Origin of the sequence: Streptomyces argenteolus (genome assembly GCF_042902585.1) — a bacterium.
In the GTDB taxonomy this organism is placed as follows: Bacteria; Actinomycetota; Actinomycetes; order Streptomycetales; family Streptomycetaceae; genus Streptomyces; species Streptomyces argenteolus.
Genome location: NZ_JBIBEG010000013.1, coordinates 35,672 through 149,099, shown reverse-complemented (window position 1 = coordinate 149,099; position 113,428 = coordinate 35,672). Strand labels below are relative to the sequence as shown.

Below are 113,428 nucleotides of genomic sequence, written 5' to 3'. Positions count from 1 at the left end.
CCGCCACCAGCATCTCCAGCTCGACCATGCCGAGCGAGGAGTTGTTGAAGAGGACGACCTTCACCGGCAGGTTGTACTGGACGAGCGTGAGGAAGTCGCCCATCAGCATGGTGAATCCGCCGTCGCCGGACATCGACACGACCTGGCGGTTCCGGTCCGTGAACTGGGCACCGATCGCCTGCGGCAGGGCGTTCGCCATCGATCCGTGGCTGAACGAACCGATCACCCGGCGCTTGCCGTTGGGCGTGAGATAGCGGGCCGCCCAGACGTTGCACATCCCGGTGTCCACCGTGAACACCGCGTCGTCGTCGGCGAGTTCGTCGAGGACCGAGGCGACGTACTCCGGGTGGATCGGGACGTGCTTCTCCACCTTGCGGGTGTAGGCCTTGACCACGCCCTCGAGCGCGTCGGCGTGCTTCTTCAGCATCCGGTCGAGGAACTTGCGGTTCGTCTTGACCTTCACGCGCGGGGTCAGGGCGCGCAGCGTCTCGCGTACGTCGCCCCAGACGGCCAGGTCCAGCTTGGACCGCCGGCCCAGATGCTCCGGGCGCACATCGACCTGGACGATCTTCACGTCGGTCGGCAGGAACGCGTTGTACGGGAAGTCCGTGCCGAGCAGGATCAGCAGATCGCACTCGTTGGTGGCCTCGTAGGCGGCGCCGTAGCCGAGCAGCCCGCTCATGCCCACGTCGTACGGGTTGTCGTACTGGATCCACTCCTTGCCGCGCAGCGCGTGGCCGACCGGTGCCTTCACCCGCTCGGCGAACTCCATGACCTCGGCGTGCGCGCCCGCCGTCCCGCTGCCGCAGAACAGGGTCACCCGTTTGGCCTCGTCGATCATCCGGCAGAGCTTCTCGATCTCCTCGTCACCGGGCTTCACGGAGGGCCGCGCGGTGACCAGGGCGTGCTCGATCGACTTCTCCGGGGCGGGCTGCGAGGCGATGTCGCCGGGCATCGAGACGACGCTGACGCCGCCCCGGCCGATCGCGTGCTGGATGGCCGTCTGGAGCAGACGCGGCATCTGCTGAGGGTTGGAGATCATCTCGTTGTAGTGGCTGCACTCCTGGAAGAGCAGCTCCGGATGGGTCTCCTGGAAGTAGCCGAGGCCGATCTCGCTGGAGGGGATGTGGGAGGCGAGGGCGAGGACCGGGGCCATGGAGCGGTGGGCGTCGTACAGGCCGTTGATGAGGTGGAGATTGCCCGGCCCGCAGGAACCGGCGCAGGCGGCGAGCGTGCCCGTGACCTGTGCCTCGGCGCCTGCGGCGAAGGCGGCGGTCTCCTCGTGCCTGACCTGGATCCACTCGATGGCGGCGTTACGCCGGACGGCGTCGACCACGGGGTTGAGGCTGTCCCCGACGACGCCGTACAGCCGCTTGACCCCCGCCCGCACGAGGATGTCGACGAACTGTTCCGACACGTTCTGCTTGGCCATGGGTGCGCACCCTCTCTGCCTCCGGCTGTATCTGCACTCCATCAACCCACGGCATGAGCGGTTACGCCTCCCAGACCGCCGCGCTCGTACGGTCGTCGGCGTACCCCTTGGTCCGGAGCTGGGTGTCGGCGAGATAGGCGGGCAGCCCGGGTGGTCCGGGCGCCCAGCGCCGGGCCAGTTCCCCGGCGAGGGCCGGCTCACCGCGCAGGGGCTCGGCCAGGCCGTTCCCGCAGAGCAGCAGGGTGTCCCCCGGCCGGGCGACGGAGGCCCGGAACCGGAACGGCTCGGCGGGCGGCGGCGGGGGGTCGTCGGCGTACGGGGACCGGGGCGTGGTGATCTGGAGATCCATCGTCAGCCGGTCGCCGGCGGGGCCGGCCTCGCTCGCCGCGACGCTCGGGGGAAGCACCGGGTCGAGGTCCTGCCACGCCCCGTCGCGCAGCCGGAAGAGGCCGCCGGGGCCGACGCCGAAGAAGACGCGGGTGCGGCAGTCCGGGTCGGCGGACAGCAGCAGGCAGCGCAGGCCCGTGCTGTAGCCGGACGGTTCGAGACCCAGTTCGGCGGCGCGGGCCCGCAGCTTGCCGTAGGTCCGGTCGGTGAGACGGTGCAGGCCCGACTTGAGGTCGCCCCTGCGCCCCGCCCTTATGTCCTCGGAGAGCCGGGCGTGGCTGCGGGCGACCGCTCCGCCGATCCAGCGGCAGGCGTCGGCGGCGGCGAGCCCGGCCTGTCCCTCGCTCCGGGCTCCCGCGGCCACGGCGACCAGCACCAGGGCGCCGTCCCCGGTGCCGAAGCGGGCGGTGAGCAGCGCGTCCCGCCGGGGCTCGCCCCGGAAGCGTGCCGAGTCCCCTCGCACGGACGCGGCCCGCAGGGTGTACGTCCCGTGGCGGGCGCCGTCGAGGACGGTGTCGGGGACGAGGACGTCGAGGTCCTCGGGCCCGGATGCGGGCAGGGCCGCGGGCTCCGCCTCGTAGGTGGGCGGCCTGTCCCCGACGTGGCCGACGACGGGACGCGAGGGTTCGGCCGGCGGCACAGGAGGCACGGGAGGCTCCGCCGCCGGGGGCTCGGGCTCCACGGGCGGCGGCGCGGCGGGGGCTCGTACGGCGAAGGTGCGTGGTGGCCTGGGCCCGGCGGGGGCCTCCCAGGGGGCGGGGCCGAACACGGTGCGCTCCTGGAGCGGGGGCGGCTCGGCAGGTGCCGGTTCCGTGCCGTGGCGTGCGGCACGGGCCGCCGGCGGCGGTTCCTGGCCCTTCCGCCCGCCCGCCGGTGCCCGCGTCCCTCCGGCCTGCCGGTCCGCCTGCGGCAGCCGGGGGTCGGGCAGCGGCACCACGGTCACCGGGTGATCGCCCCGCTCCGCCGCCTCGCCGAGGGCGTCCGAGGCGGAGTCGAAGCGGTCGTCGAGACTGTCGGCCGCGCCGCTGGGTCCAGTGTCGGGCGCGGTCTCGTCGTACAGCCGGCGCCACCACTCGTCCTCGTGGGCGGCGGGCGTCTCCCCCTGCTGGCTCATGTCCATAGTGTCGACCGCTCGGGGCGTGCCAAACCGGGTCATCCCGAAAAGTGGCCCGGAAAGGGGCCGCGCGGTGACCCGCCGAGCGTCCCCACCCCCCACGGGAAGGTCGCCCGGCGGGCCGGTCCGTGTGCCCAGCCCGGCGCCCGTGGGGCGATCGGTACTGCGGTGCCGCCAGATTGTCAGAGGGACGGGTGCCACGGGCATGATGGCCCGGGCGGGTTTACGCCGTGGCCGGTTCCCGCCACGGCGCACCCCGCCCGACGGGCGCGGGAACGCGCGAGCACCGAGCCGGGGAGGGCCGAGCATGCTGTCAGCGATAGGTCTCGACGAGAGAGAGGAAGCGGCCTACAGAACGCTGGTCGCGGCCGGGGCCGCGGAACTCTCCGATCTCGCGCGCAGGCTGGGCCGGCCGGAGGCCGACACCGAGCGCGCGCTGCGCCGGCTGGAGCAGCAAGGGCTCGTGGCCCAGTCGTCGTCGAGGGCGGACCGCTGGGTGGCGGCACCGCCCGGGGTCGCGCTGGGCGCCTTGCTGACACAGCAGCGCCACGAACTGGAGCAGGCCGAGCTGGCCTCGGCGCTGCTGGCTCAGGAGTACCGGGCCGAGGCGGCCGAGCCCGCGGTGCACGACCTCGTGGAGGTCGTGACGGGTGCGAGCGCGGTGGCCCACCGCTTCCACCAGATGCAGCTGGGCGCCACCTCGGAGGTCTGCGCCCTGGTCACGGGGAAGCCCATCGCCGTCACCGGGATGGAGAACGAGTCCGAGGAGCGCGCGGCGATGCGGGGCGTCTCCTACCGCGTGGTCGTCGAGCGGGACGTGCTCTCGCTGCCGTCCGGGATCGTGGAGCTGTCGGCGGCGCTCGGCCGCGACGAGCAGTGCCGGGTGGTCGACCGCGTGCCGACGAAGCTGGTCGTCGCCGACGCCGCGCTGGCCATGGTCCCGCTGACGGGCCGGGGGGCGGAGCCCGCCGCCCTGGTGATCCACGCCAGTGGGCTGCTGGAGTCCCTCATGGGTCTCTTCGAGGCGGTGTGGCGGGACGCGATGCCGTTGCGGCTGGGCGGCGGCGGCATCAGCGAGGAGAACGGCCCGGGAGCCGATCCGACCGATCTGGAGATCCTCTCGCTGCTGCTGGCCGGTCTGACGGACGCGAGCGTGGCCAAGCAGCTGGACCTCGGCCTGCGGACCGTGCAGCGGCGGGTGAAGGGGCTGATGGAGCTCACCGGGGTCACCACCCGGCTGCAGCTGGGCTGGCACGCGTACGAACGCGGCTGGGTGGCCCGCGCCCCGCGCTGAGCGCCCCGGCCGTGGCTTCGGGCCCTGGACGGCCCCGTGCTGACGGGCGGGACCCGGCGGACTCCGGCACGCTGGTCGAATGAGTGTGTGGCAGCTCGTCGCCGTCGGGGCGCTGATGCTGCTCGGCCTGGTCGGTGTGCTGGTGCCGGGCGTGCCGGGGCAGGCGATCATCTGGGCCGCGGTCCTCTGGTGGGCCCTGACGGACCCGACCCAGGTCACCTGGGGCGTGCTGATCGGTGCCACGGTCCTGCTGCTGCTGAACCAGGCCCTGAAGGCGCTGATGCCCGCACGCCGCCCCCGCGAGGCCGGGGTGCCGCGCACGACCTTGATGGCGGGCGGGCTGGCGGCGATCGCAGGGTTCTTCGTGGTCCCGGTGGTGGGCGGCATCCTGGGGTACGTAGGTGCCGTATACGGCGCCGAGCGCCTGCGCCTGGGCAGCGGGGCGGCGGGCCGGGCCTCCCTCAGGTCCGTGATGCGGGCGACGGGGTACTCGGTGCTCCTGGAGCTGTTCCTCTGCCTGCTGGCGGTGGGGGCCTGGCTGGGCGCGGTCGTCTGGGGGTGAGGCCGGGGTGCCAGGGCGTGGGCCCCGGCACCCCGGTCAATTCCGCTAGCGGGTGCGGCCGCGCTTCAGCTCCATGGCCGCCTTGCCCTCCGCGCCCCTGCGCTTCCACTCCCGCAGGGTCTCGCTGCGCAGCCGGGCGTCGGTCTTGGCCGCGATGCGGAGGTTCTCCCTGAGCAGCTTGCGGTAGCTGTCCAGGCGCCGCTCGGACAGCGAGCCGTCCTCGATCGCGCCGAGCACCGCACAGCCGGGCTCGGAGTCGTGGCCGCAGTCGTGGAAGCGGCAATGGCCTGCCAGGTCCTCGATCTCGGAGAAGACCTGGCCGACGCCGGTCTCCGCGTCCCAGAGCCCAACCCCGCGCAGCCCGGGGGTGTCGATCAGCACGCCGCCGCCCGGCAGCACGAGGAGGTTGCGCGTGGTGGTGGTGTGCCGGCCCTTGCCGTCCACCTCACGCGCCGCCTGTACGTGCATCACGTCCTGGCCGAGCAGGGTGTTGGCCAGGGTGGACTTGCCCGCCCCGGACGTGCCGAGCAGCACGCTCGTACCGCCGCCGACGATCGCGCCGAACACGTCGACGCCCTCCCCGGTGGCGGAGCTGACGGTCAGCACCTGGACCCCGGGGGCGATGCGCTCGATGTCCTCCACGAGATGGGACAGCGTGGTGGGGTCGGGGACGAGGTCGGCCTTGGTGAGCAGGACGAGGGGATGCGCCTCGTACCGTTCGGCCCCCGCTCCGCCGCCGAGCAGGGCGGCCCCGGCGGTGCTGGACATGGCCAGCGCGAGGAACCGTTCCAGCCGTCCGAGGTCCAGTTCGACGGCGAGCGACACACAGATGACGACGTGGTCGACGTTGGTGGCGAGCACCTGGCCCTCGGAGCGCTGCGACGACGTCGAGCGTACGAAGGCGGTGCGCCGGGGCAGGAGTGTGCGGACGAACTGCGGGTCGCCGTCGGGGTCGACGGCCACCCAGTCGCCGGTGCAGACGATCCGCATCGGATCGCGGGGCACGACGAAGGCCGTGTCCGCCCGGAGTGTGCCGCGCGGAGTGACCACGTCGCACTGCCCGCGGTCGACCCGCACCACGCGTCCCGGCAGGAGCCCCTGCTCGGCGTACGGGGTGAAGGCGGCGGCCCAGTCGTCGTCCCAGCCGTACGGTGCGAGCGGGTGCGACGGGGAAGCCTGGGAAATGGAGAAAGACAAGGGAAACCCTTCACAAGGGCGGCCCCGGCGACGCGCGTTCAGGCGCGGGATCGAAGGTCGAGGTCGCCGGTGGCCACGGGGGTGGGATCGATGTACTTCGGGTCGTGGGCAGCGCCCACCGCAACGACAGTCATCAATGTCCTCACCTCCTGGCTCCTCGAACTGCGCACACAGTAGCCGGAGTGCTCCCGGCGGCGTCAACAGGTTTTACGGCCGGAGCACGCGTCCGGCCGTTCGGCACGACTTGGCGGAATTACTCCACGATCAGGTGATACGCGTGCACAACGTCCGCTCCGGGACGGTTAGTGTGCCGGACATGACCTCACCCAAAACCCCCACACTCCCTTATTCACCGGCCCAGTTGGGCACCCAGATCCTGATCGGATGGAGTGGCGCGAGCCCCGGGGAGCGCGACACGGCGTTCCTCCTGGCCTACTCCCTCGGCGACGGCACGGACGGACCGGAGGCCGGGGAGCGGGCCATGCGCACGGCCCTGGAACGCAGCGGGCTGCGGGTGGGGGGCGAGACGCTGGACGCCACGGGGATGCCGAACCTCCCGGTGAAGCTCCTCGTCCAGGCGGGCCAGGCCGTCCTCACCCTGCCGCACTTCAAGGCGCAGTACGGGGTGCCCCCGGAGTGGCTCGCGGCGGCGCGGGCGGAGGGGACGGTGCACGCGATGTTCGCCACCCGCCCGTGGCCCGGCGCCCTGCCGGGGCAGCCTGTCGGGGAGGACCAGCTGCGCGCCTTCGTGGGTGACCCCCGCGTCATCGCGAGCTCGGCGCACTGCCTCCTGCCGGTGCGCAGCCTGGGCTGAGCACCGCGCACACGGCGATGCCCACCACCCCCCGTGGAGTGGTGGGCATCGCCGTGTGCGCGGTGCCTCCCGCGGCGCCGGTGACCCGGCGCCGCCCGGCGTCAGTTGTTGCCGACGCCGTTGCCCGAAAGGACCGGGATGTCGTTCAGGATGTGCGAGAGCGGCTCGTCACCCTTGGCCTGGGTGGAGTTGTCGGCGCACTGCTGGTTCTGCGGGTTGGACAGGACGTTGATGTCCTGGACCGCGATCGGAATGGCACCGATCAGGGATCCCACGTTGGCCTTGACCGGCAGGGCGATGCAGGGCTTGTTGAGCGAGCCCTGCACGAGGCTCAGCTGCGGGCTCTGGTCGCCCCTGGTCTCGCTGTTGCCGAACTCCGACTCGGCACCGTTGCCGTTGATCGTGGTCGTGCCGTGGTCGTCGCCGATCGCCATGGCCGAGGGGGCCGCGGCGGCGGACAGGCCGATCAGGGACACGGCTACGGCGGCGCCGGCCATCATCTTCTTCATCACGCTTCACCTTTCGGAGCGTCCCGTTGTGGAACGTACTGATAACCCCAAACGGAGGGTTCGGTTCCGCTACACCACTCGAACGGGTTGGATCCGTTGCGGGGTCGACGTCCGGCCGGCGGCCACGACTCTCCGCCGCGGCCGGGCAGGCGTCCCTCGGACGGGACGGCCCTCCGCCGGCGCCCGGTCACCGTCGTACCGACGGGACGGCCCCCGCTCAGCCGTTGCCGTGCCCGTCGGCCGCCGCGCGTGCCGCGGGGACGAAGACTCCGGCCTTCCGCGGAGCCTCGGCGCCGGACTTCGCAGGGCCGGGCGCCGCTCCCGCGGGCCGCCGCGCGGCGTCGCGCCGGGCTGCCTCGCGCCATTCGGCGAGCAGCCGGTCGTAGATGGGCGTGGAACTCTCGGGCGGCCGTTCACGCCCGGTCGGGTGGTAACTGTCGTACGGGTCCATGAAGGGGCCCTACCCGGCCGCACCGGCCGCGTCGGCGGCGACTGCGGCAACCAGCCCAATTTCCGCACTATCGGGCTACCCGACGTGCAGACCGGCGGCACCTCACGGGGCGCGGACAGACGTGTGGGGCCAGTGCGTCCGGGCCCCGACCGACGGTCGGTGGCCTCGCTGACGGACTGGCCCCACAGGCCCTCACGGACTACGGCGAGGCGGGAAACGCTGCACCCTGGCCGGAGAAGGGCTCAGGGAGTGCGGTTCGCGCGGAGTCAGTTGTTGCCCGCGCCGTTGCCGGAGAGGATCGGGATGTCGTTCAGGATGTGCGACAGGGCCTCGTCCCCCTTCGCCTGGGTGGAGTTCTCGGTGCACTGCTGGTTCTGCGGCGAGGACAGGACGTTGATGTCCTGGACCGAGACCGGGATGAGACCGAGGAGCGAGCCCACGTTGGCCTTGGCGGGGAGCGCGATGCAGGGCTTGTTGAACGAACCCTGGATGAGGCCGATCTGCGGGCTCATGTCGCCGTGGGTGCTGCTGTTGCCGTAGTACTGGTCGGAACCGTTGCCGTTGACCGTCGTGGTGCCCTGGTCGTTGCCGATCGCCATGGCCGAGGGGGCCGCGGCGGCGGAAACACCGGCGACGGAGGCGGCGACTGCCGCCGACGCCAGAATCTTCTTCATCATGAACGTGCCCTTCTGGTTAATCTGTTGCCCGCCTGTCCGGAGCATTCTGAACAACTCCCTCGGGAGGGTTTCGGTTGCGCCGCTTCACTCGAACGATTTCGCGTCCCGGATTCGGCGGTGCCGCCGCACGGAATACGTCCGTGAAATGGCCACCCGTGGGGAAGGAACTCCCGGGCCGGATCAGCCGCCCAGCGGAAGGCCGCCCAGGAGCGGGGCGGCCGAGTCGGCCACCTCGGCCACCGCGTCCGCGGACCTGGCCACCGTGCCGTCCTCGCGCACCGCGCCGGCCGTCTCCCCGACCGCGTCCACCACGGGGTTCACCACCTGGTCGGGGACCCGCGGGACCGCGGAGGTCAGTTCGTTCATGCCACCGGTGAGGCTGATCCTGGGGGCGGTCGGAGTGGTGGCGGCCGAGGCCGGAGCGGCAGCCCCGAGAGCGGCCACGGAACCGGCGACCAGGGCGACCGTCTTCGCGTACTTCACTTCTCGAATCCCTTCGTCGGCGGCGTCCGCCGCCTTTGCACGGGACAACGACCGGGCGGCACAGGGGGAAACTGCGCGGCACCGGATTTCCACAGATCCCGCCCCGGGCGAAAGACACGCGAAAAGGCCCTGGAGCAGGACGTGCGCTCCAGGGCCTTTTCATGACGAACCGTCGGCTCGGCCGGGATGACCTCAGTCGTTGATGCAGACGTTGCCGAACGCCGGGTTGAGCAGACCGATGACGTTGATGGTGTTACCGCAGACGTTCACCGGGATGTGGATCGGAACCTGGACGACGTTGCCCGACAGGACGCCCGGGGAGTGGGCGGCGACGGCCTCGGCGCCGGAGTCGGCCATGGCCGGAGCAGCGCCACCCAGCGCCATGAGGGTTCCTGCGGCGACGGCGGCAGCCTTGGTGTACTTCACTTTGGTCCCTTTCTGCAGCGGAGTCCTGGGTCGGCACGACTTTCGTACCGTGTGAGCGATTCTCTGAAATGCGCTCGCGACTCCGGAGTTGTTATCCGTAACGACTGGAAGGCTGCGACGAAACGCTCTGGGTCGCGTTTCCCCGAAAACCGCCCGAATGATGCAGGCCCGGGCCGCACGATGGAGGAGTGTCGGCGGCCCGGACCGGTCCTGCAGCCCGGTCAGCTGTTGCCGGCGCCGTTGCCGGAGAGGACCGGGATGTCCGACAGGATGTGCGACAGCGGCTCGTCACCCTTGGCCTGGGTGGAGTTGTCGGTGCACTGCTGGTTCTGCGGGTTCGAGAGGACGTTGACGTCCTGGACCGCGATCGGGACGAGCCCGATGAGGGAGCCGACGTTGGCCTTGACCGGCAGGGCGACGCAGGGCTTGTTGAGCGAGCCCTGGACGAGGCTGAGCTGCGGGCTCTGGTCGCCCCTGGTCTCGCTGTTGCCGAACTCCGACTCGGCGCCGTTGCCGTTGATCGACGTGGTGCCCGTGTCGTCACCGATCGCCATGGCGCTCGTCGCCGAGAGACCGAGGATGGAGGCGGCGACGGCACCCGTAGCCAGAACCTTCTTGATCACGATTAACCCTTCTCGTACCGATTGCCCCGCGACGGAGCTTCCTGATCAACTGGCGCTCGGCCGTTTGGTTCCCCTCCACGGCACCTGTTCACCCGAATGCCGGAACGACTCGCCGCGTTCGCACGAACACGCGTACGTGCCCCTTTCGGGTGGTTACATAATTTCCACCACTCTTCAAGTTTCCCCCGCATCCCTCGTGCCCGTCCGCTCGTTACGGATTCGTCCGCGTCGATGGAATGACTTCCATCAGGGTCACCGCCCACGCGTATTTTCCGGAGAAGGGCATGTAATGCGACAGGTTCTGAATAAAAGCATGATCGTCATGGCTGCGGCCTCGGGCATCCTGTCCGCCGCCGGAGGCTATGCGCACGCCGACTCCTCGGCCGGCGCCGTCGCCGCCAACTCCCCCGGCGTCGCCTCGGGCAACGCCGTACAGGTCCCGGTGCACGTCCCGGTCAACCTCTGTGGCAACACGGTCAATGTGATCGCTCTGCTGAACCCGGCCTTCGGCAACAGCTGCGCCAACGTCAGCTCGCACGGCGGCCACAGCAACGGCGGGCACGGCAACGGCGGGCACGATGAGGGCTCGTACGGGGACGACGCGTACGGCGGCGGCCACGGCTCGTCCGGAGCCGACGCCGAGGGCGCGGCCGTGGGCTCCCCGGGCGTCGGGTCCGGCAACGCCGTGCAGGCGCCGGTCGACATCCCGGTGAACGCCTGTGGCAACACGGTGGACGTCGTGGGTCTGCTCAACCCCGCGGGCGGCAACACCTGCGTCAACGACAGCGGTGACGACCACGAGGTCCCGCCGGTCGAGCCGCCGGTCGAGGAGCCGCCCACGGTCGAGCCCCCCACCTCGAAGCCCCCGGTCGAGCCGCCCACCTCCAAGCCCCCGGTGGACGAGCCCCCGGCCACCACCCCCGGCCCGAACGCGCCCGGCCCCCAGCTGGCCCAGACCGGTGCGGGTGACATCGGCCTGGCCGGCGGTGCGAGCGCGGCACTGCTCCTGGGCGGCGCGGTGCTCATGCGCCGCACCCGCGGGTCGCGCAACTAGGACACCCCCACGGAAAGGGCCGTCCGGCAGCGAGCGTGCTGCCGGACGGCCCTTTCCGTGGGAAGCATGCGCCGGCGCGGCAAAAACGGCCTGGTCGCCGCGTTCCTGGACCGGGCGAAACCCGGATCGGGGGCGACGACGGCGGAGGGCCGCGCCGGGTGATCCCCACGGCACACGACGGCGCCCGCCCGGAATCTCCGGGCGGGCGCCGTCGTGGTCCTGCGAGGTGCTCCGGGCCTACGGGTAGAAGTGCGTCAGGGACTCGGCGACGCAGGCCGGTTTCTCGGACCCCTCGAGTTCGAAGGTGAAGGCCCGGGTCATCTGCACGCCGCCGCGGGCGACCTCGTGCACGCCGGTGACCGTGGCGTGCAGGCGGACACGGCTGCCGACGGGGACGGGCGCCGGGTGGCGGACCCGGTTGACCCCGTAGTTGAGCGCCCGCCCCACGCCGCTCACCAGGAGCAGTTCGGCGAACATCGGGATGCCCCAGCTCAGCACCATGTAACCGTGGGCGATGGTGCGCCCGTACGGTCCGGCGGCGGCGCGTTCGACGTCGGTGTGGATCCACTGGTGGTCGCCCGAGACGTACGCGTAGGCGTCGATGAGCTCCTGAGTGACCTCCTTCCACTCCGAGCGCCCGAGGTCGCGCCCCCCGAGGGCGAGGATCTCCGGAATGCCGTGCGCGGTCAGCGGCATGGCGGTACTCCGTTCTGCGTGTACGGGCGGCGGTCAGGCGGTGACGGGCGCGGTGCGGGGCGCGGCGACCGGCTCGGCGGACTGCTCGTCGTGGTTGGGGCGCTTGAGCAGGAGGAGCATGCATCCCAGGGTCAGCGCGACCTGGAAGACGGCGTACGCGATGACCGCGGCGATGGAGCCGGTCCTGTTGAGCAGGAACTGGCCGATGATCGGGGTCGTACCGCCGAGCAGGGTGCCGCAGAGCTGGTAGCAGAGCGAGATCCCGGTGTAGCGCAGGTGGGCCGGGAAGCGGCTGGCGAGCATGCCGGCGAGGGCCGCGTAGTAGAGGCAGTGCGGGATGGTGGCGACGGCGACGCCGAGCATCGCGAGGCCGTAGTTCTCGGTGCTGATGAGGACGAACATCACCGGCATCAGGACCAGTTCCGGCACCAGCATCACGATGACCGCGCGGGACCAGCTCTTCATCCGGGTGGCGATGAGGGCGCCGAAGGGCTGGACGATGATCTGGGTGATGTTGGCGACGAGGATGATCGTCAGGAACGAGCTGCGGTCGAAGTCGAGGGAGGTGGTCGCCCAGGAGAGCGCGAACGTCGACTTGAAGTACGTGGCGGACAGACCGATGGTGCAGGCGCCGATGCCGAGGACGATCAGCATGGGGTGGCTTCGCAGGACCTCGGTCAGCGGGAGCTTGACGACTTCCTTCTTCTCGATGAGCTTGGCCATGGCCGGGGACTCGGCGACCTTCAGCCGGACCAGCAGACCGACCATGACGAGCGCGGCGGAGGCGAGGAAGGGCACGCGCCAGCCCCAGGAGACGAAGGCGTCGTCGGGCAGCTGGCTGATGGCCAGGAAGCTCACGGTGGACAGGGTGTTGCCGACGGGCGAGCCCTGCTGGGCGAACGCCCCGTAGAGCACCGACTTGCCCTTGGGCGCGTGCTCGGAGGCGATGAGGACGGAACCGCCCCACTCACCGCCGAGGCCGATGCCCTGGATCATGCGGATGCAGACGAGCAGGATCGGGGCGGCGATGCCGATGGAGGCGTAGCCGGGCAGCAGACCGATCGCGGTGGTCGAGATGCCCATCATCAGCAGGGTGATGACGAGGGTCTTCTTACGGCCGAGCCGGTCGCCGTAGTGGCCGAAGATGATGCCGCCGAGGGGGCGGGCGAGGAAGCCGACCCAGAAGGTGGCGAACGCGACCAGCGTGCCTATCGGGCCTTCGAGTTCGGGGAAGAACACCTTGTCGAAGACGAGCGCCGCCGCGGTCCCGTAGATGTAGAAGTCGAACCACTCGATGGTGGAGCCGATGAAGGCCCCGAATCCTGCGCGGTTGGCGGCTTTTGTTCGCTCGCGTGCGGTTGCGGTGGTCGCACTCATGGTGGCTCCCGTGGAACTTCGTTGAACAAGCGGATGGGACACGGCTGACCCGGCGTCGCCCGAGACGCACTGGGTCGCGTGGTGAGGAAGGGGGACGGAGAGGGAGGTGACGGTCAGGCGGGGATGCGTTCGAAGACGGCGGCGAGGCCCTGGCCGCCGCCGATGCACATGGTCTCCAGGCCGTAGCGCACCTCGCTGCGGTGCATCTCACGGCTGAGGGTGGCGAGGATGCGGGCACCGGTGGCGCCCACGGGGTGGCCGAGCGAGACACCGGATCCGTTGACGTTGATCCGCTGCTCGTGGTCCTTCTCGCCGAGTCCCAGTTCCCGTGTGCAGGCCAGGACCTGGGCGGCGAAGGCCTCGTTGATCTCGATCAGGTCGAGGTCGGCGAGGCTGAGCCCGGCGCGGCCGAGGGCCGCGTGGGTGGCCGGGACGGGGCCGAGACCCATCGTCGCGGCGGGGACACCCGCGCGGGCGAAGGAGACGAGACGGACGAGCGGGGTGAGCCCGAGCCGTTCGGCGGTGACCGCGCTGGTCACGAGGCAGGCGGCTGCCGCGTCGTTCTGGCCGCTCGCGTTGCCGGCGGTGACGGTGGCCTCGGGGTCGGCCTTGGCCATGATGGGGCGCAGCGCGGCGAGTTGCTCGGCGGTGGTGTCCGGGCGCGGGTGCTCGTCGGCGGTGACGACGAGGTCACCCTTGCGCGTGCGCACGGTGACGGGGACGGTCTCGGCGTCGTAGCGGCCCTCGCGCACCGCGCGGGCGGCACGGGCCTGGGAGCGCAGGGCGAGGGCGTCCTGGTCGGCGCGGCTGACGGAGTAGGCGCGGCGGAGGTTCTCCGCGGTCTCGATCATGCCACCGGGGACGGGGTGGTGGACGCCGCCCGCGGTGACCCGGCCCCTGGCCAGCGAGTCGTGGAGCTGGAGGCCGGGGCCCTTGATGCCCCAGCGTCCGTCGTGCGTGTAGTAGGGGGCGGCGCTCATGACGTCGACGCCGCCGGCGACGACGACGTCGCTGAACCCGGCCCGGATCTGCATGGCCGCGTCGAGGACCGCCTGCAGGCCCGAGCCGCACCGGCGGTCGGTCTGGACGCCGGTGACCGTGTCGGGGAGTCCGGCGTCCAGTGCGGCGACCCGGCCGATGGCGGGCGCCTCGGACGAGGGGTAGGCGTGCCCGAGGATCACCTCGTCCACCCGGTCGGGGTCGATGCCCGTGCGGGCGACGACCTCGGCGATGACGCGTGCGGCGAGCGCGGCCGGGGTCTGCTGGGCGAACGCGCCGCCGAAACGCCCGATGGGTGTGCGCAGCGGCTCGCAGATGACGACATCGGTCTGGTCGGGCACGGCGGAACACCTTTCGGCGGGTTCGGGTGTGTGGGGCGACCTTCGCACTGGACCACTGAGTCGGTCCAATATCGAGTTCCCCCACCATCAAGACGCCAGCCGTCTCAATCGGACGGCTACGGGGTGGGCAGCGCCTCCTCGGCGACCGCGAGCACCGCCCGCAGCGCGGCCGAGGGGTTGTCCGTGCGCCAGGCCAGGGCCGCCTGGCGCAGGATGGGCGGACCGGCGAGGGAGCGGTAGACCAGCCCGTTCTGCTGGATGTGCCGGACGGAGGAGACGGTGAGCGTGACTCCGACTCCCGCGGCGACGAGGGCCAGGATCGTGTACGAGTCGGGGGCCTCCTGCACCACGCGCGGGTTGAAGCCGGTGGCCTCGCAGGCCTGGACCATCGCGTCGCGCACCGTGGACCCGGCGTTCGCGGGGAAGGAGACGAAGGGCTCGTCGGCGAGGACGCCGATCGGGATGCTCTCCAGTCGGGCGAGCCGGTGGTCGGAGGGCAGGGCACACAGCAGCTCCTCCTCGTCGATCACCCGGTAGGCCACCCCGGGCTGGGTGACGGGCAGCCGGACGAAGCCCAGGTCGAGGGAGCCGTCGGCGACCCGGGACAGGGCGACGTTGGCGTAGGTCTGGCCCTTCATGACCAGTTCCAGCGCGGGGTGCGCCGCCCGTACGGCCCGGGTCAGCAGGGGCAGCGTCTCGTGGCTGGAGGCGCCCGCGAAGCCGATGGTGACCCTGCCGTACTCCCCGCGCCCCGCGGCCTTGGCGGCCCGTACGGCCGTGTCGAGGCTGTCGAGCACGGCCCGTACGGGTTCGAGGAAGGACTCCCCCGCGCTGGTGAGCCGCACCGAGCGGGTGTTGCGTTCGAAGAGCTGGACGCCGAGCTCCTTCTCGAGCTGGCGGATCTGCTGACTGAGCGGGGGCTGGGCCATCTGGAGACGCTTGGCGGCGCGGCCGAAGTGCAGTTCCTCGGCGACGGCGGTGAACGCCGTCAGATGACGCAGTTCCATCGAAGGCTTCCATTCATTAACTGACAGTCTTGATCCGACCTTAATTTGGTATTGGACAGCAATCAATGGCCGCTGACACGGTGGGGGCGACCAGCACGCACTCGCCGAGGAGCACCGTGGAGCGGACGGATACGGCCGACGGGCCGAGCAAAGTCATGTCGATGAGGGAGGCCGTGGCGGCCTTCGTGCACGACGGGGCGACCGTCGCCATCGAGGGCTTCACCCACCTCGTCCCCACCGCCGCCGGGCACGAGATCATCCGGCAGGGCCGCAAGGACCTCACCGTCGTGCGCATGACGGCGGACATCGTGGTGGACCAGATGATCGCCGCGGGGTGCGTCTCACGGCTGGTCTCCTCCTTCGTGGGCAACTCCTCCGCGGGTTCGCTGGGTGAGCTGCGGCGCAGGATCGAGCGCGCCGACCCGGAGCCGCTGGCCTTCGAGGAGTACAGCCACTACGGGATGGTCTGCCGCTACCTGGCCGGCTCCCAGCGGCTGCCGTTCTACCCGCTGCGCAGCTACGGCGGCAGCGACCTCCCGGGCGTCAACAGCGATCTGCGCAAGGTGACCTCGCCCTACCCGGGGCCCGACGGCGAACCGGAGCAGATCTACGTGGTTCCGCCGGTGAACCCGCAGGTCACGATCATCCACGCGCAGCGGGCCGACCGCCGGGGCAACACCCAGATCTGGGGTCTGACCGGCATCCAGGCCGAGGCGGTCTACGCGGCGGAGAAGGCCATCGTCGTCGTCGAGGAGGTCGTCGAGGACGAGGTGGTCCGCTCGGACCCCAACCGCACACTCGTCCCCTCGCACGCGGTGGACGCCGTCGTGGTCTGCCCGCGCGGCGCGCACCCCTCCTTCGCCCAGGGCTACTACGACCGCGACAACGCCTTCTACCGGGCCTGGTCGCACATCAGCAAGGATCCCGGGCGACTGCGGGAGTGGCTGGCGGAGTGGGTGTACGGGACCGCCGACCACGCCGAGTACGTCGCCAAGCTGGGCGAGGACGTCTGGGCAGGGCTCGCGGTGGGCGAAGCGCTGAGCGAACCTGTCAACTACGGGCGGCGGCTGTGAGCGCGCCGCAGGAGAAGGAACGGGACATGACCACCACCGCACCGGGTGCCGCGCGGGCCGTCACCTCGTCCGAGCTGCTCTCCGTCGCGGCCTCCCGTGAACTGGCGTCCCGCCGCACGGTGTTCGCCGGCATCGGCCTGCCCACGCTCGCGACCGAGCTGGCCCGTCTGACGGTCGCGCCGCGGATCGAGGTCGTCTACGAGTCCGGGGTCTGCGGGGCCCACCCCTCGCACCTCCCGGAGACCATCGCCGACGCCGTGCTGATCTCGGGCGCGGAGGCCGTGCTGTCGATGCCGGCGCTGTTCGGCTGCGTGCTCCAGGGCGGCCACATCGACGTGGGCTTCCTCGGCGCGGCGCAGATCGACCGATGGGGCAGCCTCAACACCTCCGTCATCGGCTCATGGGAGAGCCCCACGGTGCGGCTGCCCGGTTCGGGCGGGGCCGTCGAGGTGATGGCCAACTCCCGCGAGGTCTTCGTGGTGATGCGCCGTCACGACCCGCGCTCCTTCACCGCCGAGCTGGACTTCTGCACCACACCGGGCCCGGACCGCGCACTCGCCGAGGGCATCCGGCCGCTGGGCGCGGGCGTCACCCGGGTCATCACCGAACTGGGCATCCTGGCCCGTGCGGGGATCGGCGAGGAGCTGCGGCTCGTCGCCGTGCACCCGGGTGTGACGGTGGAGCAGGTGCGGGAGGCGACCGGCTGGGACCTCCAGGTCGCCGACGCCGTCGAGACCGTCCCCCCGCCCACCGAGGCCGAGTTGCGTCTCCTGCGTGAGGACGTCGACCCCGGCCGCGTCTACCTCCGCTGACCTCGCCCGGCGCCTTCGGGCACCCACCGGGTCCACCTTCCTCCACCGACCGCGGCTACCGTCGCTGCCATCGACCGCACCTGCCGAGAGGACGTCATCGCCATGCGTATCAGGATCGTCGGCGCCGGAGCCATGGGCCGTGGGATCGCCCAGTGGGCGGCGACCGCCGGACACACCGTCGAGCTCTGCGACGTACGGACCGAGGCGGTGACGGCGGCCGTCGACTTCGTACGGTCCATGCTGGAACGCGCCGTGCAGAAGGGCCGGATGTCCGCCGGGGACTCCAAGGCCACGCTGGAGCGGCTGATCCCGCTGGACGACCCGTGGGCCGCGGGCCCCGGCGTCGAGCTGGTCGTGGAGGCCGTGCGCGAGGATCTGGACACCAAGGCCGAGGTGTTCGGGAAGCTGGAGCAGGCGCTGCCGCAGTCCACGGTCTTCGCGACCAACACCTCGTCCCTCTCGGTGACCCGGATCGCCGCCTCGCTGCGGGACCCCGGCCGGCTCGCGGGACTGCACTTCTTCAATCCCGTGCCGTTGATGAAGATCGTCGAGGTCGTGCCGGGCGCGGCCACCCGGCCCGAGATCCCCCCGGCCCTCACGGCGCTGGTGGAGAGCTGCGGCCACCGCGCGGTGACCGTCTCCGACACGCCCGGCTTCCTGGTCAACCACGCCGGGCGGGGACTGGTGACGGAGGCCTTGGCGCTGCTGGAGGAGTCGGTCGCCGACCCGGCCGGCATCGACCGGATCGCCCGGGACGTACTGGGGCTGCGCATGGGCCCGTTCGAACTGATGGACCTCACCGGGCTCGACGTCACGGCGGCGGTGATCGACTCCATCTGGGAGGGCTTCCGCCACGAGGACCGGCTCCGGCCCTCCTTCCTCACCCCGAACCGGGTGACGGCGGGCCTGCTCGGCCGCAAGACCGGGCAGGGCTGGTTCACGTACGGCCCCGAGGCGCCCGCCCCGGCCCCGGAGCCGCCGGTGACCGGTGACGCGGACCGGCCGGTGTTCGTCGTGGCCGGCGAGGGGGCCGAGGAGCTGCGCAGCGCGCTGGGCGCGGCCGGAGCCACGGTCGAGACCGGCACCGGCCCCTCCGGCGGTGCCGTGGTCCTCGTCCCGGTGTGGGGCACCACGGTGGCCGCTGCGGTGGCCTCGCTCGGGCTGCCCGCCGCGCGCACCTTCGGCGTGGACCCACTGCCGGCCGCCGGCCGCCGAAGGGTCCTCGCGGTGACGCCCGCGGCCGACCCCGCCGCCGCGCGGGACGCCCGCGCGGTACTGGCGCGCGGGGCCGAGGGCGCGGAGCCGTACGCGGTGTCGGTCGTGCGGGACACCGCCGGTTCGGTGGCGCAGCGGCTCCTCGCCTCGGTGGTCTCCGTCGCCGCGTCGATCGCGGAACGCTCGCCGGCCGCTCCGTCGGACATCGACCTGGCCGTGACGGCAGGTCTGGGCTACCCCGTCGGGCCCTTGGCGTGGGGCGACCGGATCGGCGCCGCGCGGCTGCTGGAGCTCCAGCGGGCCCTGCACGCCTCGACGGGCGACCCGCGTCACCGTCCGACGCGCTGGCTCACCGAACGGGCCCTCCTCGGCCTGCCGCTGACGGAGCCGGGCACCGCACCCTCCGACTGCGCGTAGCGGGGCCGACGCCGGGCCTGTAGGCGTCGCGGCCCGTGCCGGTGGCGGCCGGCGACGGTCACGGCCCCTGACGGTTGCGCGTCCCGCGGTCGTCGAGGCCGGTGACGGTTGCGGCCAGGGGTCGTCGCGGCCGTGACCGTCGCGGGCAGGGGGTCGTCGCGGCCGTGACCGTCGCGGCCCGCGTCCGATTCGTACAAGACGAGGTCCCGGGTCCAGCATACGTTCGTCCCATGACTCCACGACTCGACGCGATCTCCGTCACCACGGCCGACGTGGCCGCCTCCCTGGCCTTCTACCGCCGGCTCGGGCTCGACATCCCCGAGGGCGCCGAATCGGCGCCCCACGTGGAGGTGGCCCTGCCGGGCGGGCAGCGCCTGCTGTGGGACACCGAGGACGTCGTCCGCTCCTTCGACCCCGGCTGGTCCGGGTCCAGGGGCGGTGAGCGCCTCGGGCTCGCCTTCCTCTGCGACGATCCGGCGGAGGTGGACGCCGTGTACGCGGATCTGACCTCCGCGGGTTACGAGGGGCACCTGAAGCCCTGGGACGCGGTCTGGGGGCAGCGCTACGCGGTCGTCCTGGACCCGGACGGCTGCGCGGTCTCGCTGTTCGCTGCCGCCACCCCGTAGTCCGTGGCGGCGAGATGGCCGCCGAGCGTCGTTCCCGTCAGGTCACGCATCTCGCGGGCCAGATGGGCCTGGTCCGTACACCCGGCGGCGTACGCGGCCTCGGCGTAGGACCTGCCCGCGCGGACGAGGGCGAGGGCTCGCTGCAGCCTCAGGATCCTGGCCAGTGTCTTGGGCCCGTAGCCGAACGCGGCCAGTGAGCGGCGGTGCAGCTGACGGGCTCCGAGCCCGACCGCGCGGGCGGTGGCGGCGACCGACCGCCCCTGGCGCAGCTGTGCGGCGACCTCAGCCGTGAGCGGGTCCGGGGGCCCGGAGCGGGCCGCGCGGAGCAGTGCGATGCCCTCCAGCGCGGCGGCGGGGTCGCGGGCCGCGCCGATCCGCTCGGTGAGGACCCGGACCTCGGCACCGGGCCAGAGGGCGTCGAGGGCGACCCGCCGGTCACGCAGCTCCTGCGCGGGGACGCCGAGGAGCGCGGGCGCGGTCCCTGGGGCGAACCGGATGCCCGCGCAGCCGCCGTCGGCCGGGCCCGGAGCGAAGGCACGGGTGTCGGGTCCGGCCACGGTCAGCCTGCCGTCCAGCCAGAGCAGGTCCATGCAGCCGTCGGGGAGTACGAGCCGCGCCGGATCGCGCGGCCCGGACCACGTCCAGAGGGTCGCGCCGTCCAGGCGAGCCGCCCACTCCGTGTAGCCGTGCGCCATGCCCACCACGCTACGCGCCGCGCGGAGACCGGTCCGGCAGGGCGCGGACGCTCCGGGGGGCGCGCCGGGCGGTGCGCATCAGTCCTCCTCGGTCCGGCCGGGGCCGACACCGCGCCCGGTCGCCGAGGCGAAGCCCAGCCAGGTGTGCCGGTTGCCGGCCCAGCACCAGCCGACCTTGGGGGCCTCGCGCCGCTCACGGCCGTCCCGCCCGGTGCCGTTGCTGATCCACAGGGCCGGGGTGCGGGCATCGAGGGCGTCCTCCGGCGCGCCTCCGGGCTTGCCGTTCGGCTTGCGCAGCCGGGACCCGATGGTCATGAAGCAGTGGTTGCGCTCCAGGATGTCGGGCTGTTGCAGGACCCAGGTGATGCCCTCGGTGAGCAGCAACGGGGTGCGGGCCCGCCCGGTGAGAGCCGGCAGCGCCTCGTTCGGGCTCCAGTCGGCCATCTCGTCCCCGCGGTCGAGTCCGGTGACGAGGTAGAGGGGGGCGTCGGGCAGCGCGATGCCGTCGAGGGGGGCGAACGCGTCGACGTCGGCAATGTCCGTGACGACGAAGCCCGGCTTGTCCTTGCGCCGGAGCAGCGGCGCGAGGGCGGAGGCGGGGGCCCGGTCGGGACGGACCGCGAGCAGCGTTCCCTCGTCGGCGCCGGGCTCGGCGGACTCGGCGAAGGCCCGCAGCTCGGCGGCGGAGAGACCCGCGATCTCGTGCACCCCGAGGTCGATCAGGCGCTCGGCCTGCGCGCGGGGGGCCGGAAGGGCGGTACGGACGGTGGAGGTTTCGATCACGATGCTCCCAGGGACGAGTCGTGGACAGGCTCGGAACAAACGAGGCGGGTGGTCGGAACGTTCCCGTCCGGCCTCTCTCCCTTCCCCGCCGGCAACGGGCACCGGCCCGGTCGAGGCCGGGTCCTCTGCCGCCACCTCCGCCGCCGGCCGGGCCTCGGGCCGCTCCCGGGCCTCCGGGTCCCGGCCCCGCGCCGAGCCTCCCGGGTTCCGCGCCTCCGCGGCTCGGCAGCCTGCCCGGCCCCCGGGCTTCCAGGCTCGGCCGGGGTTCCTGGTCCCTGGATCTCAGCCGCTCGCCGGGCCTCCGCGGTCCGTTCCGGAGCGTTGGCTCCGGTCGTCCTTCGCCTCCCGGGCTCCGTGCAGACGGGACTTCACGTCGTCCGGAGGCAGGAAGCGCGACCAGCGCTCGGGGAATTCGGAGGGCATGGAGACGTCCTCCTCGTCGTCGTCGGCGTAGGCGTCCCAGTTCGCCGCCTGGGTCCGGGCCACGAGTTCGGCTGCCTGCGCCGCCTTGGCGCGGTCGCTGGCCGCGCGGGCCGCCGCCGTGGCCAGCGAGGGCCAGACGTGGTCGATCGCGGCGTTCACGGCGGCCCCGACCAGCACGGCGAAGGCGGAGATGCCTATCCAGAGCAGCACGGCGATGGGCGCTGCCAGCGAGCCGTAGATGGTCGGTCCCTCGACCGTGCTCGTGAGGTAGATCCGCAGGAGGAAGCTGCCCAGGACCCACATCCCGAGGGCCATGAGCGCCCCGGGCACATCCTCTATCCACGGCGAACGGACGGGTACGGACACGTGGTACAGCGTCGTCAGGAAGGCGATGGACAGGACGATGACCAGCGGCCAGTAGAGGACGGCCAGCACTTCCGTGCCCCAGGGGACGAACTCCACCACCCGGTCGGGGCCGACCACCAGCAGCGGCAGCACCACCGCCCCCAGGAGCAGCGCCACCACGTACAGCAGGAAGGCGAGCAGTCGTGTCTTGACGATGCCGCGGTGACCGTCGAGGCCGTACATCACGGTGATGGTGTCGATGAAGACGTTCACCGCGCGGGAACCCGACCAGAGCGCGATCGCGAAGCCGATGGAGATGACGTCGGGACGCGCACCCGTCGTGACGTCGGCTATGAGCGGTTTGGCGATGTCGTTGACCCCCCGCTCGGAGAGCACGGTCTGGACCGCGCCGAGGATGTTGCGTTCGATGGAGGCGACCGTGGTGGTCGCCGTCCAGTCGTCGACGTATCCGAGCAGCCCGATCAGGCCGAGCAGCAGGGGTGGCAGGGACAGCAGCGTGAAGAACGCCGCCTCGGCGGCGAGGCCCAGGATCCGGTACTCGATGCACGAATTGACCGTGTCCTTGAGCAAATGCCATGCCATCTGCCGCTTCGACACGTTGCGGTAGAGGACTCGAGCCCGGTGGAGCCGACCCGGTGGCCGCTCGGGTGTTTCGTTTGCTGCCTGCACCTCCTTACCGTATCGGCATGGCAGCTAGCACCCACACAGTGACCAACCAGGTTCCGCCGCTGGTCGGCTATGACGTCTTCGCGGCCGATCTCGCCCTGTCAGAGGCCGTCGACCGGCACCTCGCGCCCGCGGTCCTCGACGAGGCCCGGGGGGAACTCGGCACGCTGGGCCTGTCCGCCGGCTCGGCCCAGGCCCAGGAATGGGGTGCGCAGGCGAACGAGTACCCCCCGAAGCTGCGGACGCACGACCGCTACGGGCACCGCATCGACGAGGTGGACTTCCATCCGGCCTGGCACCGGCTGCTGGGGCACGCGGTGACGGCGGGGCTCACGGACGCCTGGGGCAGGGAGGGCGGCCATGTCCGGCGCGCGGCCGGGTTCCTGGTCTGGACGCAGGCCGAGGCGGGCCACGGATGCCCGCTGTCGATGACCCACGCGGCGGTCCCGGCGCTGCGCACCGATCCGGCGCTGGCCGCCGAGTGGGAGCCGCTGCTGACCTCACACGTGTACGAAGAAGGGCTGCGGCCCCCGGCGCAGAAGGCCGGGGTGCTCTTCGGGATGGGCATGACGGAGAAGCAGGGCGGCACCGACGTGCGGTCCAACACCACCCGGGCCGAACCGCTGGCCGCCGACGGGGAGTACCTGCTCACCGGCCACAAGTGGTTCTGCTCGGCCCCCATGTCCGACGGCTTCCTGGTGCTGGCCCAGGCGCCGGGCGGCCTGAGCTGTTTCCTCGTGCCGCGGGTCCTGCCGGACGGCGCGCGCAACGCGTTCGCGATCCAGCGCCTCAAGGACAAGCTGGGCAACAGGTCCAACGCCTCCAGCGAGGTCGAGTTCGACGGGACGTGGGCCCGCAGGGTCGGCGAGGAGGGGCGCGGGGTGCGCACCATCATCGAGATGGTGGCGGCGACCCGCTTGGACTGCGTGGTGGGTTCGGCGGCCCTGATGCGGCAGGCGGTGGCCCAGGCGATCCATCACAGCGCCTCCCGCAGCGCGTTCGGCGGGCTGCTGATCGAGAAGCCGCTGATGCGCAACGTGCTGGCCGACCTCGCCCTGGAGTCGGAGGCGGCGACGACGCTCGCGCTGCGACTGGCCGCGGCGTACGACGCGGACACCGAGGAGGAACGGGCCTTCCTTCGGATCGCGGTGCCGGCGGCCAAGTACTGGGTGACGAAGCGGTGCACGGCGGTGGTCGGAGAGGCCCTGGAATGCCTCGGCGGCAACGGTTACGTCGAGGAGTCCGGGATGCCCCGCCTGCTGCGCGAGGCGCCGCTCAACTCGATCTGGGAGGGCTCCGGCAACGTACAGGCGCTCGACGTGCTGCGGGCGTTGCAGCGTGAGCCGGGGGCCCTGGACGCCTTCCTCACCGAGGTGGGCAAGGCGCGAGGCGCCGACCACCGGCTCGACGCGGCGATCAAGGACCTGCTGACCGAGCTGGCGGACCTGGACGCCGTCGAGGCGCGGGCCCGGCGGCTGGTGGAGCGGATGGCCCTGGTCCTCCAGGGCTCGCTGCTGCTGCGCTGGGCTCCCCCGGAGGTCGCGGACGCGTTCTGCGCGTCCCGGCTCGGCAGGGACTGGGGTTCGGCCTTCGGGACGCTGCCGCACAGTCTGGATCTGGCCACGATCGTGGAGCGCGCGCGGGCGCGGGAGCGTTAGGGGATCCGTCCGAAGGCCGGGAGCGGGGGACAAACGACGGGGGGTGGTGCTGCGCCGACACGGCACCACCCCCCACGCTTGTGCACCACCGCACGGCGGGTCGTGGACCCCCCGCGCGGCGTACCGAGGACTCTCGTACGATCTGCGCCCTGTCGCCAGAGTTGCAAAGGGTTGCAACCATTGCGTGGACTGCGAGGTAACGGCACCCTGGGCACGGCAGGATGGGTTCCTGGGTTCCGGCGTCCCTCTTCCGGACCGGGCCCAGGCTCTGTTGGGGGGACCGTCATGAAGACACGCCCTGCCGCCCCGTCGCGGCCGGAACACACCCCGCACCCCGCGGTGAGCGAGCGCCTGGTCCACCACGCGCGGGAGGCCCGGCTCGCGGGCCGGCGCGGGCAGGCCGTGCCGCGCGCGGAGATCGGCGCGTCCTGGGACCGGGTGCTGCGCAGCGGCATCGACCCGGAGCAGTCGCCGGAGACCGTCCTGCTGGGGACGGCGGAGATCGAGCACCGGCGCGGCAGCACGGCGCTCGGCGAGGTCATGCCGCTGCTGCGGGACGGGCTCGCCGGCATCGCGGACGCGGCGCAGCAGATCCTGGTGGTCACGGACCCGGAGGGCCGGGTGCTGTGGAGGCAGGGACACGCGGCCGTGCTGCGCCGGGCCAAGGACATCTGCCTGGAGGAGGGCGCCGCCTGGGCGGAGTCGGCGACGGGCACGAACGCCATCGGCACGGCGCTCGCCGCCCGCGTCCCCGTCCAGGTCCATTCCGCCGAGCACTTCATACGCGCCCTGCACGGCTGGACCTGCGCGGCGGCGCCGCTGCGGGACCCGCGGGACGGCCGGCTGATCGGCGTCGTCGACATCAGCGGGCCGGCTTCCACCTTCCATCCCGCGACGCTGGCCCTGGTCGGCTCGGTGGCGGCGCTGGCGGAGAGCGAGCTGCGCAACCGCCACCTCCAGGCGACGGACCGGCTGCGGTCCGTGGCCGCCCCGATCCTGTGCCGGTTGCCCGGCCGCGCCGTGGTGGTGGACCCGCACGGCTGGCCGGCCGCCGTCGTCGGCATGCCGCCCATGGACCGGCTGCCGCTGCCGAAGTCGATGCGGCCGGGCACGGTGTGGCTGGCGTCGCTCGGGATGTGCCGGGTGGAGCCCCTGCCGGGTGGCTGGCTGATACAGATCGCGGAAGGGGCGCAGGAAGGCCCCCCGCGCAGGGTGGTGCTCGACCTGAGCCGTGAGCAGGGGCTCGCGGTGCATGTCGCGGGGCAGGTGGGCACCTGGACGCGCCGCCTCTCGCCCCGGCACGCGGAGCTGCTGTACGCCCTGGCCCTGCACAGGGAGGGGCGTACGGCTGCCGAGCTGGCCCAGGACGTCTTCGGCGACGCGTCGAGGACGGTGACGGTACGGGCCGAGGTGTCACGGATCCGGCGGCATCTGGCCGAGGTGCTGGCCCACCGCCCGTACCGCTTCGGCGACGACGTCGAGGTGGAGGTGGTCCACCCGGACGCGCCCGCCGATCTGCTGCCCCGCTCGACGGCTCCGGTGGTGCTCAGGGCCCGTGCGGCGGCGGGGGTGAGCTGATCGTTTTTGGGCCGCGGGTGCGGGCCGTGGTTGTCTGGCGCCATGAGCAACGCCACGGACGCCGCCGCCCCCCTCTCCGACGTGACCGTCTGGTACCTGGAGCAGACCTCCCCCGCTGACCTGCGGCCGGCCGGCGCCCCCGAGGGCCCGGTGACGGTGGTGCGGGCGGAGACGGCGCTGCCCGAGTTCAGCCGCTTCCTCTACACGGCGGTGGGCGGCGACATCCGGTGGACCGACCGGCTGGGCCTCACCTACGCGCAGTGGCAGGAGATCCTGGAGCGCCCGGGTACGGAGACGTGGGTGGCGTACGAGAGCGGGACGCCCGCCGGGTTCATCGAGCTCGAACCCCAGGACGACGGGGCGGTCGAGATCGCCTACTTCGGTCTGATCCCCGCCTTCCGGGGACGCCGGATCGGCGGGCATCTGCTGTCGTACGGGGTGGCGCGCGCCTGGGACCTCGCCGAGCGTCACCCGGAGCGGACCCCCACGAAGCGGGTGTGGCTGCACACCTGCTCCAACGACGGCCCGCACGCGATGGACAACTACCTGCGGCGGGGCTTCCGGCTGTACGACACGAGGACCGAGCAGGAACCCGATGTCGCGAACCCCGGCCCGTGGCCCGGGGCGCACGCCTGAGCGGTCCGTCCGGGGCCGGCCGCGCCGGCCCCCACGCCGGTTCACGCGTTCGTCCGCACGCCGGTGCACGCGCCGGTTCATGAGTCCGTGCGGGACGGGGCCACGGTCCGCACGCCCGGTCGCCGGTACACCGGTCCGGACGGGCGTGGTCCACGATCCGGCCGCCGGTCGGCGGATCCGGACGGGCGTGGTCCACGAGCCGCCGGGGACCGGGCCACAGGTCCGGACGCGCCGGTTCCGGACGCCGGTTCGTGAGCCCGCCACAGCCCGGCAAGGTCGCTTTGTCGACAGATAGGCGTGACCGACACCACACCGTCTCGCATTTCGGGACCATCTCGTCCACATGATGGATCGTGGTGGACTGCTCCGAGATCGGCGTGACACGCTTCCGTCATGTCTGGAACTGGAATTGCCTTGGTGAGTCGGCGGCACGTCGACCTCGGCCGCATGTCCAGCGCCATCTGTCCGGTCCGCTGAGAGTCTCCAGCACCGCGATCCACTGAAGTCGCTCCATCTCCTGCGCACCGCCGCGCCTCACGCGAGTGTGCAGTTCAGAGCCGCCCTCCTGCAGTCCCGAAGGACGTATCGCCATGGCCGCCATCCCCGAGAAGCCTGCTACCGCCACGCCCCGCCGCAAGGCCGGACGTCACCGTGGTGAAGGTCAGTGGGCCATGGGTCACTTCACCCCGCTGAACGGCAACGAGCAGTTCAAGAAGGATGACGACAGTCTCAACGTGCGGACACGCATTGAGACGATCTACTCCAAGCGCGGATTCGACTCCATCGACCCGAACGACCTGCGCGGGCGTATGCGCTGGTGGGGCCTGTACACCCAGCGTCGCCCCGGGATCGACGGCGGCAAGACCGCCGTGCTGGAGCCGGAGGAGCTGGACGACCGCTACTTCATGCTCCGCGTGCGCATCGACGGCGGCAGGCTGACCACCGCGCAGCTGCGGGTGATCGGTGAGATCTCGCAGGAGTACGCGCGCGGCACGGCCGATGTCACCGACCGTCAGAACGTCCAGCTGCACTGGATCCGCATCGAGGACGTCCCGGCGATCTGGGCGAAGCTGGAGGAGGTCGGCCTCTCCACCACCGAGGCGTGCGGCGACTGCCCCCGTGTGATCATCGGTTCGCCCGTGGCGGGCATCGCCGCCGACGAGATCATCGACGGCACCCCCGCCGTCGACGAGATCCACGAGCGCTACATCGGCAGCAAGGAATTCTCCAACCTGCCCCGCAAGTTCAAGACCGCGATCTCCGGGTCGCCGGTGCAGGACGTGGTGCACGAGATCAACGACATCGCGTTCGTGGGCGTCGACCACCCCGAGCACGGCCCGGGCTTCGACCTGTGGGTGGGTGGCGGGCTCTCCACCAACCCGCGGTTCGCCGAGCGCCTCGGTGCCTGGGTACCGCTGGACGAGGTCGCCGACGTCTGGGCCGGCGTCGTCGGGATCTTCCGCGACTACGGCTACCGCCGGCTGCGCACGCGCGCCCGCCTGAAGTTCCTGATGGCCGACTGGGGTCCGGAGAAGTTCCGCCAGATCCTCGAGGACGAGTACCTCAAGCGCCCGATGCTGGACGGACCGCCGCCCGCCCAGCCCTCCTCCCGCTGGCGTGACCACATCGGGGTGCACGCCCAGCAGGACGGCCGGTTCTACGTGGGCTTCGCCCCGCGCGTCGGGCGGGTGGACGGCTCCACCCTGTCCAAGATCGCGGATCTGGCCGAGGCGCACGGCTCGGGGCGGGTGCGCACCACCGTCGAGCAGAAGATGCTCATCCTGGACGTCGAGCAGGACCGGATCGAGTCGCTGACCGCCGGCCTCGAGGCACTGGACTTCCAGGTGAACGCCTCTCCCTTCCGACGGGGCACGATGGCCTGCACCGGCATCGAGTTCTGCAAGCTGGCGATCGTCGAGACGAAGGCGCGTGGCGCCGCGCTCATCGACGAACTGGAGCGCCGCATGCCGGACTTCGACGAGCCGCTCTCCATCAACATCAACGGCTGCCCCAACGCCTGCGCCCGCATCCAGACCGCGGACATCGGTCTCAAGGGCCAGCTGATGCTGGACGACGACGGCAACCAGGTCGAGGGCTACCAGGTGCACCTCGGCGGCGCGCTCGGGCTGGAGGCCGGCTTCGGCCGCAAGGTACGTGGCCTGAAGGTCACCTCCGCCGAACTGCCGGACTACGTCGAGCGGGTGCTCGGCAGGTTCCAGGAGGAACGCGAGGACGGCGAGCGCTTCGCGACCTGGGCGGCCCGCGCCGATGCGGAGTCGCTGACATGAGCGAACGAGCGGCGCCGTTCTACTGCCCCTACTGCGGCGACGAGGACCTGCGCCCGCACGAGGCCGGACACGGCGCCTGGGAATGTGCTTCCTGCAACCGCGCGTTCCAGCTGAAGTTCCTGGGTCTCCTGACCCAGGGGCTCCAGCGTGACGACGTTGAAGGGGACGGGACATGACGGAGACTCTGCAAGCGGACGAGCTCACCGACGAGGCGCTGAAGGACCTGGCCGAGCGGGCCGGGCGCGAACTGGAGGACGCCTCCGCGACCGACATCCTGAAGTGGGCCGCCGACACCTTCGGCAAGCGCTTCTGCGTCACCTCCTCGATGGAGGACGCGGTGGTCGCGCACCTCGCCTCCCGGGTCTTCCCCGGAGTGGACGTGGTGTTCCTGGACACCGGCTACCACTTCGAGGAGACCATCGGCACCCGGGACGCGGTGGACGCCGTGATGGACGTCAACCTCATCACGCTGACCCCGCGTCAGTCGGTGGCCGAGCAGGACGCCGAGTACGGCCCGAAGCTGCACGACCGCGACCCCGACCTGTGCTGCGCGCTGCGCAAGGTCAAGCCCCTCGAAGAGGGACTGACCGCGTACGCCGCCTGGGCGACCGGACTGCGCCGCGACGAGTCCCCCACCCGGGCCAACACCCCGGTCGTGGGCTGGGACGAGAAGCGCCGCAAGGTCAAGATCTCGCCGATCGCCCGCTGGACCCAGGACGACGTGGACGCGTACGTCGCGGAGCACGGCGTACTGACCAACCCGCTGCTGATGGACGGTTACGCCTCCGTCGGCTGCGCGCCCTGCACCCGGCGGGTGCTGGAGGGCGAGGACACCAGGGCCGGCCGCTGGGCCGGGCGCGGGAAGACCGAATGCGGGCTGCACGGCTGATGACGACTGATCAGGAGATATCGATGAGCGTGACGGAGACGGGAGCCACCGTCTGGCTCACCGGTCTGCCGAGCGCCGGCAAGACCACCATCGCGTACGAACTGGCGGGCCGGCTGCGCGGGGACGGGCACCGGGTCGAGGTTCTGGACGGTGACGAGATCCGGGAGTTCCTCTCCGCGGGTCTCGGTTTCTCCCGCGAGGACCGGCACACCAACGTCCAGCGCATCGGCTTCGTCGCCGAACTGCTGGCCGCCAACGGCGTGAAGGCCCTCGTGCCGGTCATCGCGCCGTACGCCGACAGCCGCGACGCGGTGCGCAAGCGTCACCAGCAAGAAGGCACCGCGTATCTGGAGGTGCACGTCGCGACCCCGGTCGAGGTGTGCTCCGAGCGCGATGTGAAGGGGCTTTACGCCAAGCAGGCGGCCGGCGAGCTCACCGGTCTCACCGGGGTCGACGACCCCTACGACCCGCCCGAGTCGCCGGATCTGCGGATCGAGTCGCACCAGCAGACCGTGCAGGAGTCCGCAGCGGCGCTTCACGCGCTGCTCACCGAGAGGGGCCTGGCGTGAGCACTGTCGCCACCGTGCCGGAAGGCACCGTCAACCCGTACGCGCTGAGCCATCTCGATTCCCTGGAGTCGGAGGCGGTGCACATCTTCCGTGAGGTGGCGGGGGAGTTCGAGCGGCCGGTGATCCTGTTCTCCGGCGGCAAGGACTCGATCCTGATGCTGCACCTCGCGCTGAAGGCCTTCGCTCCCGCCCCGATCCCCTTCACCCTCCTGCACGTCGACACCGGGCACAACTTCCCCGAGGTCCTCGACTACCGCGACCGCACCGTCGAGAAGCACGGCCTGCGCCTCCACATCGCCTCCGTCCAGGACTACATCGACGCCGGCACACTCCGCGAGCGCCCCGACGGCACCCGCAACCCCCTCCAGACCGTCCCGCTCACCGAAGCCATCCAGCAGCACCGCTTCGACGCCGTCTTCGGCGGCGGACGCCGCGACGAGGAAAAAGCCCGCGCCAAGGAACGCGTCTTCTCCCTCCGCGACGAGTTCTCCCAGTGGGACCCCCGCCGTCAGCGCCCCGAACTCTGGCAGCTCTACAACGGACGCCACGCCCCCGGCGAACACGTCCGCGTCTTCCCCCTCTCCAACTGGACCGAACTCGACGTCTGGCAGTACATCGAGCGCGAAGCCATCGAGCTCCCCCAGATCTACTTCGCCCACCAACGCGAAGTCTTCAACCGCAACGGCATGTGGCTCACCGCCGGCGACTGGGGCGGCCCCAAGGACCACGAAAAGGTCGAGACCCGCCAGGTCCGCTACCGCACCGTCGGCGACATGTCCTGCACCGGCGCCGTCGACTCCGACGCCACCACCCTGGACGCCGTCATCACCGAGATCGCCGCCTCCCGCCTCACCGAACGAGGCGCGACCCGCGCCGACGACAAAATGTCCGAGGCCGCGATGGAAGACCGCAAGCGCGAGGGGTACTTCTAACCATGACCACCACCGCCGAGCAGCTCTCGGCCACCACACTCCTGCGCTTCGCCACCGCCGGCTCCGTCGACGACGGCAAATCCACCCTCGTCGGACGCCTCCTGCACGACTCCAAATCAGTCCTCACCGACCAGCTGGAAGCCGTGGCACTGGCCTCCACCAACCGCGGCCAGGAAACACCCGACCTGGCCCTCCTGACCGACGGGCTGCGCGCCGAGCGCGAGCAGGGCATCACCATCGACGTCGCCTACCGCTACTTCGCCACACCCCGGCGCCGTTTCATCCTCGCCGACACCCCCGGCCACGTGCAGTACACCCGCAACATGGTCACCGGCGCCTCCACCGCCGAGCTCGCCGTCGTACTCGTCGACGCCCGCAACGGCGTCGTCGAGCAGACCCGCCGCCACGCCGCGGTCGCCGCCCTGCTGCGCGTCCCCCACGTCGTCCTCGCCGTGAACAAGATGGACCTCGTCGACTACGCGGAGCCCGTCTTCGCCGCGATCGCCGAGGAATTCACCGCCTACGCCGCCTCCCTCGGCGTCCCCGAGATCACCGCGATCCCGATCTCCGCGCTCGCCGGTGACAACGTCGTGGAACCCTCCGCCCACATGGACTGGTACGGCGGCCCCACCGTCCTGGAACACCTGGAAACAGTGCCGGTCAGCCACGACCTCACCGCCTGCCACGCCCGCTTCCCCGTCCAGTACGTCATCCGTCCGCAGACCGCCGAGCACCCCGACTACCGGGGATACGCCGGCCAGATCGCCGCCGGAGTCTTCCGGGTCGGCGAGACGGTCTCCGTGCTGCCTTCCGGACGCACCACGACGATCGAGGGGATCGACGCACTCGGCGAGAGCGTCGACATCGCCTGGGCACCGCAGTCGGTGACGATCCGGCTGGCCGACGACATCGACGTCTCCCGCGGCGACCTGATCGCGCCGGCCTCGGACACACCCGCCACCACGCAGGACGTCGAAGCCACCGTCTGCCACGTCGCCGACCAGCCCCTCACCGTCGGCCAACGCGTACTCCTCAAGCACACCACCCGCACCGTCAAAGCCGTCGTCAAGGACATCCCGTCGCGGCTGACCCTGGACGACCTCTCGCAGCACCCGGCCCCCGGGCAGCTCGTGGCCAACGACATCGGCCGGGTTGTCGTCCGCACCGCCGAGCCCCTCGCGCTCGACGCCTACGTGGACTCGCGGCGCACCGGTTCGTTCCTGCTGATCGACCCCGCCGACGGCACGACCCTGAGCGCAGGCATGGCGGGCGTCTCGTTCGCCGCCGAGGCCGACGCGGACGCGGACACCTCCGCCGAGGACGCGGAGTGGGACTTCTGATGATCACCGACTTCTTCTCGACCTTCGCGAAGGAGGGCGGCCGTGTCGGCAGCGGCGCTCTCGGCAGCGGCCAGGGCGGGGTCGGGCGATGTGCGTGATGACGTACGCGCACTGCCTGCGCGCCCGCTCGTGCCACCCGCACCGCCAGTTCAGACGAAGACCTGCCGACCGCCCGGCCGCGCCACCTGGATCCAGGGGGACGTGAGCACCGGGCCAACGAGAGGAAAGCCTCCCGTGCGTGCCACCCGTACCACCCTCCGCCGCGGCCTCGCAGCCGCCGCCGCTCTGCCGCTGCTCGCAGTGGCGGCCACCGCCTGCGGCTACGGTTCCGAGGCGAAGGACGACGACTCCGCGAAGTCGAACGTCTCCGCCGACGGGAAGAAGCTCTCGGCGGACAGCGTGAAGATCGGGTACTTCCCGAACCTCACGCACGCCACCGCCCTGGTCGGTATCCAGGAAGGCCTCATCGCCAAGGAGCTCGGCGGCACCACGGTCAAGCCCTCGACGTTCAACGCCGGGCCCTCGGAGATCGAGGCGCTCAACGCGGGTTCGATCGACATCGGCTTCATCGGCCCCTCCCCCTCGATCAACGGCTACAGCAAGTCCAAGGGCCAGAGCCTGCGCATCATCGGCGGCTCGGCCTCCGGCGGTGTGAAGCTCGTCGTCGACCCGAAGAAGATCAAGACCCTGGACGACCTCAAGGGCAAGAAGATCGCCACCCCGCAACTCGGCAACACCCAGGACGTGGCGTTCCTCAACTGGATCTCCGAGAAGGGCTGGAAGGTCGACGCCCAGAGCGGCAAGGGCGACGTCTCCGTGGTCCGTTCGGACAACAAGGTGACTCCGGACGCCTTCAAGGCCGGTTCCCTGGACGGCGCCTGGGTTCCGGAGCCGACCGCGTCGAAGCTGGTCGCCGAGGGTGGCAAGGTCCTGCTCGACGAGTCGAGCCTGTGGCCGGACGACAAGTTCGTCATCACGAACATCATCGTGTCGCAGAAGTTCCTCTCCGAGCACCCGGACGTCGTGGACGCGGTGCTGCGCGGCACGGTCAACACCAACAAGTGGATCAACGCCAACCCGGACAAGGCGAAGGCCTCGGCCAACGCCGCGCTCGAGGAGCTGAGCGGCAAGGCGCTGCCCGCGGAGGTCCTGGACCCGGCGTGGGAGTCGATCCAGATCACCGATGACCCGCTGGCCGCCACGCTGCAGGCGCAGGCGGACCACGCGGTCAAGGCGGGTCTGCTGGAGAAGCCGGACCTCACCGGCATCTACGACCTGAAGCCGCTGAACAAGGTCCTCAAGGCCGCGGGGCAGCCCGAGGTCGCCGACGCCGGTCTCGGCGTCAAGTAGCACACCCGACCGCACCAGGATTCCCTGATGACTCCCAGGAGGTGACGACCATGGCGACCACCACCCTCACCAAGGCCGAGGACCGTGCAGCGGTCGAGCACGCCGCTCGTATCACGAACGTCTCCAAGTCCTTCTCCGGACCCACGGGGCAGCAGCTCGTCCTGGACGACATCACGCTCGATGTCGCTCCGGGCGAGTTCGTCACCCTCCTGGGAGCCTCCGGGTGCGGTAAGTCCACCCTGCTCAACCTGGTGGCCGGACTCGACCGCCCGACCGCGGGGTCCATCGAGACCCCCGGCGGGCGGCCGGCCCTGATGTTCCAGGAGCACGCCCTCTTCCCGTGGCTGACCGCGGGCAAGAACATCGAACTCGCCCTGCGGCTGCGCGGGGTCCCGAAGGCCGAGCGCCGCCCCGAGGCGGAGCGGCTGCTCGAACTCGTACGCCTCGGCGGGGCGTACGGGAAGCGGGTGCACGAACTGTCCGGCGGGATGCGCCAGCGGGTCGCGATGGCCCGTGCGCTCGCCCAGGACAGCCAGCTGCTGCTGATGGACGAGCCGTTCGCCGCGCTCGACGCCATCACCCGCGACGTGCTGCACGACGAGCTGACCCGGATCTGGCGCGAGACGAACGCCTCGGTCCTCTTCGTCACCCACAACGTGCGCGAGGCGGTACGGCTCGCCCAGCGCGTCATCCTGCTGTCGTCGCGGCCCGGCCGTATCGCCCGGGAGTGGAAGGTCGACATCGAGCAGCCGCGCCGCATCGAGGACACCGCCGTGGCGGAACTGTCCGTCGAGATCACCGAACAACTGCGTGGGGAGATCCGCCGACATGGCCAGCACTGAAACCAAGGCCGACGACCTGGCGGGTCTCGAAGCGGGCCTGGACGCGCTCGACGCCGTACAGGTACGCAGGACGCCGGCCCGCGAGATCCTGCTCAACAAGGTGCTGCCGCCGATCGTCGCGGTCGTCCTGGTGGTCCTCGTCTGGCAGGTGCTGGTCTGGGCGAAGGTCACCGACGACTACAAGCTGCCGCCGCCGGCGGCGGTCTGGGACAGCCTGACCGACATGTGGGTGCAGGGCACCCTGCTGGAGGTCATCTGGACCAGTGTGTCGCGTGGCCTGTTCGGCTTCGTGATGGCCGTCGCGATCGGAACCCCGCTCGGGATGCTGGTGGCGCGGGTGCGGCTCGTCCGGGCGGCGATCGGGCCGATCCTGTCCGGGCTCCAGTCCCTGCCGTCCGTGGCCTGGGTGGCCCCCGCCATCATCTGGCTCGGCCTCGACGACAAGACGATGTACGCGGTGATCCTGCTCGGCGCGGTTCCGTCCGTGGCCAACGGCCTGGTCTCCGGTGTCGACCAGGTACCGCCGCTCTTCCTGCGGGCGGGCCGCACCATCGGGGCGACGGGGCTGCGCGGGACGATCCACATCGTCCTGCCGGCGGCGCTGCCCGGCTACCTGGCGGGGCTCAAGCAGGGCTGGGCGTTCTCCTGGCGTTCGCTGATGGCCGCCGAGATCATCGCTTCCTCGCCCGATCTGGGCCTGGGCCTGGGCCAGTTGCTGGAGAACGGCCGGAACAACTTCGACATGCCCGGCATCTTCCTGGCGATCCTCCTCATCCTGTTCGTCGGCATCGCGATCGACCTGCTGATCTTCAGCCCGCTGGAGCGGCGGGTGCTGCGCAGCCGCGGTCTCCTCGTCAAGAGCTGAGTTCTCATGCCCTCCCCCGTCCTGCTCGTCATCGCCCACGGCAGCCGCGACCCGCGGCACGCGGCGACCGTGCACGCGCTCACCGCGCGGGTGCGGTCGCTGCGGCCCGGGCTGCGCGTGGAGACGGGATTCCTCGAGTTCAACGCCCCGTCCGTGCCCCAGGTGCTGGAGCGCCTGGCCGCGGAGGGGACGAATGAGGTCGTCGCGCTCCCCCTGCTGCTGACCCGCGCCTTCCACGCCAAGGCGGACATCCCCTCGGTGCTGCGCGAGGCCCGCACGCGGCTGCCTCGGCTGCGGATCAGGCAGGCCGATGTCCTCGGCCCGTCCCCACTGCTGAACAGCGCGCTGGAACGGCGGCTGTACGAAGCCGGGGTTCGCCCCGGCGACAAGAGCTCGACCGGGCTGGTCCTGGCCTCGGCCGGCTCCTCGGACCCGGAGGCGATCGCAGTGATCGCTGAAATCGCGCGGGAGCTGCGGCACACCGGTTGGTGCGCCGTGCGGCCTGCGTTCGCCTCCGCATCTCTTCCCCGCACCGCCGACGTCGTACGCGCCCTTCGCGCCGACGGCGTGCGGCGGGTGGCGGTGGCTCCGTACGTCATCGCCTCCGGCCGCCTCCCCGACCGCATCGCCGCGGGCGCCGAGGAGGCGGGAGCCGATGTGCTGGCCGGTGTGCTCGGCCCGTCACCGGAGCTGGCGCGGCTGCTGCTCACGCGCTACGACGAGGCGTGCGCCGCGGCGCCGGTGGCCCTGAGCGCCTGATAATCGGCCGGGTCCCCCCGGCCTGCGGGCGGCCCGGCCCACGTCCGTGCTGCTCCCCCGTTCGAGGCCGGTCCCGGCCGGCCCTCCGCCCCTGGTCTCAGCCGAAGTCCAGGCTGCCGGTGCGTTCCCGCTTGAGCTCGAAAAAGTCCGGGTGGCCGGCCAGCACCCGGAAGCTGTCGAAGATCCTCCCCGCCTCCTCCCCGCGCGGGACGGAGTTGAGCACCGGTCCGAACCAGACGGTGCCGTCCACGTGGATCGTCGGGGTGCCGACGTAGGAACCGGCGGCGGGGTCCTTCCCCCGGTCGTGACTGATCCGCACGGCCTCGTCGTACGCGTCGGTGTGCGCGACGTCCGCGAGGGCGGCGGGCAGGCCCAGTTCGGCCAGGGCCTCCACGGTGACGGCGTCGAAGTCCCCGTTCTTCCCCTGGTGGATGCGGGTACCCAGAGCGGTGTAGAGGTCCCTGAGGACCCCGGGCCCGTGGCCGGCGGCGGCTGCGGCGGCGACACGGACCGGGCCGATCGACTTGTCGACCAGCTCGCGGTACCAGCCGGGAAGCTCGTTTCCGGCGTTGTGCAGGTACAGGCTCATGACGTGGAAGCGGAGCTCGATGTCACGCCGCTGCTCCACCTCCAGCATCCAGCGGGAGGCGATCCAGGCGAACGGGCAGGCGGGGTCGAAGTAGAAGTCGACGGCCGTCCGGCCCGTTCTCTCGTTCACGTCGGTGCTCATACGGAGAGCCTAGGGAGACGGCGGCTCGAGACCCTGGGCCATTGGCCCACCGCTCGGCTGGGCCATCGCCGTCTCACAGCGCGCCGGGTCCTCCCGGGTCGCGCCCGCTGAGAGCGAGCGCCCGCTCGAAGTCGGAGGCCGCCCCGGACACGGGTACCTCGTGCGCGAAACCCTCGTACTGCCGGTACAGAGCGGCGTAGCCCTCGACGGTCTCCAGGAGGAAGGCCGCCGCCGGACCGGAGAGGCGGAACTCCTGCCCGGTGGCCCGTGCGACGTCCCAGCCGTGCAGCGCCGTCTCCATGACGAGCATCGCGGCGGTCTCCGCTGCCGGGGCGGAGCCGTTCCCGGTGTCGATGTCCCCCGTCCAGACCGCCGGGTCGGACCAGGCGCCGACCGCACGCTCCAGCTGGGTGGCGTAGCGCTCCGCCCAGTCGCCGCGGGACGCGAAGTCACGGCCGGCCAGTTCGTCGGGGATGGGCCTGCGCAGGGCCCGGCACTCCGAGCCGTGGGCGGTGTAGAGCACCCAGTGGTTGATCAGCTCCCGCAGGTCCCAGCCGTCGCAGACGGTCGGGGCCGTGACCGGCGGCGGGACGTCGACACCCCGGGCCACCCGGGCGGCTTCGGTGGCGCATTCGGTCATGTGCGTGTGTGCGTTCTGCATGCGCCCATCGTGCGGGCCGCCCGGACGGCCGGTCTTGAAGAAACGCGCCAGGCCTTCGGCCGACGGTGGCCTCGCCCCGCGCACCTCGCGCGACCGCCGGGGCGGACACGGCGACGGGCCGCGCTCGGGGAGCGCGGCCCGCGGGGCGGGTGGTGCGTGAGGGTCCTAGAAGACGCTGACGCCGTAGGCGCTCAGCGCTTCGGTGACCGGCTGGAAGAAGGTGGTGCCACCCGAGGAGCAGTTACCGCTGCCACCCGAGGTGAGGCCCAGGGCCGTGGTGCCGGAGAAGAGCGAGCCGCCGCTGTCGCCGGGCTCGGCGCAGACATTGGTCTGGATCATGCCGTAGACGATGTCACCGCCGCCGTAGTTCACCGTGGCGTTGAGACCGGTGACGGTGCCGCTGTGGACGCCGGTGGTGGATCCGCTGCGCTTGACGGACTGGCCGACGCTGGGGTTGGCGGCCGAGGTGATGTCCTGGTAGCTGCCGTTGTAGAGGTAGACCCGGCCGTCGGCGGCGGCGGAGTTCGAGTGCCGGATGAGCCCGTAGTCGTTGGTCGGGAAGCTGGAGCCCGCCCGCGTGCCGAGCGTGGTGGTCTGACCGGAGTTGGTGTACCAGGTGCTGCCTATCTCGGTGCAGTGCCCGGCGGTCAGCGCGTAGTACGTGCTGCCGCTGCGGACGTTGAAGCCGAGGGAGCAGCGACCGCCGCCGGCGTAGATGGCCTGGCCGCCCGCGATGAGCTTGTTGAACTTGCCCTCGGTGCGGTTGATGTCGGCCTTGGCACCGGAGTCGGTGACCGACTTCTTGATCGTGGCGATCTCGGCGGCGCTGACCGTGCTGTCGACGGTCACGACGACCTTGCCGGTGCTCGCCTCGGTGTACCAGGCGGTGCCCGCGATGTCGGCGCCGCGTACCGCGGAACTGGCCTCGGCGAGTTCCGCCTTCGTCACGGTGGTGTCGGGTGCGGCCTGGGCGACCGCGGTGGGGGCCGCAAGCGCGACGGCGGTGACCAGACCCGAGGTCGCCGCGATGAGGCGGGCGCGTCTGGAGATCGAGCCGAGGGGGGCGAAGCGCTTGAAGGTCACAGGATCCTCCGTCGATGGGGGGTGTTCGGTCCGCTGGGTGGGCGGACCGCGCCGTGCGACTGTCCTCGACCGCGGGTTCTGGTCGTGGACCTGCCAACCGCACGGCTCGAATCCTTGACTCCACTTGGCCCGGTGGCAAGGTCGTGTTCCGGACCGCGGCACAGAGCGGACCCGGCACTCCGGAATGCGTACGAGTGACGTCCGAACACCGGTGTCCGCTCATCGAACGGACAGCCGTGGCGAATTGCAGCAAAGCCGCGAAGAGGGCCCGGACCACCGCCCATGCCCGGGTGCGTCGCGTTCACACACACGCGGGGCGCCCGGGACGGCCGCTCACGACCGGCGGCGCACACCGGAACGGGCCCCCTGCGACCACCGACCGTTCGGGCGGCTTACCAGCGTTTTGCCCAGGGGGACCGGGTGGCCGGAATCAGCCCTTCCGGCGATAACCGGCCGGTCCCCGGGCACAGATCAGACCGGGGTCGCACTCTTGCGACCCCGGTTCGGGTGTGCTGCGCGGGGGCTGCCGGGGACGCGGGCGGGAACCGGCGCTCAGACCTCGGCGAAGGGGTCGTCGATGAAGGGCGTGGCCTGGTGGAAGTAGAGCCGCCAGCCACTCCCGGTCAGCCGCCACAGCGAACTGCGGTGCGAACGCAGCCCTCTGGACTCGGTGTCGAAGGTGAGATGCACCAGGTCCGGCGCGAGCTGGTCGCCGCGCATCCGTGACGCGGTGAGCGGCCCGGGGTGCGGGGCGTCCGGTGCGGTGAGTGCGGCGATGATCGTCTTGCGCTCCCACAGCCGGCCGCTGGTGCCGATCTCCCGGAAGTCGGGGTGCAGCAGCCTGGCCAGCACGTCCGCGGAGCTCCGCACCACTGGATCGAGGAGGCGGAGCTCACCCTCGATCGCTGCTGCCACGGCGGGCGAAGGCTCAGTCACGCGTCATCTCCACAAGTTTGACCACGGTGTTCCAGTTGCGGCTCGTCGCGACGAGACCGCGGGTGAGTGCGGGCCGTCCGAGCGCGACGGCCAGCTTGGAGCGGCCGAGCCCGTCGGGCGCGTACAGATAGAGGGCACGCTCGCCGAGCCGGAACTCCTCGGGGCGGAAGGCCTCGGCGTCGAGCGCGGCGAAGCGGGCGGCGTCCACGGGCTTGTCGAAGTACGTGACGTGCAGCTGCCTGGCTTCCAGCTCGGCGGCGGGAAACGGGCAGGCCCCGGCCACGGCGGCGAGATAGCCGGCCGAGCGGACGAGGCAGTCGACCGGGAAGCCGAAGCGGGCCTCGATCGCCTGCTCCAGCTCGGCGGCCAGGGAGTTCTCGTCACCCGACGCACTGCTGAACACGGCGTTCCCGCTCTGCAGATAGGTGGCGACGTCCTCGTGACCCAGTTCCCCGAGCACCTCGCGGAGCTCCGGCATCGGCACCCGCCGTCGGCCGCTGACGTTGACCCCACGCAGCAGCGCCGCGTACATCGTGCTCATGGTCACACCCTAGAGGGTGCCGGCCTCACCTCGGCGCTGCCCCACGTGAGGACCGCCGCGCCCCGTGGGGGAGGGCGCGGCGGTCCGGTGCCGGTGTACCGGCGGAGCTACTCGACGATCTTCAGGAGCTTGTTCGCGGTGCCCTCGGTCGCGTTGGAGATGGCGTCGGGGGTGGCTCCCCCGGTCAGCGCCGTGGCGACCTCCTCCGGGGTGGCGTCCGGGTGACCGCCGAGGTAGACGGCGGCGGCGCCGACGACGTGCGGGGTGGCCATGGACGTGCCGGAGATGGTGTTCGTGCCGTCGTCGCTGTCGTTCCAGGCCGACGTGATGTCCGAGCCGGGGGCGTAGATGTCCACCACCGAGCCGAAGTTGGAGAAGGAGGACTGCTCGTCGTCCTTGGTGGACGAGGCGACCGTGATGGCCTCGGGGACCCGGGAGGGGGAGCCCTCGCCCGCGTCGCTCGACTCGTTGCCCGCGGCCACCGCGAAGGTGACCCCGGAGGCGATGGCCTTCTGGACGGCCGCGTCGAGTGCCGGGTCGGCACCCCCGCCGAGGCTCATGTTGGCGACGGACGGACCCTCGTGGTTCGCGGTGACCCAGTCGATCCCGGCGACGACCTGTTCGGTGGTGCCCGACCCCGCGTCGTCCAGGACGCGGACGGCCACGATCTTGGCCTTCTTGGCCACGCCGTGGGCGGCTCCCGCGATGGTCCCGGCCACGTGGGTGCCGTGCCCGTTGCCGTCGTCGGCGTCGTCGTCGTTGTCCACGGCGTCGTAGCCCGAAGTGGCACGGCCCTCGAAGTCGTTGTGGGTGACGCGGACGCCGGTGTCGATGACGTACGCCGTGACGTCGCCGCCGGCGGCGTCCGGGTAGGTGTACGCGCTGTCGCCCTCGGTCCCGGCCTGGTCGATCCGGTCCAGGCCCCAGGACGGCGGGTTGTCCTGGGTGGCGTCGATGTGGAACTTCTTGTTCTGGACCACCTTGGAGACGGCGGGGTCGGCGGCGAGCCGCTTCGCCTCCGCCTCCGAAAGACCGCTGGCCGAGAAGCCGTTGATCGCCGACTTGTAGGTGCGCTCGATCGTGCCGCCGTACTGCTCGGCGAGATCGGCCTTGTCGGCCTTCTGATCCAGCATCACGATGTAGCTGCCGGAGACGGCCGTGGCCGCGTCCGCGCCGTGGACGACGCCCGTCGCGGGGGCCGGCGCGGCTCCGGCGAACGGAGTGGCGAGCAGGGTGACACCGGCGGCTGCCGCCACGGCGGTTATCGCGGCAGTGAGCTTGACCGAACGTGTGCGCTTGTGAATTGCCATGAAGAGGGGTCTCCTCGTCATTCTTTGTGGGGGGATTGGCCCTCGGCCGGAAATTCTCCGGGGGCTGCCTCGAAACCCTGCTCGATTGACGCGCCCAGATCAAGACCTTCATGTAGCCGTCACGCAGTCGGCAAACTTCCGTCACAGCAAACCGCCACATATCGCCCGGGACGTGGCAGGCGGTGCGGCCACCCCTCGCTCATTAGGGCGAACGCGCTTGCCGGACGGGTGAACTCCGCCCGGACGGACGCGGATGCATTCGTCGGGTACGAGGAAAGAGCGCTGCGGAATGACATGTTTCGGTTGTGCAGATCGCTGACGACAACTCACCCCACGTCCCTCCGGGAGGCACGTGGCGGACCGTTCGAACAACCAGCCAGGACGACGAGGTGCCGGACGGGGCGGGCGCCGTAACCCTGTCTCCCGAGCAGCTGACCGCGAGTCTGCCGGCGCAGTCCCAGCACGGGCGCCTGGCCGACGTCGCGGTCGTCGGCCTCGGTTACGTGGGACTGCCCACCGCGCTCTCCCTGTTCGCGGCCGGCCGCACCGTGGTCGGCGTGGACACCAGCGAATCCCGGCTCGCGGACATCCGTTCCGTGCGGGTGGATCTGCTGCCCGCCCAGCAGGACCGGCTGGCGCAGGCGCTCCTGGACCCCGGCTTCCGGGTGACGAGCGACCCCGCGGCGGCCCTGGAGGCGGACGCGGTGATCATCTGCGTCCCGACCCCTGTGGACGGCGGTCTCCTGCCCGATCTGCGCGCCCTGAAGGCCGCCTGCGCCTCGGCGGTGGCCCACGCGGTGCCCGGGCAGCTCCTGGTCCTCACCTCGACCAGTTACGTCGGCACCACCCGCGAGCTCCTCGTCGAGCCTCTCGTGGCCAGGGGGCTGCGACCCGGCACGGACGTCTTCGTCGCGTTCGCGCCCGAGCGGATCGACCCCGGCAACCCCTCCCACTCCCCCGACCGGACACCGCGCGTCATCGGCGGCGTCACGGGTCGCTGCACCGAACTGGCCGCCTCCCTGCTGGCCGGAACCGCGCCCTCCGTCCACCGGGTGGACAGCCCGGAGGCGGCGGAGATGAGCAAGCTGTGGGAGAACACGTTCCGGGCCGTCAACATCGCGCTGGCGAACGAACTGGCCGAGAACTGCCTGGAACTCGGCCTGGAACCCCTGCACGTCATCGAGGCCGCCGCCACCAAGCCGTACGGCTTCATGCCCTTCTACCCGGGCCCCGGCGTGGGAGGTCACTGCATCCCCTGCGACCCGCACTACCTGCTGTGGCAGTTGCGCGCACGCGAGGTGGCGTCCCCCCTCGTCGAGGTCGCGATGACGGCGATCGCGGAGCGCCCCGCCCGGGTCGCGGGAAAGGTCCGCGACGCCCTGACGGCACGGGGACTGGCCACGGCCGGCGCCCGGGTACTGATCCTGGGAATCGCCTACAAGCCCGGGGTGGCGGACCTGCGTGAGAGCCCGGCGCTGGAGATCATGGACCGGCTCGCCGCCTGGGGCGCCACCGTCGGGTACTCCGACCCGCTGGTGCCTCGCCTGGACCGGCACGGGGTCGTGCGCCACAGTGTCGCCGCCCCCTGCCCGGCGGACTGGGACCTGGTCCTCGTCCACACCCTGCATCCCGGCGCGGAGGTGGTCTGGCCCGCGGACAGCCCGGTCGTCCTCGACGTCACCCGCCGTCCGGCCGGCGTGGCGGCCGGGGCCGCCGTATGAGGCCGTCCTTCACACGGGCACCGGCATCGGACCGCCTGACGACGACCAGACGGACCCTGCTCACCGCGGCCGTCGCCGCACCGGCCGCCGGACTGGCGGCGGTCCTGGTCTCGGACGGGCCCGGTCCCGCGCAGGGCCCGTCCGGTGACGGCAAGGCCCCCGGCGGTTCGCCCTCCCCCGCCCCGGACACGTCGGCCTGGCCGGATACCGCCGGTGGACCGGGGCAGCCCTTCCACGCGTCCTTCCCCGCCGAAGGGCTGATCACCAACGAATACGCCCACCGCAACCCGGACGCCGACGACGCCCGCCTCTCACCCGACTGGGTCGTCACCAGCGGATCGCTCCTCTCCCGGTGGGGCTTCGGGTGGACCGGGGAACCGGACGGTGACGCCCCCGGCCCCGACTCGGGCCGCCACACCGGCTCCTCCGTCTTCCGCCTCGTCACGCGCCGCCGCGACTTCGGTGACACATCGGTGCGGTGCTGGGTGTACCTGAAGCCCCCGGGCACCACCGGGCGCACTCCCGCGCGCGACTGGGACGGCGCACACCTCTGGCTCCGCTACCACAGCGCGCAGGAGCTGTACGCCCTCAGCTTCCGCCGTCGTGACGGCAGGGCCGTCATCAAGCGCAAGCACCCGGCACCGGGCCGTCCCGTGGAGGAGGAGGGGGTCTACACCACCCTCGCCTCCCGCGACCACGCCGCGGAGTACGGCCGCTGGCACCGGGTGGACGCCACGGTGAGCGGCTGCGGGGAGCACCGGGTGCGGATCACGCTGGCCCTCGACGGGCGGACGGTGCTCGACGCGGAGGACCGCGCCCCCGGCGGACTGGCCCGGCCCGGCGGCGTGGGACTGCGGGGTGACAACACCGACATGGCCTTCTTCGGCTTCACGGCGACGGTGCACGCCGGCGCGGACCGGCGGTGTCCGGGCGGCCCGCCGGACGCCTCCCGCCCGGGGCGGCCCTGGGCGGAGAGCTCCGGTCCGGAGGTGGGGCAGCGGTGAGCACGCTCCACCGGCCGACGGCCACCACGGCACCGGGCCCCGCCCCCGCCGGCCGCCCCCGCGGCGTACGGGGCACGAGACTCCGTGCCGTCTCCGGCGACCCCGCGCTCGGGCACGGGGTGCGGCGGCTGCTCGTCCTGCTCTGCCTGATGCCGCTCCTGGTCATCCTGGCGTACCAGTCTGCGCGTCTGCTGCCCCGCCTGAACCTGCCGGTCTGCTACGGCCTGATCGTGCTCGCCGGCACGATCGCGACGCTGTACATCGCCTACAGCCGGTACGAGGACCCCGCCGAGGGCCGGCTGCGGGTGCGCCCGGGCCCGGACGAGCACTTCCCTGCGCTGTCGGTGGACCCCGGCGTCACCTTCCTGCTCGCCGTCAAGGACGAGGTGGACGGCATCGAGGCGTGCGTACGCTCCATGGCCGCCTCCGACTGCCCCGGGGTGCGCATCGTCGTGGTGGACGACCACTCCCAGGACGGCACCGGCGCCGTGCTGGACCGCCTGCGGGAGGAGCTGGGCATCACCGTCATCCACCTGGACGCCAACGTCGGCAAGAAGCACGCGCTGGTGCGGGCCTGCGAGCTCGCCGACACCGAGATCATCGCCTTCACCGACTCCGACTGCGTCCTCGCCCCCGACGCGTTGCGGCGGTGCGTACACGCCCTGACCACCCACCCCGAACTCGGCGCCGTGAGCGGCCACTGCCGGGCGCTCAACACGGAGTCGGGTCTGCTGGCACGTGTCCAGGACGTCTGGTACGAGGGCCAGTTCAGGGTGGCCAAGGCGGCCGAGGCGTCGTTCGGTTCGGTCTCCTGCGTCTCGGGGCCCCTGGCCGTCTTCCGCCGGGACGCCGTGTGGAACTACCTGCCGGCCTGGGCGGACGACCGCTTCATGGGCGCACCGTTCCGCTTCGCCACGGACCGTCAGCTGACCGGGTACGTGCTCGGGCAGAGATGGACGGGCGCGGCGCTCAAGCGCCGGTACACCGGGTCCCCCTTCCTGGCGGAGGACTTCGCCGAACGCCGCTGGCGCGTCGGGTACGTGCGCTCCGCGAAGGTGTGGACGGATGTGCCCGCCAGGCTCGGGCCTCTCCTGCGTCAGCAGATCCGCTGGAAGAAGAGCTTCATCCGCAACCTCTTCTTCACGGGCTCCTTCATGTGGCGCCGGGGCCCCGGGCCCGCCGCGCTCTACTACGGGCACGCGCTGTGGGTGCTCGCGGCACCGGTGATGGCGTTCCGGCACCTGGTCTGGGCGCCGGCGCACGGGGCGCTCTTCCTGACGCTCCTGTACTTCTGCGGGGTGGTGCTCAAGGGCTGTGTCTGGGGCCTCGCGTACAAGATCGACCACCCGGGGGACACGCGATGGCGCTACCGGCCGCTCATGAGCCTGTTCTCCTCGGTGCTCCTCGCCTGGCTGCTGCCCTACTCCCTGCTCACCGTGCGGCGTGGTGTGTGGTCCAGGGGTGCGGCATGAGGGACCTGTCACGTCTGGCCCTCAGGGCCCTGGCTGCGCTGCTCAGCGCGGTGGCCGTCGCCGCCGTGTACCTTCTCGTGCTCTCCCGGGGGACGCTTCCGTGACCCGCTCCGCACCCGCCCGGGCGCTGCTCGGACTGCTGGCCCTGACGCTGGTGTGCGTCCCGTTCTACGGTGCGTGGCGCTACCACGAGTTCCGCAGGGCGGTGACCTCGCAGGAGGCGCCGCCCCGGCCTGCGGCAGGCGCCGGGGCGGCGGCCCAGGGGGCGTCGGCAGGGCCGCGGACGCGTGGCGCGGGGCCCGTCGTGCTGGCGTACCACGACGTCGGCCGGAACGGTTCCAGCCGCTACACGGTGACCCCCGAGGCGTTCGACGCCCAGCTCGCCGCGCTGGCGGCGGCCGGCTACCGCACCCTGAGCAGCGCCGAGTTCGTGGCGTACCTCCGTGGAGGGCGGGCGCCCGGTCCCCGCTCGGTGTTCCTGACCTTCGACGACGGGACCCACGGGCTGTGGGTGCACGCCGACCGCATCCTCGCCAAGTACCGAATGCGGGCCGCCGCCTTCCTCATCACGCGTGCGGTGGGGAGCCACCGTCCGTACTACCTCTCGTGGGAGGAGATCGGGCGGATGGCCGGGTCGGGGCGCTGGGACTTCGAGAACCACACGCACGACCTGCACCGCAGGGCGGCGGTGGGCGCGGACGGCCGCAGGTCCTCCGTACTGACCGGCCGCCTGTGGCTGCCGGGTGAGGCACGGCGGGAGACCGAGGCGGAGTACCGGCGGCGGGTCGAGGAGGACCTGGACCGCGCGAACGCCGACATCACCCGCCACGGCCTGCCCGCACCGAGGCTCTTCGCCTATCCGTTCTCGGAGGCGAGCGGGGACGAGGCGGCGATGACCACGAATGCGACGCTGCGGGCGGCACTCGACGCGCGGTTCACCGCCGCCCTGACCAACAGCTCCGACCGCCCGCTGCCGGCCGGGCGCCGGGCGGCAGCCGCGCGCGAGGTGCAGCGCGTCGAGGTCACCGCGGAGACCGGGGTCCGGGATCTGCTCGCCGCGGTGGAACGCTGGACCGCCGTCTCCCCGGACGCGTGCCCCGCTCCGCTCACCCGGCCGGGGCTGTGGCGGCGCAACGACAGGTCGGGCGCCACCGGTCTGGGGGCGCTGACCGGTGCGGGCCCTCATCCGGAGGGCACGGAGTACGCCGCGGCCTCCTACCGGCCGGCGAGTACCGCCGACTGGTCCTCCTACACCGTGGACGCCCGGGCCGCCCGGCTGCGCGAGTCGAAGAACAACGTCGGCCTGATCGTGCGCGACGGAAGCCTCGACCCGCTCGCGGTCGCGGTCAGCTTCAGTTACGTCCGCCTGATGGAGCGTCAGGGCGGCCACTGGCGCGAGGTCGGCCGCCGCAAGCTGAGGAACGCAGCCGAGCACCGGGTCACCGTCACCGTGGACGGCGACCGGACCCTTGTCGTCGTCGACGGTACGGTGCAGATCAAGCGTTCCGGTTCACGGGTGACCGGGGGCGACGCGTCCGGCGGATTCGCCCTCAGCGTGCGCAACGGCGACCCGGACGGTGTCTGGCCGCGCTTCGCCTCCCTGTCGGTGAGGCCCTCCGCCGGCGGGGACGGCGCGGCCGGCAAGGGCGCCGGGCGGAAGGCGGCGGGGGACAGGTGACGACGGCGCCTTCTCACGAGGGCAGTTCGGCCTCGACGAGGTCCGCCGCCCGGCGGGTGCCGCCCTCCCGCGCCATGCCCTCCCGGATCCGTGCGAGTTTCGCGGCGACCTCGGGATCGTCCACCAGCGAGAGGACGGCGGCGCGCAGGGAATCCGCGTCGGCGTCCTCCTTCGCCAGATGCCGGGCGACACCGAGCGCCTGGAGCATCTCCGCGTTCCCGAACTGGTCGACGGCCTGCGGAACGGCGACCATGGGCGTTCCGGTGGCCAGCCCCTCCTGGCTGCCGCCGGCGCCCGCGTGGGTGATGAAGGCGTCCGCCTGCCGGAGCACGGACAGCTGCGGAACCCAGGAGGACACCTCGACGTTCGGTGGTACGTCGCCGAGCACGGCGGGGTCCACCTGCGAGCCGATCTGGAGCACCGTGTGCCAGCCCGGCAGGCCGCCGAAGGCGCTGACGCACGCGCGGTAGAAGTCCGGTTCGTCAGTGTAGGCCGACCCGAGGGAGACCAGCAGGACCTTCTCCGCGCCGGCCGGCCGCTCCCACTCCCCCTGGTCCGCCCGCTCACCCTGGCAGGCTCCGACGAAGGTGAACCTGGTGCGGTCCACACGATCGGCGTGCGGCTGGAGCGCCTCGGGGATCAGCACGAGGCCACGGCGCGGCCTGGCCACGAAGTCGTCCGTGGAGAGGCCGTCCAGACCGTTCTCCGCGAGCCAGTCGGCGAACCGCGCGAAGTAGGCCCGTCCCCGCGGGGTCCTCCTCAGCTCGGCGTTCATGGGCTCGCCCACCTCTTCCGCGTACCCCTCCCAGGGGACCAGGTTGGGCCAGAGCTGGACGGCGGGGACGCCCCACCGGTGCGCGAGGACGCGCGCCGGGTAGGCGGTGATGTCGTACAGGACGAGATCCGGTTCGTCCCCCGCGAAGGCCGCGGCGAGCTGGGGAAGGGCCTGGACGGCGTCGTCGAGGAACGGCTCGACCTGGTCGAGGGGTTCGCTGCCCCAGTCCTCCGGCGCGGTGGGCAGCGTGGAAGTGTAGATCACCGGCTCGGCGCCGGTGGCGGCGACCTTCTCCGCGAAGGAGGCCGGGACCGCGTAACTGACCCGGTGCCCACGGACGACGAGCTCCCGGATCACTTCGAGGCTCGGGTTCACGTGCCCGTGGGCGGCGATGGAGAACATGGCGATGTGTGAGGGCGCGGTCGGCGTCATGCGTACCACTCTAAGCGAGACGAGACGTCTCGTCCAGCCAAATGCGGGGGCCGGATCAGCGCTGATAGCGGGCCAGCACCCGGTTACCGTCCTCGACCAGGCGTTTCCTCAGCTCCTCCGTGTCGATCGCGCCGCTGTAGTACTCCTGGAGCGCGGGCGTGGCCACCTTGTCCTTCCATTCGGGGTAGCCGCGCACCGCCTGCGCGGGGGCCGGACGCAGGGCGAGGGCGAGCGCCGCGCCCGTCGCCCAGCCGTTGTCGGCGGTGTGCAGCGCCGGATCGGCCAGGGCCTGCGTCCCGGTCGGCAGCATCCAGTCGCCCCGGGCGAGGCGCACCATGTTCGCCGGCCGCAGCAGGAAGTCGATGAACTGCGCGGCCTCCTCCTTGTGCGGACTGTCCTCGGCGACCGAGAGGGTCTGCGGGCTGACCCCCTGGGTGAGCCCTCCGCTGCCCGCGGGCGTGGGCAGGACCGTCCACTCGAAGCCCTTCGGGGCCTGCTCGACGACCTGCTGCCGGTAGGAGAAACCCAGGGGCACCATGGCGTACTTCCCGCCGAAGAAGCCGGGGAGGGTGTCCGAACCCCCCATGCCGAGCGCCGTACGGGCCGCGCTCCCGTCGGAGTTGACCTGGTCCCTGACCGTTCGCGGCATGACCTGGTCGCCCTCGTCGAAGCGGATGACCGCCCTGCCGTCGGCGCCCCGCCGGAAGACCTGGCCGCCGGCGGAGAGGCCCAGGTTGAGGGTGACGGAGACGGGCTCCTTCAGCGGCCAGGCGACCCCGTACCTTCCCTTCGTGGTCAGTTTCTCGGTGACCTGCCGGAACTCGGTCCAGCTCCACGGTTTCCCGGGCGTGGGGATCCGGACGCCGGAGGACTTCAGGATCTTCGTGTTGGCGATCAGCACCTTGGGTTCCTGGAGGAACGGCACCCCGTAGATCCCGTCGCCGAAGGTGGCCGTGGACCAGGACTGCTGCGGGATGTCCTTCTTCAGCCGGTCCGGCAGCAGGCTTCGCAGGTCGGCGAGGTAGCCGCCGTAGGCGAAGTCCGCGAGGTCGTCGGAGGCGTCGTGGATGATGTCGGGCGCCTCCCCGCCCTCGAAGGCGGTGAGCAACTGGTCGTGGACGTTGTCCCAGCTGCCCTGCACGTAGTCCACCTGGATCCCGGGGTGCGCGGCGTTCCACTCGCGCACGAGTTCCTTGTTGGCGTCCACGGACTCCTTCTGCCAGGCCAGCGACTGGAAGCTGAGCCGGACGGTGCCGTCGGCGTCCGCGCCGCGCCCGCCGCCTCCCGAGCAGCCGGCCAGCAGGAGGGCGAGCACCGTGGTCACCGCCGCCGCCAGAGCGCGCCGGGGCCGCATCAGTGCTTCACCGCCCCGGCCGTGAGCCCGCCGGTGATCCGCTTCTGGATGACCGCGAAGAGGACGAGCGAGGGCAGGGTGGCGAGGAAGGCGGCGGCGGCGAGCGGACCGAGGTCCGCCACGCCCTCGGCGCCGAGGAAGTGGGTCAGTACGACCGGCAACGTCTGCTTCTCCGGTGTCTTGAGCAGGACGAGCGCGAAGAAGAACTCGTTCCACGCGGTGATGAACGCGAAGAGCCCCGTGGCCACGATCCCGGGCGCCATCAGGGGTGCGACCACCGAGAGGATGATCCGTCCCTTCCCGGCCCCGTCGACGGCAGCGGCCTCTTCGAGTTCGGGTGGCACCGCCCGTGCGTAACCGGCCAGCATCCAGAGCGCGAAGGGCAGCGACCAGACGACGTAGACCAGGATCAGCCCCCAGAGCGAGTTGATCAGGTGCAGGTGCTTGAGGACCAGGAAGAGCGGAATGATCACCAGGACGAAGGGGAACGCCTGGCTGATCACCACCCAGCCGGTGGCCGCCGCGGACAGCCTGCTCCGGTGACGCGCCATCACGTACGCCATGGGCGTGGCGATGACGACGGCGATCAGGGCGGCGCAGAGCGCTGCGGTCAGCGAGTTGGCGGCGGCCCTGAGCAGAGGCTGCTCGTCGAAGGCCTGCCGGAAGTTGTCCAGCGTCGGGTCCCCGGGGATCCAGGTGGGGTGCAGCGAGCCCAGCTCGCGGGCCGGCTTGAAGGCGGTGGAGATCAGCCACAGGAAGGGGAACGCCAGGAAGACCAGGTAGCACAGGAGCGCGGCGTACTGCCCGGTGCGCACGCTTCTGCTCGTACGAAGACTCATGCGTCGTCGCCTCCCCTGAGCCGGCCGGCGAGGAAGACGGCCAGGAGTACGGAGACCACCGCGACCATCACGCAGCCCATCGCCGCGGCGTAGCCGAACTGGCCGTAGCGGAAAGCCTCTTCGTAGGCGAAGAGCATGGGCAGCCGGGTACGGCCGCCGGGACCGCCGCTGGTCAGGACGTAGACCAGGGCGAAGGAGTTGAAGTTCCAGATGAAGTTGAGGGCGGTGACGGCGAGCGCCACGGGCCTGATGGCGGGCCAGGTGACCGTGCGGAAGCGGCGCCACGCCCCGGCCCCGTCCAGGGCCGCCGCCTCGTGGAGTTCGTGCGGGGTGTTCTGCAGCCCGGCCAGCAGGGCCACCGTGGTCTGTGGCATGCCCGCCCAGATCCCGACGACGATCACCGCGGGCAGCGCGGTGGCGAGCCCGGTCAGCCAGTCCCGGCCGTCACCGAGTCCGAGGTCGCGGACGGTCTCGTTGAGGATGCCCGCGTCGGGGTGGTAGACGAGACGCCACATGATGCCGACGACGACCTCGGGCATGGCCCACGGGATGATCGCCAGCGCCCTGGCGAGCCAGCGCATCCGGAGGTCGGCGTTGAGCAGCAGGGCGAGGCCGAGCGCGAGGACGAACTGCGGGACGGTGACGCCGACCGCCCAGAGCAGACCGATGCGGAAGGAGTCCCAGAAGAGGGTGTCGTGCAGCAGGTCCTGGAAGTTGAGCGTGCCGATCCACTGGGTGGAGCGGGTGCGGCCGGACTGCGCGTCGGTGAAGGACAGCGCGATGCCGTACAGCAGCGGGCCGACGCTCAGGATCAGGATCGGGAGCAGTGCGGGCAGCACCAGGAACCAGGTGGCGCCGTCCCGTCCGTGGCCCCCTCCCCCTCCGCGAGGCGGGGCCGCCTTGCGCCCGGACCGCGCCGTTGCGGTCGCCAGTGTCATGAATTCGACCCCTTTACCTCTTCGGATCGGTTTCATACCTGTATGGCCGCCGGGGCGGTCCCCGTCATCGTGCTGACGGGCCGCCGGTTCGTCAAGGTGGCCTGCGGCCCTGGTGGTACGCGCGGACGGGGGCGGACGACGGAGGTGGCCGGCCGTCCGTACGGCCGCGCAGGGGGCTGCGAGGCGGACCACCGCTGCCGGGGGCGGGCACCTTTCGCCCGCCCCGCGGTCCGTGCGGCCGGGTGCGGGCCTGGGCGGGTGGCGGGGCGCGGGCGGGTGCGGACCGAGCCGGGACGCTGAACGGGCGGCGGGCCAAGGGGGCCTGCCGTCCGCGCCGGGCCCCGGCCGGAGGCGGGGCCGGGAACGCACCGGCTGCCGCCCAGCCGCCGAAACGGTGCCCGCGGTCGAGGTGGCCTGCGGGGATGAGAAAATCTGGCCATGGACGACATGCGTGCCCGCGAGGTACTGAGGGCCGCCGGGCTGCCCGGCGACGCGGAGCTCATCGCTCTGGGCGAGAACGCGGTGTTCGCCGTCGGCGACCTGGTGGTCAAGGTCGGCCGGGACGCCACGCACCACCCCGAACTTCGGGAGCGGGCCGTGCGCGAGGTGGCCGTGGCCCGGTGGCTCGCCGCATCGGGGGTGCCCGCCGTACGGGCCGCCGAGCCGGAGGCGCGTGTCGTGGAGGGCCACCCGGTGACCCTGTGGCACCGGCTGCCCGAAGCCGTGCGCCCGACCGAGCCCCGCGATCTGGCCCCGCTGCTCACCCGGGTGCACGCGCTGCCCGCACCCCAGGACTTCACCCTGCCCCGCCGGGAGCTGCTGGGCGGTGTCGAGCGCTGGCTGCGGCTCGCGGGCGACGCGATCGATCCGGCCGACGCCGACTACCTGCGCGGCCGGCGCGACGGCTTCGCGAAGGCCGCCGCCGCTCTCGCCCCGCATCTGCCGCCCGGCCCCATCCACGGCGACGCCCTGCCCCGCAACGTCCATGTCGGCCCGGACGGGCCGGTCCTCGTGGACCTGGAGACCTTCTCGGCCGATCTGCGCGAGCACGATCTGGTGGTCCTCGCGCTCTCGCGCGACCGTTACGGGCTGCCCGCCAGGTCCTACGACGCCTTCACCGAGGCGTACGGATGGGACGTCCGCGCCTGGGAGGGCTGCGCGGTGCTGCGGGGCGCCCGCGAGACGGCGAGCTGCGCCTGGGTCTCCCAGCACGCCCCGGCGAACCCCAAGGCCCTGGCCGAATTCCGGCGCAGGGTCGCGTCCCTGCGCGAGGACGACCCCGAGGTGCGCTGGTACCCCTTCTGACCGGAGCCCTCCGGCAGAGGAGCCGACGGCCGGCGGGTCCGCGCCCCCCACGCCCCAACGGAGCGCACAGCCCGCACCGTGCGGGCCACCTCCACGGCAGTCCGGGCGCCGTGGACGATCCACGGCCCGATTGACCCTCAGCGGACACCCGGCAGGCTCGTGCGCCCGCTCCGGACGCGTCCCCACCGTTGCCGCCGTCGCCGCGCCGCAGCGCTCGTGTCCGCGTGCTTCCGGGGCGGACGAACAGGTGCCGTGGGACAGCGGGGTGACCGACGGCTGACGGCCCGGCCGGCTGTCAGCCGGCGAACGGGATGACGGGCCAGGCCGGCTCGACGGTCGCCTGGGGGTCGGAGGTACGCCGCAGGTACTGCTGGAGCGACGCGGCCTGCTCCGCCGCCGCACGCACCTGGAGGTTGTGCACGTCCGCCGGAGCCAATGCGCCTATGACCGAGTGCTTGACCCCCATGGTCCGCGCCGCACGCGCCGCCGCGACCGCGTCCGCGACGGCGTTGTGCGCGTCGTCCAGCGGCACGCCGTAGTACGCGCAGAGGGCCTGGAGATTCCGCGAACCCTTCCTGTACCGGTCCACGTGCTTGTCCAGGACCAGGGGGTCGATGACGGGCGACGTCTCTCCTCGCAACCGCCTGGCCAGCGGCTCGATGCCGTACCTCCGGCACTCGCGGTCGAGGAGGGAGAGGTCGTACCGCGCGTTCATCACCACCAGGGGGATGCCCGAGTTCAGGGTCTCGGCGACGGCCGCGGTGATCTCCTCGATCGCGGGAGCCGCCGGCGCCCCGTGCTCACGGGCGTGCCGGGTGGAAATGCCGTGTATGGCCGACGCCTGCCGGGGGATGGTCACCCCCGGATCGAGCAGCCATGTCCGGGGCTCCGGCTGCCGCCCGTCCGGGTCCACGGCCACGACCGCCGCGGTGACGATCCGGTCGCTCTCGATGTCCGTCCCCGTGGTCTCCAGGTCGAAGGCCACCAACGACCCGCTGATCCAGCTCATCCCGTACCTCCTCCTGTGGTGCTCTCCCCCGAGTGATGACCACCTTCGCACGCACCACTGACAACACGGGAAGGGGCGTCAGGAGACGGGCCTGGAGTCCGTCCACACCGACTCGAACTCCTCGCGGTACGTCTCGAAGAGGCCGTGCTCACTGTCCTGCCCCGCCCTGACCACCGCACGCCCGCCGCCCCGGAGCACCAGCACGGGGGCCTCCATCCCGCGTGCGCGCCGCAGATACGGCTGGACCACCCCGACGGCGTCCGGCCCGTCGCCGTCGACCAGGTAGGCCGTGAAGCGCGGCGTCTCGTCGAAGACGTGGATCTGGAAGGCGCCCGGGTCGCGGAGCTTGGAGCGGACCCGGCGCATGTGGAGGATGTTCATCTCCACGGAGCGGCTCAGTTCGCCCTTCTTGAGACCCAGTTCGCGCTCCCGGCGCTTGACGGCGCTGCTCGCGGGGTTGATGAAGAGCAGCCGCACCCGGCAGCCGGACTCGGCGAGGCGCACCAGCCGGCGCCCCGAGAAGTTCTGCGTGAGGAGGTTGAGCCCTATGCCGATCGCGTCCAGCCGGCGCGCGCCGCCGAACAGGTCCTCGGCGGGCAGCTGCCGCTGGAGCCGCACCCGGTCGGGGTGGACGGAGACGACATCGGCGTACCGGTCGCCGACGAGCTCCTCCACCGCGTCCACGGGCAGCCGGTCGGCGGACGGGACCGCGGCGCCGCTGCCGAGGATCTCCAGGAGCCGGGCGGACGCCCGCTCGGCCTGCGCGAGCACCGCCTCGTTCAGCGCGCGGTTGCGGGAGACGACGTTGCGCGCCACCTCCAGCTCGTCCAGCGCGAGCTCCACCTCGCGGCGGTCGTCGAAGTACGGCTCGAAGCAGGGCCAGTGCTGGACCATCAGCTCGCGCAGCTGCGGCAGCGTGAGGAAGCTCAGGACGTTGTCGTCGGCCGGGTCCAGCAGATAGCCCTTGCGGCGCGAGACCTCCCGGACCGCCACGGCCCGCTGCACCCACTCCTGCCCGGCGGGCCCGGCGGCGGCCACCACCCAGTCCTCCCCGTGCACCGGCTCGTAGATCGGCCGGATCACCGCGGAGACGACGGCGCGCAGCCGCTGTTCCACCAGATTCAGCCAGATGTACGCGCGCCCGGCACGCTGCGCGCGGGTGCGCACCTCGTTCCAGGCGTCCGCTCCCCAGTCCAGCTCGGCGCCGATCTCCATGGGCTGTGCGAGGGAGACCGCCCCCGGCGGGGCATCGGTCGACTCCCCCTCGTGACCCGCGTCACCTGGGGGCAGCTCGAACCCTCCCGAGCTCACCCGTGTACCGCCTTCCACTCCCCCATCAACGATCAAGGAAGGGTACTCCGGGAGCGGGGGCCGTGCAGCCGGATGCACAGGCTCCTTTCTCAACTCCCCCAAGGCATAGGCCTGTTCCTTGCGGCGAGATCGGGTGGAGTGAGATGGTTCATAGCGATTGCGCACCCCCTCGCACGCCGTACGACGGACGGAGGAGCGACCTGGCCGCCCGGCCCCCCTGTTCGGGCGACACCCGGTGCCCGAGGTTGACCGCCGCGGCGGGAACACGCCGACGGGACCCGGCCGCACCGCCCGACGTACTAGGTACAGGACCGTCTTTCGGGGAGTATCGGGTCGAAAACCCCCAGCACCCGGATCAGAAGTGGAAGAGTCCTATCTATGCAGGTCTGGCCGGGACACGCGTATCCCCTCGGCGCCACCTACGACGGCGCCGGAACCAACTTCGCGGTCTTCTCGGAGGCCGCCGACCGGATCGAGTTGTGCCTGCTGCACGACGACGGTTCAGAAACGGCGGTGGAGCTCCGCGAGACCGACGCCTTCGTGCGTCATGCCTATCTGCCCGGGGTGATGCCGGGGCAGCGCTACGGCTTCCGGGTGCACGGTCCGTACGAGCCGCAGCGCGGGCAGCGCTGCAATTCGGCGAAGCTGCTCCTCGATCCGTACGCGCGCGCGATCTCGGGGCAGATCCAGTGGGGCGAGGCGGTGTACGGCTACCCCTTCGGCAAGCCGGACGAGCGCAACGACCTCGACTCGGCGCCGCACATGATGAGCTCGGTCGTGGTCAATCCCTACTTCGACTGGGGTGACGACCGCAGGCCGCGCACCGACTACCACCGCACGGTGATCTACGAGGCCCATGTGAAGGGCCTGACGATGCTCCACCCGGGGCTGCCCGAGGAGCTGCGCGGCACCTACGCGGGGCTCGCGCACCCGGAGATCATCGCCCATCTGACGGAGCTCGGCGTCACGGCGATCGAGCTGATGCCCGTGCACCAGTTCGTCCAGGACCACCGTCTCGCCGACGCGGGGCTGGCCAACTACTGGGGCTACAACACCATCGGCTTCTTCGCCCCGCACAACGCCTACGCCTCCTGGGGCGACCGCGGCGAGCAGGTGCTGGAGTTCAAGCAGGCGGTGAAGGCACTGCACCAGGCGGGCATCGAGGTGATCCTCGACGTGGTCTACAACCACACGGCCGAGGGCAACCACCTCGGTCCGACCCTCTCGTTCCGCGGTCTGGACAACGCCTCGTACTACCGGCTGGCCGACGACCAGAAGTACTACATGGACACCACCGGTACGGGGAACTCCCTGCTGATGCGGTCCCCGCACGTCCTCCAGCTGATCATGGACTCGCTGCGCTACTGGGTCACCGAGATGCACGTGGACGGCTTCCGCTTCGACCTGGCCGCGACGCTCGCACGTCAGTTCCACGAGGTGGACCGGCTGTCGTCCTTCTTCGACCTGGTGCAGCAGGACCCGGTGGTCAGCCAGGTGAAACTGATCGCCGAGCCCTGGGACGTGGGCGAGGGCGGCTACCAGGTGGGGAACTTCCCGCCGCTGTGGACCGAGTGGAACGGAAAGTACCGGGACACCGTGCGGGACCTGTGGCGCGGGGAGCCCAGGACCCTCGCCGAGTTCGCGGGGCGCCTCACGGGCTCCTCGGACCTCTACCAGGACGACGGCAGGCGCCCGCTGGCCTCGATCAACTTCACCACCTGCCACGACGGCTTCACCCTGCACGACCTGGTCTCGTACAACGACAAGCGCAACGACGCCAACGGCGAGGGCAACCGGGACGGCGAGAGTCACAACCGTTCGTGGAACTGCGGGGTGGAGGGGGAGACCGACGACAAGGAGGTCCTGGAGCTGCGCAGCCGTCAGATGCGCAACTTCATCGCCACGCTGATGCTCTCCCAGGGCGTGCCCATGCTGAGCCACGGCGACGAGTTCGCGCGTACGCAGCGGGGCAACAACAACGGCTACTGCCAGGACAACGAGCTCTCCTGGGTCCACTGGCCAGACCCGGCCGCGGCCTCGCGTGCCGAGGACGGCGAGGCGGACGGCGCGGGCACGGACACCAGCCTGCTGGAGTTCACCCGGGCCATGGTCTGGCTCCGCCGTGACCACCCGGTCTTCCGGCGCAGGCGCTTCTTCCACGGGCGGCCGGTCGAGGGCACGCACGACGAGCTCTCCGACATCGCCTGGTTCACCCCCAGGGGTGAGGAGATGACCCAGCGGGACTGGCAGGCGGCACACGCCAAGGCCATGACCGTCTTCCTCAACGGTCACGCGATCTCCGAACCCGGGCCGCGTGGTGAGCGGATCTCGGACGACTCGTTCCTCCTGATGTTCAACGCGGGCGCCGAGTCGCTGGAGTTCGCCGTGCCGATGAACCACGGCAAGCAGTGGCAGGTCGTCGTGGACACGGCGATCCCGGACGGGGTGCCACCGGGCGCGGGGCCGAAGGTGTCGGCGGGCGAGCGGGTGACGCTGGTGGGGCGCAGTCTGACGGTGCTCAAGCGCCCGGCGTAGGCCATTGGGGTGTCCGGGGGCCGGGCGGGCACCGCCCGGCCGGTACCGGGTGGCGGAGAAGGTGGGAGAGAGGCCTCCGGCTGGGTACGTACGAGTCCATGACGCCCACCGCCACCTACCGGCTGCAGCTGCAACCGGACTTCCCGTTCGCCGCCGCCGCGGACGCCGTGCCGTACATCGCCGAGCTCGGCGTCTCGCATCTGCATCTGTCGCCCGTCCTGGAGGCCGTGCCCGGCTCGGGGCACGGCTACGACGTCGTCGACCACACCAGGGTGCGGGCAGAACTCGGCGGCGAGGAGGGGCTGCGCCGGCTGGCCGCCACGGCGCGGGCGCACGGGCTCGGGCTGGTCCTGGACATCGTGCCGAACCACATGGCCGCCGCGCCCCGGCACAATCTGCCGCTCTGGGAGGTCCTGCGCGAGGGCCCGGAGTCGCCGTACGCCCGCTGGTTCGACATCGACTGGGCGGCATGCGGGGGCAAGGTGCTGCTGCCGGTGCTCGCCGGGCGTGTCGGTGCGGAGAGCGACAGCTTCGAGACGGGCGTCCGGGACGACGGCACGCCCGTGCTCCGGTACGCGGATCTGGAGTTCCCCGTGCGCGAGGGAACCGCCGGCCTCCCGCTGCCGGAACTGCTGGACGCACAGCACTACCGGCTCGCGTGGTGGCGGCTGGCCAGGACGGAGCTGAACTACCGGCGGTTCTTCACCATCTCCGATCTGATCGGTGTCCGGGTGGAGCACCCGGAGGTCTTCACGGCCACCCACGCCAAGATCCTGGAACTGGTCGGCGACGGGGTGATCGACGGGCTCCGCATCGACCACCCGGACGGGCTGGCGGACCCGGCCGCCTATCTCGGGCGGCTCGGTGAGGCCACCGGAGGCCGGTGGACGGTGGTCGAGAAGATCCTCACCGGTCCCGAAACCCTGCCGGCGGGCTGGGCGGTCGCGGGGACGACCGGGTACGACGCGCTGCACCGGATCGACGGGCTGTTCACCGACCCGATGGGCGCGGCGGACCTGCTGGGCCGCTACCGGGACTTCGCGGGGCCGCCCGGGGACCGCGGCGGCTACTGGACCGCCACCGTGCGGCGCGCGGCGTACCGGGTGGTCACCCATGAGCTGGCGGCCGAGACCGAGTGGCTGACCCGCCTCGCGGTCGAGGCGTGCGCCGGCGATCCGGCGCTGCACGACCACGCGCCGTGGGCGCTGCACACGGCGCTGCGCGAGTTGCTCGTACGCGTCCCCGTCTACCGGCCGTACGTGACGGCGGGCGGCCCGCTCACGGAGATCGCCGAGTCGACGCTCCCGGCCGAGGCGGTACGCGACGCCAAGGCGGTGTTCCCGGTCTCCCAGGAGGCGGAGGCCGTCGACGTGGTGCGGGATCTGGCGCTGGGCCGTCTCGGGGACGGGCCGGAGCACGCGGCCTTCTGCGCGCGGTTCGCGCAGACGGCGTCCGCGCTGCACGCCAAGTCGGTCGAGGACACGGCGTTCTACCGCTACGTCCCGCTGATCTCGGCGACCGAGGTGGGCGGTGACCCGGGGCAGCCGGCGGTGAGCCCCGAGGAGTTCCACGCCTTCTGCGCCCGTATCGCCAGGGACTGGCCGGCCACCGGGACGGTGCTGACGACCCACGACACCAAGCGCAGCGGGGACGTGCGGGCCAGGATCGCGGTCCTGTCGGAGTGCCCGGAGCGGTGGGCCACCCTGGTCGTGCAGCTGGCCAGGGCGGGTGCGGTGCCGGCGCCTGACCCTCAGCTGGCCTGGCAGGCCTGGCAGTCGGCGTTCGGCTGCGCGGGGGTCCCGGTGGGCGAGATGGCGGGCAGGCTGGAGCCGGCGCTGCTGAAGGCGGTACGCGAGGCGGGTCTCTTCACCAGCTGGACCGAGCCGGATCCGGCGTACGAGCGCGCGGTGACCGACTTCGTGGCGGCGGGTCCGGGCAGCGACGCGGGAGAGCCCCGGGAGATGATGACCCGCTTCGCGGAGGCGCTCGCCCCCTTCGTACGGGCCAATGTGCTGGGGGCCGCGCTGGTCCATCTGACGATGCCCGGCGTGCCCGACCTCTACCAGGGCACGGAGCGGGAGTACATCGCGCTGGTCGACCCGGACAACCGGCGGCCGTTCGCCGGGCCGGCGGGCGGCCACGACGAGAAGACCGCGCTGACGACCGCCGCGCTGCGTCTGCGACGGGACCGTCCGGAGCTCTTCGGGGAGTCGGGCACCTACGCCCCGCTCGCGGCCCGTGGCCCGGCCGCCGCGCACTGCCTGGCGTTCTGCCGGTCCGGCGACGTGGTCACCGCGGTGACCCGGCTGGCGCTGCGGCTCGACGAGGAGGGCGGCTGGCGCGACACGGAGCTGGCGCTGCCCGACGCGGGCCCGTGGACCGATCTCCTGTCCCCGGGGCGGGAGTTCGCCGGGGCGACGGTCGCCGTGGCGGAGCTCTTCGCGGACCGCCCGGTGGCGCTGCTGACGAGGGCGGCGCGCTGAGGGTCCGGCGGACGGCGTTCCGGCAGTCCTGGGGCGGCTGCGTCTCAGGCGGGCGGGGCGGGCAGGGACGCGGTGAGCCGGAAGGCGATCCTGCCGAAGCTCACCTGGTCGCCGTCGCGCACCACCACCGAGCCGACGACCCGCTGGCCGTTGACGCACGTACCGTTCGTCGAGCCGAGGTCGCGCAGGATCCAGCGGCTGCCGTACGCGGTCAGTTCGGCGTGCATCCGCGAGACGGTCTCGTGGCTGAGGCGCAGGCCGTTGCCCGGGTCGCGGCCGATGCGCAGCGGGTGCGGGCCGGGGACCGGGAGCAGGAGCCTGGGCAGTCGCTCGGACTGCCACGCCATGCGCACGCGCGCCGGGAAGGCCGAGACCCCGCCGACCGCGCGGAACAGACCACGGGACCAGCGGCCACGGGTCTCCAGGTCGGATGTCAGCGCCTTCAGCTCGTCGGACCGGCGTGCGCTCAGGGCCAGTTCCATGCGTCGCAGGAAGGTGTCGTGCGAGAGCTTCCCCTGCGCTGCGCCGTCTCTCAGCACACCGAGGACACGGTCGCGCTCGGCGTCCGAAAGCCGCGCGGGATGCGTGTAGGGCTCGAAGGAGGACGTCACGGAACGATTGTCGGGCCGAGACGCCCGAGGTGTCCAGACGATGCCCGATTCCGGCAGCCCTGACCTGCATCGCACGCGTAAATGACGCACGGCCGCGGCAGCGGAGTTGTTAGGGTCGCGCGCCGCCCGGAACCGATCGGGCGGTACCCCCGTCGAGGAGCCTTTGTGATCCCTGCACCGACCGGCCTGACCGTCCGTCCGCTCACCGGAGCGGACGAACTGGGGCTGTTCTGCCGTCTCTCCTACGTCCTGGACCATGAGCTGGCCGACGATCTGGCCACCGGCCGGCGCCGTCCCGAGTGGATGTGGGTCGCGTTGCGCGGCGAACGTGTCCTCGGCCGGCTCTCCTGGTGGACGGGCCAGGAGGGCGGCAGTCCGCAGTTCCTGGACTTCTTCGACCTGGACGACACCCTCCCGGAGCCGGAGCGCGGGGCGGTCGGTCTCGAACTGCTGGAGAAGGCGACGGCCTCCGTCGTCCCGGCCGGGGCGCCCCGGCCGGAGTACGGCCGGTTCGTGCCCCCGGACTGGCGCGAGGACCCCGTCGCGCGCGACGTCGTCGAGGCCCGGATACGGGTGATGGAGGCGAGCGGTGCCCGGATGCTCGTGGAGCGGCTGCGCCTGGAGTGGCGGGCGGGCACGCCGGTCCCCGAGGACACCGGCCGGCTGGTGTTCCGGCAGGTCTCCGGACGCGAGGACCTCCTGGCGCTGATGACCCCGGTGATGGAGGGGACCCTGGACGCGCACGGGCAGGCGGACCTGGCGTCCGGGCTGAGTGCCCGCGAGGCGGCGGAGAAGCACTACGACGAGGATTTCGCCGGTCTGCGGACCCCGCGGGAGTGGTGGCGGATCGCGGAGCTGCCGGGCGGTGAACCGGTGGGCTTCGTCGTTCCGGCGCGCAACAACTACCACCCGATGATCGCCTACATCGGGGTGCTGCCGGCGCACCGCGGGCACGGCTACATCGACGACATCCTCGCCGAGGGCACCCGGGTGCTCGCCGCTCAGGACGTGGAGCGGATCAGGGCGGCGACGGACCTGGGCAACGTCCCGATGGCGAAGTCCTTCGCGCGCCTGGGCTACGTGAACTTCGAGCGGGCCTTCGACATGGTGTGGGACGAGGCCTGAAAACGGTGTGGACGCGGCGTTCGGGGGGCCGTAGTGTCGGCGCCCGGACACCCGCCCGGACAGGGAAGGAGGCGAGACACGTGCGTACCACCTCGTTCCCGCGCTCCCGTCCCGTCCGCAGGACGGTGTCGGACTCGGTCTGACCGGGAGCGCATGCCTCTCGTCACCCAGTCCTGGAGGACACTTCCATGACCTCTCCGGTCATCCGCGCGCTCACACCGGGCGACGCGCATCTCTTCCACTGCCTGCCGGGCCCCTTCCCCGTGGGCCGGGCCGCCTTCGGTCACCGCTACGCCACCGTCGCCGACGGCGGTGAGTACCGTCCCGAGTGGACCTGGGTCGCTCTGCGCGACGGCGCCGTCGTCGCCCGGGCGGCCTGGTGGGGCGGGCCCGAGGACACCGAGCCCGTCCTGCTCAACTACTTCGACTTCGCCGAGGGCGAGGGCGAGACCGCCGCCGAACTGCTGCGCCGGGCACCGTGGTCCGTCGAGTACGAACTGATCGTGCCCCCGGGCTGGCGGGAGGTCCCCGAGGCCCGGGACGCCGCCTCGGCGCGTATCGCGGCGGCGGAGGCGGCCGGGATGAAGCCGCTGGTCGAGCGCTACCGCTACGAGTGGACGCCAGGCGACGGGCTGCCCGAGCGGCCCGGCCGGCTGGAGTTCCGCGCGGAGCCCGACGACGCGGTGATCCTGGACGTGCTGCGTCGCGTCCACTCCGTGACGCTGGACGCCCACGCCCTGCGCACCATCGAGGGTCCCGGCGGCCTGGAGCAGGCCGCCCAGGAGGAGCTGGACTTCTTCAACTGGTGTCCTTCCCCCCGCTCGTGGTGGCAGCTCGCGTACACCCCGGACGGAGAGCTCGCGGGCATCCACGTGCCCGCCCGCAACCCGGGCGGGCCGTGCATCGGCTTCATCGGGGTCGTTCCCGAGGCGCGCGGTCACGGCTACGGCTACGACCTGCTCGTGGAGTGCACCCGCTTCCTCGCGGGCGAGGGCGCCACGTCGGTCGCCGGCGCGACGGACCGGGGCAACGTGCCGATGGCCGCCGCGTTCGCGCGGGCGGGGCACCGCATCACCCAGGAGCGTGTTCACCTGGTGTGAGCTCGGTCCGGGGTGCGCCGGTGCGCTGCGCGCTGATCAGGTCGCGGTACCAGGCGTAGGACTGCTTGGGGGTGCGGCGCAGCGTCGGGTAGTCGATGTGCACCAGGCCGAAGCGCTTGCTGGCGCCCTCGGTCCACTCGACGTTGTCGGTGAGTGACCAGGTGAAGTAGCCCCGTACGTCGACGCCCGCGTCGATGGCCTTGCCCAGCGCCTTCAGGTGTCCTTCGAGGAAGGCGATGCGGCGGCCGTCGGCGACGGGCTCGTCGACGGCGCAGCCGTTCTCCGTGATGTAGACGGGGGGCAGCCGGTCGCCGAAGCGGTCCCGGAGCTGGCCGAGTGTCTCGGCGAGCCCTTCGGGGACGACGGGCCAGCCGAAGTCGGTGGTGTCGTATCCCTCGATCTCCCTTATGCCGAAGGGGAGTCCCGGGGGCATCGCGTAGCCGGAGAAGGAGTCGAGCGCCTCGGGCCTGGGGGCGCCGACGAGGGTCGGGTTGTAGTAGTTGACTCCGTACCAGTCGACCGGTGTGGAGATCGTCCTGAGGTCGTCCTCGACCGGGCCCGGCATCAGGGCGGCGAATCCCTCGTCGGGGTAACGGCCGGTGAGGACCGGGTCGGCGAACAGCCAGTTGGTCAGGGTGTCGTAGAGTTCGGCGCCCATCCGGTCCTCGTCGGAGTCACCGGCCGTCCAGACGGGGCTGTGGGAGAGCGCGATGCCGATGTTGCCGGCCCCGGCGGCACGCAGGGCCCGCACGGCCAGACCGTGGGCGAGCAGCTGGTGGTGGGCGGCGGGGAGGGCGTCGAAGAGGAGGGTGCGGCCCGGCGCGTGCTCCCCGAGGGCGTAGCCGAGCATCGTCACCTCGGCCGGTTCGTTGATGGTGATCCACATCGGCACCCGGTCGGCGAGGCGCTCCGCGACGATGCCCGCGTACTCCGCGAAGCGGTAGGCGGTGTCGCGGTTGAGCCACCCGCCCGCCTCGTCCAGCGGGAGCGGGGTGTCCCAGTGGTAGAGCGTCGGGGCGGGGGTGATGCCGTGGGCGCAGAGTTCGTCGACGAGCCGGTCGTAGAAGTCCAGTCCGGCGGGGTTGAGGGAGCCGCTGCCGCCGGGGACGACTCGGGGCCAGCTGATCGAGAAGCGGAAGGCGTCGGCGCCGAGTCCGGCGAGCAGCGCGACGTCCTCGCGGTAGTGCTCGTGGAAGCCGGTTCCGCGGGTGGTGTCGGTGCCGTCCTTGATGCGGCCGGGCTGTGCGGCGAAGGCGTCCCAGCCGGAGGGCCCTTTTCCGTCGGTGTCGAAGGCACCTTCCGTCTGGAAAGCGGATGCGGAGGCTCCCCACAGGAAGCCGGGTGGGAAGGTCGGCATGGTCATCTCGGCCTCCAGCAGCCGTGGGAGGGACCTCGGGGGGACTGCCCGGGTTCCCTACGTATGAGCAGAACCCGGTAGGGCAATGATCAGGACCAGACCCTAATCGCCAGTTGCGGACTCACTCCAGTGTCCCGGGGCCGTGTGTGCGACTTCCGCCGATCATGGGGGCCTCCGGGTGAGGCATCCCGTTCATGGACGAGGAGTGGTGAATGCAGTTCGAGGTGTGGGCCCCTGCCGCGGATTCGGTCGTGCTGTGCACGGAGGGCGGGCGGAGTCCGATGGACCGCGACGCCGGGCGTGCGGGCTGGTGGACGGCCGAGGCGGAGGCGGCGGACGGCGACCGTTACGGCTTCTCGCTGGACGGCGGCCCCGTGCTCCCCGATCCGCGTTCCCGGCGCCAGCCGGACGGGCCGGACGGCACGAGCGCGGTGGTCGACCACGCGGCGTACCCCTGGCGGACCGCTGCCTGGGCGGGGCGCGGCCTGCCGGGCGCCGTCCTGTACGAGCTGCACGTCGGCACGTTCACGGAGGAGGGCACCTTCGGCGCCGCGGCCGCACGGCTCGGCCACCTGGTGGACCTCGGCATCACCCATGTGGAGCTGATGCCCGTCTGCCCGTTCCCCGGAACACACGGCTGGGGGTACGAGGGGGTGTCGCTCTGGGCGGTGCACGAGCCGTACGGAGGCCCGGCCGGGCTGAAGCACTTCGTCGACACGGCGCACGGGCTGGGTCTCGCCGTGGTCCTGGACGTGGTCCACAACCACCTGGGCCCCTCGGGCAACTACCTTCCCGCCTTCGGTCCGTACTTCACGGACACCCACCACACACCCTGGGGCTCGGCGGTGAACCTGGACGCCCCCGGTTCGGACGAGGTGCGTGCGTATCTGCTGGGCAGCGCGCTGGCCTGGCTGCGGGACTACCACCTGGACGGCCTGCGCCTGGACGCCGTGCACGCGCTCGCCGACGGCCGGGCGCTGACGTTCCTGGAGGAGCTCTCCACTGCCGTGGACGCTCTCGCCTCGGAGCTCGGCAGGCCGCTCGGTCTGATCGCGGAGTCCGACCTGTGCGATCCACGGACGACCACGCCGCGCACGGAGGGAGGCATCGGACTGCACGCCCAGTGGAACGACGACTTCCACCACGCCCTGCACACCGCGCTCACCGGCGAGTCCCAGGGCTACTACGCGGACTTCGCGACCGCCCCCTTCGCCGCGCTCGCCAAGACCATGACCAGCGCCTTCTTCCACAACGGCAGCTACTCCAGCTTCCGGGAGCGCACGCACGGCCGCCCGGTGGACGTCACCCGCACGCCCGCGCACCGCTTCGTCGGCTACGCCCAGACCCACGACCAGATCGGCAACCGCGCGCTCGGGGACCGGCTCGCGGCCTCGCTGAGCCCCGGTCTCCAGGCCTGCGCGGCGACGCTCGTGCTCACCGGGCCCTTCACGCCGATGCTGTTCATGGGCGAGGAGTGGGGGGCCCGGACGCCCTGGCAGTTCTTCACCGACCACACCGACCCCGATCTCGCCCGTGCCGTACGCGAGGGCAGGCGGCGGGAGTTCGCGGCGCACGGCTGGGCGGAGGAGGAGATCCCCGATCCGCAGGACCCGGCCACCCGGGCCCGCTCGTGCCTCGACTGGAGCGAGCCGGGGCGCGAACCCCACGCCCGGCTGCACGCCTGGTCGCGCGAGCTGATCGCCTTGCGGCGCGCCCTGCCGGACCTGTCCGATCCGGATCTCGCCTCGGTGAGGACGGCGTACGACCAGGACGCGGGCTGGGTCGCCTATCGCCGGGGTGACCTGAGGGTCGCGGTCAACCTGTCGGGAAAGCCCGCGGCCATCCCGCTGGGCGCGGGACGGCACCGCCGCGGCGGTGGCCGGGTGCTGGCCGCCTGGGAGCCGGTGGAGGCTCCGGGGGCCGACGGGCTGCTGCACCTGCCGCCGGAGTCGTGCGTGGTCCTCGCCGACGACTGAACGGCTCCGCTGCCGGGGACCGCATTCCGGCGGACCGGGGGCCCGTCAGGCGCGGTCCGGGCCCCCGTCCGGGGCGCCGCCGGGCGCGGCCCCGGCCTTCGGGTGCAGGATCTCGCGCGCCTGTTCCGCGGCGCGGGTGAGGCTCTCGGACACGAAGTCCATGAAGCGGGCGATGTTCTCCAGGCGGGCGGCGGCCGGGCTGTCGGGGCCGAGGATGCTGACGCCCTGCCGCGCGGTCTCGACGAGCAGGGTGTGGGACCGGGAGGCGGCGATCATCGACTGGTACCAGACGTCGTCGTCGGCGAAGTAGCGCTCGCGGCGGCCTTCCTCGCGCTCCCGCCGGATGAGGCCCTGGCCTTCGAGGAACGCGACCGCCTTGGAGACCGAGGCCGGGCTGACCTGGAGGCTCCGCACGAGTTCGGCGGCGGTGAGACTGCCCGCGTCGGCGGTGTAGAGGGACACCAGGACCCGTGCCGTCATCTTGGGCAGTCCCGACTGCATGAGGACGGTGGTGAACGTCTCCTCGTACTCCCGCACGGCCTCGGGGTCGCGCCCATGGGCCTGCGGGGGCGCCTCCCGCCCGCGGGGCGCGGCCTGCCTGCGCTGGTGAGCGCGCCGTTCGGTGGCACGGTGGGCCAGGTCGGCGCGGTAGGCGGCAGGACCGCCGTTGCGCATCACCTCACGCGTGATCGTCGAGGTCGGCCGGTCGAGGCGTCTGGCGATCTCCGCGTAGGCGAGCCCGTCGGCCAGTCCCAGCGCGATCTGCTGGCGTTCCTGCTGAGTGAGCCTGCCTCCCGGCACCGCGATCTCCCTCCGTGCTTCCCCTACATGCCGAGCATAGCGTTCATTCCCACACCATTGCAACGAGCACATATCTGACGTTGCATTAGATCTCACCCCATTGCAACGATATCTCGCAGTTCACCTGCGTCTATACACTCCCTTTGCAACGATCATGTTGAGAGATTAATGAACGCAACGTAGCTTTTCCCGTGTCGGAAACATTCGTGAACGAGGAGGACCCCATGCACACCTTCGTCACCCCCGTACCCCCCTGCGCTGTCCTCGACATCCCCGCGGGGCGCGTCCGGATCATCGCAGCCGACCGGGCCGACACCACCGTCGAGGTCCTGCCCGCGGACGCCTCCCACGGCCGCGACGTGAAGGCCGCGGAGCAGACCGAGGTCCGGTACGAGGACGGCACCCTGCGGATCGAGTCCTCGGCGAGGAGCCGGATACTCGGCAGCTCGGGATCCGTCGAGGTGACCATCCATCTACCCACCGGTTCGCGCGTCGAGGCGAAGGCGGCCAGCGCGGGCTTCCGGTGTACCGGACGGCTCGGCGACGTCGTCTTCGAGGGCGCGCACGGCCCGGTCGAGATCGCCGAGGCGGCGAGCGCGCGCCTCACCGTCCTCGCCGGCGACATCTCGGTCGGCCGGCTGGGCGGCCCGGCCGAGATCAGCGCCGGCAAGGGAGACATCAGGATCGCCGAGGCCCGAAGCGGCAAGGTCGACCTGCGCACCGAGGCCGGAGAGATCTCGGTCGGCGCCGCCCGGGGGGTGTCCGCCTCCCTGGACGCCGGTACCGGCTTCGGCCGGATCCACAACTCGCTCAGGAACACCGAGGGCTCGGCCGGCCTGAGCATCCACGCGATCACCGCCTACGGCGACATCACCGCCCGCAGCCTCTGAAGGGCGGTGCCCGCCTCAGCACCCCGTCCCCCGGCGGGGCGGCCCGCACCGGTTCCCTCCTGGGCCGCCGCCCCGCCGGCGCTCACGCCCGGCCCTCCGGCGGTCCACGCGGGACCGCGGCACGCGGAGGGTCCCTACTCGACGATCGCCAGCTCACGGGGCGTCATGTTCAGCCGCCTGCCCCCGTCCGCGGTGACGGTGACGATGTCCTCGATGCGGACGCCGAAGCGGCCCGGGAGATAGATGCCCGGCTCCACGGAGAAGCACATGCCCTGCACGAGCTCCTGCTCCTCGCCCTCGATCATGTAGGGGGGCTCGTGCGTCGTGACGCCGATGCCGTGGCCGGTGCGGTGGATGAACCGCTCCCCGTAACCGAATTCGGTGATCACGGCGCGGGCCGCCCGGTCGATCTCCTGGCAGGCGACTCCCGGCCGTACAGCGCGGCAGCCCGCCTCCTGCGCCTCCCGTACGACGTCGTGGACGCGCTGCTCCTCGGCGGTGGGTTCGCCGACGTGGACCGTACGGGAGGTGTCGGAGCCGTAGCCGTGCTTCAGCCCTCCGAAGTCCAGGACGACCATGTCACCCCGTTCGATGGTGCGGTCTCCGGCCTCGTGGTGCGGGTTGGCCCCGTTCGGGCCGGAGCCGACCACGGTGAAGTCGACCTGGGAGTGCCCGTGTTCGATGAGCAGCCCGGCCAGATCCGCGGCCACCTCGCTCTCCCGCCGGCCCTCGAACCGGACCTTCAGGATCTGCTCGTACGTCGCGTCCGCGGCGGCCCCCGCCGCGGCGAGCCGCTCCAGCTCGGCGGCGTCCTTGACCGCGCGCAGCATCGGCAGGGCCTCGGTGAGGGAGGCGTAGGAGGTGTCGGGCAGTAGCGCGTGCAGGGCCAGCAGGTGCAGGGCCCAGGCGTTGTCACTGATCCCGAACCGGCCCTTGGCATCGAGGAGTCCGGCGGCCAGGGCATAGGGGTTCGCGGCGTCGGTCCAGTCCCGCAGGGTCAGGGCGGGAGCACCCACCGCGCGCTCGGCGTCGGCCGCCTCCAGGGCCGGCACGACGAGGACGGGGTCATGACCGGCGCGCAGGACGAGCAGGGTCAGGCGCTCGGTGTCCGCGGTCGGCCGGTAGCCGGTGAGATGGACCATGTCCGGGCCCGGTGCGACGAGGACGCCTGCAAGACCCGCGGCGTCGGCGGACTCGGCGGCCCGGGTCATCCGGGTGCGGTAGTCGTCGGCGGTGAAGGGCACGGGCTGGTCGGTGCTGGGCATGAGGACCTCCTGGCGGGGCGACGCGGCACACAGCATCCTGCCCGTCCGCCCCGGCGCACGCGAGCGGGATGAGGGCGTACACGGGCGGGTACCGAGGGCGTCCGCTCCGGGCGTACGCGGGCGGGATCCGGGGCGTGCCGCGCGGCTCAGGAGCGGCGTACGACGAGGTCGGCACGGTCACGGTGCCGCTCCACGAGCCGGGCGTTGCGCTCGTCGGACGCGGCCACCCAGCGCTCGGCGTCCGGCCGGGACTTCCCGAAGCGCACGTGCCGCTCCACGAGCCCGGAGACGCGGGCCCGCGGATCGGCCTCCAGGAACCACACCTCGTCCAGCAGCTCGCGCACCGGCGCCCAGGGACCCTCGTCCAGCAGCAGGTAGTTGCCCTCGGTCACGACCAGCGGGATGTCCGGGGGCACGTGGACCGATCCGGCGACCGGCTCCTCCAGGGCCCGGTCGAAGGCGGGCGCGTAGACCGCGTCCGGGCCCGGATGCCGCAGCCGGCGCAGGAGCGCGGCGTATCCCGCGGCGTCGAAGGTGTCGGGGGCGCCCTTGCGGTCCGCGCGCCCGAGGCGTTCCAGCTCCGCTCCGGCCAGGTGGAAGCCGTCCATCGGGACGAGGACGGCACGTTCCTCGAGCGCGTCGGCGACGCGGGCCGCCAGCGTGGACTTCCCCGCGCCGGGTGCTCCCGCGATGCCGAGGATGCGGCGCCCGCCGGCGTCGGCGAGGCGGCGTGCGCGGTCCGTCAGGCCGGCGAGATCACTCGTGTCCATGGCACGCATTGTCCCCGGACGGGCCCGCCCCACGTTAGTGTTACGTATAACCACGTCACTGTCCGCCCCTCCGGCACGAGGATCCCCATGTCCCACATCGCACTGGTCACGCTGGTCGTCCGCGACTACGACGAGGCCCTCTCCTTCTACGCCGACGCCCTCGGATTCGAGCTGGCCGAGGACACGGACCGGGGCGACGGCTCCCGCTGGGTGGTCGTGCGACCGCGTGGCACCTCCGGCACCGGCATCCTGCTGGCCCGCGCCAAGGACGAGGCGCAGCGCGCGAGTGTCGGGGCGCAGACGGGCGGCCGGGTCGGCTTCTTCCTGCACACGGAGGACTTCGCGGGCGACCACGAGCGGATGCGGGCCGCCGGGGTCCGCTTCCTGGAGGAGCCGCGGCACGAGGCGTACGGCTCCGTCGCGGTGTTCGAGGACCTCTACGGCAACCGGTGGGACCTGCTGCAGCCGGCGTGAGCCGCGGCCGGGTCCCTCATGCGGGTCCCGCCGCGGCGGCGAGGGCTTCCAGGACGGGTTTGATGAGCGGGTGCCCCTCGGCCCCCTGCCGCACCGCGGCGAACACCCGCCGGGTCGGGGCGGCACCCTCGACGGGGCGTACGACGACCCTGCCGAGCTCGGTGCCGCGCAGCGCCGAGCGGGGGACCAGCGCCACTCCGGCCCCCGCTCCGGCGAGGGCCACCACGGCGTGGAAGTCGTCGGACGAGTGCTCCAGGCGGGGCTCGAACCCGGCGTACTCGCAGGCCAGGACCACCACGTCGTGGCAGGGGTTGCCGGGGTACGGGCCGATCCACGCGTCCTCGGCGAGATCGGAGACGGCGACGTGCTCCTGGCCGGCGAGGCGGTGGCCGACCGGCAGCACCGCGTCGAAGGGCTCGGAGTACAGGGGCAGCCGCGTGAGTCTCCGGTCGCCGTCACCGGGCGCCCCCCGGTACTCCACGGCGACCGCCACGTCGACCAGCCGGTCCAGGACCATGGGCACGCTGGCGTCGCCCTCGGCGTCCTGCACCCGCACCCGGATGCCGGGCGCGGTGCGGGTCAGCTCGGCGATCGCCGGGGCGAGGACCAGGCCGATGCCCGTGGCGAACGCGGCGACCGTCACCGTCCCCGCGACACCCGCGCCGTAGTCGGCGAGCTCCGCCTCGGCCCGCTCCAGCTGGGCGAGGACCGCGTCGGTGTGGGTGAGCAGGATCTCCCCCGCCGCCGTCAGCCGGGCACCCCGCGCCCCGCGCTCGACCAGCCGGTGGCCGGTCTCCTGCTCCAGGGCAGCGAGCTGCTGGGAGACGGCGGAGGGCGTGAGGTAGAGCGCGGCGGCGGCAGCGGTCACCGTCCGGTGGTCGGCCACCGCCCGCAGGACGCGCAGCCGCCGTACATCGATCATGCGTTCATTGTCCCTGTTCGCAGGGGCGGCTCACGCCTCCAGTGCGGCCCGCGCGTCGACGAACGCGTCCACGGCGCGCACGACGTCCTCGGTGGAGTGGGCGGCGGAGAGCTGGACGCGGATGCGCGCGGCGCCCTGGGGGACGACGGGGTACGAGAACCCGATCACGTACACACCGCGCTCGAGGAGCAGCTCCGCCATCCTGCCTGCCTTCGCCGCGTCCCCGATCATGACGGGGGCGATGGCGTGGTCGCCGGGCAGGATGTCGAAGCCCTCCTCGGTCATCCGGGAGCGGAAGAGCGCGGTGTTGGCGGCGAGCCGCTCGCGCAGGTCGCCCGCTGACTCCAGCAGGTCGATGACCTTGAGGGAGGCGGCGGCGATGACCGGGGCGAGCGAGTTGGAGAAGAGGTACGGCCGCGAGCGCTGGCGCAGCAGCGCGACGATCTCGGCGCGCGCGGCGACGTAACCGCCGGACGCGCCGCCCAGCGCCTTGCCGAGGGTGCCGGTGATGATGTCGACGCGGTCCATGACGCCGTGCAGCTCCGGGGTGCCCCGGCCGCCGGGGCCGACGAAGCCGACGGCGTGCGAGTCGTCGACCATGACCATCGCGCCGTAGCGGTCGGCGAGGTCGCAGATCTCGGCCAGCGGGGCGACGTACCCGTCCATGGAGAACACGCCGTCGGTGACGACGAGGCGGCGCCGGGCGCCGGACGCCTCCTTGAGCTGCTGCTCCAGGTCGGCCATGTCGCGGTTGGCGTAGCGGTAGCGCTTCGCCTTGGAGAGACGGATGCCGTCGATGATGGAGGCGTGGTTGAGGGCGTCGGAGATCACCGCGTCCTCGGGGCCGAGGAGAGTCTCGAACACTCCGCCGTTGGCGTCGAAGCAGGAGGAGTAGAGGATCGTGTCCTCCTGGCCGAGGAAAGCCGAGAGCCGCTGCTCCAGTTCCTTGTGGACCTCCTGGGTGCCGCAGATGAAGCGGACGGACGCGAGGCCGTAGCCCCAGCGGTCCAGCGCCTCGTGGGCGGCGGAGACGACCTCGGGGTGGTCGGCGAGACCGAGGTAGTTGTTGGCGCAGAAGTTGAGCACCTCGCCCGCTCGGCCGCCCGAGGTGACGGCGACGGTGGCGGACTGCGGGGTGCCGATGACGCGTTCGGGCTTCTGGAGACCCGCCTCGCGGATCTCGTCGAGGGTGATGCGCAGGTCGTCGCGTACGGATGCGAACATGTCGGGTGTCTCCCAGGTGGGTACGGGTGCGTACGAGAAGTGTCAGGCGGCCCAGTCGAGCAGGACCTTGCCGCCGAGACCGCTCGCGGCGTCGTCGAAGGCGGCCTCGAAGTCGCGGTAGCCGTAACGGCCGGTGATGACCGGGGCGAGGTCGAGCCCGCCCTCCAGGAGCACGGACATGGCGTACCAGGTCTCGTACATCTCACGGCCGTAGATGCCCTTGATGGTGAGCATCGAGGTGACGACGCGCGACCAGTCGACGGGGAACTCCGCGGACGGCAGCCCGAGCATCGCGATCCGGCCGCCGTGCGTCATGTTCGCGATCATGTCCCGCATGGCCTCGGGGCGGCCGGACATCTCCAGGCCGATGTCGAAGCCCTCGCGCAGGCCGAGCCGGCGCTGGCCGTCGGCGATGGTCGCGCCGCCGACGTTCAGCGCGAGGTCCACCCCGACCTTCCTCGCGAGGTCGAGCCGCGCCTCGCTGACGTCGGTGATGACGACGTTGCGGGCGCCGGCGTGGCGGGCGACGGCGGCGGCCATGATGCCGATCGGGCCCGCCCCGGTGATCAGCACGTCCTCGCCGACCAGGGGGAACGACAGCGCGGTGTGCACGGCGTTGCCGAACGGGTCGAAGATCGCGGCGACGTCGAGGTCGACCTTGTCCCGGTGCACCCAGACGTTCGACGCGGGCAGTGCCAGGTACTCGGCGAACGCCCCGTCCCGTCCGACGCCGAGCCCGAGGGTCGAGCGGCAGAGGTGGCGCCGGCCCGCCAGGCAGTTGCGGCACTTGCCGCAGACCAGGTGGCCCTCACCGCTGACCAGGTCACCGACCGCGATGTCGACGACGTCCGCGCCGATCCCCGCGACCTCGCCGACGAACTCGTGGCCGAGGACGAGCGGGGTGCGCACGGCCTGCTGCGCCCAGCCGTCGTAGTCGCGGATGTGCAGGTCGGTGCCGCAGATGCCGGTGCGCAGGACCTTGATGAGCACGTCCCCCGGGCCGGTCTCCGGCTCCGGCACGTCCATCAGCCAGAGTCCCGGCTCGGCCTTGTGCTTCACGAGTGCCTTCACGGCTGCGGCTCCCTGTACCTGGTGCGTGGTGGACACCCCGGTCCCGGGCACGCCGAAGGTGCCGGCGGCCCGGAGCGACTGAGGGGTACGGCGGGCGGGTGCGCGGTCGCGCGACGGTCCGTCCCGTGGACCCGTGCGCGGGCGCCGCCCTCCGCCGTCACAGAGAAATGTGCCGCACGGCGGGGCCCCAGGTCCATCGAGGATTTCTTAAGCTCCGCCGCAGCTGTGCTTCACGCCTCACCGCGCGGGGCGGCGGGCCGGCCCGGTCAGGGACGGGGCCAGGGCCGCCCGTCGAGGCGCTCGATGTCGGTGTTGAAGCGCGTGAGGTACCCGGCGAAGGCGGCCACGTCATCCGGGGACCACCCGGCCATGACCTTCTCCAGCCCGCTGATGTTGCCCGCCCGCTCCGCGTCGAGGCTGCTCGCCCCCTCGTCGGTGATGCGGAACTTGCGGGCGATCCCGCCCTCGGGGTCGGGGATGCGTTCCACCAGGCCCGCGCGCAGCATCGCGGCCGTCTGCCGGTTGAGGGTCGAGGCGTCCAGGCCGAAGGCGTCGCTGAGCTGCCCGATGGACATCGGGCCTTCCATCCGGATACGGCTCAGCAGCGTGTACGCGCTGCGGTCCAGCCGGCCGCCGTTCCGCCTGGCCCGGGGAGCGCCCAGCTGGAGGTGCCGCCCGAGCAGCATCGTCTCGAACTCGATCAGGTGCGTGGGCTTGTCCATGGTCCTTCTTTCGGCCGACTTCACCGTCAGCGGGGGCTCCCACCCGCAGATATACCACTCCGGGCACGGCCCCCGGCCCGCGCGATGCCACGGGAGGAGGGCACCCGGTCCGGGCGAGCCGTGCCCCGTGCGGGGGAAGCGGGCACAGCGACGCGAGATTTAGGTATTTTGACATAGCTATTAAGCGGTACCTACACTCGGCGCATGCCCGCTCCCCGTGTGCCGTCGCAGGACGTCGACCACGTAGCCTCCGCGCTCGTGGCGTTCCTGCCTGCGCTGCACCGGGCCCTGGAGCGGAAGGTCGGGCAGGAGTTCCCGCACCCCCGGCTGCCGGACGGCCAGCTCGCGTTGCTGTTCCTCGTCGAGGAGCGCAAAGGGATCACCGTCCGCGAATCGGCCGAGGCCCTGCTGATGAAGCCGAACAACGTCAGCGCCCTCGTCTCGCAGCTCACCGAGCTCGGTCTGCTGGAGCGCAGGCAGGACCCCGCCGACAAGCGGGTCGCCCATCTGCACCCGACGGCCACGGCGCGGGAGCGACTCGCCGAGGCGCGGCTCCTGAAGGAAGCGCACATGGCACGCGCCCTGAACACCCTCACCGACGGCGATCTCGACGCCCTCGGTGCGGCTCTGGGCGCGCTGACGGCGTTGACGCGGCGCCTCCACTCCCCCGCCGGCTGACACTCACGCACCGACCGGCCGGGCTCACGGGCCTTCGACGCCCCGGGCCCTGGCCGGTGGCGCTGCGCGCGAGGCCGCGGCCACACCCCGCCGTACGCGTACGGGCGCGGCGCCGCCCTCGGCACCGACGGCCCGACATTTCCGAGTACGAACACAGACAAGGCACCTCCATGTCCTCCACCACCGTGGACAAGTCCCCCCTGCCCGCAAGCCGGCCACCCGGCACGGGCCGGCGCTCCAACCCGTGGCTGACGCTGGCAGCCGTCGCCATCGGCCTGTTCATGGTCAACCTCGACGCCTCGGTCGTCGCGATCGCGAACCCCGAGATCGGCCGGGACCTCGACGCGTCGACCGCCGACCTGCAGTGGGTCACGAACGCCTATCTGATCGCCATGGCCGCCCTGCTGATCCTGGGCGGCAAGCTCGGTGACCGCTTCGGGCGGCACACGGTCTACATGGTGGGCACCCTCGGCTTCACCCTGGCCTCCGTCGCGATCGCCCTCTCCGGTTCGATCGAGGGCGTCATCACCTTCCGCGCGGTGCAGGGCCTCTTCGCCGCGCTGCTGATCCCGAACACTCTCGGCCTTCTGCGTGCGGTGTTCGCGCCCCAGAAGTTCGGCATGGCCGTGGGTCTGTGGGCCATGGTGGCGTCCTGCTCCACCGCCCTCGGGCCGATCGTCGGTGGCCTGCTCATCGAGCACGTCAACTGGGAGTCGGTCTTCTACATCAACGCCCCCATCGGCGTCGTCGCCCTGGTCGTCAGCATGCTCGTCCTCCCCGCGAGCAAGGACTCCACGGGCCACCACCGCTTCGACGTGCCCGGCGTGATCCTGCTCGCCGTCGGCCTGGTGGCGCTGGTCTTCGGCGTCGTCAAGGGCGAGACGTGGGGCTGGTCCTCCGGTGGAACGCTCGGTGCGATCGCCGCCGGCCTGATCCTGCTGGCCGTCTTCTGCTGGTACGAGTCCCGGCTGGAGCACCCGCTGCTGCCGATGCGCCTCTTCCGTAACCGGTCGCTGACCATCGGCACGATCGTCACCGCGATCAACTTCTTCGTCCTGCTCGGCGTCATCTTCTTCCTGATGCTGTACCTGCAGAACGTACGGGGCTTCACGCCCGTGGAGGCGGGCATCCGCACCCTGCCGCTCAGCCTGGCCACCGTGGTCGCCTCGCCGCTCGGCGCCGCCCTAACCCAGCGCTTCGGGCCCCGGCTGACCATGCCCGTCGGCATGGCCCTCCAGGCGGCGGCCTCCCTGTGGATGCTGACCTGGGACGCCCATTCCTCGTACGCCGCGCTCTGGCCGCCGTTCCTCGCCATCGGCCTGGGCGTCGGCATGGTGATGTCCGCGTCCTCCGACGCCATCGTCGGCAACGCGCCGAAGAGGGACGGCGGCGTGGCGGGCGGTCTGCAGGCCACCTCGCTGCAGATAGGCGGCGCGCTCGGCACGTCCGTCCTGGTCTCGCTGATCAGCGGCAAGGTCGGGTCCACACTGACCGGCGAGCTGACGTCGGCCGGTGTTCCGGCAGGCGCGGCGGCCGGCTTCCAGAAGGCCGAGGACGCCGTGTCCATGGGCGTCTCCCCCGTGTCGGCCGACATGCCGGCGCAGCTGAGGGCCGCCGTCGTCGAGGGCAGCGGCAACGCGTTCATGAACGGTGTGCACTCCGCCGTGATCGTCACCGCGGTCCTGTGTGTCGCCGGTGCGCTGCTGGCCGGCATCGGCATGCGCGGCCGGACCGGACCGGAGGCCGTGGAGGACTGAGACCCCTCCGGCCCGGCCGGGTACGGGCGCGCGCACCCGCGCGTCCCGTACCCGGCCGGCCCGTTGCCAGGGCCGCCGTACGAACGTCCTCCACGGGCCCGTCGCCGCCCGTGTCCGCGCGCTCCACCCCTCCGGCGGAAAGCGTCCGATCGGTCGTACGGCCAAGTGGGGCCGCCCCGGTACGGTGTGCGGCCCAACGGGGCGTCAGGGCTTGATAGCGTCGCCCGCACGACTACGGAAAGCTCCCCGCCGGGGTCGTCGCTCCGCCGGGCCGGGCCGCACCGACAGGGCGGCGAGCGGCGGCCGGTGCGTGGGACGGGGACGCACGTGGCAGGGACGATGAGGGCCTACGCATGAGCCTCCCGCAGTTGCACTACACCTCCGCCGCGGCCGGTGACGGGGAGTCCGCCGGCCGGTTCACCGCCGTCACCCCCGCGATACCCGGGCCGGTACGCGCGGAGGCCGCACCGCTGCTGGCCTACGAGGCACCGGCAGGCACTCCCGACCGGCTCACCGACACCCAACTGCGTTCTCTCCCCGTCGCGTTCGGCTTCACCGCGCTCTCCGACGGCAGTCATCTGCTCAGCCGCTCCGTGGCGGCGTCCTCGGGCGGGTTCCACTCCCACGCCGTGCACCTCCCGGCGGGCACGCCGCTGCCGGGCAGCGTCCTCCCCGTCGCCGCCTGGGGCGCCTCAGGCTGGCTGTCCGCGACCCCGGACCGCACGCAGCCCGACCCGCTGACCATGCTGACCGCCGCCCACGGCCCCTCCGGGGGGCTCACCCGGGAGAGCCTCGGCGACTTCGCCGTGGCCCGCAGTCCGTGGCTCGCCGCCGTGCTCAGCGATCTGCGCCGGGTGAGTGAGGACCCGTCAGCGCCCGCGGTCGTGCTCGTGGAGCGGCACAGCGCGGATGTGGCCCGCTGGGTCGCGCTGGCCACGGCCGTGCTCCCCGCGGAACACGCGGAGCGGCTGACCTTCACCACCTACACGCGGCATCCCGGGCGTACCACGCACCAGGTCGTCGGGGTCCTCCCCGAGGACGCACCCGACCTCAGCGACCCCCGCTTCCGCGTCCACTCCGCCTCCGGTCCGCGCCCCGGCCCGGTGGACGACGCCTGGGCGGGGACCGCCGCCCGGATATGGCGCAGCCGCGCCCCCGAGCTGTTCCGGGAGGCCGCGGAGCTGCCGGGCGAGCCGTTCGCCCCCGGGCCGCTCGCGGTGACGGCGCTCGGCGCGGGCATCGCGCTGGGGTCCGGCGAACGCGCCGCCGCCGCCGACTGGGCGGCCGTACGGCCGTACGCGCTGGACGAGAAGCGCACCCGGCAGCTGACCGACGCACTGACCGCGCCGGCCGACGACCGCACGGCCGGCGAGTGCGCCGCCGCGCTCCGGCTGCTGACCGCACTCGACGGCCGCTGCCCCGCCGACGTGACCGCCCCGCTCGCCGCGCTGCTGGTGACGGAGGCGGTACGGGGCGCGGACCCCGGCCTCGAACCGCCCGCGCGCTCGGCCTTCGATGAGCCCGCCGGGCAGCGTGCCCTCGCCGCGCTGGTCGACGAGCTCGGCGAGGAACTGCTGGCCGAGCTCTCCCCCGTGGCGTCCAGGGACGTGGCGCGGACCGTGCAGCTGCTGAGGATCGTGCGGCTGCTCGGCATCGACTGCGCCGAGCTGCTGCCCGGCGTGGTGCACCGGCTGGCCCGGGCCCTCCTGGACGACCCCGAGGCGGGCGCGTGTCCGGCGCTGCTGGACCTGCTGGACGAGCAGTTCGACGTCCGCACGGCGCTCCTGGGCGAGCTGGACCGGCTCGCCCCGGACGACCCGGCGGGCGCGGAGGGGCTCCTGATCCGGGTCTCCCTGCCGTTCACCGGGACCCAGGCGCTGCCGCACCTGCGGATGTGCGCCGAGGCGCCGGGGGCGAAGGCGCGCGGCGCGGACCGGGTGGAGATCCTGCACACGGTGCTGCGTGCGGCGGGCATGTCCCCGTTCGCGGAACCGCTGGTGCTGCGGACCGCCGTCGGGCTGGTCTGGGGCGAGGAGACCCCCACGGCGGCTGAGGCCAGGGCCCTGCTCACCGAGACCACGTCCGACGCCCACCGGACGGCCGGTACCTGGGCGCGTCTCGTCGAGTCGGCACTCGCCGCGCCCTACGGCGACGAGGACGGCCCTCAGCTCGCCCATGATCTGCTGCGCGGCTTCCCGCAGGAGATCACGGCCCGGGTGCGAGCCTGCCTGATGCTGCTGGACTTCGCCCGGGACGTGCGCACGGGAACGGCGGAACCGGGATGGGCGGACCGCGCGCGCGAGCTGCGCGCCCGCGCGGAACCGGTGGAGCCCTCGATCCTCGCACACGCCTACGGCGCCCTCGCCGGGCAACTGCTCGCCCCCGACCGCCCCGAGGCGGAGCTGTACGCGTTCGTCCACAGCGGGGACGAGGACCTGATTTCGGCGTACGCCGGAGAGGCCCGCCGCGACGAGGTACGGGCCCTGCTGCTGGCCGATCCCTCGTACGCGGCCGACTGCTACACGGTCTGGAACGCCCACCCGCACGCGGGCCCCGCCTGGACCCGTACGAGGACCGCCCTGCTCGACGAGGTGCTGCGCCCGGCGGTACGCGCCCTGACGCCCGAGCAGGTCGCGGCGGTGGAGCAGGCCGTGGAACGCGAGGGAAGCAGCCGCACGCTCGACGCCTTCCGCACCTGGAACCGCCCGTCCCGCTCGCTGGGCCGCCTCGGCAAGCGCATCGCGGGCCGGGTGCGCCGGGGGTGAGCGGCTTGCCCTCGTGCCCGGTCACCGCAGGAGCGGTTCCCCTCGGTGGTGAGCTCGTCGTCGGCGGGGGGCAGGGCGTCGTCGTCGCGTCCGGCCCGCCAGGGCGTCCGCCGGCCGGGATCACGGGCCGGGCGGGGCAGGTACCGTAGGGAGGTCGATTTCGTGAGCCTCCTGACGGGCTGCGTACACCCAGGAGGAAGACATGACGACGAACCGCGGGCGCAAGGACGTGATCCGGGACCGGATGGCCGCGACCGGTGAGTCGTACAACGTCGCCGCACGCAATCTCAAGGCGATGAAGGACATGGGCGCCACGCGCGAGGCCCTGCTCGTCCAGCGCTGGCGGCCGGCGGAGACCCTGGACGTGCCGTGCCCCTGCGGCGGCACGTGCGAGCCCGGTGAGACCTGTGACCGCTGCCACGCCCGGCACCGGCACGTGAAGCGCTACCCGGGCAGCGTCACGGACGTGGAGGTCTGGGCGGACCGCTACGAGTGCATGGGCTGCCCGGCGTCGTACACCCTGACCATCCGGCTGGCAGGACGCCCCTGGGGCGTGGCCGAGACCGTCGTACAGGGCGGGGCGGCCGAGGAGGTCGTACGGGCCCGGGTGTTCCCCGGGGTGGCGCACCCGCTGCTGCGGGCCGAGACGGCGGACTCCGAGGACGCGTAGGCCCCCCCTGCCCGGGCTGCGGACGGCCCGGCTGCCGGTCTCTCTCATGACCCGGGCGGGGCACACGGCTGACCCGGGCGAAGGACACCCGGCCGGGCGGCCCCGGACGGACGAGGCGAACGCCATGGGCCCGGGTGAGCCGGAGCCGCTCCGCTGCGACGTTCTCCTCCAGGTGGCCGCTGCGGCGGCCGGCGCCCGGGATCGGCAGGACGACCGAGGAGCGGCATAGGAGCCCGGCCGCGCGGGTCGGTCTCCCGTTCGCGTGCGGCGGCGACCTCGGCCTCGGCACCTGCGTCGCCCCAGGCAGCGGGGCACCACGGCGGGACGGCGATGCCCGCCTCCCCGCCGGCCGCGTGCACCGGCCCGTGCGCCCGGTCGAGCAGGTTGCGGCGGTGCTGCACGCTCGCGATGCCGGTCGATCCCCCGCGCCTCGTCGAGCTCAGCGACGGCGACCTCGGACGGCCCGGTCCTGGCCCCGGTCCGCAGTCCCGGGGTGTGCCGATCCGGTAGGCGAGCGGCGTCGCCGGATCGACCGGGTGTGCAGGGGCAGCGGCTCGATGCGCAGGAGTCCCGGGACCCTGGGCGACGGACAGCGGGCGGTCTCCACGGAAGGAGACCGCCCATCGGGGTCCCGACCTGGCCGCACGGAACGGCCGGCCGGCCGTCGAGCCCCCGCTCGCCCGTGTCGTGGGCGCGTGCCCCTCCTCGCTTCGTGGTGCTCAGCGGAGCGTCCGGGTACGGGTGGGGCGCCTCGGCCGGCGTTTCCCCGTCGGCTCCGCCGCCGTAGAGGGGCACGGTGCCGATCAAGGTGATCCCCAGTTCGGCCGGCCCTGCGGGCGACCGCGGGCGCACCCTCACGGGCCGGGGCCCGGCGCCGTCGGCGGGTACACGGCCCCGAAGCCGGACCGCCGCGCCGCGAGGCCCCCGGGGGCCGAAACTCCGTCGATGTCACCCGTCACCCTCCCAGGCCAAAAACCCTGGCCGGCACCGCGGTTGGCCACTCCACCGGTAGCGCCACGGCGGCCGGCGCGGCCGGAATCCTGACCGGGCGGTCAGAGCTGACCGATCGGTCAGCTACGGTGGGCCCATGCCACGTCCGCCTTCCGCGATGCGCCGTCACATCCTCGACTCCGCCCTGCACCTCTTCGCCGAGCACGGCTTCAAGGGGACCTCGCTGCAGGACATCGCCGTCGAGGCGCGCTGTTCCAAGGCGTCCCTGCTGTACCACTTCGCCGGCAAGGACGCGATCCTCACCGAACTGCTGACCCCGCCGGCCGAGGGACTCTCGGCCCTGCGGGAGGAGCTGGCCCTGCTGGAGGGCGGCCGGGCCGTCGAACCGGCCGTGACGGGCTACGTCGGCCTGGCGATGCGCTTCCACCTGGAGGTCAAGATCATCTTCGCCGAACTGCCCGACATGCTCAGCCATCCCGTGCTCGCCGTCATCCCCGAAGCGGTCGACCAGCTCGCGGACGCGCTGGCCGGGCGGTCCCGGGAGCCTCGTGCGCGCGCGATGGCCCAGATGGTGATCGGCGGTGTGGCGGTCACGGTCGCGGCCGACATCGACACGGACACGGACACCCTGCGCACCGAGCTGGTCCAGGGAGCGCTGAGAACCCTCGGACACCCCACCGGCTGACAGAAGCCCTCTCGTCCAGACCGAAGAGAAAGACATCTCCTTCGCATGGCTATCCTGCTGTACCGGCTCGGCCGGTTCTCCTTCCGCCGCCGAGGGCGCGTCCTCGCCCTGTGGCTCCTGCTGCTCGCCCTGCTCGGCGGGGGCGCGGCAGCCTTCAGCGGACCCACCACCAGCAAGTTCTCGATTCCGGGCACCGAGTCCCAGAAGGCCCTGGACTCGCTCGCCCGGGAGTTCCCGCAGGCGAGTGGCGCGACCGGGACAATAGTGATCGCCGCGCCCGAGGGCGGGAAGCTCACCCCCGCCGCCGTGGCCCCGGTGACCGAGGAGGCCGCGAAGGTTCCCGGCGTCGTCGCGGCCGTCGACCCGTTCGCGTCGAAGGCCGTCTCGCAGGACGGCCGTTACGCCCTCGTACAGGTGCAGTTCACGTCCGGGGTCGACGGAATCACCGACGCGCAGCGCGAGGCGTTCCGGGAGGCGGGCTCGTCCGTCGCGGACCTCCGCGTGGAGCACGGCGGCGAGATCATGCGCGGGGTCCCGGAGGTCGGTTCCACCGAGGCCCTCGGTGTCGCGGTCGCCGCCCTGGTGCTGGTCCTCACCTTCGGCTCCCTGGTGGCCGCGGGCATGACCCTGCTGAACGCGCTGGTCGGGGTGGCGGCCGGGATGGCCGGGCTCTTCTCGCTCAGCAGCACCGTGGAGCTGACCAGCACGGCGCCCATCCTGGCGCTCATGCTGGGCCTGGCCGTGGGCATCGACTACGCGCTGTTCATCACCTCCCGCCACCGCCAGTACCTCGCGGAGGGCATGGACGCCGAGGAGGCGGCGGGCCGGGCCACCGGAACCGCCGGTTCGGCCGTCGTCTTCGCGGGCGCCACGGTCGTCATCGCCCTGGCGGCCCTCTCGGTCGCCGGTGTCCCCTTCCTGACGGTCATGGGGCTGGCAGCCGCCGCCACGGTCGCTCTCGCGGTACTCGTCTCGCTCACCCTGCTCCCCGCCGTCCTGGGCTTCGCCGGCCTCCGCGTCCTGCCCCGCAAGCTCCGGACGCGCACGTCGGTGCCCGCCCAGGCCGCCCCCTCGGACGAGGGGGCGGGGGCACCCCACGAGAAGAACGCCGGCTTCCGCTGGGGCCGGCTCGTGGCGCGGCTGCGCGTTCCGGTCCTGCTGCTCGGCGTGGCCGGTCTCGGCGCGCTCGCGCTGCCCGTGCAGGACATGCGGCTCTCGCTGCCGGACGCGAGCACCGAGGCGGTCGGCTCACCCAACCGTGAGGCGTACGACCTGACCGCCGAGGGGTTCGGCGAGGGCTTCAACGGCCGGCTGATCGCCGTCGTGTCCGGCGACGACGCCCGGTCGACCCAGGTCGCGGCGAAGGAGGCCACCACGCTCATCACGGCCACCGAGGGTGTCCTGGCCGTGGCCGCCCCGCAGATGAACGAGAAGGGCACCACCGCGCTGCTCGCCGTGGTCCCGAAGACGGGTCCCACGGACGCGGCGACCGAGGAGACCGTCCACGCGATCCGTGACCGGGTTGCGGACGTGAAGGGCGCGTCGATCGCGCTGACCGGCGCCACCGCGGTCGGCATCGACGTCTCCGAGAAGCTCGCCGACGCCCTGCCGGTCTATCTCCTGCTGGTGGTCGGGCTCTCCGTCCTGCTGCTGATGCTCGTCTTCCGGTCCTTCCTCGTGCCGGTCAAGGCTGCGCTGGGCTTCCTGCTGACCATCGGTGCGACCTTCGGCATCACCGTGGCGATCTTCCAGGAGGGCCACCTGGCGTCACTGGTCGGCCTGGACACCCCGGGGCCGCTGGTCAGCTTCCTGCCCATCCTGCTGATCGGCATCCTGTTCGGGCTGGCCATGGACTACGAGGTCTTCCTCGTCTCGCGGATGCGGGAGGACTTCGTCCACGGCGCCGACGCACGCGAGGCCGTGATCAGCGGTGTCGGCCACAACGCGCGTGTCGTCACCGCCGCCGCGGTGATCATGACCGCGGTCTTCGGCGGATTCGTCCTCATGCAGGACCCGGTCATCAAGTCCATGGGCTTCGCGCTGGCGATCGGCGTGCTCATCGACGCGTTCGTCGTACGGATGGCCCTGGTGCCCGCGCTCATGCACCTGGTGGGGCGCGCGGCCTGGTGGCTGCCCCGTGCGGTCGACCGGGCGCTGCCCGACCTGGACATCGAGGGCGAGCGCTTGCACAGCCGGATTCCGGTGCCGGAGCGGCCCGTCGAGCTCGTGAAGACGTGAGCCCGCCCCCGCGTCCGGTCCGGTGACCGACCCGCACCACGCGACGGCCCCGCCGGGAGGAGTCCTCCCGGCGGGGCCGTCGCGGTCGCCGGAGCACGTCCGGCGTGGCGGGATCAGCTCTCGTCCGGCGCCAGGGTCAGCGAGATGGAGTTGATGCAGTACCGCTGGTCCGTGGGCGTGGGGTAGCCCTCGCCCTCGAAGACGTGGCCCAGGTGCGAGCCGCAGCGGGCGCAGCGCACCTCGGTGCGTGCCATGCCGAGGCTGTTGTCCTGAAGCAGTTCGACCGCGTCGGAGTCCTTCGGGTCGTAGAAGGACGGCCAGCCGCAGTGCGACTCGAACTTCGTGTCGGAGCGGAACAGCTCCGCGCCACAGGCCCGGCAGGAGTAGACGCCCGCCGTCTTGGTGTCGGTGTACTCACCCACGAAGGCGGGCTCGGTGCCGGCCTTGCGCAGCACCGCGTACTCGGCGGGGGTCAGCTCCGCCCGCCATTGCTCGTCCGGCTTCTCGACGTCGTACGACACGGTGGCTCCCTCAGCTCGACAGGTGGTCCAGGATCTGCGGGCCGAGGTCGGTGACATCGCCCGCTCCCATGGTGAGAACGAGATCGCCGGGCTTCGCCATTCCCGCGACGGCGGCGGGGACGTCTGCCGGGTCGTGGACGGCCGTGACCTCGGCGCCCGCGGCCTTCGCGGCATCGATGATCAGCTCGCTGGTGACACCCGGGACCGGGTCCTCACGGGCCGGGTAGATGTCCAGCACCAGGGAGGCGTCGGCCAGGGCGAGCGCCTGCCCCATCTCGGTGCCGAGCTCCTGGGTGCGGGAGAAGAGGTGGGGCTGGAAGACCACCAGGAGGCGCGCGTCGCTGGCCGCGCCGCGCATGGCCTCCAGGTCGGCGGTCATCTCCGTGGGGTGGTGCGCGTACGAGTCGATGACCTGGACGCCGGCCGCCTCGCCCTTGAGCTGGAGCCGCCGCTTGACCCCGGTGTACTTGCCGATGGCGGAGGCCAGGTTGTGCGCGGGGATGCCGAGGGCGACACCGGCGGCGAGCGCGGCGACCGCGTTGTGCGCGTAGTGGCGGCCGGGGACGGAGACCGTGAAGGTGAGGTACTTGCCGTTGAGTACGACCGTGACCTCGCTGGTCAGGCCGCGCGGGGTGACCTTGTGGACGCGTACGTCCGCCCCTTCGGACTCACCGTAGGTGACGACGGTGAGGGAGGGGAGCTCGCGGACCCGCCGGGTGAGCTCGACGGCGCCCGGCTGGTCGGCGGCGACGACCAGCGTCCCGCCGGGGACGACCTTGCCCACGAAGGTCTCGAAGGACTCGTAGATCTCGTCCATCGACGCGTAGTTCGCGTGGTGGTCCAGCTCGACGTTGAGGACGATCGCGACCTCGGGGGCGTACTTCTGGAAGCTCCGGTCGCTCTCGTCCGCCTCGGCGACGAAGATGTCGCCGCCACCGTGGGCGGCGTTGGTCCCGGGGCCCTCCAGGTCGCCGCCGATGGCGTACGAGGGGTCGAGACCCAGCTCGGACAGGGCCACGGCGAGCATCGAGGTGGTGGTGGTCTTGCCGTGCGTGCCGGCCACCGCGATGGCGCGCAGGCCGTCCATCAGGGAGGCGAGCGCGTCGGAGCGGTGCACGACGGGAATGCCCAGTTCGGCGGCGCGGACGAGCTCGGGGTTGTCGGCACGGATCGCGCTGGAGACGACCACGGAGGTGGCGTCGTCCGCGAGGTGTCCGGCGGCGTGCCCGATGTGGACCGTCGCGCCCAGGGCGCGCAGGGCACCGGCGGTGGCGGACTCCTTGGCGTCGCTGCCCGCCACCTTCGCACCGCGCTGGGCCAGGATCTTCGCGATGCCCGACATTCCGGCGCCGCCGATGCCGATGAAGTGCGGCCGTTCCAGGGCGGCAGGAATACCGGGTGCCATACGTGTCTCTCCCGAGGTGTGACGTGTGTCTGGGTCGGCCCCAGCCTATTCGCTGTGCGCGAAGAGCTTGAGCACCGGTACACCGACCTTGTGGCGGGCCCGGGAGGCCCAGTCACGGTGGAAGAACTCCTCGACGTAGTGCGGCGCCGTCAGCACGATGACCTCGTCGGCGCCGGAGTCGTCGACCACGGTCTTCAGCTTGTCCAGGGGGTGGTCCTCGATCACCTGTCCGACGGCTTCCGATCCCGCCTGCCGCAGCTCACGGAGCGAGTACTCCAGGGCCATCTCGGCCGGCTCTCTCGCCTCCTTGCCCTCGGGCCTCTCTCCCTCGCGGACGGCCTCCCGTAGCTCGCCGATCGCGACGTCGTCGATCGCGCGGAGCAGTACGTCGGCCTGGTCGCTGCGGGGCTGCATCAGTACGACGAACGAGATCCGCTCCTCGCCGTGGAGGGTCGTGACGAACTCCACGTCCTCGGCAGTGAGCGGCTTCTCGATCATCAAAACGCTTGTGAACACGACAGGCGCCCTTCCGCTTCATCTCGTCGGCCGCGGGGACGGCCGCTGTTGCTGAAACCATTTTTCCCCGCGGTCGCACGGGGTCGCAGGACTAAGTGTGCCCATCGGAAGCTAACCGGAACGGCAAATTCCGCTAAGTGTCAGATCTTCACGCTCCGGCGTCCGGCTGGTGTCGGATCTTCGTATAGCGACTGAAGAGGAATCCCGCCTCCTCCAGGAGTGACACAAGGGAGAAACGTTCCGGCACCGGTACGGCGGGCCCGCCCGCGATCCGCTGCGCGTCTCCGGCCGTGAGCAGCGGGGAGACTGTCAGACAGAGCTCGTCCAGCACCCCGGCCGCCACGAACTGGCCGAGCAGACGCGGCCCGCCCTCGGTGAGGAGCCGGCCGAGCCCCCGGTCCGTCAGTTCCGCCACCGCGCGGGCCGGCTCGACCGCGGCGCCGTCGCCGGCGAACAGGACCTCGGCCCCCGCCTCCCGGGCCGCGTGGACCCGGTCCGAGGGCGCGGCCGTACCGGTGATCACGAAGGTCGGGACCAGGGGCGAGACGAAGAGCGGCAGGGAGAAGTCCAGGTCCAGGCTCGCGCTGACGACGGCGACGGCCGGAGCCGGGCCCTGCCCGGCCGCGGCACGCCGGGCGGAGAACGCCTCACGGGCGCGGGCGGGCCGGTAGCCCTCCAGACGCACCGTCTCCGCTCCCACGACGACCACGTCGGCCAGCCCGCGCAGGGTGCCGAAGATCCGCATGTCCGTGGGGCACGAGATGCCCTGGGAACGGCCGTCGTGCTGGGCGGCGCCGTCGAGGGTGGAGACCATGTTGGCACGGAGCCAGGACCGTCCGGTGTCCGGATACGCGTAGGCCTCGGCCAGCTCGTCGAGCGTCCACTCGCGGTCGGCGGCGGCAGCGGCTGGGTGTGTCAGGTCCGTCACAGGGAGCAGGCGTCGCATGCCCAGCAGTCTGGCACGGCTCCCCTGACCGTCCGGCGGATGACGGGGCGCCCGCGCGGGGCCGCGCGCGCCCCTCCACCACACTGCCGACGGTTCACCAGGGCTTCTTCCTCCGCCCCGCGGCCTCGGCGGGCCTGGGGAGCCCCGGGGGCCCACGCCCCCCGCACCCCTCCCCCGTACGCGCCCGGCCCCGCTCCCCGGCCACCGCTCACCCGGTGCCGGACGGTCTAAGGTGGAGAGTTGTGTCGTCCTCCACAGCCGTGCCGGGGCAGAGCCCCATAGCCGAAACGGCCCCGCAGTCCCTGTGCGCCCTCGAACCGCGCGTGCCCGCCGATCGGCTGGTCGCGGAGATGGTGCCGCCGCCACGCTTCGACGCGGTGCGTTTCGATACGTACGTCCCGGACCCGAACCAGCCGAGCCAGGCCGAGGCCGTCACGGTGCTCGCCTCCTTCGCGGCGGGGCTAGGCGGAGCGCACGCCAGCGGAGCGGGCAAGCGCAAGTGGTTCAGCAGGAAGCCCGCCGCTCCCACGGGGCCGCGCGGGGTCTATCTCGACGGCGGGTACGGGGTGGGCAAGACCCACCTGCTGGCCTCCCTCTGGCACGCCACGCCCGCCGATCCCTCCCTCAAGGCGTTCGGCACCTTCGTCGAACTGACGAACCTGGTCGGCGCGCTGGGCTTCCAGCAGACCGTGCGGACCCTGAGCGGGCACCGGCTGCTCTGCATCGACGAATTCGAGCTGGACGACCCGGGCGACACCGTCCTGGTCTCCTCCCTTCTCAGCAGGCTCGTCGAGGCGGGGGTGGCGCTGGCCGCCACCTCGAACACGCTGCCCGGCAAGCTCGGCGAGGGCCGCTTCGCCGCCGCCGACTTCCTCCGCGAGATCCAGGGGCTGTCCTCGCATTTCCGGCCGCTGCGCATCGACGGCGAGGACTACCGCCACCGAGGACTGCCGGAGGCGCCGCCTCCGTACTCCGACGACCAGGTGACCCGGGCCGCCTACGCGACGGCGGGTGCCTCCCTCGACGACTTCCCGTCCCTCCTCGACCACCTCGCGCGCGTGCATCCGAGCCGGTACGGCGCTCTGACCGACGGGCTCAGCGCGGTCTGCCTCACCGACGTGCGCCCGGTGCCGGACCAGTCGACCGCCCTGCGCCTGGTGGTCCTCGCCGACCGGCTGTACGACCGCGAGATCCCCGTGCTGGCCTCCGGCGTCCCCTTCGACCGGCTGTTCAGCGACGAGATGCTGAACGGCGGGTACCGCAAGAAGTACTTCCGGGCCATCTCGCGTCTCACTGCGCTGGCGCGTGACGCAAAGGGACTTGTGGGGCAGTAGGTTCGGGGGCGAGCGCGTGCGGGTGCCGACCGGCGCCCGCGCGTCCCGTACAACCGCGCACACCGTCCGAAGGGATCCAGCATGGCTACCACGCGTCAGGCGCACACGGTCTGGGAAGGCAACCTGATCGAGGGCAACGGCGTTGTCACCCTCGACTCCTCCGGGATCGGGGAGTACCCGGTCTCCTGGCCTTCCCGCGCGGAGAAGGCGAACGGCAAGACCAGCCCGGAGGAGCTCATCGCGGCGGCGCACTCCAGCTGCTTCTCGATGGCCCTGTCCCACGGCCTGGCCAACGCGGGCACGGCGCCGACCCGGCTGAACACCAAGGCCGAGGTCACCTTCCAGCCGGGTACCGGCATCACCGGTATCCACCTCACGGTGGAGGGTGAGGTTCCCGGCCTCGACGAGGCGGGCTTCGTGAAGGCCGCCGAGGACGCCAAGGCGAACTGCCCGGTGAGCCAGGCGCTGACCGGCACCACCATCACGCTCAGCGCGTCGCTGGCCTGATCCCGCACGTCCCTGGGGCCTCGTGCGGCCCCGGGGACACAGGGGGCATCGTGGCCCGCATGGTTCCCGCGCGCCGCGACGCGTGGTACACACATGCGGGTCACTTCACCTGTCCGCCAACAGGGAGTTGCCTCATGACATCCGCACCTCGACGACCCGCGACGGCCTCGGCGTCCCGACCGCTCGCGACACGACGACAGATCCTGGCCGGCAGTGCCGCGGTCGCCTTCACCGGCGCCTTCGCCGAACTCTTCGCCGGCACCGCGAGCGCCCGGGGCCACAGCGGCTATGGCCCCCTCCTGCCCGACCCCGACGGCCTGCTCGACCTGCCGAAAGGTTTCAGCTACCGGGTCCTGTCCCGGGAGGGTGACCCGCTCCGCTCCGGCGAGGGCCTGGTCCCCAGCAACCACGACGGCATGGCCGCCTTCCGGGGCCGCAACGGCCGGGTCCATCTCGTGCGCAACCACGAGAACAGGGTCACGGGCAGGATCGGTGTCCCGACGGTCGAAGGCCTCACCTACGATCCGGCCGGCAAGGGCGGCTGCACGGCCCTCGAACTCGACGCCCGCGGACAGGTCCGCGGCGAACGCGTCGCCGTCGCGGGGACGGCCGTCAACTGCGCGGGCGGACCCACTCCCTGGAACACGTGGCTGACCTGCGAGGAGACCGAGGACAGGGCCGGCACCAACGGCTACACGAAGGACCACGGCTTCGTCTTCGAGGTGGACGGTGCCGATCCGCGCCGCACCGGCGCGGTTCCGCTGACCGCGATGGGCCGCTTCCAGCACGAGGCCGTCGCGATCGACCCGGAGAGCGGGATCGTGTACGAGACGGAGGACGCGTTCGAGAAGCCCTTCGGGCTCTTCTACCGCTTCCTCCCCGAGAAGCCGCTCGGCGGGACGGGCTCGCTGCGTGCGGGCGGCGCACTGGAGGCCATGCGGGTGCCGGGGGTACCCGACCTCTCCTCGATCCAGGAGACCGGTGCGCGTTTCGACCGGGTCGAGTGGGTCCCCGTACCGGATCCGCAGGCCTCCGCGACGCCCATCCGGTTGCAGGACTTCGGGCCGAAGGGCGTCACCCACGCCCAGAAGCTGGAGGGCTGTTACTGGGGGGGCTCGTCGGTGTACTTCGTCTCCAGCTACGCACGCAGCGCGGAGGGATCGGCCGGCGACCACTTCGGCCAGGTGTGGCGTTACGAGCCCGGGCGGCGCCGGCTCACCCTGGTGATCGTGTTCGGCCCGGACACCGACATCCAGCTCCCGGGCGAGTCCCCCGACAACATCTGCCTGGCCTCCGGGGGCGGGCTGATGGTCTGCGAGGACGGCGGCGGCGCGCAGCACGTGCTCGGGGTGACGCGGCGCGGCGAGGTCTATCCGATGGCACGCGGACGGCAGAACATCGGGACGGCCGAGGAGCCGGAGTGGGGTGAGTTCGCCGGGGTCACGTTCTCGCCGGACGGCGGGACCATGTTCGTGAACTGCTACACGCCGGGGACCACGTTCGCGGTGTCGGGCCCCTGGCGCTGATCCGGGTCGGCAGACGGGTGATCCGGGCCGGCCGCTCGCCGGCCCGGAGCGCCGTCGGGCGTGTCCGGCTTCCTGTCAGCTAGCGTCCCCCGGTGATCACATCCGTTCGTACGATGATCGTTCTGGCGACTCTCGGTGGGACCGTCCTGAGCGGGGCGCTCGTCGGCTGCGGAAGTCCCGGGTCCGCGCGGTCCGGGGAAGCCGTGAGCGCGCCGTCCGGGGGCGCCGCGCTCACGACGGCCTCCCCCGGGCCCGCGACCCGGCCCCCGACGGAGGCCGCGGACCCCTCCCCGGCCCCGGAGAGCGGGCCGCCCGTTCTCGCGCCGGGGCCGGCCGGTCTCACCCCGGTCTTCGAGCGCAGGGCGCAGGGCTCCCCCTCCCGGCTCCGGACCGAGAAGGTCGTGGCCCTCACCTTCGACGCGGACATGACGGCGGATCAGGGGTCGCGGGCCGCCGGGGGCGAGCGCTTCGACAACCCCGGGCTGATCGCGTTGCTGCGCCGGCTGAAGATCCCGTCGACGGTCTTCATGACGGGCCGGTGGGCGCAGGAGTACCCGGCTCAGGCCCGCTCGATCGGCACCGATCCGCTGTTCGAGATCGCCAATCACTCCTTCAGCCACTACGCCTTCTCCTCCTCCTGCTACGGCCTGCCGACCGTCGCGAAGGCCGACATGAGGAGCGAGGTGGACCGGGCCTTCACCGCGATCCGTGGGACGGGGGCCCGCAACGTCGTGCCGTACTTCCGCTTCCCCGGGGGCTGCTACGACGACGCCTCGCTGAAGGCGCTGGCCCCCACGGGGGTCACCGCGGTCCAGTGGGACGTCGTCAGCGGCGACGCCTTCGCGACCGACGCGGACGCGGTGGCCGAGCAGGTGCTGGACGGGGTGAGGCCCGGCTCCCTGGTGGTCATGCACTGCACCCGCAGTGCCGCGCCCGTGACCGAGGAGGCCGTACGCCGGATCGTGCCGGAGCTGCGCGAGCGGGGCTACCGCTTCGTCAAGGTCTCGGAGCTCATGCGCGGGTGAAGGGGGCCGCGGCGGCGGCCCCTCAGCCGGAGCAGGCGGTGCGCCCCGCCTCCTGCCACGCACACACCGGGCAGAGGGTGCTGCCCTTCGTGGACTCCGGGTATTCGGTCGGTTCGCGGCACAGCACGCACTCGGCGTACGGCGGTCCCGCGTCCTGGGGAGCGGGGGCCGGTCCGGGCGTCTCGCAGTACGCATCGTCCATGCGGTCGAGGGTACTCAGGCGCGCACCCGGGCGAGCCAGGAGGTGAGGGCCCCCGCCGCGGCAACGACGGCGACGGCTCCACCGAGCGGCAGCAGGGGCACCCGCACCGTGCCGGTCGCCGACCCGGAGACCAGCCAGGTCACCGCCTCCCGGGCGGGCGAGCCCTTGCCCACGAGGGCGAGCAGCACCCCGAGCAGCGTCACCATGAGCGACCATCCGCGGCGGCGCAGGACCGGGCGTGAACAGAGCGCCCCCACGGCGGTGCCGGTCAGGGCGCAGCACGCGACGGCGAGCAGCCCGGCGAGGGCTGCGGGCAGCAGGGGCACGAGGGTGGTGCGGTCGTTGCCGGCCGGTTCGCTGATCAGCAGCGTGACCACGCAGGCCGTGGCGCCCAGGGCGAGCGAACGCCCCAGGGCCGCCGACAGCGCGGCAGCGTGCGCGCGCGAAGGCCCGGCGGCGGACGCGACGACGGTCCGGGCGGCGTGCGGCTCCTGGGTGACACAGAGCCGGGCGAGCCAGGCCGCGGCCGGGAGCAGTGCGGCGGCGGCGTAACCGAGCGAGTCGAGGACGGGCTGACCGGGGCGGACACCGACCGCGAGTACGGCCGCGTAGAGCAGGGCGGGGGCGAGCCAGCGCTGTGAGCGGACCAGCAGACCGGCGTGGTAGCGCGTCAGGGCGGCGGTGACCCGCACCGGGGGCCCGCTCCCGCGCCTCGCGGACGAGGGGTGGGACGGGGGGCCGGGCGCCGGGACACGTCCCGGCACGGCCGGGGCCGTAGGCGAGGACGGAGGCGGCACACGCGGCGGTGTGGCCACGGCGTCCGGTGCGGCCCCGACGCGTGCTCCCCCGCCGGCGGACTGCCCCGGCACCGGTACCGCGAGCGGGCGGACCCCGGTGATGTGCCAGGGTGGCCGGGCCGTGAGCAGGGCGTGGAGCACGTCGTCCGAATGCGCCGCGGTCGTCGTGAGGCGGAGCAGCCGCGGGTCCTCGGCGTCCCGGTCCACCACGGGTGTACCGGGCAGTCCGGCCGGCACGAGGGCCGGCGCCTCGCCCCTCGCCTCGATCCGGACGCCGGGGCCGGGCCCCCCGGGTGGGGAGCCGGCCGGAGTGAGGGTCAGCCCCTCCAGCCGGTACGCGAGGCCGGCCGAGCCGGACAGTCTGCGCGGATCGTGGTCGACGAAGACCACCGTGGCCCCCTCGGCGACCCGCTCGGCGACGGCCCGGTCCAGTTCCCCGCGCGCCCCCGCGTCCAGGCCGGTCCACGCCTCGTCCAGGACGAGCAGATCGGGTCGCGCCAGGAGCGCCTGGGCGACCGCAACCTTCTGGCTGGTTCCCTTGGAGAGTTCCGCCATGGGCGTGCGCGCGTGCCCGGCCGCCCCGAAGCGCTCCAGCCAGTGGAGCGCGCCTGCGGAAGCTTCGGCGCTCGTGAGGCCGTGCACCCGGCCCAGGTGGACGAGGTAGCCGAGCGCGGTGAACGGCAGCGCGGCGGGGAACCGCTCGGGGACGTACGCGGTGCGCGGCCGGCCGGTGATCCGGCCCTCGGTGGGCGCCTGGGTCCCCGCGAGAAGCCGCAACAACGTCGACTTGCCGGTGCCGTTGGCGCCCACGACCCGGACCAGGGTGCGCGGCGCCAGGTCCAGGTCGACACCGCGCAGTACCCACGGCCCGCGCAGACCGTAGCGCCTGCCCACCCCTCGCAGGATCAATGGGCCGATGCCTTCTCCGGCTTGAGCTCGCTGGGACGGACGATGACGAATCCCTCGCCCTGGAGCATCAGCTGGACGGCCTCGCCCGAGCCTCCGCGCACCATCGAGCCGAAGCTCTGCGAGCGGTGCAGGGATGTGGAGAGCTGCGCGCTCCAGCCGACGACCGCGTCCGTGTCCACGTACACCGGCTGCTGCGCGGTGACGGGGATCACGATCGGCTGGCCCTCGCAGATGAGGCCGAGCTTCCCGTATCCGCTGAAGACGCTGTTGAAGAGGCCGCCGCCGGTCATACCGGCGCCCTTCACGGTCTTGATCTCGTAGGACAGACTCGCGTCGAAACAGAGGACGTTGCGGCCGTTGATCGTCAGGACGTCGCCCTGTTCCATCTCCACGATGAAGCAGTTGGCCGCCTCGTGGGCGAACCACGCCTCGCCCTGGCCGGTGACGGCCATCAGCGCGAGCCCTTCACCGGTCACCGCGCGCTTGAGCATGCCGCCTATGCCCTGGCCCTTGCGCTCGAACTGGAGATTGCCGCGGAAGGCGATCATCGATCCCTGCCGCGCGTGCATCTCTCCGTTCACGGCGTACTTGATGGACTTGGAGTTCTGCAGGGTCATGCCGGGGGCCGTGGCCTGCTGTGCCATGTGCTCGCTGGAAAAGAGGTCGCTCTTCATGGCGTGCATCCTCACCCGGAGCCGTCCGTTCCGCCAAGAAAGGGGCGCCGCGGGGCCTGGCAGACTGGACGCGTGAGCAGCGACAGCATCCCTGAGCCCCTTCCCGCACCCTCCGTGGTCCCCGCCGGCAGCCCGTTCCGTACGGAGCCGACGGCCCGCGACGAAGCCCCGCAGTTCGTCCTGCCGCTCGTCGTGCACATCGAGAAGGCCGACCCTCCGGCGCGCAACGACGCCCTGGTGACCGCGGCCCGCGCGGTGCTCACGATCCTCTCCGACCCCCGCTCTCTCGGCGAGGACGAGGGCGCGGGCGAGGGTGAGTGGGCCCGGGCCATGCGCGACTGGCAGGACGCCAGGATCCGCAAGGTGGTGCGGCGGGCGCGCGGCGCGGAGTGGCGCAAGGCGTGCGCGCTCCCCGGGATCACGGTCACGGGCGAGCGCGCCGAGGTCCGGGTGTACCCGCCGGTCCCCCTGGACGGCTGGCCCAAGGAACTGGTCAAGCTCCAGGTGTCGGGCACGGATCTGGAGGACGCCGAGCCCCTGGCCGCCCCCGACCTCGACGGTCCGGTGCTCTGGATGAGCCCCGAGACGGCCATGTCGGCGGGCAAGGCGATGGCGCAGGCCGGGCACGGCGCCCAGCTGGCCTGGTGGGAGCTGTCGGAGACGGAGCGCAAGGCCTGGCGCGAGGCGGGATTCCCGCTCTCGGTGGCGACCCCGGACGCCCGCCACTGGCGCGAGCTGGCCGCGAGCGGACTGCCGGTGGTGCGGGACGCGGGCTTCACCGAGGTCGCTCCGGGGTCCTGCACGGTCGTCGCGGACCACCCGGCGCTGCGCCGCTGACCGGACGGTGGGGGCGGCCCCGCTCCCCGGTCCTCCCGGGGGGGGCACGCCGCTCCGGGGCGCCGCGCCTCTCCCCCGTCGCAGCCCGCCGCTGCCGTCGCCGCCCCCGCTCCTCCTGGCCGGTCGGCGTTCCTCTCGTGTGCCGCACGCCGCTCCCCGGGCGGCCCGCTCGGCCCGTGGCGCCCCGCTCGTGGCGTGCCGTAGGTCCCGTCCCCCACGGCTGAACACAACTGCGCCGATCTACGTATCTCCTCGTACTGCCGCACCGGCATTACCGCCAAGTAGGTTGAACGCCGGTTCAGTTGGCGGTTGATTCGAGCTGATACGCACCCGGCCCGGGAGACATCTTGCTGCGACGCATCAACGGAACGGCCCTCATCATCGCCGCCCTGGTGGCCACGATCGGCGCGCTCGCCTTCCCCGTGTGGTCCTACGCCGACCGCTCCGGCACCGGCGAGGCCAATCTGAACGCCTCCAGCGTGGCCACCCAGTGGGGCCCGCTCTCCGCGACCGACCGGGACTTCCTGATCAAGGTGCGGCTGGCCGGGCTGTGGGAGCTCCCCGCGGGCCAGCAGGCGATCGAGCGTGCGCCGAGCGAGGCGGTGAAGCTCGCCGGTGACCATCTCGTGGTAGGCCACACGGACCTGGACCGGCGGGCGAGGGACGTCGCATCGAAGCTCGGGGTGGAGCTCCCGAACCAGCCCACGGAGCAGCAGCAGGGCTGGCTCAGGGAGCTCACCGCAGCGTCCGGCGAGGAGTACCAGCTGAAGTTCGCCAACCTCCTGCGGGCCGCGCACGGCAAGGTGTTCGCGCTGGTCGCGCAGGTACGGCACACCACGCGCAACTCGCTGATCAGGCAGTTGGCCTCCGACGCCAACCAGACGGTGCTGGACCACATCACCATGCTGGAGCGCACCGGCTTCGTGGACTTCGACGGCCTTGCGCGCGAAGCGGCGGGCGCTTCGACGGCCAGCCCCTCGGGGCCACCGGTGTCGTCGGGCGGCGTACCGCAGGTGCCGGTTCCGGTGACCCCGAGGGGCGACCAGTCGTTCACGTCCCGCCCCGTGCCGCCGACCATGGCCCCGCTGCCTCAGCCGTAGCTCCCTCGCGAGCGACGACACAGCAGAGGCCGCAGGGCTCCGGGTCGGGCGGCTCCGGTGCGGGCCCGTTCTCCGGGTGCCGCTGCCGGGCGGGACGCGCGAGGCCGTGGCCGGGTGGTACGAGGGGGCGGCCTGTACGGGCGGGGGCGCCCGACGGTCTCCGGCGGCACCACCCGGATGTGATCCGGGGTGACCGGCTCGTCGGAATGTCGGCGCACCCTCGCGTTTTCGCAGGCCGATGCGGGACCGGTCGGCCTGGAGCGGAGAGCACGCGCGCATCCGGGGGCGCTGTGCGCAGCTCCGGGAACCTCAAATCCAGCTCTGAACGTCCCCCCTTTCGGATTCGCCGCCTCCCGGCGGGGCCATGACCCCTGCACAAGGGGGAGGAGACACCATGAGGCTGGGAATCGGGATCGGCTGGCGGCCGGAGATCGCGGACGCCGTCGAGGCTCTGCCGGGGATCGACTGGGTCGAGGCGGTGGCGGAGAACATCTGTGAGGACCATCTCCCCGCACCGCTCGAACGCCTGCGGCAGCGCGGTGTCACCGTCGTCCCGCACGGCGTGGCGCTGGGCCTGGGCGGGGCCGACCGGCCCGACCCCGGCCGCCTCGCCGCACTGGCCGCGCGGGCCGAGCTGCTGGGCGCGCCCCTGGTGACGGAGCACATCGCGTTCGTACGGGCCGGAGGGCGGCTCACCGCCTCTCCGGCCCTGGAGGCGGGACATCTGCTGCCGGTGCCGCGGACCTGGGACGCCCTGGAGGTGCTGTGCGAGAACGTACGCGTCGCGCAGGACTCGCTGCCCGTGCCGCTGGCCCTGGAGAACATCGCCGCGCTGATCTCCTGGCCCGGCGAGGAGCTGACCGAGGGCCAGTTCCTCGCGGAACTGGTGGAGCGGACCGGCGTACGGCTGCTGATCGACGTCGCCAATCTGCACACCAACCACGTGAACCGTGGCGAGGACCCCGCGACCGCGCTCGACGAACTGCCGGTGGAGGCCATCGCGTACGTCCATGTGGCGGGCGGGGTGGAGAAGGACGGCGTCTGGCACGACACGCACGCCCACCCGGTGACGCGCCCCGTCCTGGACGTCCTGGGCGAGCTGCGCTCCCGCGTCGACCCGCCGGGGGTCCTGCTGGAGCGCGACGACGACTTCCCGCCCGCCGGGGAGCTGGCCGGGGAACTGACCGCGATCCGGGGGACGCTGGCCCGGGCCGCTGCCGCCCCGGCGGCACCCCGGCCCCGGCCGCGCGCCGCCGTGCCAAAGGAGCCGGCCGCCCGGCGGGCGGGGGGCCGCGACCGGACCGCCGTCGCGCAGACCGCGCTGCTCTCCTCGCTGGTGGCCGGCACGCCCGCACCGGAGGGCTTCGACCGCCGCCGCCTGGAGGTGCAGAGCCGTGCCCTGGCCGCCAAGCGCGCCGACGTCGTCGCGAAGGTGGCGCCGGAACTGCTCGCCCTCGTCGGTGACGGCTACCGGAAGGCGTTCCTCGCGTACGCAAGGAACCGGCCGATGTCCGGGGGTTACCGCCGCGACGCGCTCGGCTTCGCCGAGCATCTCCTGATCACGGGCCGGCCCGCCGACGAGGCCGCCCGGCGGAGACTGACGCGCTGGTGGCAGGAGCGCTCCGCCCCACGTCCGCCGCGCCGCGCGGCCCGCCTGGTCCACGCCGCCCGCGCCGCCCTTCTCGGAAAGTGACCGCGATGAACACTCTTGCTCTGGTGCTGACCCTGGCCGTGGCCGTCTCCTCCGTCGCCCTGGTCGTGGCGACGCGCCGCGCCGGTCTGCGGGGCGGCGGCACCGACGCGCACGTCCACGACCTCTTCGAGGAGGCCTTCCTCAAGGGCGGCCCGGCCAGGGCGGTGGACACCGCCCTCACCCGTATGCACACCGACGGGCGCCTGACCGTCGGTGGGCCCGGCATCGTCGTGGTCCGGCGGAACGAGGCCCACGACGCGGTGGAACGCGCCGTGCTCCAGGAACTGGCCGCCGCTCCGAGCGGCGCCCTGCACACGCTGCGCGAGAACGTGATGCGGCACCCGGCGGTGCAGGAGATCGGGGACGGCCTGGCCGCCCGCGGGCTGCTGGTCCCGCCCGGCGAGAGCCGGACGCGCCGCACCTGGGGGCTCGCCCTGGGCATCGGGGGCATCGTGGGCTTCCCGGTCTCCATCGCCCTGACGATCACCCAGTACGCCCTGTACGACGGGTTCGCGGAGATCCCCTTCCCCTTCGTCCTGAAGGTGCTGCCCGCTCTCGTGGTGGGGGCCGTGGTCGGTCTGGTCACCGCGTCGGGGGCCAGGTCACGGCTCACCGGAGCGGGGCGCGGGGCGGCCGAGGCGTTCCGGGCGGCCAACGCCCACGTGACCGATCCTGCCCATCTGGTGGCGACCCAGGGGCTGGGCGCACTCTCCGACACCGAACTCCGGGCACAGCTGACGGCCGCGGCCCGGCAACGGCGCGCGGGGCACTCCTCGTCGGCGCACTCCTCCTCGTCCTCGTCCTCGTCCGCCTCCGCAGCCGCGTTCGTGCCCGTGGCGTGGTGCGCGGGGGTGGGCCCCGGCGGCGGTGGCTGCGGAGGTTCCAGCGGCGGAGGCGGCGGCTCGGGGACGGGCTCCTCCTGCAGTTCGGGATCGAGCTGCGGCGGTGGGGGCGGTTCGAGCTGCGGCAGCAGCGGTTCCAGCTGCGGCGGTGGGGGCGGTTCGAGCTGTGGTGGCGGCGGTTCGAGCTGCGGCGGTGGGGGTTCCTGAAGCGCGGTCACGTTCTCCGCGCCGGCATCTCGTGGGCGGCGCCGTCTCCACCGGCGGGCCGCACCATGAGCCCGGATCGGCATGCATACGGATTCAGCCACGGATGACCGCCTGTGACCGAGATTGGTCCATATCGTGAACAGGGCATGGCGCTTCCCTGCCGGTTTCGCATAGAACTCCGCCATGCTCTGGGTTCTGCTTCTTCTGGTCGCGTGGAGCGCCGCCGCCGTCTCCTGCATCCGGCTGTGTCTGGTCACCGCGGGCGCGGCTCACAGGCCGCCGCCTGCCGCGCCGGCGTCCGCTCCCCATGAACTCAACCTCTACGAGACGGCGTTCCTGGCCGGTGGCCCGCAGCGGGTCGCCGATCTGGCCCTGGTCTCCATGCATCTGCGGCGCCGGCTGCTGCTCGCCCACACCGGCTGGGCCACCGTGGTGGACCCGGAGGGCCGGGACGAGGTCGAGCGCACCGTGATCCACGCGATCGGCCCGGAGGGACAGTCCCGGATAGGCCCGATACGGGCCGCCGCCGCGGCGGCCGACGCCGTACGCACCCTCGCCGACCGCCTGGTGGCGGCGGGGCTCGCCGTCCCCCACGGCACCAGGACCAGTCTGGAATCGGCGGTACGCGCGGTCCGGGGCTCCGCCGTGCTGGTGGTGGTCCTGGCGGTCACGGCCGTGCTGATGCCAGGTCAGGAGACGGGGTACGCGGGCCCGGTGGCCGCCTGGTTCGGGCTGCCGCTGGTGCTGACGCTGGGCTGCCTGGCCATCGCGCGGGTGGAGAACCACCCGTACAGCCCGTGGGCGTCGCCGTCCGGGCAACGCTGGCTGGACTCCCTGCCCGCGCCGGTGCGCGGCGCGGACCGCGACCTGCTGGCCGCGGTGGCCGTACGGGGCGTGGGCGCCGTGGAGGATCCGGCGCTGCGGGCCGCGCTGACGAGCGGAGCCCGCACCGGCGGATGAACCGCCGGGACGTGAGCACACGGCACGGGCCGCCCCGTGGGGCGGCCCGTGCCGTGTGCTGTCCAGTTGTACGGCCCGGGACACATCGGCCTCGGACGGCGAGATGGAGCGGCCCACGGGGAGGAATGGCTGACTCCCCCGCGCGCCACGGCGCTTCGCCGGCCTGCGGCCGATGTGTACCCGGTACCGGACCCGGTGTCGCTGGAACGACGGGCGGCGTCACACGCGCCGTTGCCCGCCAACTGATCTTCCGGGTCGGGGTGACCGGAAACGCTGGCTATGCGAGTCCGGCCACCAAGTCTGCGACGGTCTTCCTGCGCCCCGTGTAGAAGGGGACCTCCTCGCGCACGTGCAGACGCGCCTCGGAGGCACGCAGGTGACGCATCAGGTCGACGATGCGGTACAGCTCGTCGGCCTCGAAGGCGAGGACCCACTCGTAGTCGCCGAGCGAGAAGGAGGCGACCGTGTTGGCGCGCACGTCGGGGTAACCACGGGCCATCTTCCCGTGGTCCGCGAGCATGCGGCGGCGGTCCTCGTCGGGCAGCAGGTACCAGTCGTAGCTGCGCACGAAGGGGTACACGCTGATGTAGTCGCGCGGGGTCTCGTCCGCCAGGAAGGCCGGCACGTGCGACTTGTTGAACTCGGCGGGACGGTGCAGCGCCATGTTCGACCAGACCGGCTCCAGGGAGCGGCCGAGCGCGGTGCGCCGGAAGAGGTTGTAGGCCTCCTGGAGCTCGTCGGAGGTCTCCGCGTGCCACCAGATCATCAGATCGGCGTCCGCCCGCAGACCGGACACGTCGTAGGTGCCGCGGACCGTGACGTCCTTGGCCTCGAGCTGGTCGAACAGTTCCTGGACCTCGTCGGCGTAACCGGCGCGGTCGGCAGGAAGGACGTCCTTCAGCCTGAAGACGGACCACAGGGTGTAGCGGATGACCTCGTTGAGGTCCTTGGCCTTCTTGCCTGCGTTCGGAAGCTTCTCTGGCGCACTCATACGGCTATTGTCCCGCCTCGCTCCGCGTGCCCTGAACCAGGGTCGGAGTGTTGTCGATCTCTCCCGTGGCGACGCCCGTGAGATCCGCGGCGATCTCGTCCGCCGCGCGGTGCGCACTGGCGACACAGGCCGGGATCCCGACCCCGTCGTAGACCGCTCCGCACACCCGCAGACCGGGCAGCCCGGCGACCGCGTCACGGATCCGGGCGACCCTGTCGAGATGGCCCACGGGGTACTGGGGCAGCCCGCCGATCCACCGGGTGACCTCGGTGTCCACGGGCCGCGCCGCCAGCCCGGTCGCGGCGGCGAGGTCCGTCAGGGACACCTCGACGAGCTCGGAGTCCTCCCGGTGCAGGTGCTCCTCCTCGCCGTAGCGGCCGACCGACGTACGCAGCACGAAGAGATCGGGGGCGGAGTCGGCGACCCACTGCCACTTGTTGGTGGAGAAGGTGGCGGCCTTGATCGTGCGTCCGTCGACGGGCGGCACGAGGAAGCCGGAGCGGCCCTGGAGCGCTCCGGTGCCCGCGAGGTCGGAGCGCCGGAAGGCCAGGGTGACGAGGGCCATCGAGGCGTACTCGACGGCGGCCAGCTCGACGGCGGCGGCCGGGCACTCGGCGGCGAGCAGCGTGGACGCCGACCATGCGGGGGTGGCCAGGACGACGGCGTCCGCCGCGATCACCCGGCTGTCGGTGCGCACGTCCCAGCCCTGCCCCGACCGGGTCAGGCCGAGCACGGGGGTCTCCATGAGGATGTCCCCGCCACCGGCGCGCACGGCGTCGGCCACCGCTCCCGGCAGGGTGCCGATGCCCCCCTCGATGCCCTGGAACACCGGTCCGGTGTGCTGCCGGGCGGCGGCCCGCTCCTGGATGCGGAGTACGCCGTCGAGGAGCGGGCCGCCCTCCTTCACGGCCTCGAAGAGCTGGGGCACGGCGGCGCGCATCGAGATCCGGTAGGCGTCCCCGGCGTACACCCCGCCGAGCAGCGGCTCCACCAGCCGGTCGACGACCTCCCGGCCGAGCCGGTCGGCGACGTAGGAACCGACCGCGACGTCGTCCCCGACGGCGGTCGGTGTGAGGTCGCGCTCCTCGGCGATCCTGGCCAGGCCCTCGGGCGAGAGCACACCGCTGAGCGCGGCCGGGTCGCCCGGCACGCCCATCACGTGGCCCTTGGGCATGGGCCTCAGGGCGTCGCGGGTCCACACCGAGGCGGTGGCGGTGGCGGGCGGCTGGAGCCGTCCGCCGAGACCCACCGCGGTGGCCAGCCCGACCGCCTCGGGGCGCCGCGCGAGCATCGACTCGGCACCGAGGTCGACCTGGGTACCGGCGATCTCGCCGGTCATCAGCTTGCCGCCGAGCCGCTCCGTCGCCTCCAGGACGGTGACGCGGAGGCCGGAGGCCAACAGCCGGTGGGCGGCGGCGAGTCCGGCGATGCCACCGCCGATGACGACGACATGGCCCGTGCGTGTGGTGTCGGCATGAAGAGGACGCTGCATGGGTCCACTCTCTCAAACCCTTACCGAGTCCCGAACGTGACCACTTCGAAACCGCCCACAGGCAACCCGCCCAGGGGCCCCTACGTCGAACCGGCACCACTGACAACGGCCCTTGGGGGGACGCACCATGCCTTACGGACGCCACACCGACCGTCATCCACCCGCTCGTTCCGGACCGCGGCGCTCACGCGCGCTGGCCGCGGCCGGGCTGCTCATGGTGCTCCTGGGCACCGCTGCCTGCGGGGCGGGCTCCGCCGGCGACGCGCAGGGGCTGAACGCCGACTCCGACAAGAAGGCGGCGGCGCCCGCCGCGGAGGGGGCCGGGGAGCAGGCCGCGGGCAAGGGGGCCGACCGCTCCTCGTCGGCGCCGAAGCCGGGCGCCGCGGTCGCCGTCCACGTCATCCGCACGGCCACGCTCGACATCGAGGTGAAGAGCGTGCCGAAGGCGGTCGCCCAGGCCCGGGCCGCCGCCGAGGGGGCCGGCGGACTCGTCGCCGACGAGAGCACCGAGCGGCTCGACGAGGAGCACGACATCTCCCGTCTCGTCCTGCGGGTGCCCCAGGAGCGGTACGACGAGGTGCTGCGCGGACTCGCCGGGTCGGGGAAGCTGCTGTCCCGCACGTCGAACGCGAAGGACGTGACCGGGGAGGTCGTCGACGTCGAGAGCCGGATCGCCACGCAGCGGGCGAGCGTCACCCGGGTCCGCGACCTGATGGACAAGGCCGAGAAGCTCACCGACGTGGTGGCGCTGGAAGGAGAACTGAGCAGCAGGCAGGCCGACCTGGAGTCCCTGCTCGCCCAGCAGGCATCCCTGAAGGACCGTACGTCGCTGGCGACGATCACCCTCGAACTCAGCGAACCGTCCGCGGAGGGCAAGGACCCCGAGGACGAGGACACCGGCTTCCTGGACGCCCTGGCGGGGGGCTGGGACGCGTTCCTGACCATGCTGCGGTGGATCGCGGTGGCGATCGGCGCCTCGGCTCCGTTCCTGGTGGCGGCGGCCGTACTGGCCCTCCTGTGGCGGCTGCTGCGCGGCCGTCCGGCACGGCGCCGCGGGGCGGCCGGGGAGCCGCCGCGGACCCCGCGGGCCGCGTCCGAGGAACCGCCGACGGCCGCACCCGCTCCGTAACCGCCGTAGCGTGGGCCCCTGACCTGGACACGGCGGCGAAGGGACCCGGCAATGGCGGCGGAACGACTGGTGGTCGTCGGAGGCGACGCGGCGGGCATGTCCGCCGCGTCGCAGGCCCGCAGGCTCAAGGGGCCCGGCGAGATGAGCATCGTCGCCTTCGAGCGCGGCAACTTCACGTCGTACTCGGCCTGCGGCATCCCGTACTGGGTCAGCGGCGACGTGCGGGACCGCGACGACCTCGTCGCCCGGACGCCGCAGGAGCACCGGGACCGTTCCATCGATCTGCGCACCCGCACCGAGGTGACGGAGATCGACGTGGACGAACGGCGGGTGCGGGCGCTGGACCGCGACAGCGGTGAGACGTACTGGACCCCGTTCGACAAGCTGGTGATCGCCACGGGCGCCCGGCCCGTCCGTCCCGCGCTGCCCGGGATCGACGCCCCGGGCGTCCACGGGGTGCAGACCCTGGACGACGGCCAGGCCCTCCTGGAGTCGCTGGACCGCGCCCCGGGGCGCCGGGCGGTCGTGGTGGGCGCCGGTTACATCGGCGTGGAGATGGCCGAGGCGATGCTCAAGCGCGGCTTCGAGGTCACGGTGCTCAACCGCGGGGCCCAGCCCATGGCGACGCTCGACCCGGACATGGGGCGGCTGGTCCACGACGCGATGGACGGACTCGGCATCACCACCGTCAACGACGCCGCCGTCACCCGGATCGAGACCGGCGCGGACGGCCGCGTCACGGCGGTCGCCACGCAGGAGGAGACGTATCCGGCGGATGTCGTGGTGCTGGGCATCGGCGTCGAGCCGGAGACCTCCCTCGCCCGGGCCGCCGGGCTGCCCGTGGGCCCGCACGGCGGTCTCCTGACGGACCTGTCGATGCGGGTCACGGGGCAGGAGGCCGTCTGGGCCGGAGGGGACTGCGTCGAGGTGCTGGACCTCGTCGCCGGCCGCACCCGGCACATCGCGCTGGGCACCCACGCGAACAAGCACGGCCAGATCATCGGGGCCAACGTCGGCGGCGGCTACGGCACGTTCCCGGGCGTGGTCGGTACGGCGGTGAGCAAGGTCTGCGACCTGGAGATCGCGAGGACGGGACTGCGCGAGAAGGACGCGAAGGCGGTAGGGCTGCGCTACGTGACGGCGACGATCGAGTCGACGGGCCGCGCGGGCTACTACCCCGGAGCCGAGCCCATGACCGTGAAGATGCTCGCGGAGTACCGCACCGGACGGCTGCTGGGTGTGCAGATCGTGGGCCGTGAGGGTGCGGCGAAGCGCGTGGACGTCGCGGCGGTGGCGCTCACCGCCCGGATGACGGTGGAGGCCATGACGGCGCTCGACCTCGGGTACGCCCCGCCGTTCTCCCCGGTCTGGGACCCGGTCCTGGTGGCCGCCCGCAAGGCCGTGACGGCGGTGCGGGCGGCCGGCGGCTGACTAGCGGGCGGTCTGCCGGTGGACGTACTCCACCAGACGCGTCAGGGCGTCCGGGTCGGTGGTCGGCAGGACGCCGTGCCCCAGGTTGAAGATGTGGCCCTCGAGACCGGAGGCGGCGTCGAGCACCTCCCGGGTCTTCGCCTCGACCGCCTCGGTCGGCGCGAAGAGCACCGCCGGGTCGAGGTTGCCCTGGAGCGCCTTGCCGGGGCCGACCCGGCGGGCGCCCTCGTCCATCGGGACACGCCAGTCCACGCCGACCACGTCCGCGCCGGCCTCGCCCATCAGGCCCAGCAGCTCGCCGGTGCCGACGCCGAAGTGGATGCGGGGGACGCCGTACGGGGCGACGGCGTCGAAGACCTTCGCGGAGGCCGGCATCACGGAGCGGCGGTAGTCGGCCGGGGCCAGGGCGCCCACCCAGGAGTCGAAGAGCTGGACCGCCGAGGCGCCCGCCTCGATCTGTACCTTCAGGAAGGCGCCGGTGATGTCGGCCAGCCGGTCGAGCAGGTCGGCCCAGAGCTCAGGCTCGCCGTACATCATGGCCTTGGTGCGCTCGTGGTTGCGGGACGGGCCGCCCTCCACGAGGTAGCTCGCGAGGGTGAACGGCGCACCGGCGAAGCCGATCAGCGGCGTGGCGCCGAGCTCCGCGGTGAGCATCCCGAAGGCCTCGGTGACGTACGGGACGTCCTCGGGGGTGAGGTCGCGCAGCCGGGCGAGGTCGGCGCGGGTGCGGATCGGTTCGGCGATCACCGGGCCGACGCCGGGCTTGATGTCGAGGTCGATGCCGATGGCCTTGAGGGGGACGACGATGTCGCTGAAGTAGATCGCGGCGTCGACCTTGTGGCGGCGCACGGGCTGCAGCGTGATCTCGGTGACCAGCTCCGGCATCATGCAGGAGTCGAGCATCGCGACGCCCTCGCGCGCCTTCAGGTACTCGGGCAGCGACCGCCCCGCCTGACGCATGAACCAGACCGGGGTGTGCGGCACCGGCTCGCGGCGGCACGCCTTGAGGAACGCCGAGTCGTGGGTGGCAGGGGTCGTCCGCAGGCCCGTCGACGGGCCCTCCCCTGATCGGACGGAGCTGTGCTCTCGGGGAAGGTCGTTGGCACTCACGCACAGAATCTTCGCACGGAGCGGCAACGAGCCGGACCCCGCATGGGTGTCCCTCCCTGCACGGGGCTCCGGTTCCGCCTACTCTTCCCCGCATGGCTCCGGCTCAGGGACAATATTCCGATCATTCCGATGGCACTGACAGCGAGGAGAGTGCGGAGGGCGACACGGTCCCGCCCGCGTTCCGGTCGGCGGTCGACGCGTTGCGTTCCGCCCGCCTCCGCCCCGAACTGGAGGTCGAGTCCACACGCCCGCCGCAACGGCTCGCCCCGCACGCGTACGCCCTGGAAGCAGCGGTGGTGGACGGCGAGGACGATCTCGCCGACGGCCGCCTCGTGCTCCTGCACGACCCCGCCGGTCACGAGGCCTGGCAGGGGACCTTCCGCCTGGTGACCCTGGTGCGGGCGGAGCTCGAACCGGAGATGGCGGCGGACCCGCTGCTCCCCGAGGTGTGCTGGACCTGGCTGACGGGTGCGCTGGACGCCCGGGGGCTGTCGTACGGGGAGGCCGGCGGCACCGTGACGCGGGCCGGCTCCCACTACTTCGGTGCGCTCGGCGCGCGCCGTCCGGCGACGCAGATCGAGATCCGGGCCTCCTGGACGCCGCGCGAGGGGCGCGGCGGGGTGCCGGACACCGCGGCGCACCTGTCCGCGTGGGGTGATCTGCTCTGCCAGCTGGCGGGACTGCCGCCCTCGGGCACCGCGGACGCGGCGGTGGTGAGCCTGCCGCAGAGGCGCGGGCCTCAGGCGCCATGACGCAGCGTCATCGTTCGGGAGAGCCGGTCGCACAGGGACCGGCTCTCTTTTCGTACAATCGATCGCGCGTCCTATTTGCCCGAATTGTTACTCACTAATCCGTGATCTTCCTCTAAAGGAGGACGCGCCTGCTGCCGAAGAGGTCAATGACCCTTCAAGCACGGTTCGCCCCGGCTTCACCCCGAGCCGGCCCGTCCCGACACTCCCCAGGAGGCCTGGTGTCCGTTCTCCTCGAGCAGCCCGCAAGCCTGGTCGCCTACCGCCCGAACAAACCGACGGCCATGGTCGTCGTGGCCGACCCCCGCGTCCGTTCCACCGTCACCCGCCATCTGTGGGCTCTCGGGGTACGTGACGTGATCGAGGCGTCGTCCATCGCGGAGGCCCGTCCCCGCGTCGGCAACCCGCGCGACATCTGCGTTGCCGACGTCCACCTGCCCGACGGTTCCGGGCTGACCCTGCTGTCCGAGACCCGAGCCGCCGGCTGGCCGAACGGCCTCGCCCTCTCCGCCGCCGACGACATCGGCGCGGTGCGCAACGCCCTCGCGGGCGGCGTGAAGGGCTACGTCGTCACCGGCACCCGTACCAACATCGGCCACCCCACCCGTCCCGGCGTCGCCCCGATCGGCGCCAACGCCGCCCGTATGCACCGCAGGCCTCCCGGCTCCCCGAGCCACCCGGGCGGCTACCGCGAACTCTCCGGCCGTGAGGTGGAGGTGCTCCGCCTGGTCGCCGAAGGCCAGTCCAACAAGGCCATCGGCGTCTCGATGGGCCTCTCCGCACTCACCGTCAAGAGCCACCTCGCCCGCATCGCCCGCAAGCTCGGCACCGGAGACCGCGCCGGAATGGTCGCCGTGGCCCTCCGTACGGGCATCATCCACTGACCCCCGCACCCCACCGGCACCTGCGCGGACGCGCACCCGGCCGGTTTACGCGCCTGGTCGCCCGTCGGCGGAACGTTCCGTCGACGGGCGACGCGCATACACAGATACCCTTGGCATGTGACCGACGCCCAAGAGACCGCAGAAGACACTTCACTGCGAACCACCGGGGGCGCTCCCCCGGACGACGTCGCCCCGGCGCCGATCCCCTTGCTCGAACCGCGCGAGGGCATCCCTCCGGTGGTGGCGACCGACGACGCGCTGGCCAGGGTGATCGCGGCCTTCGCCGCGGGCTCCGGCCCGGTCGCCGTCGACGCCGAGCGCGCCTCCGGCTACCGCTACGGGCAGCGCGCCTATCTGGTGCAGCTGCGGCGTGAGGGCGCGGGCAGCGCCCTGATCGACCCGGTCGGCTGCCCCGACCTCTCCGGCCTCGGCCAGGTCCTCACCGGCAGTGAATGGATCCTGCACGCCGCGACCCAGGACCTGCCCTGCCTGCGCGACATAGGCATGACCCCCACGTCGCTCTTCGACACGGAGCTCGCCGGGCGGCTCGCGGGGTTCCCGCGCGTCGGGCTGGGCGCCATCGTGGAGAACGTCCTCGGCTTCGCCCTGGAGAAGGGCCACTCGGCGGTCGACTGGTCCACCCGTCCGCTGCCCGACCCGTGGCTGCGCTACGCCGCCCTCGACGTCGAGCTGCTGGTGGACCTGCGCAACGCCCTGGAGACGGAGCTGGACCGGCAGGGCAAGCTGGAGTGGGCCCTGGAGGAGTTCGCCGCGATCGCGTCGGCGCCGCCCGCTCCCCCGCGCAAGGACCCGTGGCGCCGGACGTCGGGCATGCACAAGGTGCGCCGTCGCCGTCAGATCGCCGTCGTGCGTGAGCTGTGGAACGCCCGCGACCAGGTGGCGCAGCGTCGTGACATCTCCCCCGGGAAGGTGCTCGGAGACGCCGCGATCATCGAGGCGGCCCTGGCGCTGCCCGCGAACGTGCAGGCCCTCACGGCGCTTCCCGGCTTCGGCCACCGCATGGGACGCCGTCAGCTGGAGCAGTGGCAGGCCGCCGTCGACCGGGCCAAGGCACTTCCCGAGTCGGAGCTGCCGCAGCCCGGTCAGCAGCCGGCCGGGCCGCCGCCGCCGCGGTCGTGGGCGGACAAGGACCCGGCCGCCGCGGCCCGCCTCTCGGCGGCCCGGGCCTCGGTGTCGGAGCTCGCCGAACGGCTGCACATGCCTCAGGAGAATCTGATCACCCCGGACACCGTGCGCCGGATCTGCTGGGAGCCGCCCAAGATCCTCACGCCGGGCGCGGTGGAGACCGCCCTCGCCGGGTTCGGCGCGCGCCGCTGGCAGATCGAGCAGGTCGGCCCCCTGCTGCTGAGCGCCCTGGACACGAGCGCCTGACCCCGCCCGCGTGTGCCCCCTGCCGGTCTCCGGCAGGGGGCACACGCGTGTCGGCGCCGCGCCGTCGCGCCACCCATCGGCGAGGATCGAATTCACGCCAGTTACCGGCCTCTTCCCGGCACCGGCGGCGGCTCGCCCCGTGTGACGTTCGCCGCTCCGGTGGTGGGGGGTGGGCAGTCTGGTTACCCGCAAGTAGCATGAGGGGCGTGGCGCGCCGATGCGTGCGCCCGCAGCAGTGCCATCCCGCACCCTGGAGGAGAGCCACCGTGCCTCGTACCATCCGGGACGTCGTCTTCGTCGACGGCGTCCGCACCCCGTTCGGCAAAGCGGGCCCGAAGGGCATCTACCACGAGACCCGCGCCGACGATCTCGTCGTGAAGGCCATCCGGGAGCTGCTGCGCCGCAACCCGGACCTGGACCCCGCGAAGATCGACGAGGTCGCCATCGCCGCGACCACCCAGATCGGCGACCAGGGCCTCACCCTCGGGCGTACCGCCGGAATTCTGGCCGGCCTGCCGCAGTCGGTACCCGGCTACTCCATCGACCGCATGTGTGCGGGCGCCCTGACCGCCGTCACCTCGACGGCCGGCTCCATCGCCTTCGGCGCGTACGACGTCGTCATCGCCGGCGGTGTCGAGCACATGGGCCGCCACCCGATGGGCGAGAGCGTGGACCCGAACCCGCGCCTCGTCTCGGAGAAGCTGGTCGACGAGTCCGCCCTCTTCATGGGCATGACCGCGGAGAACCTGCACGACAGGTACCCCTCGATCACCAAGCAGCGCGCCGACGAGTACGCGGTCCGCTCGCAGGAGAAGGCCGCCAAGGCGTACGCCGACGGCAAGATCCAGCAGGACCTGGTGCCGGTCTCCGTGCGCCGCACCAACGCCGAGGCGGGCGAGACGGGCTGGGGCCTGGTCACCGCCGACGAGCCGATGCGCCCGGGCACCACACTGGAGTCGCTCGCCGGTCTGAAGACCCCGTTCCGCGCCCACGGCCGCGTGACGGCCGGTAACGCCGCGGGTCTCAACGACGGCGCCACCGCCTCGATCCTGGCCTCCGAGGAGACCGCCCGCGAGCTGGGCCTCCCGGTCAAGATGCGTCTCGTGTCGTACGCCTTCGCGGGTGTCGAGCCCGAGGTCATGGGCTACGGGCCGATCCCGGCGACGGAGAAGGCGCTGGCCAAGGCCGGCCTCTCCATCGACGACATCGGTCTCTTCGAGATCAACGAGGCCTTCGCCGTGCAGGTGCTCGCCTTCCTGGAGCACTACGGCATCGCCGACGACGACGCGCGCGTCAACCAGTACGGCGGCGCGATCGCGTACGGCCACCCGCTCGCCTCCTCCGGCGTCCGCCTGATGACGCAGCTGGCCCGCCAGTTCGAGGAGCAGCCGGAGGTCCGCTACGGCCTGACGACCATGTGCGTCGGCTTCGGCATGGGCGCGACGGTCGTCTGGGAAAACCCGCACTTCGAGAACGCCGGAGGCACCAAGTGAGCTCCACCACCGAGCTTCTGAAGGGTGCGGCCGAGCTGTTCCCCGGCGAGGTCGTCACGCAGGCGCACGTACGCCACCTCGACCTGCCCGGCGGCGCGGGGCGCTTCGCGCTCATCACGCTGGACAACGGCTTCGACCACACCAAGCCGACCACCATCGGCCCGCAGTCGCTGGCGAACCTGAACGCCGCCGTCGACCAGGTCGAGAAGGAGGCGGCCGAGGGCACGATCACCGGCGTCGGTGTGACCGGCAAGCCGTTCATCTTCGCCGTCGGCGCGGACCTCAAGGGCGTCGAGCTCCTCAAGGAGCACAAGGACGCGCTGGCCATCGGCAAGGGCGGCCACGACGTCTTCCGCCGCCTGTCCGGCCTCGCGGTCCCGACCTTCGCGTACTACAACGGCGCGGCCATGGGCGGCGGTGTGGAGATCGGTCTGCACTGCTCCTACCGCACCGTCTCCAGCGCGCTGCCGGCGTTCTCGCTGCCCGAGGTCTTCCTCGGCCTGGTCCCCGGCTGGGGCGGCTGTGCGCTGCTCCCCAACCTGATCGGCGCCGACCGCGCCGTCTCGGTCATCATCGAGAACTCGCTGAACCAGAACCGCCAGCTCAAGGGCAAGCAGGTCTTCGAGCTCGGGATCGCCGACGCGATCTTCGAGGGCGCGGACTTCCTGGAGCAGTCGCTGATCTGGACCGCCTCCGTCCTCAAGGGCGAGATCGCGGTCGAGCGTCCCGAGGTCGACCGCGGTGACGCCTGGGACCAGGCCGTCGCGCGCGGCAAGGCCATCGCCGACTCCAAGGTGCACGGGGCGGCCCCGGCCGCCTACCGCGCGCTGGAGATCATCGCCGCGGCGAAGAGCGGCGACCTGGGTGCCGGCTTCGACGCCGAGGACCAGGCCCTCGCGGACCTGATCATGGGTGGCGAGCTGCGCTCCGGGATCTACTCCTTCAACCTGGTCCAGAAGCGCGCCAAGCGCCCGGCCGGTGCCCCGGACAAGTCCCTGGCCCGCCCGGTCACCAAGGTCGGCGTGGTGGGCGCGGGCCTGATGGCCAGCCAGCTGGCGCTGCTGTTCCTCCGCCGCCTGGAGGTCCCGGTCGTCCTCACGGACATCGACCAGGAGCGCGTCGACAAGGGCGTCGGCTACGTCCACGCCGAGATCGAGAAGCTGCTCGGCAAGGGCCGCATCAACCAGGACAAGGCCAACCGCCTCAAGGCCCTGGTCTCCGGCGTGCTGGACAAGGCGGAGGGCTTCTCCGACGCCGACTTCATCATCGAGGCCGTCTTCGAGGAGATCGGCGTCAAGCAGAAGGTGTTCGCCGAGGTCGAGGCGGTCGCCCCGGCGCACGCGATCCTCGCCACGAACACCTCCTCCCTCTCGGTCACCGAGATGGCGTCGAAGCTGAAGCACCCCGAGCGGGTCGTCGGCTTCCACTTCTTCAACCCGGTCGCGATCCTCCCGCTGCTGGAGATCGTCCGCGGCGAGCGGACCGACGACGCCTCGCTGGCCACGGCCTTCGGCGTCGCCCGCAAGCTGAAGAAGACCGCGGTGCTGGTGAAGGACGCCCCGGCGTTCGTCGTCAACCGCATCCTGACCCGCTTCATGGGCGAGATCCAGAACATCATCGACGAGGGCACCCCGGTCGAGACGGCGGAGAAGGCCATCGAGCCGCTCGGCCTGCCGATGTCCCCGCTGGTGCTGCTGGAGCTCGTGGGCCCGGCGATCGGTCTGCACGTCTCCGAGACCCTGAACCGCGCCTTCCCGGACCGGTTCACGGTCTCCGAGAACCTGGCGGCGGTCGTCAAGGCCGGCAAGCGCGGCTTCTACGTCTACGACTCCGGCGCGCCGGTCCTCGACCCCGAGGTAGCCGCGCTCCTCAAGCAGGGCGACACCGTCCTGACGGAGGAGCAGGTCCGCGACCGCGTCCTGGACGCGGTGGCGCAGGAGATCGGCCTGATGCTGGCCGAGGGCGTCGTGGCCGAGCCCCAGGACATCGACCTCTGCCTGATCACCGGCGCGGGCTGGCCCTTCCACCTGGGCGGCATCACGCCGTACCTGGACCGCGAGGGCGTCTCCGAGCGGGTGAACGGCAAGCCGTTCCTGGCGCCGGGCGTGGCGAGCGTTCCGGCGTAACGCGGATTCCTCACCGGACGGGCCGTACGGGATCGTTTCCGTACGGCCCGTTCCCGTGCCCGGCGTGGGACGGGCCCGGCCGTGCGCGGCCGGAGGGACGGGCGAAGGCGAAGGGCCGGCCGGGGGGGCCCCCGCCGGCCCCTCGCCCGCCCCCCGCCCCCGCGGGAACCCGGGCCCGGGTCCCGCCGGGGGTGTGCCGGGACGCCCCCGGGGGCCGCGCGGGCGCCCCCCCCCCC

At 72.4% G+C, this 113,428-nt stretch carries 103 protein-coding genes (1 of these 103 only partly in view); 56 read left to right on the top strand and 47 right to left on the bottom strand.

Going from position 1 to position 113,428, the window contains the following annotated elements:
* Positions 1-1,432, bottom strand: the 5' portion of a protein-coding gene (locus tag ACFY8O_RS32185; protein WP_387908649.1) for a pyruvate dehydrogenase. It extends 311 nt beyond the left edge of the window; the window shows 1,432 of its 1,743 coding nt (coding positions 1-1,432); it begins with the start codon at positions 1,430-1,432; its stop codon lies beyond the left edge, outside the window.
* 61 nt (positions 1,433-1,493) lie between these two features.
* Entirely contained in the window at positions 1,494-2,933 is a 1,440-nt protein-coding gene (locus ACFY8O_RS32180; RefSeq protein WP_387908648.1) for a protein phosphatase 2C domain-containing protein, read from the bottom strand.
* 307 nt (positions 2,934-3,240) lie between these two features.
* Here ACFY8O_RS32180 and ACFY8O_RS32175 point away from each other — a divergent pair, with 307 nt between their 5' ends.
* A complete protein-coding gene (locus ACFY8O_RS32175; RefSeq protein WP_145812638.1) occupies positions 3,241-4,227 on the top strand; it encodes a helix-turn-helix domain-containing protein in 987 nt (328 codons plus the stop codon).
* Positions 4,228-4,306: 79 nt separating this feature from the next.
* Positions 4,307-4,789 carry a DUF456 domain-containing protein gene (locus ACFY8O_RS32170; RefSeq protein ID WP_145812636.1) on the top strand — a complete coding sequence of 161 codons (483 nt, stop codon included), beginning with the start codon at positions 4,307-4,309 and terminating at the stop codon, positions 4,787-4,789.
* Positions 4,790-4,834: 45 nt separating this feature from the next.
* On the opposite strand, the gene rsgA is transcribed toward ACFY8O_RS32170, so the two are convergent.
* Positions 4,835-5,986 carry a ribosome small subunit-dependent GTPase A gene (gene rsgA, locus ACFY8O_RS32165; RefSeq protein ID WP_145812634.1) on the bottom strand — a complete coding sequence of 384 codons (1,152 nt, stop codon included), beginning with the start codon at positions 5,984-5,986 and terminating at the stop codon, positions 4,835-4,837.
* 316 nt (positions 5,987-6,302) lie between these two features.
* Here rsgA and ACFY8O_RS32160 point away from each other — a divergent pair, with 316 nt between their 5' ends.
* Positions 6,303-6,800 (top strand): DUF5949 family protein, encoded by a 498-nt coding sequence (locus tag ACFY8O_RS32160; RefSeq protein WP_387908645.1) that lies wholly within the window; start codon positions 6,303-6,305, stop codon positions 6,798-6,800.
* 101 nt (positions 6,801-6,901) lie between these two features.
* On the opposite strand, the gene ACFY8O_RS32155 is transcribed toward ACFY8O_RS32160, so the two are convergent.
* The 6 genes from ACFY8O_RS32155 to ACFY8O_RS32130 all read right to left on the bottom strand — a co-directional run bounded on the left by ACFY8O_RS32155 (position 6,902) and on the right by ACFY8O_RS32130 (position 9,969).
* Positions 6,902-7,309, bottom strand: a complete 408-nt coding sequence (locus ACFY8O_RS32155) for a rodlin (protein ID WP_145812630.1) — start codon at positions 7,307-7,309, stop codon at positions 6,902-6,904.
* 217 nt (positions 7,310-7,526) lie between these two features.
* Positions 7,527-7,760, bottom strand: a complete 234-nt coding sequence (locus tag ACFY8O_RS32150) for a hypothetical protein (RefSeq protein ID WP_387908643.1) — start codon at positions 7,758-7,760, stop codon at positions 7,527-7,529.
* Positions 7,761-8,026: 266 nt separating this feature from the next.
* Positions 8,027-8,437, bottom strand: coding sequence for a rodlin (locus ACFY8O_RS32145; RefSeq protein ID WP_145812626.1), 411 nt, complete (start codon positions 8,435-8,437; stop codon positions 8,027-8,029).
* Positions 8,438-8,617: 180 nt separating this feature from the next.
* Entirely contained in the window at positions 8,618-8,920 is a 303-nt protein-coding gene (locus ACFY8O_RS32140; RefSeq protein WP_387908641.1) for a hypothetical protein, read from the bottom strand.
* 192 nt (positions 8,921-9,112) lie between these two features.
* Entirely contained in the window at positions 9,113-9,346 is a 234-nt protein-coding gene (locus ACFY8O_RS32135) for a chaplin (protein ID WP_145812622.1), read from the bottom strand.
* 221 nt (positions 9,347-9,567) lie between these two features.
* A complete protein-coding gene (locus tag ACFY8O_RS32130; RefSeq protein ID WP_387908638.1) occupies positions 9,568-9,969 on the bottom strand; it encodes a rodlin in 402 nt (133 codons plus the stop codon).
* 289 nt (positions 9,970-10,258) lie between these two features.
* On the opposite strand from ACFY8O_RS32130, the gene ACFY8O_RS32125 reads away from it, so the two are divergent.
* Complete coding sequence (locus ACFY8O_RS32125) at positions 10,259-11,023, top strand: chaplin (protein ID WP_387908636.1); 765 nt, start codon at positions 10,259-10,261, stop codon at positions 11,021-11,023.
* Positions 11,024-11,260: 237 nt separating this feature from the next.
* Here the strand turns inward: ACFY8O_RS32125 and ACFY8O_RS32120 are convergent, their stop codons facing one another.
* From ACFY8O_RS32120 to ACFY8O_RS32105, 4 genes are all read right to left on the bottom strand, one after another.
* Positions 11,261-11,719 (bottom strand): MaoC family dehydratase, encoded by a 459-nt coding sequence (locus tag ACFY8O_RS32120; protein WP_387908634.1) that lies wholly within the window; start codon positions 11,717-11,719, stop codon positions 11,261-11,263.
* 33 nt (positions 11,720-11,752) lie between these two features.
* Positions 11,753-13,096 carry an MFS transporter gene (locus ACFY8O_RS32115; protein ID WP_387908632.1) on the bottom strand — a complete coding sequence of 448 codons (1,344 nt, stop codon included), beginning with the start codon at positions 13,094-13,096 and terminating at the stop codon, positions 11,753-11,755.
* Positions 13,097-13,209: 113 nt separating this feature from the next.
* Positions 13,210-14,436, bottom strand: coding sequence for an acetyl-CoA C-acetyltransferase (locus tag ACFY8O_RS32110; RefSeq protein ID WP_387908630.1), 1,227 nt, complete (start codon positions 14,434-14,436; stop codon positions 13,210-13,212).
* Positions 14,437-14,552: 116 nt separating this feature from the next.
* A complete protein-coding gene (locus tag ACFY8O_RS32105) occupies positions 14,553-15,443 on the bottom strand; it encodes a LysR family transcriptional regulator (RefSeq protein ID WP_145812609.1) in 891 nt (296 codons plus the stop codon).
* A gap of 155 nt (positions 15,444-15,598) precedes the next feature.
* Between ACFY8O_RS32105 and ACFY8O_RS32100 the strand changes: the two genes are divergently transcribed.
* The 4 genes from ACFY8O_RS32100 to ACFY8O_RS32085 all read left to right on the top strand — a co-directional run bounded on the left by ACFY8O_RS32100 (position 15,599) and on the right by ACFY8O_RS32085 (position 19,586).
* Positions 15,599-16,516 (top strand): CoA transferase subunit A, encoded by a 918-nt coding sequence (locus tag ACFY8O_RS32100; protein ID WP_387908705.1) that lies wholly within the window; start codon positions 15,599-15,601, stop codon positions 16,514-16,516.
* Positions 16,517-16,542: 26 nt separating this feature from the next.
* Positions 16,543-17,328, top strand: a complete 786-nt coding sequence (locus ACFY8O_RS32095) for a CoA-transferase subunit beta (protein WP_387908627.1) — start codon at positions 16,543-16,545, stop codon at positions 17,326-17,328.
* A 102-nt stretch (positions 17,329-17,430) separates the two neighbouring features.
* A complete protein-coding gene (locus ACFY8O_RS32090) occupies positions 17,431-18,960 on the top strand; it encodes a 3-hydroxyacyl-CoA dehydrogenase (RefSeq protein WP_387908626.1) in 1,530 nt (509 codons plus the stop codon).
* A 230-nt stretch (positions 18,961-19,190) separates the two neighbouring features.
* Complete coding sequence (locus ACFY8O_RS32085; protein WP_387908624.1) at positions 19,191-19,586, top strand: VOC family protein; 396 nt, start codon at positions 19,191-19,193, stop codon at positions 19,584-19,586.
* Here ACFY8O_RS32085 and ACFY8O_RS32080 read toward each other — a convergent pair.
* From ACFY8O_RS32080 to ACFY8O_RS32070, 3 genes are all read right to left on the bottom strand, one after another.
* Entirely contained in the window at positions 19,523-20,281 is a 759-nt protein-coding gene (locus tag ACFY8O_RS32080) for a helix-turn-helix domain-containing protein (protein WP_145812598.1), read from the bottom strand. The genes ACFY8O_RS32085 and ACFY8O_RS32080 overlap by 64 nt on opposite strands.
* Before the next feature lie 78 nt (positions 20,282-20,359).
* Entirely contained in the window at positions 20,360-21,064 is a 705-nt protein-coding gene (locus ACFY8O_RS32075) for a DUF5701 family protein (RefSeq protein WP_387908622.1), read from the bottom strand.
* 282 nt (positions 21,065-21,346) lie between these two features.
* Positions 21,347-22,522, bottom strand: coding sequence for a YihY/virulence factor BrkB family protein (locus tag ACFY8O_RS32070; RefSeq protein ID WP_145812594.1), 1,176 nt, complete (start codon positions 22,520-22,522; stop codon positions 21,347-21,349).
* Between the two features lie 17 nt (positions 22,523-22,539).
* On the opposite strand from ACFY8O_RS32070, the gene ACFY8O_RS32065 reads away from it, so the two are divergent.
* From ACFY8O_RS32065 to ACFY8O_RS32000, 14 genes are all read left to right on the top strand, one after another.
* On the top strand, positions 22,540-24,177 hold the full coding sequence (locus tag ACFY8O_RS32065; RefSeq protein ID WP_387908621.1) for an acyl-CoA dehydrogenase family protein: 1,638 nt from the start codon (positions 22,540-22,542) through the stop codon (positions 24,175-24,177).
* A 285-nt stretch (positions 24,178-24,462) separates the two neighbouring features.
* Positions 24,463-25,755 carry a GAF domain-containing protein gene (locus tag ACFY8O_RS32060; RefSeq protein WP_387908620.1) on the top strand — a complete coding sequence of 431 codons (1,293 nt, stop codon included), beginning with the start codon at positions 24,463-24,465 and terminating at the stop codon, positions 25,753-25,755.
* Between the two features lie 42 nt (positions 25,756-25,797).
* Entirely contained in the window at positions 25,798-26,391 is a 594-nt protein-coding gene (locus tag ACFY8O_RS32055) for a GNAT family N-acetyltransferase (protein ID WP_387908618.1), read from the top strand.
* Positions 26,392-26,784: 393 nt separating this feature from the next.
* The gene (locus ACFY8O_RS32050; protein ID WP_349817346.1) at positions 26,785-26,868 is read left to right on the top strand and encodes a putative leader peptide; all 84 of its coding nucleotides are present in this window, start codon (positions 26,785-26,787) and stop codon (positions 26,866-26,868) included.
* Between the two features lie 113 nt (positions 26,869-26,981).
* The gene (locus tag ACFY8O_RS32045; protein WP_145812583.1) at positions 26,982-28,679 is read left to right on the top strand and encodes a nitrite/sulfite reductase; all 1,698 of its coding nucleotides are present in this window, start codon (positions 26,982-26,984) and stop codon (positions 28,677-28,679) included.
* Positions 28,676-28,855: an IS1 family transposase gene (locus tag ACFY8O_RS32040; protein WP_145812581.1), complete on the top strand. Its 180-nt coding sequence runs from the start codon at positions 28,676-28,678 to the stop codon at positions 28,853-28,855. Before ACFY8O_RS32045 ends, ACFY8O_RS32040 begins: the two co-directional genes overlap by 4 nt.
* Positions 28,852-29,568 carry a phosphoadenylyl-sulfate reductase gene (locus tag ACFY8O_RS32035; RefSeq protein ID WP_387908616.1) on the top strand — a complete coding sequence of 239 codons (717 nt, stop codon included), beginning with the start codon at positions 28,852-28,854 and terminating at the stop codon, positions 29,566-29,568. Before ACFY8O_RS32040 ends, ACFY8O_RS32035 begins: the two co-directional genes overlap by 4 nt.
* The gene (cysC, locus tag ACFY8O_RS32030) at positions 29,568-30,137 is read left to right on the top strand and encodes an adenylyl-sulfate kinase (RefSeq protein WP_387908614.1); all 570 of its coding nucleotides are present in this window, start codon (positions 29,568-29,570) and stop codon (positions 30,135-30,137) included. The genes ACFY8O_RS32035 and cysC overlap by 1 nt, the downstream gene beginning before the upstream one ends.
* Complete coding sequence (cysD, locus tag ACFY8O_RS32025) at positions 30,134-31,069, top strand: sulfate adenylyltransferase subunit CysD (protein WP_387908613.1); 936 nt, start codon at positions 30,134-30,136, stop codon at positions 31,067-31,069. Before cysC ends, cysD begins: the two co-directional genes overlap by 4 nt.
* A 2-nt stretch (positions 31,070-31,071) precedes the next feature.
* Positions 31,072-32,409, top strand: a complete 1,338-nt coding sequence (locus ACFY8O_RS32020; RefSeq protein WP_387908611.1) for a sulfate adenylyltransferase subunit 1 — start codon at positions 31,072-31,074, stop codon at positions 32,407-32,409.
* Positions 32,410-32,643: 234 nt separating this feature from the next.
* Entirely contained in the window at positions 32,644-33,759 is a 1,116-nt protein-coding gene (locus tag ACFY8O_RS32015) for an aliphatic sulfonate ABC transporter substrate-binding protein (RefSeq protein WP_387908609.1), read from the top strand.
* A 50-nt stretch (positions 33,760-33,809) separates the two neighbouring features.
* The gene (locus ACFY8O_RS32010; protein ID WP_145811927.1) at positions 33,810-34,601 is read left to right on the top strand and encodes an ABC transporter ATP-binding protein; all 792 of its coding nucleotides are present in this window, start codon (positions 33,810-33,812) and stop codon (positions 34,599-34,601) included.
* Positions 34,588-35,466 (top strand): ABC transporter permease, encoded by an 879-nt coding sequence (locus ACFY8O_RS32005; protein ID WP_145811929.1) that lies wholly within the window; start codon positions 34,588-34,590, stop codon positions 35,464-35,466. Before ACFY8O_RS32010 ends, ACFY8O_RS32005 begins: the two co-directional genes overlap by 14 nt.
* A 6-nt stretch (positions 35,467-35,472) precedes the next feature.
* Positions 35,473-36,225 (top strand): sirohydrochlorin chelatase, encoded by a 753-nt coding sequence (locus ACFY8O_RS32000; protein ID WP_145811931.1) that lies wholly within the window; start codon positions 35,473-35,475, stop codon positions 36,223-36,225.
* 97 nt (positions 36,226-36,322) lie between these two features.
* On the opposite strand, the gene ACFY8O_RS31995 is transcribed toward ACFY8O_RS32000, so the two are convergent.
* The 6 genes from ACFY8O_RS31995 to ACFY8O_RS31970 all read right to left on the bottom strand — a co-directional run bounded on the left by ACFY8O_RS31995 (position 36,323) and on the right by ACFY8O_RS31970 (position 41,486).
* Positions 36,323-36,955: a mycothiol-dependent nitroreductase Rv2466c family protein gene (locus ACFY8O_RS31995; protein ID WP_387908606.1), complete on the bottom strand. Its 633-nt coding sequence runs from the start codon at positions 36,953-36,955 to the stop codon at positions 36,323-36,325.
* 73 nt (positions 36,956-37,028) lie between these two features.
* Positions 37,029-37,616 carry a TIGR03086 family metal-binding protein gene (locus tag ACFY8O_RS31990; RefSeq protein ID WP_387908604.1) on the bottom strand — a complete coding sequence of 196 codons (588 nt, stop codon included), beginning with the start codon at positions 37,614-37,616 and terminating at the stop codon, positions 37,029-37,031.
* A 165-nt stretch (positions 37,617-37,781) separates the two neighbouring features.
* Positions 37,782-38,699 (bottom strand): S1 family peptidase, encoded by a 918-nt coding sequence (locus tag ACFY8O_RS31985; RefSeq protein ID WP_145811937.1) that lies wholly within the window; start codon positions 38,697-38,699, stop codon positions 37,782-37,784.
* Positions 38,700-39,251: 552 nt separating this feature from the next.
* On the bottom strand, positions 39,252-39,635 hold the full coding sequence (locus ACFY8O_RS31980) for a nuclear transport factor 2 family protein (protein WP_145811939.1): 384 nt from the start codon (positions 39,633-39,635) through the stop codon (positions 39,252-39,254).
* On the bottom strand, positions 39,628-40,176 hold the full coding sequence (locus ACFY8O_RS31975) for a DUF1697 domain-containing protein (RefSeq protein ID WP_145811941.1): 549 nt from the start codon (positions 40,174-40,176) through the stop codon (positions 39,628-39,630). The genes ACFY8O_RS31980 and ACFY8O_RS31975 overlap by 8 nt, the downstream gene beginning before the upstream one ends.
* A 107-nt stretch (positions 40,177-40,283) precedes the next feature.
* Positions 40,284-41,486, bottom strand: coding sequence for a S8 family peptidase (locus ACFY8O_RS31970; protein WP_387908603.1), 1,203 nt, complete (start codon positions 41,484-41,486; stop codon positions 40,284-40,286).
* A 305-nt stretch (positions 41,487-41,791) separates the two neighbouring features.
* On the opposite strand from ACFY8O_RS31970, the gene ACFY8O_RS31965 reads away from it, so the two are divergent.
* The 4 genes from ACFY8O_RS31965 to ACFY8O_RS31950 all read left to right on the top strand — a co-directional run bounded on the left by ACFY8O_RS31965 (position 41,792) and on the right by ACFY8O_RS31950 (position 47,361).
* The gene (locus ACFY8O_RS31965; protein ID WP_449341836.1) at positions 41,792-43,207 is read left to right on the top strand and encodes a nucleotide sugar dehydrogenase; all 1,416 of its coding nucleotides are present in this window, start codon (positions 41,792-41,794) and stop codon (positions 43,205-43,207) included.
* Complete coding sequence (locus ACFY8O_RS31960) at positions 43,204-44,211, top strand: hypothetical protein (protein WP_387908600.1); 1,008 nt, start codon at positions 43,204-43,206, stop codon at positions 44,209-44,211. Before ACFY8O_RS31965 ends, ACFY8O_RS31960 begins: the two co-directional genes overlap by 4 nt.
* A complete protein-coding gene (locus ACFY8O_RS31955; protein ID WP_387908598.1) occupies positions 44,208-45,683 on the top strand; it encodes a glycosyltransferase family 2 protein in 1,476 nt (491 codons plus the stop codon). Before ACFY8O_RS31960 ends, ACFY8O_RS31955 begins: the two co-directional genes overlap by 4 nt.
* 100 nt (positions 45,684-45,783) lie before the next feature.
* On the top strand, positions 45,784-47,361 hold the full coding sequence (locus tag ACFY8O_RS31950) for a polysaccharide deacetylase family protein (protein ID WP_387908597.1): 1,578 nt from the start codon (positions 45,784-45,786) through the stop codon (positions 47,359-47,361).
* Between the two features lie 13 nt (positions 47,362-47,374).
* On the opposite strand, the gene mgt is transcribed toward ACFY8O_RS31950, so the two are convergent.
* Genes mgt through ACFY8O_RS31930 form a run of 4 tightly spaced genes read right to left on the bottom strand, consistent with a single transcriptional unit; the run spans position 47,375 to position 51,699 of the window.
* Entirely contained in the window at positions 47,375-48,568 is a 1,194-nt protein-coding gene (gene mgt, locus ACFY8O_RS31945) for a macrolide-inactivating glycosyltransferase (protein ID WP_387908595.1), read from the bottom strand.
* Between the two features lie 55 nt (positions 48,569-48,623).
* Positions 48,624-49,922 carry an ABC transporter substrate-binding protein gene (locus ACFY8O_RS31940; protein ID WP_387908594.1) on the bottom strand — a complete coding sequence of 433 codons (1,299 nt, stop codon included), beginning with the start codon at positions 49,920-49,922 and terminating at the stop codon, positions 48,624-48,626.
* Positions 49,922-50,761: a carbohydrate ABC transporter permease gene (locus ACFY8O_RS31935; protein ID WP_387908592.1), complete on the bottom strand. Its 840-nt coding sequence runs from the start codon at positions 50,759-50,761 to the stop codon at positions 49,922-49,924. The genes ACFY8O_RS31940 and ACFY8O_RS31935 overlap by 1 nt, the downstream gene beginning before the upstream one ends.
* A complete protein-coding gene (locus ACFY8O_RS31930) occupies positions 50,758-51,699 on the bottom strand; it encodes a carbohydrate ABC transporter permease (RefSeq protein ID WP_145811954.1) in 942 nt (313 codons plus the stop codon). Before ACFY8O_RS31930 ends, ACFY8O_RS31935 begins: the two co-directional genes overlap by 4 nt.
* A gap of 438 nt (positions 51,700-52,137) precedes the next feature.
* Between ACFY8O_RS31930 and ACFY8O_RS31925 the strand changes: the two genes are divergently transcribed.
* Positions 52,138-53,004: a phosphotransferase enzyme family protein gene (locus ACFY8O_RS31925; protein WP_387908591.1), complete on the top strand. Its 867-nt coding sequence runs from the start codon at positions 52,138-52,140 to the stop codon at positions 53,002-53,004.
* Between the two features lie 295 nt (positions 53,005-53,299).
* Here the strand turns inward: ACFY8O_RS31925 and ACFY8O_RS31920 are convergent, their stop codons facing one another.
* Entirely contained in the window at positions 53,300-54,013 is a 714-nt protein-coding gene (locus ACFY8O_RS31920) for a 3'-5' exonuclease (protein ID WP_145811958.1), read from the bottom strand.
* 78 nt (positions 54,014-54,091) lie between these two features.
* Positions 54,092-55,324, bottom strand: a complete 1,233-nt coding sequence (locus ACFY8O_RS31915; RefSeq protein ID WP_145811960.1) for an SAV2148 family HEPN domain-containing protein — start codon at positions 55,322-55,324, stop codon at positions 54,092-54,094.
* 378 nt (positions 55,325-55,702) lie between these two features.
* Here ACFY8O_RS31915 and glgX point away from each other — a divergent pair, with 378 nt between their 5' ends.
* Positions 55,703-57,859: a glycogen debranching protein GlgX gene (gene glgX, locus ACFY8O_RS31910; protein WP_387908588.1), complete on the top strand. Its 2,157-nt coding sequence runs from the start codon at positions 55,703-55,705 to the stop codon at positions 57,857-57,859.
* Positions 57,860-57,957: 98 nt separating this feature from the next.
* Complete coding sequence (gene treY, locus ACFY8O_RS31905; RefSeq protein WP_387908586.1) at positions 57,958-60,342, top strand: malto-oligosyltrehalose synthase; 2,385 nt, start codon at positions 57,958-57,960, stop codon at positions 60,340-60,342.
* 44 nt (positions 60,343-60,386) lie between these two features.
* Here treY and ACFY8O_RS31900 read toward each other — a convergent pair whose 3' ends face one another.
* Positions 60,387-60,953 carry an FHA domain-containing protein gene (locus tag ACFY8O_RS31900; protein WP_387908584.1) on the bottom strand — a complete coding sequence of 189 codons (567 nt, stop codon included), beginning with the start codon at positions 60,951-60,953 and terminating at the stop codon, positions 60,387-60,389.
* 165 nt (positions 60,954-61,118) lie between these two features.
* On the opposite strand from ACFY8O_RS31900, the gene ACFY8O_RS31895 reads away from it, so the two are divergent.
* Together ACFY8O_RS31895 and ACFY8O_RS31890 are read left to right on the top strand one after the other, a co-directional pair.
* Positions 61,119-62,078, top strand: coding sequence for a GNAT family N-acetyltransferase (locus ACFY8O_RS31895; RefSeq protein ID WP_387908582.1), 960 nt, complete (start codon positions 61,119-61,121; stop codon positions 62,076-62,078).
* 188 nt (positions 62,079-62,266) lie between these two features.
* Complete coding sequence (locus tag ACFY8O_RS31890; protein WP_387908580.1) at positions 62,267-63,178, top strand: GNAT family N-acetyltransferase; 912 nt, start codon at positions 62,267-62,269, stop codon at positions 63,176-63,178.
* Here the strand turns inward: ACFY8O_RS31890 and ACFY8O_RS31885 are convergent.
* A complete protein-coding gene (locus ACFY8O_RS31885; protein ID WP_387908578.1) occupies positions 63,150-64,541 on the bottom strand; it encodes a GH1 family beta-glucosidase in 1,392 nt (463 codons plus the stop codon). The genes ACFY8O_RS31890 and ACFY8O_RS31885 overlap by 29 nt on opposite strands.
* 206 nt (positions 64,542-64,747) lie before the next feature.
* On the opposite strand from ACFY8O_RS31885, the gene treZ reads away from it, so the two are divergent.
* Positions 64,748-66,511, top strand: coding sequence for a malto-oligosyltrehalose trehalohydrolase (treZ, locus tag ACFY8O_RS31880; RefSeq protein ID WP_387908576.1), 1,764 nt, complete (start codon positions 64,748-64,750; stop codon positions 66,509-66,511).
* Between the two features lie 45 nt (positions 66,512-66,556).
* On the opposite strand, the gene ACFY8O_RS31875 is transcribed toward treZ, so the two are convergent.
* On the bottom strand, positions 66,557-67,312 hold the full coding sequence (locus ACFY8O_RS31875; protein ID WP_387908575.1) for a GbsR/MarR family transcriptional regulator: 756 nt from the start codon (positions 67,310-67,312) through the stop codon (positions 66,557-66,559).
* Positions 67,313-67,536: 224 nt separating this feature from the next.
* Between ACFY8O_RS31875 and ACFY8O_RS31870 the strand changes: the two genes are divergently transcribed.
* A complete protein-coding gene (locus tag ACFY8O_RS31870; protein ID WP_387908573.1) occupies positions 67,537-68,202 on the top strand; it encodes a DUF4097 family beta strand repeat-containing protein in 666 nt (221 codons plus the stop codon).
* A gap of 134 nt (positions 68,203-68,336) precedes the next feature.
* On the opposite strand, the gene ACFY8O_RS31865 is transcribed toward ACFY8O_RS31870, so the two are convergent.
* Together ACFY8O_RS31865 and ACFY8O_RS31860 are read right to left on the bottom strand one after the other, a co-directional pair.
* Positions 68,337-69,467: a M24 family metallopeptidase gene (locus ACFY8O_RS31865; protein WP_145811979.1), complete on the bottom strand. Its 1,131-nt coding sequence runs from the start codon at positions 69,465-69,467 to the stop codon at positions 68,337-68,339.
* Positions 69,468-69,613: 146 nt separating this feature from the next.
* Positions 69,614-70,237 (bottom strand): nucleoside/nucleotide kinase family protein, encoded by a 624-nt coding sequence (locus ACFY8O_RS31860; protein WP_387908570.1) that lies wholly within the window; start codon positions 70,235-70,237, stop codon positions 69,614-69,616.
* 87 nt (positions 70,238-70,324) lie between these two features.
* Between ACFY8O_RS31860 and ACFY8O_RS31855 the strand changes: the two genes are divergently transcribed.
* The gene (locus ACFY8O_RS31855) at positions 70,325-70,711 is read left to right on the top strand and encodes a VOC family protein (protein WP_387908568.1); all 387 of its coding nucleotides are present in this window, start codon (positions 70,325-70,327) and stop codon (positions 70,709-70,711) included.
* A 16-nt stretch (positions 70,712-70,727) separates the two neighbouring features.
* Here the strand turns inward: ACFY8O_RS31855 and ACFY8O_RS31850 are convergent, their stop codons facing one another.
* From ACFY8O_RS31850 to ACFY8O_RS31835, 4 genes are all read right to left on the bottom strand, one after another.
* A complete protein-coding gene (locus tag ACFY8O_RS31850; RefSeq protein ID WP_145811985.1) occupies positions 70,728-71,633 on the bottom strand; it encodes a LysR family transcriptional regulator in 906 nt (301 codons plus the stop codon).
* Between the two features lie 30 nt (positions 71,634-71,663).
* The gene (locus ACFY8O_RS31845) at positions 71,664-72,857 is read right to left on the bottom strand and encodes a glycine C-acetyltransferase (RefSeq protein ID WP_145811987.1); all 1,194 of its coding nucleotides are present in this window, start codon (positions 72,855-72,857) and stop codon (positions 71,664-71,666) included.
* A gap of 42 nt (positions 72,858-72,899) precedes the next feature.
* Positions 72,900-73,928, bottom strand: coding sequence for an L-threonine 3-dehydrogenase (gene tdh, locus ACFY8O_RS31840; protein ID WP_387908566.1), 1,029 nt, complete (start codon positions 73,926-73,928; stop codon positions 72,900-72,902).
* 266 nt (positions 73,929-74,194) lie between these two features.
* Positions 74,195-74,650 carry a MarR family winged helix-turn-helix transcriptional regulator gene (locus tag ACFY8O_RS31835; protein WP_387908564.1) on the bottom strand — a complete coding sequence of 152 codons (456 nt, stop codon included), beginning with the start codon at positions 74,648-74,650 and terminating at the stop codon, positions 74,195-74,197.
* A gap of 204 nt (positions 74,651-74,854) precedes the next feature.
* Here ACFY8O_RS31835 and ACFY8O_RS31830 point away from each other — a divergent pair, with 204 nt between their 5' ends.
* From ACFY8O_RS31830 to ACFY8O_RS31805, 6 genes are all read left to right on the top strand, one after another.
* The gene (locus ACFY8O_RS31830) at positions 74,855-75,328 is read left to right on the top strand and encodes a MarR family winged helix-turn-helix transcriptional regulator (RefSeq protein ID WP_387908562.1); all 474 of its coding nucleotides are present in this window, start codon (positions 74,855-74,857) and stop codon (positions 75,326-75,328) included.
* 170 nt (positions 75,329-75,498) lie between these two features.
* The gene (locus ACFY8O_RS31825; RefSeq protein ID WP_145811996.1) at positions 75,499-77,085 is read left to right on the top strand and encodes an MFS transporter; all 1,587 of its coding nucleotides are present in this window, start codon (positions 75,499-75,501) and stop codon (positions 77,083-77,085) included.
* A 353-nt stretch (positions 77,086-77,438) separates the two neighbouring features.
* Positions 77,439-79,850, top strand: a complete 2,412-nt coding sequence (locus ACFY8O_RS31820; RefSeq protein ID WP_387908560.1) for a GTPase-associated protein 1-related protein — start codon at positions 77,439-77,441, stop codon at positions 79,848-79,850.
* Positions 79,851-80,052: 202 nt separating this feature from the next.
* On the top strand, positions 80,053-80,520 hold the full coding sequence (locus ACFY8O_RS31815) for a hypothetical protein (protein WP_387908558.1): 468 nt from the start codon (positions 80,053-80,055) through the stop codon (positions 80,518-80,520).
* A gap of 1,087 nt (positions 80,521-81,607) precedes the next feature.
* Positions 81,608-82,156 (top strand): TetR/AcrR family transcriptional regulator, encoded by a 549-nt coding sequence (locus tag ACFY8O_RS31810; protein ID WP_145812002.1) that lies wholly within the window; start codon positions 81,608-81,610, stop codon positions 82,154-82,156.
* A gap of 45 nt (positions 82,157-82,201) precedes the next feature.
* Positions 82,202-84,394, top strand: a complete 2,193-nt coding sequence (locus tag ACFY8O_RS31805) for an MMPL family transporter (protein ID WP_387908555.1) — start codon at positions 82,202-82,204, stop codon at positions 84,392-84,394.
* A 113-nt stretch (positions 84,395-84,507) separates the two neighbouring features.
* Here ACFY8O_RS31805 and msrB read toward each other — a convergent pair whose 3' ends face one another.
* The 4 genes from msrB to ACFY8O_RS31785 all read right to left on the bottom strand — a co-directional run bounded on the left by msrB (position 84,508) and on the right by ACFY8O_RS31785 (position 87,782).
* Positions 84,508-84,915, bottom strand: a complete 408-nt coding sequence (gene msrB, locus ACFY8O_RS31800) for a peptide-methionine (R)-S-oxide reductase MsrB (RefSeq protein WP_145812006.1) — start codon at positions 84,913-84,915, stop codon at positions 84,508-84,510.
* Positions 84,916-84,925: 10 nt separating this feature from the next.
* Positions 84,926-86,320 carry a UDP-N-acetylmuramate--L-alanine ligase gene (gene murC / locus ACFY8O_RS31795; RefSeq protein WP_387908553.1) on the bottom strand — a complete coding sequence of 465 codons (1,395 nt, stop codon included), beginning with the start codon at positions 86,318-86,320 and terminating at the stop codon, positions 84,926-84,928.
* Between the two features lie 45 nt (positions 86,321-86,365).
* Complete coding sequence (locus tag ACFY8O_RS31790; RefSeq protein WP_208766137.1) at positions 86,366-86,818, bottom strand: indole-3-glycerol phosphate synthase; 453 nt, start codon at positions 86,816-86,818, stop codon at positions 86,366-86,368.
* Positions 86,819-86,984: 166 nt separating this feature from the next.
* On the bottom strand, positions 86,985-87,782 hold the full coding sequence (locus tag ACFY8O_RS31785) for a pyrimidine reductase family protein (protein ID WP_387908551.1): 798 nt from the start codon (positions 87,780-87,782) through the stop codon (positions 86,985-86,987).
* Between the two features lie 242 nt (positions 87,783-88,024).
* Between ACFY8O_RS31785 and zapE the strand changes: the two genes are divergently transcribed.
* The 4 genes from zapE (at position 88,025) to ACFY8O_RS31765 (ending at position 92,174) form a co-directional block, all read left to right on the top strand.
* Positions 88,025-89,116 carry a cell division protein ZapE gene (gene zapE, locus ACFY8O_RS31780; RefSeq protein ID WP_145812014.1) on the top strand — a complete coding sequence of 364 codons (1,092 nt, stop codon included), beginning with the start codon at positions 88,025-88,027 and terminating at the stop codon, positions 89,114-89,116.
* Positions 89,117-89,197: 81 nt separating this feature from the next.
* A complete protein-coding gene (locus tag ACFY8O_RS31775; RefSeq protein WP_145812016.1) occupies positions 89,198-89,623 on the top strand; it encodes an OsmC family protein in 426 nt (141 codons plus the stop codon).
* A 134-nt stretch (positions 89,624-89,757) separates the two neighbouring features.
* Positions 89,758-91,149 (top strand): alkaline phosphatase PhoX, encoded by a 1,392-nt coding sequence (locus ACFY8O_RS31770; RefSeq protein WP_387908548.1) that lies wholly within the window; start codon positions 89,758-89,760, stop codon positions 91,147-91,149.
* A 113-nt stretch (positions 91,150-91,262) separates the two neighbouring features.
* On the top strand, positions 91,263-92,174 hold the full coding sequence (locus ACFY8O_RS31765; RefSeq protein ID WP_387908703.1) for a polysaccharide deacetylase family protein: 912 nt from the start codon (positions 91,263-91,265) through the stop codon (positions 92,172-92,174).
* A 22-nt stretch (positions 92,175-92,196) separates the two neighbouring features.
* On the opposite strand, the gene ACFY8O_RS31760 is transcribed toward ACFY8O_RS31765, so the two are convergent.
* From ACFY8O_RS31760 to ACFY8O_RS31750, 3 genes are read right to left on the bottom strand one after another with little or no spacing between them, the layout of a single operon-like run.
* Positions 92,197-92,376 (bottom strand): hypothetical protein, encoded by a 180-nt coding sequence (locus ACFY8O_RS31760; protein WP_387908546.1) that lies wholly within the window; start codon positions 92,374-92,376, stop codon positions 92,197-92,199.
* Between the two features lie 14 nt (positions 92,377-92,390).
* Complete coding sequence (locus ACFY8O_RS31755; RefSeq protein ID WP_387908544.1) at positions 92,391-94,067, bottom strand: ATP-binding cassette domain-containing protein; 1,677 nt, start codon at positions 94,065-94,067, stop codon at positions 92,391-92,393.
* 11 nt (positions 94,068-94,078) lie between these two features.
* Entirely contained in the window at positions 94,079-94,756 is a 678-nt protein-coding gene (locus ACFY8O_RS31750; protein ID WP_145812024.1) for an AIM24 family protein, read from the bottom strand.
* A 72-nt stretch (positions 94,757-94,828) separates the two neighbouring features.
* On the opposite strand from ACFY8O_RS31750, the gene ACFY8O_RS31745 reads away from it, so the two are divergent.
* The 5 genes from ACFY8O_RS31745 (at position 94,829) to ACFY8O_RS31725 (ending at position 100,395) form a co-directional block, all read left to right on the top strand.
* Positions 94,829-95,593, top strand: coding sequence for an aminoacyl-tRNA hydrolase (locus ACFY8O_RS31745; protein ID WP_387908541.1), 765 nt, complete (start codon positions 94,829-94,831; stop codon positions 95,591-95,593).
* A gap of 350 nt (positions 95,594-95,943) precedes the next feature.
* A complete protein-coding gene (locus ACFY8O_RS31740; protein WP_387908702.1) occupies positions 95,944-96,693 on the top strand; it encodes a DUF4142 domain-containing protein in 750 nt (249 codons plus the stop codon).
* A gap of 394 nt (positions 96,694-97,087) precedes the next feature.
* The gene (locus ACFY8O_RS31735) at positions 97,088-98,386 is read left to right on the top strand and encodes a DUF692 domain-containing protein (protein ID WP_387908539.1); all 1,299 of its coding nucleotides are present in this window, start codon (positions 97,088-97,090) and stop codon (positions 98,384-98,386) included.
* Positions 98,387-98,391: 5 nt separating this feature from the next.
* Positions 98,392-99,435, top strand: coding sequence for a TIGR04222 domain-containing membrane protein (locus ACFY8O_RS31730; RefSeq protein WP_387908537.1), 1,044 nt, complete (start codon positions 98,392-98,394; stop codon positions 99,433-99,435).
* A 183-nt stretch (positions 99,436-99,618) separates the two neighbouring features.
* Positions 99,619-100,395 carry a TIGR04222 domain-containing membrane protein gene (locus tag ACFY8O_RS31725; RefSeq protein ID WP_387908535.1) on the top strand — a complete coding sequence of 259 codons (777 nt, stop codon included), beginning with the start codon at positions 99,619-99,621 and terminating at the stop codon, positions 100,393-100,395.
* Positions 100,396-100,672: 277 nt separating this feature from the next.
* Here the strand turns inward: ACFY8O_RS31725 and hemQ are convergent, their stop codons facing one another.
* Positions 100,673-101,386 (bottom strand): hydrogen peroxide-dependent heme synthase, encoded by a 714-nt coding sequence (hemQ, locus tag ACFY8O_RS31720; protein WP_145812034.1) that lies wholly within the window; start codon positions 101,384-101,386, stop codon positions 100,673-100,675.
* A 4-nt stretch (positions 101,387-101,390) separates the two neighbouring features.
* Positions 101,391-102,878: a protoporphyrinogen oxidase gene (gene hemG, locus ACFY8O_RS31715; protein WP_387908533.1), complete on the bottom strand. Its 1,488-nt coding sequence runs from the start codon at positions 102,876-102,878 to the stop codon at positions 101,391-101,393.
* Between the two features lie 127 nt (positions 102,879-103,005).
* Here hemG and ACFY8O_RS31710 point away from each other — a divergent pair, with 127 nt between their 5' ends.
* Positions 103,006-104,007 carry a DUF4349 domain-containing protein gene (locus tag ACFY8O_RS31710; RefSeq protein ID WP_387908531.1) on the top strand — a complete coding sequence of 334 codons (1,002 nt, stop codon included), beginning with the start codon at positions 103,006-103,008 and terminating at the stop codon, positions 104,005-104,007.
* Between the two features lie 51 nt (positions 104,008-104,058).
* Positions 104,059-105,438, top strand: a complete 1,380-nt coding sequence (locus ACFY8O_RS31705) for an FAD-dependent oxidoreductase (RefSeq protein ID WP_387908529.1) — start codon at positions 104,059-104,061, stop codon at positions 105,436-105,438.
* Here the strand turns inward: ACFY8O_RS31705 and hemE are convergent, their stop codons facing one another.
* Positions 105,439-106,548, bottom strand: a complete 1,110-nt coding sequence (hemE, locus tag ACFY8O_RS31700) for a uroporphyrinogen decarboxylase (protein ID WP_387908527.1) — start codon at positions 106,546-106,548, stop codon at positions 105,439-105,441.
* A gap of 92 nt (positions 106,549-106,640) precedes the next feature.
* Here hemE and ACFY8O_RS31695 point away from each other — a divergent pair, with 92 nt between their 5' ends.
* From ACFY8O_RS31695 to ACFY8O_RS31675, 5 genes are all read left to right on the top strand, one after another.
* A complete protein-coding gene (locus tag ACFY8O_RS31695; RefSeq protein ID WP_145812042.1) occupies positions 106,641-107,300 on the top strand; it encodes a DUF3000 domain-containing protein in 660 nt (219 codons plus the stop codon).
* Positions 107,301-107,518: 218 nt separating this feature from the next.
* Entirely contained in the window at positions 107,519-108,181 is a 663-nt protein-coding gene (locus tag ACFY8O_RS31690; protein ID WP_033300087.1) for a helix-turn-helix transcriptional regulator, read from the top strand.
* Between the two features lie 117 nt (positions 108,182-108,298).
* The gene (locus tag ACFY8O_RS31685; protein WP_387908525.1) at positions 108,299-109,573 is read left to right on the top strand and encodes an HRDC domain-containing protein; all 1,275 of its coding nucleotides are present in this window, start codon (positions 108,299-108,301) and stop codon (positions 109,571-109,573) included.
* 266 nt (positions 109,574-109,839) lie between these two features.
* On the top strand, positions 109,840-111,066 hold the full coding sequence (locus ACFY8O_RS31680; RefSeq protein WP_145812047.1) for a thiolase family protein: 1,227 nt from the start codon (positions 109,840-109,842) through the stop codon (positions 111,064-111,066).
* Positions 111,063-113,192 (top strand): 3-hydroxyacyl-CoA dehydrogenase NAD-binding domain-containing protein, encoded by a 2,130-nt coding sequence (locus tag ACFY8O_RS31675; protein WP_145812049.1) that lies wholly within the window; start codon positions 111,063-111,065, stop codon positions 113,190-113,192. Before ACFY8O_RS31680 ends, ACFY8O_RS31675 begins: the two co-directional genes overlap by 4 nt.
* Positions 113,193-113,428: the final 236 nt, after the last annotated feature.

Bases quoted from the DNA above. Each gene is read 5' to 3' on its own strand.
- ACFY8O_RS32180 (WP_387908648.1), bottom strand. From the start codon at position 2,933: ATGAGCCAGCAGGGGGAGACGCCCGCCGCCCACGAGGACGAGTGGTGG.
- ACFY8O_RS32175 (WP_145812638.1), top strand. From the start codon at position 3,241: ATGCTGTCAGCGATAGGTCTCGACGAGAGAGAGGAAGCGGCCTACAGA.
- ACFY8O_RS32170 (WP_145812636.1), top strand. From the start codon at position 4,307: ATGAGTGTGTGGCAGCTCGTCGCCGTCGGGGCGCTGATGCTGCTCGGC.
- ACFY8O_RS32160 (WP_387908645.1), top strand. From the start codon at position 6,303: ATGACCTCACCCAAAACCCCCACACTCCCTTATTCACCGGCCCAGTTG.
- ACFY8O_RS32155 (WP_145812630.1), bottom strand. From the start codon at position 7,309: ATGAAGAAGATGATGGCCGGCGCCGCCGTAGCCGTGTCCCTGATCGGC.
- ACFY8O_RS32150 (WP_387908643.1), bottom strand. From the start codon at position 7,760: ATGGACCCGTACGACAGTTACCACCCGACCGGGCGTGAACGGCCGCCC.
- ACFY8O_RS32145 (WP_145812626.1), bottom strand. From the start codon at position 8,437: ATGATGAAGAAGATTCTGGCGTCGGCGGCAGTCGCCGCCTCCGTCGCC.
- ACFY8O_RS32125 (WP_387908636.1), top strand. From the start codon at position 10,259: ATGCGACAGGTTCTGAATAAAAGCATGATCGTCATGGCTGCGGCCTCG.
- ACFY8O_RS32120 (WP_387908634.1), bottom strand. From the start codon at position 11,719: ATGCCGCTGACCGCGCACGGCATTCCGGAGATCCTCGCCCTCGGGGGG.
- ACFY8O_RS32115 (WP_387908632.1), bottom strand. From the start codon at position 13,096: ATGAGTGCGACCACCGCAACCGCACGCGAGCGAACAAAAGCCGCCAAC.
- ACFY8O_RS32105 (WP_145812609.1), bottom strand. From the start codon at position 15,443: ATGGAACTGCGTCATCTGACGGCGTTCACCGCCGTCGCCGAGGAACTG.
- ACFY8O_RS32100 (WP_387908705.1), top strand. From the start codon at position 15,599: ATGTCGATGAGGGAGGCCGTGGCGGCCTTCGTGCACGACGGGGCGACC.
- ACFY8O_RS32095 (WP_387908627.1), top strand. From the start codon at position 16,543: ATGACCACCACCGCACCGGGTGCCGCGCGGGCCGTCACCTCGTCCGAG.
- ACFY8O_RS32090 (WP_387908626.1), top strand. From the start codon at position 17,431: ATGCGTATCAGGATCGTCGGCGCCGGAGCCATGGGCCGTGGGATCGCC.
- ACFY8O_RS32085 (WP_387908624.1), top strand. From the start codon at position 19,191: ATGACTCCACGACTCGACGCGATCTCCGTCACCACGGCCGACGTGGCC.
- ACFY8O_RS32080 (WP_145812598.1), bottom strand. From the start codon at position 20,281: ATGGCGCACGGCTACACGGAGTGGGCGGCTCGCCTGGACGGCGCGACC.
- ACFY8O_RS32065 (WP_387908621.1), top strand. From the start codon at position 22,540: ATGGCAGCTAGCACCCACACAGTGACCAACCAGGTTCCGCCGCTGGTC.
- ACFY8O_RS32060 (WP_387908620.1), top strand. From the start codon at position 24,463: ATGAAGACACGCCCTGCCGCCCCGTCGCGGCCGGAACACACCCCGCAC.
- ACFY8O_RS32055 (WP_387908618.1), top strand. From the start codon at position 25,798: ATGAGCAACGCCACGGACGCCGCCGCCCCCCTCTCCGACGTGACCGTC.
- ACFY8O_RS32050 (WP_349817346.1), top strand. From the start codon at position 26,785: ATGTCTGGAACTGGAATTGCCTTGGTGAGTCGGCGGCACGTCGACCTC.
- ACFY8O_RS32045 (WP_145812583.1), top strand. From the start codon at position 26,982: ATGGCCGCCATCCCCGAGAAGCCTGCTACCGCCACGCCCCGCCGCAAG.
- ACFY8O_RS32040 (WP_145812581.1), top strand. From the start codon at position 28,676: ATGAGCGAACGAGCGGCGCCGTTCTACTGCCCCTACTGCGGCGACGAG.
- ACFY8O_RS32035 (WP_387908616.1), top strand. From the start codon at position 28,852: ATGACGGAGACTCTGCAAGCGGACGAGCTCACCGACGAGGCGCTGAAG.
- cysC (WP_387908614.1), top strand. From the start codon at position 29,568: ATGACGACTGATCAGGAGATATCGATGAGCGTGACGGAGACGGGAGCC.
- ACFY8O_RS32020 (WP_387908611.1), top strand. From the start codon at position 31,072: ATGACCACCACCGCCGAGCAGCTCTCGGCCACCACACTCCTGCGCTTC.
- ACFY8O_RS32010 (WP_145811927.1), top strand. From the start codon at position 33,810: ATGGCGACCACCACCCTCACCAAGGCCGAGGACCGTGCAGCGGTCGAG.
- ACFY8O_RS32005 (WP_145811929.1), top strand. From the start codon at position 34,588: ATGGCCAGCACTGAAACCAAGGCCGACGACCTGGCGGGTCTCGAAGCG.
- ACFY8O_RS32000 (WP_145811931.1), top strand. From the start codon at position 35,473: ATGCCCTCCCCCGTCCTGCTCGTCATCGCCCACGGCAGCCGCGACCCG.
- ACFY8O_RS31995 (WP_387908606.1), bottom strand. From the start codon at position 36,955: ATGAGCACCGACGTGAACGAGAGAACGGGCCGGACGGCCGTCGACTTC.
- ACFY8O_RS31990 (WP_387908604.1), bottom strand. From the start codon at position 37,616: ATGCAGAACGCACACACGCACATGACCGAATGCGCCACCGAAGCCGCC.
- ACFY8O_RS31975 (WP_145811941.1), bottom strand. From the start codon at position 40,176: ATGAGCACGATGTACGCGGCGCTGCTGCGTGGGGTCAACGTCAGCGGC.
- ACFY8O_RS31970 (WP_387908603.1), bottom strand. From the start codon at position 41,486: ATGGCAATTCACAAGCGCACACGTTCGGTCAAGCTCACTGCCGCGATA.
- ACFY8O_RS31960 (WP_387908600.1), top strand. From the start codon at position 43,204: ATGAGGCCGTCCTTCACACGGGCACCGGCATCGGACCGCCTGACGACG.
- mgt (WP_387908595.1), bottom strand. From the start codon at position 48,568: ATGACGCCGACCGCGCCCTCACACATCGCCATGTTCTCCATCGCCGCC.
- ACFY8O_RS31940 (WP_387908594.1), bottom strand. From the start codon at position 49,922: ATGCGGCCCCGGCGCGCTCTGGCGGCGGCGGTGACCACGGTGCTCGCC.
- ACFY8O_RS31935 (WP_387908592.1), bottom strand. From the start codon at position 50,761: ATGAGTCTTCGTACGAGCAGAAGCGTGCGCACCGGGCAGTACGCCGCG.
- ACFY8O_RS31930 (WP_145811954.1), bottom strand. From the start codon at position 51,699: ATGACACTGGCGACCGCAACGGCGCGGTCCGGGCGCAAGGCGGCCCCG.
- ACFY8O_RS31925 (WP_387908591.1), top strand. From the start codon at position 52,138: ATGGACGACATGCGTGCCCGCGAGGTACTGAGGGCCGCCGGGCTGCCC.
- ACFY8O_RS31920 (WP_145811958.1), bottom strand. From the start codon at position 54,013: ATGAGCTGGATCAGCGGGTCGTTGGTGGCCTTCGACCTGGAGACCACG.
- glgX (WP_387908588.1), top strand. From the start codon at position 55,703: ATGCAGGTCTGGCCGGGACACGCGTATCCCCTCGGCGCCACCTACGAC.
- treY (WP_387908586.1), top strand. From the start codon at position 57,958: ATGACGCCCACCGCCACCTACCGGCTGCAGCTGCAACCGGACTTCCCG.
- ACFY8O_RS31890 (WP_387908580.1), top strand. From the start codon at position 62,267: ATGACCTCTCCGGTCATCCGCGCGCTCACACCGGGCGACGCGCATCTC.
- ACFY8O_RS31885 (WP_387908578.1), bottom strand. From the start codon at position 64,541: ATGACCATGCCGACCTTCCCACCCGGCTTCCTGTGGGGAGCCTCCGCA.
- treZ (WP_387908576.1), top strand. From the start codon at position 64,748: ATGCAGTTCGAGGTGTGGGCCCCTGCCGCGGATTCGGTCGTGCTGTGC.
- ACFY8O_RS31870 (WP_387908573.1), top strand. From the start codon at position 67,537: ATGCACACCTTCGTCACCCCCGTACCCCCCTGCGCTGTCCTCGACATC.
- ACFY8O_RS31865 (WP_145811979.1), bottom strand. From the start codon at position 69,467: ATGCCCAGCACCGACCAGCCCGTGCCCTTCACCGCCGACGACTACCGC.
- ACFY8O_RS31860 (WP_387908570.1), bottom strand. From the start codon at position 70,237: ATGGACACGAGTGATCTCGCCGGCCTGACGGACCGCGCACGCCGCCTC.
- ACFY8O_RS31855 (WP_387908568.1), top strand. From the start codon at position 70,325: ATGTCCCACATCGCACTGGTCACGCTGGTCGTCCGCGACTACGACGAG.
- ACFY8O_RS31850 (WP_145811985.1), bottom strand. From the start codon at position 71,633: ATGATCGATGTACGGCGGCTGCGCGTCCTGCGGGCGGTGGCCGACCAC.
- ACFY8O_RS31845 (WP_145811987.1), bottom strand. From the start codon at position 72,857: ATGTTCGCATCCGTACGCGACGACCTGCGCATCACCCTCGACGAGATC.
- ACFY8O_RS31835 (WP_387908564.1), bottom strand. From the start codon at position 74,650: ATGGACAAGCCCACGCACCTGATCGAGTTCGAGACGATGCTGCTCGGG.
- ACFY8O_RS31830 (WP_387908562.1), top strand. From the start codon at position 74,855: ATGCCCGCTCCCCGTGTGCCGTCGCAGGACGTCGACCACGTAGCCTCC.
- ACFY8O_RS31825 (WP_145811996.1), top strand. From the start codon at position 75,499: ATGTCCTCCACCACCGTGGACAAGTCCCCCCTGCCCGCAAGCCGGCCA.
- ACFY8O_RS31820 (WP_387908560.1), top strand. From the start codon at position 77,439: ATGAGCCTCCCGCAGTTGCACTACACCTCCGCCGCGGCCGGTGACGGG.
- ACFY8O_RS31815 (WP_387908558.1), top strand. From the start codon at position 80,053: ATGACGACGAACCGCGGGCGCAAGGACGTGATCCGGGACCGGATGGCC.
- ACFY8O_RS31810 (WP_145812002.1), top strand. From the start codon at position 81,608: ATGCCACGTCCGCCTTCCGCGATGCGCCGTCACATCCTCGACTCCGCC.
- ACFY8O_RS31805 (WP_387908555.1), top strand. From the start codon at position 82,202: ATGGCTATCCTGCTGTACCGGCTCGGCCGGTTCTCCTTCCGCCGCCGA.
- murC (WP_387908553.1), bottom strand. From the start codon at position 86,320: ATGGCACCCGGTATTCCTGCCGCCCTGGAACGGCCGCACTTCATCGGC.
- ACFY8O_RS31790 (WP_208766137.1), bottom strand. From the start codon at position 86,818: ATGATCGAGAAGCCGCTCACTGCCGAGGACGTGGAGTTCGTCACGACC.
- ACFY8O_RS31785 (WP_387908551.1), bottom strand. From the start codon at position 87,782: ATGCGACGCCTGCTCCCTGTGACGGACCTGACACACCCAGCCGCTGCC.
- ACFY8O_RS31775 (WP_145812016.1), top strand. From the start codon at position 89,198: ATGGCTACCACGCGTCAGGCGCACACGGTCTGGGAAGGCAACCTGATC.
- ACFY8O_RS31770 (WP_387908548.1), top strand. From the start codon at position 89,758: ATGACATCCGCACCTCGACGACCCGCGACGGCCTCGGCGTCCCGACCG.
- ACFY8O_RS31765 (WP_387908703.1), top strand. From the start codon at position 91,263: ATGATCGTTCTGGCGACTCTCGGTGGGACCGTCCTGAGCGGGGCGCTC.
- ACFY8O_RS31760 (WP_387908546.1), bottom strand. From the start codon at position 92,376: ATGGACGATGCGTACTGCGAGACGCCCGGACCGGCCCCCGCTCCCCAG.
- ACFY8O_RS31750 (WP_145812024.1), bottom strand. From the start codon at position 94,756: ATGAAGAGCGACCTCTTTTCCAGCGAGCACATGGCACAGCAGGCCACG.
- ACFY8O_RS31735 (WP_387908539.1), top strand. From the start codon at position 97,088: ATGAGGCTGGGAATCGGGATCGGCTGGCGGCCGGAGATCGCGGACGCC.
- ACFY8O_RS31730 (WP_387908537.1), top strand. From the start codon at position 98,392: ATGAACACTCTTGCTCTGGTGCTGACCCTGGCCGTGGCCGTCTCCTCC.
- ACFY8O_RS31725 (WP_387908535.1), top strand. From the start codon at position 99,619: ATGCTCTGGGTTCTGCTTCTTCTGGTCGCGTGGAGCGCCGCCGCCGTC.
- hemQ (WP_145812034.1), bottom strand. From the start codon at position 101,386: ATGAGTGCGCCAGAGAAGCTTCCGAACGCAGGCAAGAAGGCCAAGGAC.
- hemG (WP_387908533.1), bottom strand. From the start codon at position 102,878: ATGCAGCGTCCTCTTCATGCCGACACCACACGCACGGGCCATGTCGTC.
- ACFY8O_RS31710 (WP_387908531.1), top strand. From the start codon at position 103,006: ATGCCTTACGGACGCCACACCGACCGTCATCCACCCGCTCGTTCCGGA.
- ACFY8O_RS31705 (WP_387908529.1), top strand. From the start codon at position 104,059: ATGGCGGCGGAACGACTGGTGGTCGTCGGAGGCGACGCGGCGGGCATG.
- ACFY8O_RS31695 (WP_145812042.1), top strand. From the start codon at position 106,641: ATGGCTCCGGCTCAGGGACAATATTCCGATCATTCCGATGGCACTGAC.